Below are 112,458 nucleotides of genomic sequence, written 5' to 3'. Positions count from 1 at the left end.
ACAGGTTGTAACGAAGGGAGAAGGGCATGGCGAGCGTACAGCTGCGTAATGTAACGAAAGCCTGGGGTGACGTTGTGGTGTCGAAAGACATCAATCTGGACATCAACGAAGGCGAATTCGTGGTGTTTGTTGGCCCATCAGGCTGTGGTAAATCTACTCTGCTGCGTATGATTGCCGGTCTTGAAACCATCACCAGCGGCGACCTGCTGATCGGTGATACCCGAATGAACGACATCCCGCCTGCCGAACGTGGCGTAGGCATGGTGTTTCAGTCTTATGCACTCTATCCCCACCTTTCCGTTGCCGAGAACATGTCCTTTGGCCTGAAGCTGGCCGGCGCGAAGAAAGAGGTCATTAACCAGCGCGTGACGCAGGTGGCGGAAGTGTTACAGCTGGCTCACCTGCTGGAGCGTAAACCAAAAGCGCTTTCTGGTGGTCAGCGTCAGCGTGTGGCGATTGGCCGTACCCTGGTGGCCGAACCGCGCGTATTCCTGCTCGATGAACCGCTTTCTAACCTGGATGCCGCCCTGCGCGTCCAGATGCGTATTGAAATCTCCCGTCTGCACAAGCGTCTTGGCCGCACGATGATTTACGTCACCCACGATCAGGTCGAAGCGATGACCCTCGCCGACAAAATCGTGGTGCTGGATGCCGGCCGCGTAGCGCAGGTAGGTAAACCGCTGGAGCTGTACCACTACCCGGCAGACCGCTTTGTTGCGGGCTTTATTGGCTCGCCAAAGATGAACTTCCTGCCCGTCAAAGTGACCGCGACAGCCATTGAACAGGTACAGGTGGAGCTGCCAAACCGCCAGCAGGTCTGGCTGCCGGTCGACAGCGCCAACGTACAGGTTGGGGCGAACATGTCCCTCGGTATTCGTCCTGAGCATCTGCTGCCGAGCCACATCGCTGATGTGACCCTGGAAGGTGACGTTCAGGTCGTCGAACAGCTTGGTCACGAAACACAGATTCATATCCAGATCCCCGCCATCCGTCAGAACCTGGTCTACCGCCAGAATGACGTGGTGTTGGTAGAAGAGGGTGCCACATTCGCTATCGGCTTGCCGCCAGAGCGTTGCCATCTGTTCCGTGAGGATGGCACTGCATGTCGTCGGTTGCACAAAGAGCCAGGCGTTTAAGCAATCCCAAAAGAAGACACGAAACCGACAGGTGAAGTGTTCAAAGAAAAGCAATGATCTCAGGAGATAGAATGATGATTACTCTGCGCAAACAAGTCCCTCTGGCAATCGCCGTTGCGGCAGGCATCCTGTCTGCCCAGGCAGGCGCCGTGGACTTTAAAGGTTATGCTCGTTCCGGCATTGGCTGGACCGGGAGTGGCGGTGAACAACAATGTTTTGCTACGACAGGTACTGGCGGGACTAAATACCGTCTCGGTAACGAATGTGAAACCTATGCGGAATTAAAACTGGGCCAGGAAGTGTGGAAAGAGGGCGATAAGAGCTTCTACTTCGACACCAACGTCGCGTATTCCGTCTCTCAGCAGAACGACTGGGAATCCACCAGCCCAGCCTTCCGTGAAGCTAACGTGCAGGGTAAAAACCTCATTGACGCACTGCCAGGTTCTACTATCTGGGCCGGTAAGCGCTTCTATCAGCGTCATGACGTTCACATGATCGACTTCTACTACTGGGATATTTCAGGTCCTGGTGCGGGTATCGAAAACATCGACCTGGGCTTCGGTAAGCTCTCTCTGGCCGCAACCCGTTCTTCTGAAGCGGGCGGCTCAGCGACCTTTGCCGATCGTGACGCGCTGGGTAACCGTATTTATGACAACCTGGTACCGAACGATGTCTTCGACGTCCGTTTAGCACAGATGCAGGTCAACGAAGGCGGTACGCTGGAGTTCGGTGTTGATTATGGTCACACCAATATTCCAGATGACTACTACCTGCAGCCTGGCGCGTCTAAAGACGGCTGGATGTTCACCGCTGAACATACCCAGAGCATGCTGAAGGGCTTTAACAAGTTTGTGCTGCAGTACGCAACTGACTCTATGACCTCCAACGGCAAAGGCCGTCCGGAAGGTGGTAGCATCAACAACAACGGCGACATGTGGCGTGTGCTGGACCACGGTGCGATCTCTCTGGGCGACTCCTGGGATCTGATGTACGTGGGTATGTACCAGGACATCAACCTGGATAACAACAACGGCACCAAATGGTGGACCGTCGGTGTTCGTCCTATGTACAAATGGACGCCAATCATGAGTACCCTGCTGGAAGTGGGCTACGACAACGTCAAGTCTCAGAAAACTGACGACACTAACAGCCAGTACAAAATTACCCTGGCACAGCAATGGCAGGCTGGCGACAGCATCTGGTCCCGTCCGGCTATCCGTGTCTTCGCAACCTACGCGAAATGGGATGAGAAATGGGGCTACGCGAACGGCGACTCCGGTGCAGGCTATGACTCTGGTATTGCATACAGCGACACGTCCGCAAAAACCTTCAGCCGCGGCGACTCTGATGAGTGGACCTTCGGTGCCCAGATGGAAATCTGGTGGTAATTCGTTAGACCTGACGTAATGACCTAAAAGAGGGGCGCAAGCCCCTCTATCCTTAGGGTGCTGCGCGCTATTGCCTGGCCACCGCAGTGCTCACGCTATCAGAGGTAATAACAATGAAAATGAAGAAAAGTCTCGTCGCGCTGTGCCTCTCTGCGGGGCTGATGGCCTGTGTTCCGGCGGTCTCCTTTGCAGACGTGAATTTCGTACCACAAAATACCAGCGCTGCGCCGGCTATCCCGGCGGCGGCGCTCCAGCAGCTGACATGGACGCCTGTTGATCAATCCAAAACCCAGTCGACACAGCTTTCTACGGGCGGTCAGCAGCTGAACGTGCCTGGGATCACCGGGCCTGTTGCCGCCTATAGCGTGCCGGCCAACATTGGTGAGCTGACCCTGACGCTGACCAGCGAAGTGAACAAGCAAACCAGCGTCTTTGCGCCAAACGTGCTGATTCTGGATCAGAATCTGACGCCATCTGCTTTCTTCCCAAGCGAGTACTTTAGCTACCAGGAGCCTGGCGTCATGAGCGCCGATCGTCTGGAAGGCAAAATGCGTCTGACGCCAGCGCTGGGACAGCAGAAGATCTATGTTCTGGTTTTCACGACTGAAAAAGATCTCCAGCAGACCACTAAGCTTATCGATCCGGCAAAAGCCTACGCCAAAGGAACGGGTAACTCTGTTCCGGATATCCCGGATCCGTTAGCGCGCCACGTCACCGACGGCCTGCTCAAGCTGAAAGTCTCAACGAACAATGCGTCCAGCGTGCTGGTCGGCCCGCTGTTTGGCTCGTCCGGTACCGGCCCTGTCACTGTAGGTAACACTGCTGCTCCTGCCTATACCGCGCCAGCTGCCACGGCAGCCGCACCGGTGGCGACCGCAGCGCCTGCCCCGGCGAAGAAAGCTGAGCCGGTTCTGAACGACACCGAAGAGTACTTCAACAACGCCATTAAGCAGGCGGTGAAGCGCGGCGATGTCGATAAAGCGCTGAAACTGCTTGATGAAGCCGAACGTTTAGGTTCAACCACTGCCCGTTCCACCTTTATCAGCAGTGTAAAAGGCAAGGGGTAACCGTTTCCCCACAGTGCTGATTTGTTAGTAGTTTGGTGCGCCTGAGTGGGCGCACTTTTTTTCGTATCCGCCAGGCTGTTGCGCCCATGTTGCGATCGTGATCGTTAAATAACGTTTGGCCCCCCTCAATCCGTGTTTCTGCGATACAATGCCATTACGTTATGTATCGGAGAGTCTGGCATGTCACACCCTGCGCTAACGCAACTGCGTGCGCTGCGCTATTTCGACCAAATACCTGCGCTTGATCCGCAGCAACTGGACTGGCTGTTGCTGGAAGATTCCATGACGAAACGTTTTGAGCAACAGGGTAAAACGGTCACGGTGACCCTGATTCAGGAAGGGTTTGTCTCTGGCGATGAGATCGCCAGCGAGCTGCCGCTGCTGCCGCAAGAGCCACGCTACTGGCTGCGCGAAATTTTACTTTGTGCTGATGGTGAGCCATGGCTTGCCGGACGGACGGTGGTGCCCGAGTCCACCCTTTCCGGGCCAGAACTGGCGCTGCAACGTCTGGGGAAAACGCCGCTGGGGCGTTACCTTTTCACCTCGTCTGAGCTTACCCGGGATTTTATTGAGATTGGTCGTGATGCCGAACTGTGGGGGCGTCGTTCCCGCCTTCGCCTGAGCGGTAAGCCGTTAATTCTGACGGAGCTTTTTTTACCGGCATCACCGTTGTACTAAGAGGAAGAAAAAATGGAGTGGAGCCTGACGCAGAATAAGCTGCTGGCGTATCACCGCTTAATGCGTACTGATAAACCCATCGGCGCGTTGCTGCTGCTGTGGCCGACCCTGTGGGCGTTGTGGGTGGCCACGCCGGGCGTGCCGCCGCTGTGGATCCTGGGCGTGTTCGTTGCCGGCGTCTGGCTGATGCGCGCGGCGGGCTGCGTGGTGAATGACTATGCCGATCGTAAATTCGACGGCCATGTTAAGCGTACTGCCGGTCGTCCGTTACCCAGCGGGCAGGTCACCGGGAAAGAAGCCCGCGTGCTGTTCATCATTCTGGTGCTGCTCTCTTTCCTGCTGGTGTTAACCCTCAACACCATGACCATTCTGCTTTCCGTGGCGGCGCTGGCGTTGGCCTGGGTGTATCCGTTTATGAAGCGCTATACCCACCTGCCCCAGGTGGTGCTGGGCGCGGCGTTTGGCTGGTCGATTCCGATGGCGTTTGCGGCGGTTAGTGAGTCCTTACCGCTCAGCTGCTGGCTGATGTTCCTGGCGAACATTCTCTGGGCCGTGGCGTATGACACGCAATACGCGATGGTAGACCGCGACGATGACCTGAAAATTGGCATCAAATCCACCGCCATCCTCTTTGGTCGTCAGGACAAGCTGATTATCGGTATCCTGCAGGTCGCGGTACTGGCGCTGATGGTTGCGATCGGTCGCCTGAACGGGCTGAACTGGGAGTTTTACTGGTCCGTGCTGGTGGCGGGACTGCTGTTTGCGTACCAGCAAAAGCTGATTGCGAAGCGTGAACGTGACGCCTGTTTTAAAGCGTTTATGAATAATAACTACGTCGGTCTGGTGCTGTTTTTAGGCCTGGCGATGAGCTATTTCTTATAAAAAAGTCGGGTGGCGGCTTCGCCTTGCCCGATCTGCGCGTTAGCAGAACATGTAGGCCCGGTAAGCGTCAGCGCCACCGGGCGTTTTTTTACCGGCGGCGCAGCAGCCGAAGCGCGTTCGCCGTCACCAGCACCGTTGCCCCGGTATCCGCCAGCACCGCCAGCCACAGTCCGGTCATGCCGAGCAGGGTCGTCACCAGGAAAATCCCTTTCAGACCGAGCGCAATGCCGATGTTTTGTCGGATGTTGGCCCGCGTCGCCCGCGCCAGGCTAATCATCTGCGCCAGCCCGGTCAGGCGGTTGTGGGTCAATGCCGCGTCGGCGGTCTCCAGCGCTACGTCGGTACCGCTGCCCATCGCAATACCAATGGTGGAGGCTTTCATCGCCGGGGCATCGTTAATCCCGTCACCGACCATCGCCAGCGGAGCGCGAACGTTCAGCTCCGTTACCGCGCTGACCTTATCCGCAGGCAGTAATCCGGCTTTAAACTCCAGACCCAGCTCACCGGCAATCGCTGCCGCCGCGCGAGGGTTATCGCCGGTGAGAATAACGCCCTGCACGTCCAGCTTGTGCAGCGCCGCCACGGCTTCTTTTGCGTCATCGCGCAGGGTATCGCGCAGCGCCAGCAACCCTTTCGCGACGCCGTCCTGCATCACGGTCACGACGGTTTGTCCGGTCTGTTCTAACGCCTCAACCTCTGGATTGGACGACTTGCCCGCCGCGACAATCAGCACCTTTTTACCCTCGACGACAGCCTCAATCCCTGACCCAACCAGCGCCCGCTGGGCGGTTGCCGGAGGGATGTTCAGCCCGCGCGCCTGCGCTTCACGCACAATCGCCTGCGCCAGCGGGTGAGTGGAACCCTGTTCAACGGCGGCGGCCAGCGTAAGCAACGCATTTTCACTGATGTCCTGCGGATACACGCCGGTTACCTGCGGCTTGCCGACGGTCAGCGTGCCGGTTTTATCGAAGGCGATGTGCTGGACCTGGCTCAGCTGCTCCAGCGCCGCGCCGCCCTTAATCAGCGCCCCGCGACGTGCCGCCGCCGCCAGGCCTGACGTAATCGCCGCCGGGGTGGAAATCACCAGCGCGCACGGGCAGCCAATCAGCAGCAGCGTCAGCCCTTTATAAATCCAGCCCTCCCACGGCGCGCCAAAGAACAGCGGTGGGACGACGGTGACCAGCAGGGCAACCAGCATGATGGCAGGGGTATAAATCCGGCTGAAGCGATCGATAAAGCGTTCGACCGGCGCGCGGCGCTCCTCTGCCTCTTCAATCAGCTTCAGGATACGGTCGATGGCGCTGTCGCCCGGCTCGGAAAGCACGGTGAGCTGCACCAGACGGTCGACGCTGGTGGCACCCGCAGGCACTTTTTCACCCGCGGCACGCTCTACCGGAATGGATTCCCCGGTCAGGGCGCTTTCATCAAAGCTTGCGGTTGCGGTAAGCAGCGCGCCGTCGGCGGGCAGACGCCCCCCCGCAGCCACTTCAATCACGTCGCCCGGGCGCAGCGTGTTGATGGCGACCGTTTCACGCGTGCCGTTTATCACGCGAGTGGCGGTTTCCGGCTTCAGCGCCATCAGCGCGCTGACCCCTTTACGCGCCCGGCTCGCCGCCCAGCCTTCAAGACGTTCGCCGATTAAGAACAGCAGCAGCACCATCGCCGCTTCTGCCGTCGCGCCAATGAACAGCGCGCCGATCGCCGCCACGCTCATCAGCGTTTCGATGGCAAACCAGCTGCCGCTTTTCATCAGGCGCAGCGCCTGACGGGCAATCGGGAACAGCCCGACCAGCGTGGTGGCGATAAACGCCAGATTGCCGAACGGGTGGTTAATCTGCTCAAGACCCCAGCTCAGGGCCATCATGATGATGAGGGTAATGAGCGGCAGGTTTTCTTTCAGGGAGGCGGTTTTTTCAACGGGTGCCGTTTCGCTGCGCAGGGTATAGCCCGCCTTGCTGACGGCGGTTTCAACCTGCTTGCTGACGTCGTTATCGGCGCTAACCAGCAGCTTTTCGGTGGCGAACAGCACCTGAACGTGGCTCACGCCCGGCACTTGTTTGACGGCGTTTTCCACTTTGCGGGCGCAGGCCGCGCAGTCCATGCCGTTGACGACCCAGCTGTAGCGGTTGCCGCTTTCAGGCAGCATTTCAGTTTGCGTTTCGCACGCGCCTTCGCAGCAGCACTCGTCTTTCGACGGAACCGGACTGAGCTTAAGTGCCGAGAATTGAGGAACTTTTTTAGGTATTTCTGGAGTCGACATGGCAGTCTCCGGCAATGATAATTTTCTCATTAACCGCAGCATACACTCTGGAGTCGACTCCAGAGTCAAGCGCTATTTAGATATACAGCGAACGCACAATCAGGAAGTGCCCGGCAAAGTAACACGCGGAGGCAATCGCGTTATCCGCCCGGAAGCGGCGGCGATAGTGGCTGCCCAGCCAGACGATATTCCCGATCAGCAGCAGCGCGGCACCGAAGAACGCGGACATTGCCGGAGCGGTCGGACGGAAGAACCACAGCTCGCCCGCCAGCCACACCATTACCAGGGTCATGGCGATAAACGTACAGACCGGCAAACGCATCTCTTCCAGACGTGACCAAATCACCGCAATCAGCAGGGCACCAATCACCAGCAGCACCAGCGGCAACGGCCAGAAGAAGGAGAGCGTCATCTGGCTGGCAAAGTAGATGGTATACAGCAGATGGGAGAGGAAGAACGCCCCAACGGCGTAGAGCAGACGCTGGCGGGGGAGCAGAGTCAGCGCATCGCCTATCAGGGACGCACACAGCCCGGCGAGCACCAGATAGCTGACGGCGTTAAACATCGGCGCTTGCCAGGCCAGCAGCAGCAGGAGCAACAGCGTAACCGGTTTAAACAACCAGCGCTGCCAGGTGGGACCGCGGTAGGACGCATCGACATAAAGCCATGCGGAAAAACAGACAGCGATAAATGACCAAAGCATATTAACTCCCTGTATCTGTTAAGTCTGAATAATCAGTTTCTGATCCAGTGTAGTGACGCGGGCGGGCGTTTGGCAATGCCGGTACAGGCAAGGTATCCTGAATTCCGCAAAATCTGATGGGATTATCGAATGAGCAAGATGCCGCTTTTTTTCATTATCGTGGTGGCGATTATCATTATTGCCGCCTCGTTCCGTTTTGTGCAGCAGCGCCGCGAGAAGGCGGATAACGACGCCGCGCCGCTGATGCAAAAGCGCGTGGTGGTGACGAACAAGCGTGAGAAACCGCTCAACGACCGCCGCTCGCGCCAGCAGCAGGTGACGCCTGCGGGCACAGCAATACGCTATGAAGCGAGCTTTAAGCCGGAAACGGGCGGCCTGGAGATGACCTTCCGCCTTGAGGCGCAGCAGTACCATCAGCTGACGGTGGGAGAGAAAGGAACGCTGAGCTACAAAGGGTCGCGGTTTGAAGGGTTTGAACCGGAGCGGTAATGCCGGGCGGCACTGCGTTTGCCCGGCCTAAGGGGTTTCGTAGGCCCGGTAAGCGCAGCGCCACCGGGCAATTAAACGCACCTTACTTCTTCACCTGCGCCTTAAACTTCTTCATCCACACCAGCAGTTCAAACACGCCGAAAATAAAGACGCGCAGCTGCTGCCATCCGGTCATTTGCGGGCCGTCTTTCGGCAGGCCGTTTTTCAGCATCACCATTTGCAGGGCGTGCATGAACGACGTAAAAATCAGCGCCACGTTAACGAAAATGTTCATCGGACGCGGGAACGGGTGCACAAGATTTAAAATCAAAAATGCCCAGACGCCCAGCATCAGCAAACGTCCCAGGTTAATCAGTACCGGCATCGGAGCCTCCTTGTGCCTGACGGTGATACAGACGATAAGCAACCTGACCCGCGACTTTTTCACGGTGCAGATCCCAGTGAGTGGGAACCGGCGGTAAACCGTTTTCCACTTCGCTTTCAACGTAAATTAGCGCGTCATCCGCCAGCCAGCCGTTTTGCTCCAGCAGGGATAACGTCTCCTCCAGCAGCCCCTTGCGGAACGGCGGGTCGACAAACACCACGTTATGCGGCGTGCCTTTCTGCGCAAGAAAACTCAGCGTGTTGGTGTTCACGACTTTGGCGTTGCTCGCCTTCAGCGTCGCCAGATTTTGCTGCAGCGTCTGCGCCACGCCGCGCTCCATCTCCAGCAGCGTGGCGCTGGCGGCATAGCGCGACAGCGCTTCCAGCCCGAGCGCACCGCTTCCGGCGAAGCAGTCCAGGCAGTGGGCGTCTACCATTGACGGGGCCAGCCAGTTAAACAGCGTCTCGCGCACGCGGTCGGTAGTAGGGCGTAAACCGGGGCTATCCGGCACCGGTAATTTCCGGCCTCGCCACTGACCGCCGATAATACGAATTTGACCGGCCGGGGCGCGGTTGGGTTTCTTCATCTCAGGAAAGCTCTGTTAACAATTGGCCTGCGATTGCGGGCGGTGATGTCAATTAAGTAAAGTGTTAGACTATTTCATCATTTTTTTAGCTTCCATGTATATAGCGCCGCGAGGAGTGTAGTCGCAGATGGCAAAACAAAAAAAACGTGGCTTCTTTTCCTGGCTGGGCTTCGGTGAAAAAGAGCAAGAAACAGAACAGAAAACCGAAGAGCAACAAGCCGTTGAAGAGCAGTCACAGCCTGAAACGCCTGTAGAAACCGCCGCGGTAGTCGACGCGGAAGAAACGGCGCACAGCAAAGAAGAGATTGAATCCTTTGCAGAAGAGGTGGTTGAGGTCACTGAACAGGTTCAGGAGAGCGAGAAGCCAGAGCCGGTTGTCATCGAGGCCGTTGCCGAAGCGCCGCAGGCTGTAATCGAGCGCGAAGAGCTGCCGCTGCCGGAAGAGGTGAAAGCCGAAGAGGTGTCTGCCGAAGAGTGGCAGGCCGAAGCGGAAACCGTTGAAATCGTTGAGGCGGTGGAAGAAGAAGCGGCACTTGAGCCAGAACTGACCGACGAAGAGCTGGAAGCCCAGGCGCTGGCAGCGGAAGCGGCTGAAGAAGCGGTCATCGTCGTGCCGGTGGAAGAAGAACCGGAAGAAGAGATCGTTCAGGAGCAGGAAAAACCGACCAAAGAAGGTTTCTTCGCACGCCTGAAGCGCAGCCTGCTCAAAACCAAAGAAAACTTAGGTTCCGGATTTATCAGTCTTTTCCGCGGCAAGAAGATCGACGACGATCTCTTTGAAGAGCTGGAAGAACAGCTGCTGATTGCGGACGTCGGCGTGGAAACCACCCGTAAGATCATCGCCAACCTGACCGAAGGGGCGAGCCGCAAACAGCTGCGCGACGCCGAAGCGCTGTACGGTCTGCTGAAAGACGAGATGGGCGAAATTCTCGCAAAAGTTGACGAACCGCTTAATATTGAAGGCAAAACGCCATTTGTTATTCTGATGGTTGGCGTGAACGGCGTGGGTAAAACCACCACCATCGGCAAGCTGGCGCGTCAGTTCGAGCAGCAGGGGAAATCGGTGATGCTGGCGGCGGGCGATACCTTCCGTGCGGCGGCGGTTGAGCAGCTGCAGGTTTGGGGCCAGCGCAACAACATTCCGGTGATTGCCCAGCATACCGGCGCGGATTCCGCATCCGTGATCTTCGACGCCATCCAGGCGGCGAAGGCGCGCAACGTGGACGTGCTGATTGCCGATACCGCAGGGCGTTTGCAGAACAAATCGCACCTGATGGAAGAGTTGAAGAAAATCGTTCGCGTCATGAAGAAGCTGGACGAAGACGCACCGCATGAAATTATGCTGACCATTGATGCCAGCACCGGACAGAACGCCATCAGCCAGGCGAAGCTGTTCACTGAAGCGGTAGGACTGACGGGGATCGCGCTGACCAAGCTGGACGGCACCGCGAAAGGCGGGGTGATCTTCTCCGTGGCCGATCAGTTCGGCATTCCTATCCGTTACATCGGTGTGGGCGAGCGTATTGAGGATTTGCGTCCGTTTAAAGCGGACGACTTTATTGAGGCATTATTTGCCCGAGAGGACTAACAATGATTCGCTTTGAACACGTCAGCAAGGCCTATCTCGGTGGGAGACAAGCGCTGCAGGGGGTGACATTCCACCTGCAGCCGGGCGAGATGGCATTCCTGACCGGCCATTCCGGCGCGGGGAAAAGTACCCTGCTCAAGCTTATCTGTGGGATCGAGCGGCCAAGCGCCGGGAAAATCTTTTTCGGTGGCCATGAGATCAGCCGCCTGAAAAACCGCGAAGTGCCGTTCCTGCGTCGTCAGATCGGCATGATTTTCCAGGATCACCACCTGCTGATGGATCGCACCGTTTTCGATAACGTGGCCATTCCGCTGATTATTGCCGGCGCCAGCTATGACGATATCCGCCGCCGCGTTTCTGCGGCGCTGGATAAGGTCGGGCTGCTGGACAAAGCGAAGAACTTCCCGATCCAGCTCTCCGGCGGTGAGCAGCAGCGCGTGGGCATCGCCCGCGCGGTGGTGAACAAGCCTGCGGTGCTGCTGGCGGATGAACCAACCGGTAACCTGGACGATGCCCTGTCCGAAGGGATTTTGCGTCTGTTTGAGGAATTCAACCGCGTAGGGGTCACGGTATTGATGGCGACGCACGACATCGGGCTCATTTCCCGTCGTTCGTACCGCATGCTGACCCTGAGCGACGGGCATTTGCACGGAGGCCACGGTGAACAAGCGTGATGCAATGAACCAGATTCGGCAGTTCGGGAACCGGTTTGACCGTTTCCGTAAGCCGCAGGGCGGTGGTGACGGCAATCGTAATGCGCCGAAGCGCCAGAAGGCCGCGCCAAAACCGGCCTCCCGTAAAACCAACGTGTTTAACGAGCAGGTGCGCTACGCCTTCCACGGCGCGCTGCAGGACCTGAAAAGCAAACCGCTGGCGACGTTCCTGACGGTGATGGTGATTGCCATCTCCCTGACGCTGCCAAGCGTCTGCTATATGGTCTATAAAAACGTCAACCAGGCGGCTTCTCAGTATTATCCGTCCCCGCAGATCACGGTCTATATGGATAAAGCGCTCGACGATAATGCCGCGGCGCAGGTGGTTGGGCAAATCCAGGCCGAGCAGGGCGTGGAGAAGGTCAACTATCTCTCACGCGAAGACGCGCTGGGCGAGTTCCGTAACTGGTCAGGCTTTGGCGGCGCGCTGGATATGCTCGAAGAGAACCCGCTGCCCGCCGTGGCGGTGGTGATCCCGAAGCTGGATTTCCAGGGGACCGATTCGCTTAACACCCTGCGCGATCGCATCACGCGCATTAAGGGCATTGATGAAGTGCGCATGGATGACAGCTGGTTTGCGCGTCTCTCTGCCCTGACCGGGCTGGTAGGACGCGTCGCGGCGATGATTGGCGTGCTGATGGTGGCGGCGGTCTTCCTCGTCATCGGCAACAGCGTACGCCTGAGCATCTTTGCCCGTCGCGATACCATCAACGTGCAGAAACTGATTGGGGCAACGGATGGCTTCATCCTCCGACCGTTCCTTTACGGCGGTGCATTGCTCGGTTTTTCCGGCGCATTTCTTTCACTGATATTGTCAGAAATTTTGGTGATGCGGCTTTCTTCCGCCGTGACTGAAGTGGCGCAGGTTTTCGGAACGAAGTTTGATATCAGTGGCTTAGGATTCGATGAGTGCCTGTTACTGCTGCTGGTTTGCTCGATGATTGGGTGGGTGGCCGCATGGCTGGCAACCGTTCAACATTTACGTCACTTTACTCCCGACTAATAAAAGCGTGATATAATCTTTCCCTGCACCGAGATGTTCGCTCTGCAGGGAAAGCGTCCCTGTCGTCGCTTCCCCTGTTTTCATTTCCATGTCACATTTTGTGCGTAATTTATTCACCGTTGCACCTGGAACTTGTGGATAAAATCACTGTCTGATAAAAGAGTGAATGCTAATCTCGTTGCTCAAACGCTTTGGCATGGTTGTTGCCTGACGGGGACGACCTGGACCAGAAGAAACATTGAGAGGAATGAATGACCAAAGAAATGCAAACTTTAGCTTTAGCCCCTGTTGGTAACCTGGAATCTTACATCCGGGCTGCGAACACCTGGCCGATGTTAACGGCCGAGGAAGAAAAGGAGCTTGCTGAAAAGCTGCATTACCAGGGCGATCTGGAAGCAGCTAAGACGCTGATCCTGTCTCACCTGCGCTTTGTTGTTCACGTTGCTCGTAATTATGCGGGCTACGGCCTGCCGCAGGCGGACTTGATTCAGGAAGGTAACATCGGCCTGATGAAGGCTGTACGTCGCTTCAACCCGGAAGTGGGTGTTCGACTGGTCTCCTTCGCCGTGCACTGGATCAAAGCTGAAATTCACGAATACGTGCTGCGCAACTGGCGTATCGTGAAAGTCGCCACGACAAAAGCGCAGCGCAAACTGTTCTTCAACCTGCGTAAAGCCAAGCAGCGTCTGGGCTGGTTCAATCAGGATGAAGTGGAAATGGTGGCGCGCGAGCTGGGCGTAACCAGCAAAGACGTGCGTGAGATGGAATCCCGTATGGCCGCGCAGGACATGACCTTTGATATGTCCTCCGACGACGACGCATCTGACAGCCAGCCGATGGCACCGGTTCTGTATCTGCAGGATAAAACCTCTAACTTTGCTGACGGCATCGAAGAGGATAACTGGGAAGATCAGGCCGCGAACAAGCTGACCCATGCGATGGAAGGCCTCGACGAACGTAGCCAGGATATTATCCGCGCCCGCTGGCTGGACGAAGACAACAAGTCCACGCTGCAGGAGCTGGCCGACCGCTACGGCGTTTCTGCGGAACGTGTCCGTCAGCTTGAAAAGAACGCCATGAAAAAACTTCGCGCCGCTATCGAAGCGTAATTTCCGCGAAGTACACCGAGAACCCTCGAATGCAAATTCGGGGGTTTTGTTTTTTTAGCGCCCGCTCTGGCGAATTCCCTCCCCCTGGCAAACACTTACTGATGCGCTAAGCAGGCGACTTTCTCAGGGGGACAGGGTGAAAAATAACGAACTGAACGACCGGCGTTTACAGGCGACGCCGCGCGGCATCGGCGTGATGTGTAATTTCTATGCCGACAAAGCCGAAAACGCCACGGTGTGGGACGTGGAAGGCAACGAGTACATCGACTTCGCCGCCGGGATCGCGGTGCTGAATACCGGCCATCGCCATCCAAAAGTCATTTCCGCCATTGAAAAGCAACTCCACGCATTTACCCATACGGCGTACCAGATTGTACCGTATGAGAGCTATGTCGCGCTTGCCGAGCGCATCAACCAGCGCGTCCCCGTTGACGGTCCCGCCAAAACCGCCTTCTTCTCTACGGGCGCAGAGGCGGTCGAAAACGCGGTCAAAATCGCCCGGGCGTACACCAAACGTCCCGGCCTTATCACTTTCGGCGGCGCGTTCCACGGCCGCACCTTTATGACCATGGCGCTGACCGGCAAAGTGGCGCCGTACAAGCTCGGCTTTGGCCCGTTCCCCGGTTCGGTGTATCACGCGCAGTATCCGAATGAACTGCACGGCGTCAGCACGGCGGAAGCGTTGAAAAGCCTGGAGCGTATCTTTAAAGCGGATATCGCCCCTGATCAGGTCGCGGCCATTATTCTCGAACCGGTTCAGGGAGAGGGCGGTTTCAACATTGCGCCAGCTGATTTTATGCAGGCGCTGCGCGCTCTGTGCGACACCCACGGTATTTTGCTGATTGCCGACGAGGTGCAAAGCGGCTTCGCCCGTACCGGCAAGCTGTTCGCGATGGAACACCACTGCGTGAAGCCCGATCTGATCACCATGGCGAAAAGCCTGGCGGGCGGCATGCCGCTTTCGGCGGTATCGGGCCGTGCGGAGGTGATGGACGCACCGGCGCCGGGCGGGCTGGGCGGTACTTACGCCGGTAACCCGCTGGCAATTGCGGCGGCGCATGCCGTGCTCGACGTGATTGATGAAGAGGATCTCTGCACGCGCTCGGCGCATCTCGGCCATCACCTGGTGGAAGTGCTGAATAAGGCGAAGGAACACTGCCCGTATATCGCTGACATTCGCGCGCAAGGCTCGATGGTGGCGGTGGAGTTTAACGACCCGCAAACGGGTCAGCCTTCGCCGGAATTTACCCGCCAGGTTCAGGATCGCGCGTTGCAGGAAGGGCTGCTTCTTCTGAGCTGCGGCGTCTACGGTAACGTCATTCGTTTCCTCTATCCGCTGACTATCCCTGAAGCGCAGTTCCGCAAAGCGCTGGACATTATCTCCGCGTCGCTGACACGTTAAAGCCACATGCCCGGCGAAAACCCTGCCGGGCTTATCATATATTCATTTCAAATTAGCTATTCCAAAATCATAAAAATCGGGTATGTTTTAGCAGAGTATGCTGAAAAAGCGCGGACAGCACACCTATAACTGAAATAAAGCGCTGCACAACAACATCACAACAATCGTAATAACCATAATAATGGGGAATCTCAGGATGAACATGAAGGGTAAAGCGTTACTGGCAGGATGTATCGCGTTGGCATTCAGCACCATGGCACAGGCAGACATCAAGGTGGCTGTTGTTGGCGCAATGTCCGGTCCGGTAGCACAGTACGGCGACCAGGAATTTACCGGCGCTGAGCAGGCGGTTGCAGACATTAATGCTAAGGGCGGTATCAAAGGCGAAAAACTGCAGATCGTAAAATATGATGATGCCTGTGACCCGAAACAAGCGGTCGCGGTGGCGAACAAAGTGGTGAACGACGGGATCAAGTACGTTATCGGTCACCTGTGCTCTTCTTCAACTCAGCCAGCGTCTGACATCTACGAAGACGAAGGTATTCTGATGATCACCCCGGCAGCGACCGCACCAGAGCTGACCGCGCGTGGCTACAAGCTGACCCTGCGCACCACCGGTCTGGACTCTGACCAGGGTCCAACCGCGGCGAAATACATCGTTGAAAAAGTGAAGCCGAAGCGCATTGCTATCGTTCATGACAAGCAGCAGTACGGTGAAGGTCTGGCGCGTTCAGTGCAGGACAACCTCAAGAAAGCGAATGCTGACGTGGTGTTCTTCGACGGGATCACTGCCGGTGAGAAAGACTTCTCCACCCTGGTGGCGCGTCTGAAGAAAGAGAATATTGATTTCGTTTACTACGGTGGCTATCACCCGGAAATGGGCCAGATCCTGCGCCAGGCGCGCGCTGCGGGCCTGAAAACCCAGTTTATGGGGCCGGAAGGCGTGGCGAACGTTTCCCTGTCTAACATTGCAGGTGAATCAGCCGAAGGCCTGCTGGTAACCAAACCGAAGAACTACGACCAGGTCCCTGCGAACAAACCTATCGTGGATGCCATCAAGGCGAAGAAACAGGATCCAAGCGGCGCGTTCGTCTGGACCACCTACGCGGCGCTGCAGTCTCTGCAGGCGGGCCTGAACCAGTCAGCCGATCCGGCAGAGATTGCCACCTGGCTGAAAGCGAACACCGTCGAGACCGTCATGGGTCCACTCTCCTGGGACGCGAAGGGCGACCTGAAGGGCTTCGAGTTCGGCGTGTTTGACTGGCATGCGAACGGGACGGCGACCGACGCCAAATAATTTTCCCGTCGCCTTTCGCGCCGCAGGTGCGTTAGCTGCGTTATTCAACCCCGGTCACTTACTTAAGTAAGCTCCCGGGGATTTCATAACTTGCCGCCTTCCTGCAACACGAAATGCTTGGGAAAATGCGGGAGATAATGTAGGCCGGGTAAGGCGCAGCCGCCACCCGGCTTTCTTTTAGCGCTTCTCCCACCCGCTCTCCTGCGCCGTAAACCCTAACGCCTGCATAAACGCCGCCATCACGCCGCGGTCTTCCACGCCCACGTCAGCCATCCACCATGAGGTCACGCTCGGGTTTTCACGGATCACTTCTTCAATTAAATACTGTCCCACACCGCGACGACGGGTGACGTCACGCACGCGCAGCGAGTCCAGCGCCCCTTCTGTACCGCTCAGGGTCACGCGAACCGCAGCCAGCAGGCGTTCGTTAAAACGCGCGGCATAAATACGGTGGGTCTCATCAACGCGTAGCGACGAAGGGGAATATTCCGGCCAGATCTTGCCCAGGTCGATATGATCCTGGTCGCTAAAGGTCACCAGACGCACGATAGTCAGTTTCATTAGCTACTTGTCCAAATCAAATTGAGTAGAGGCAGTGTACTCAATTTATTCACTCAGCGGCTTCCTCTTTTTATTCTCATTAACCAGGTGATTAGTTTTTTGGCAACGCAATGGGCAGTTTGAAAACACATGGATCGAAAAATAAGCAGAATTTTAACCTGAATGGTAGTGATTTATTCGGCGCTTTGTACCGTTATTTTATGCTGCAAACTGCACTTTTATTTGTTTATCTCTGCCTGATTTCAGAATATTATCTTTGCTTAATCGCCTGAAAAATAGAGATTTTAGTCTGGTTTTTGACAAAAACCTGCGCTAAACCATTAAAGGCACTGGTAAAAATAGCGTTGTTCATTAAAAGTACAGAATGCTTTTTAACCATAATAAAACAAAATATAAACACGACATCACGAATGGGGATTCAGAGATGAAAAGGAACGCGAAGACGTTAATCGCGGGGATGGTCGCACTGTCGATCTCGCATGCCGCTATGGCGGAGGACATTAAAGTTGCGGTAGTGGGTGCAATGTCCGGCCCTGTTGCCCAGTGGGGTGACATGGAGTTCAACGGCGCGCGCCAGGCCATTAAAGACATCAACGCTAAGGGCGGCATCAAGGGCGACAAGCTGGTGGGCGTGGAATATGACGACGCCTGCGATCCGAAGCAGGCCGTCGCGGTCGCCAACAAAATCGTCAACGACGGTATCCAGTATGTGATCGGCCACCTGTGTTCATCCTCCACCCAGCCTGCGTCTGACATCTACGAAGACGAAGGTATCCTGATGATCACCCCAGGCGCAACTAACCCTGAGCTGACCCAGCGCGGCTATCAGCACATCATGCGTACCGCCGGTCTGGACTCCTCGCAGGGCCCCACCGCCGCCAAATACATCCTCGAGACCGTTAAGCCACAGCGCATTGCCATTATTCATGACAAGCAGCAGTACGGCGAAGGCCTGGCGCGCTCCGTGCAGGACGGCCTGAAAAAAGGCGGCGCAAACATCGTCTTCTTCGACGGCATTACCGCCGGTGAGAAAGACTTCTCCGCGCTGATCGCCCGTCTGCAAAAAGAGAACATCGACTTCGTTTACTACGGCGGCTACTACCCGGAGATGGGCCAGATGCTGCGTCAGGCGCGCGCCACCGGTCTGAAAACCCAGTTTATGGGGCCAGAGGGCGTGGGCAATGCCTCCCTGTCAAACATCGCGGGGGATTCTGCCGAAGGCATGCTGGTGACGATGCCAAAACGCTATGACCAGGATCCGGCCAACAAGGCTATCGTGGATGCGCTCAAGGCGCAGAAGAAAGATCCGAGTGGTCCATACGTCTGGATCACCTACGCGGCCGTACAGTCTCTGGCCACCGCGCTGGATCGCTCCGGCAGCAAAGAACCGCTGGATCTGGTGAAAGATTTAAAAGCGCACGGGGCGAACACCGTGATTGGGCCGCTGAACTGGGATGAGCAAGGCGATCTGAAGGGATTTGAGTTTGGTGTCTTTAAGTGGCACGCCGACGGTTCATCCTCGGCCGCCAAATAATTATCCCACCGCCCGGCATGACGGGCGGGTATAAAAAGGTTTGCATATGTCCGAGCAGTTTCTCTATTTCCTGCAGCAGATGTTTAACGGCGTTACGCTGGGAAGCACCTACGCGCTGATCGCCATCGGCTATACGATGGTTTACGGCATTATCGGCATGATCAACTTCGCCCACGGCGAGGTGTACATGATCGGTAGCTACGTCTCCTTCATGATTATCGCCGCCCTGATGATGATGGGCATCGACAGCAGCTGGCTGCTGGTCGCCGCCGGGTTTGTCGGCGCGATTGTGATTGCCAGCGCCTACGGCTGGAGCATCGAGCGCGTGGCCTACCGGCCCGTGCGCAGTTCAAAACGCCTGATTGCGCTGATCTCCGCCATCGGGATGTCGATCTTCCTGCAAAACTACGTCAGCCTGACCGAAGGTTCGCGCGACGTGGCGCTGCCAAGCCTGTTTAACGGCCAGTGGATTGTGGGGGCCAGCGAAAACTTCGCGGCCTCTATCACCACCATGCAGCTGGTTATCTGGGTCGTGACCTTTATTGCGATGCTCGCCCTGACGCTGTTCATCCGCTACTCGCGTATGGGACGCGCCTGCCGCGCGTGCGCAGAAGACCTGAAGATGGCGAGTCTCCTCGGCATCAACACCGACCGCGTGATTGCCCTGACCTTCGTGATTGGTGCCGCGATGGCGGCGGTGGCGGGTGTCCTGCTCGGCCAGTTCTACGGCGTGATCAACCCGTACATCGGCTTTATGGCCGGGATGAAAGCCTTCACCGCCGCGGTACTGGGCGGTATCGGCAGTATTCCGGGCGCGATGATCGGTGGCCTGATCCTGGGCGTGGCGGAAGCGCTCTCCTCGGCGTACCTGAGCACGGAGTATAAAGACGTGGTGTCGTTTGCCCTGCTGATTCTGGTTCTGCTGGTGATGCCTACCGGTATTCTGGGCCGTCCGGAGGTAGAGAAAGTATGAAACCGATGCATTTTGCAATGGCGCTGCTCTCTGCCGCCATGTTCTTCGTGCTGGCCAGCGTCTTTATGGGCGTCCAGCTTGAGCTGAATGGCACCAAACTGGTTGTCGATACCGCAGCTGACATCCGCTGGCAGTGGGTATTTATCGGTACGGCCGTGGTGTTCCTGTTCCAGCTGCTGCGTCCGCTGTTCCAGAAGACGCTGAAAAACGTCTCCGGTCCAAAATTCGTGCTGCCGGCAATCGACGGTTCTACGGTTAAGCAGAAGCTGTTCCTCGTGGCGCTGCTGGTGGCCGCCGTGGCGTGGCCGTTTGTGGTGTCTCGCGGCACCGTAGATATCGCCACTCTGACCATGATCTACGTGATTCTCGGTCTCGGTCTGAACGTTGTCGTGGGGCTGTCTGGCCTGCTGGTGCTGGGCTACGGCGGCTTCTACGCCATCGGTGCCTATACCTTCGCGCTGCTGAACCACTATTACGGCCTCGGCTTCTGGACGTGCCTGCCGCTGGCGGGGCTGGTCTCTGCCGCTGCAGGCTTCCTGCTTGGCTTCCCGGTGCTGCGCCTGCGCGGTGACTACCTGGCGATTGTGACCTTAGGCTTTGGCGAAATCGTCCGTATCCTGCTGCTCAACAACACCGAAGTGACCGGCGGCCCGAACGGCATCAGCCAGATCCCGAAACCGACCTTCTTCGGCCTGGAGTTCAGCCGTACCGCCCGCGAAGGCGGCTGGGATACCTTCAGTAACTTCTTTGGCGTGAAGTATGACCCGTCCGACCGCGTGATTTGGCTCTATCTGGTGGCGCTGCTGCTGGTGGTGATTACCCTGTTCGTGATCAACCGTCTGCTGCGCATGCCGCTGGGCCGCGCGTGGGAAGCGCTGCGTGAAGATGAGATCGCCTGCCGCTCCCTGGGCCTGAACCCGACCCGCATCAAGCTGACCGCGTTCACCATCAGCGCCGCGTTTGCCGGTTTCGCCGGAACGCTGTTCGCCGCGCGTCAGGGCTTCGTCAGCCCGGAATCGTTCACCTTTGCCGAATCCGCCTTCGTGCTGGCGATTGTGGTGCTCGGTGGGATGGGCTCGCAGTTTGCCGTTATCCTCGCGGCCATCCTGCTGGTGGTCTCGCGCGAGCTGATGCGCGACTTTAACGAATACAGCATGCTGATGCTGGGTGGTTTAATGGTGCTGATGATGATCTGGCGTCCGCAGGGGCTGCTGCCGATGACCCGTCCACAGCTGAAGCTGAAACGCACTCAGGCGAAAGGAGAGCAGGCATGAAGCCTTTATTATCCGTTAACGGTCTGATGATGCGTTTTGGCGGCCTGCTGGCGGTCAACAACGTGAGTCTGGATCTGCACAAGAAAGAGATTGTCTCCCTGATTGGCCCGAACGGCGCGGGGAAAACCACGGTCTTCAACTGCCTGACCGGCTTCTACAAGCCGACGGGCGGCACCATCATGCTGCGCGACCAGCACCTCGAAGGTTTACCGGGTCAGCAGATTGCCCGCATGGGTGTGGTGCGTACCTTCCAGCACGTGCGTCTGTTTCGCGAGATGACGGTAATTGAGAACCTGCTGGTAGCACAGCATCAGCAGCTGAAAACCGGGCTGTTCTCCGGCCTGCTGAAAACACCGGCCTTCCGCCGCGCGCAGGATGAAGCGCTCGATCGCGCCGCTACCTGGCTTGACCGAATTGGCCTGCTGCAGCATGCCAACCGCCAGGCGAGCAACCTGGCCTACGGCGACCAGCGTCGCCTGGAGATTGTGCGCTGCATGGTGACGCAGCCGGAAATCCTGATGCTCGACGAACCGGCGGCAGGGCTCAACCCGAAAGAGACCAAAGAGCTGGACGAGCTGATTGCCGAGCTGCGCGACAGTCATGACACCACCATCCTGCTAATTGAGCACGACATGAAGCTGGTGATGGGCATTTCGGACCGTATCTACGTGGTAAACCAGGGCACGCCGCTGGCAAACGGCACGCCGGAAGAGATCCGCAACAACCCGGACGTGATCCGCGCATACCTTGGTGAGGCATAAGATGGAAAAAGCGATGTTAACGTTCGACAAGGTCAATGCGCACTACGGCAAGATTCAGGCGCTGCACGACGTCAGCCTGCATATCAATCAGGGTGAAATCGTGACCCTGATTGGCGCCAACGGCGCGGGCAAAACCACGCTGCTCGGTACCCTGTGCGGCGACCCGCGCGCCACCAGCGGGCGGATTGTGTTCGATGGTAAAGACATTACCGACTGGCAGACCGCCAGAATCATGCGCGAGGCGGTGGCGATTGTTCCGGAAGGGCGCCGCGTTTTCTCCCGCATGACGGTGGAAGAGAACCTGGCGATGGGCGGCTTCTTTGCCCACCGCGATGAATACCAGACCCGCATCAAGTGGGTATACGAACTCTTCCCGCGCCTGTGGGAGCGCCGCATCCAGCGTGCGGGCACCATGTCCGGCGGTGAGCAGCAGATGCTGGCTATTGGCCGCGCGCTGATGAGCCAGCCGCGCCTGCTGCTGCTGGACGAACCGTCGCTCGGTCTGGCGCCGATCATCATCCAGCAGATCTTCGACACCATCGAACAGCTGCGTAAAGAGGGGATGACCATCTTCCTCGTCGAGCAGAACGCCAACCAGGCGCTGAAGCTCGCCGACCGTGGCTACGTGCTGGAGAACGGCCGCGTGGTGCTGGAGGATACCGGTGACGCGCTGCTGGCGAACGAGGCGGTGCGGAGCGCGTACCTCGGAGGCTAAGCCGTCTGTGTTGCCCGGTGGCGCTGCGCTTACCGGGCCTACAGGGATCGAGTAGGCCGGGTAAGGCGTAGCCGCCACCCGGCTTTTTTAACCACTACACCCCTTCACACAACCATCATCCCCCTGACGCCTGGCTGTCACTTATCTGTAAACAAACAGTTATTTTTCTGTAATTCGAGCATGTCATGTTACCTCGCGAGCATAAAACGCGTGATATCGCGCATCCGGCACAATAAGAGAGATGACAATGACATCGTTACGACACACAGCTTTGGGTCTGGCACTGGGTCTGGCTTTTGCGACGAACGCAATGGCTGTCACCACCATTCCGTTCTGGCATTCCATGGAAGGGGAGTTGGGTAAAGAAGTTGACTCCCTGGCGCAGCGTTTCAACGACACCCACCCGGATTACAAAATTGTGCCGGTGTATAAAGGCAACTACGAGCAGAGCCTGAGCGCGGGCATCGCCGCCTTCCGTACCGGCAACGCGCCGGCCCTGTTACAGGTTTATGAAGTGGGCACCGCCACCATGATGGCCTCCAAAGCCATCAAGCCGGTCTATGAAGTCTTCAAAGAAGCGGGCATCAGCTTCGACGAGTCGCAGTTTGTGCCGACCGTAGCGGGTTACTACACCGATTCCAAAACCGGCCACCTGCTGTCCCAGCCGTTTAACAGCTCTACGCCGGTGCTGTACTACAACAAAGACGCCTTCAAGAAAGCTGGTTTAGACCCGGAGCAGCCGCCAAAAACCTGGCAGGATCTGGCGGAGTACACCGCGAAGCTGAAGGCGGCGGGGATGAAGTGCGGCTACGCCAGCGGCTGGCAGGGCTGGATCCAGATTGAAAACTTCAGCGCCTGGCACGGCCTGCCGGTGGCGACCAAAAACAACGGTTTCGACGGCACCGATGCGGTGCTGGAGTTCAACAAGCCGGAGCAGGTGAAGCACATCGCGCTGCTGGAAGAACTCAACAAGAAGGGCGATTTCAGCTACTTCGGGCGTAAGGACGAATCCACCGAGAAGTTCTACAACGGCGACTGCGCCATTACCACCGCCTCGTCCGGCTCGCTGGCGGATATCCGTCACTACGCCAAATTCAACTACGGCGTGGGCATGATGCCGTATGACGCTGACGTGAAGGGCGCGCCGCAGAACGCCATTATCGGCGGGGCGAGCCTGTGGGTGATGCAGGGTAAAGACAAAGGCACTTACAAAGGCGTAGCCGAGTTCCTCGACTTCCTGGCCAAGCCGGAAAACGCCGCCGAGTGGCACCAGAAGACCGGCTACCTGCCGATCACCAAAGCCGCGTATGACCTGACCCGCGAGCAGGGCTTCTACAGCAAGAACCCGGGCGCGGATATCGCGACGCGTCAGATGCTGAACAAGCCGCCGTTGCCGTTCACCAAAGGCCTGCGTCTGGGCAACATGCCGCAGATCCGCACCATCGTGGATGAAGAGCTGGAAAGCGTCTGGACCGGTAAGAAAACGCCACAGCAGGCGCTGGATTCCGCGGTAGAGCGCGGGAATCAGCTGCTGCGCCGCTTTGAGCAGTCCACCAAATCGTAATTCAAACCTGCCCCTCACCCTAACCCTCTCCCCGTAGGGGAGAGGGGACTGCGCGGAGCCGTCTTTTCTCCCTCGCCCCTTTGGGGAGAGGGCCGGGGTGAGGGGTGAATACCTACAGAGCAAACCTATGTCATCATCCCGTCCGGTGTTTCGTTCCCGCTGGCTGCCGTACCTGCTGGTCGCGCCGCAGCTGGTCATCACCGTTGTTTTCTTTATCTGGCCTGCGGGCGAAGCGCTGTGGTACTCGGTACAAAGCGTCGATCCGTTCGGGCTCTCCAGCCAGTTTGTTGGTCTGGATAACTTCGCTGCACTGTGGCACGACAGCTACTACATCGACGCCTTCTGGACGACGATAAAGTTCAGCACCCTGGTCACCGTCAGCGGCCTTCTGGCATCGCTGTTTTTCGCCGCGCTGGTGGACTACGTGGTGCGCGGCAGCCGTATTTATCAAACGCTGATGCTGCTGCCGTACGCCGTGGCGCCCGCCGTCGCCGCCGTGCTGTGGATCTTCCTGTTTAACCCCGGGCGAGGGTTGATTACCCATTTTCTGGCAGAGTTCGGCTACGACTGGAACCACGCCCAGAACAGCGGTCAGGCGATGTTCCTGGTGGTGTTCGCCTCGGTATGGAAGCAGATCAGCTATAACTTCCTGTTCTTCTTTGCCGCGCTGCAGTCCATTCCCCGTTCGCTGGTGGAAGCCGCCGCGATTGACGGCGCAGGGCCGATTCGTCGCTTCTTCAGACTGTCGCTGCCGCTGATTGCCCCGGTGAGCTTCTTCCTGCTGGTGGTCAACCTCGTGTACGCCTTCTTCGACACCTTCCCGGTGATCGACGCGGCGACCGCAGGCGGTCCGGTGCAGGCGACCACCACGCTTATCTATAAGATCTACCGCGAAGGCTTCGCCGGTCTTGATCTCTCGGCCTCCGCCGCGCAGTCCGTGGTGCTGATGTTCCTCGTCATCGTCCTCACGGTGGTGCAGTTCCGCTATGTCGAAAGTAAGGTGCGCTACCAATGATTGAGAACCGTCGCGGGCTGACGATTTTCAGCCATACCATGCTGATTTTAGGGATTATCGTCATCCTCTTCCCGCTGTATGTGGCCTTTGTCGCCGCCACGCTGGACACCAAAGCCGTATTTGATACGCCGATGACGCTGATCCCAGGCACACATCTGTTCGAGAATATGAAGACCATCTGGACCCAGGGCGTGGGCGCCAACAGCGCGCCGTTCTGGCTGATGATGCTCAACAGCTTCATCATGGCGTTTGGCATTACGGTCGGCAAAATTACGGTGTCGATGCTTTCGGCCTTAGCCATCGTCTGGTTCCGCTTTCCGCTGCGTAACCTCTTCTTCTGGATGATTTTTATCACCCTGATGCTGCCGGTGGAGGTGCGTATCTTCCCGACGGTGGAGGTGATCGCCAACCTGAAGATGCTCGACAGCTACGCGGGCTTAACCCTGCCGCTGATGGCCTCGGCGACCGCCACCTTCCTGTTCCGCCAGTTCTTTATGACCCTGCCGGACGAGCTGATTGAAGCCGCGCGCATCGACGGCGCCTCGCCGATGCGCTTCTTCCGCGATATCGTGCTGCCGCTGTCGAAAACCAACCTTGCGGCGCTGTTTGTGATCACCTTTATCTACGGCTGGAACCAGTACCTGTGGCCGCTGCTGATTATTCAGGACGTCAACCTCGGCACCGCCGTGGCGGGCATCAAAGGCATGATCGCCACCGGCGAAGGCACCACCCTCTGGAACCAGGTGATGGCGGCAATGCTGCTCACCCTTATCCCCCCGGTCGTTATCGTTTTAGCCATGCAGCGTGCGTTTGTGCGTGGTTTAGTGGACAGTGAGAAATAAGATGGCAGGTTTAAAACTTCAGGCAGTCACCAAAAGCTGGGATGGCAAAACCCAGGTCATTCAGCCGTTAACGCTCGACGTGGCGGATGGGGAATTCATCGTGATGGTCGGCCCGTCCGGCTGCGGCAAATCGACCCTACTGCGCATGGTGGCGGGACTTGAGCGCGTCACCTCCGGGGATATCTGGATTGACCGTCAGCGCGTGACCGAGATGGAGCCGAAGGATCGCGGCATCGCGATGGTGTTCCAGAACTACGCCCTCTATCCGCACATGAGTGTGGAAGAGAACATGGCCTGGGGGCTGAAAATCCGCGGCATGGGAAAAGGCCATATCGAGGAGCGGGTGAAAGAAGCGGCGCGCATTCTGGAGCTGGACGGCCTGCTGAAGCGCCGCCCGCGCGAGCTTTCAGGGGGCCAGCGTCAGCGCGTGGCGATGGGGCGCGCCATCGTGCGCGACCCGGCGGTATTCCTGTTCGACGAGCCGCTCTCTAACCTCGACGCCAAGCTGCGCGTGCAGATGCGTCTTGAGCTGCAGCAGCTGCATCGTCGTCTGAAAACCACCTCCCTGTACGTGACCCACGATCAGGTCGAAGCCATGACCCTCGCCCAGCGCGTGATGGTGATGAACAAAGGCATCGCCGAGCAGATTGGCACCCCGGTGGAAGTGTATGAGAAACCGGCCACCCGCTTTGTGGCGAGCTTTATTGGGAGCCCGGCAATGAACCTGCTGGAAGGGCGTATCAGCAGCGCGGGCACGCATTTTGAGCTGGAAAGCGGGATGGCATTGCCGATCAACTGGTACTATCGTGGCTACGCCGGGCGTAAGATGACGCTCGGTATCCGCCCGGAGCATATCGGTTTAACCTCTCAGGCGGACGGCGGCGTGCCGCTGGTGATGGACACGCTGGAGATGTTGGGTGCAGATAACCTGGCGCACGGGCGCTGGGGCGAACAAAAAATGGTGGTGCGCCTGGCGCATCAGGAGCGCCCGAAAGGCGGCAGCACGCTGTGGCTGCACCTGCCGGAAAACCATCTGCACCTGTTTGACGGTGAAACAGGACAACGAGTATGAGCAACTGGCCTTATCCCCACGTCGTCGCCCACCGGGGCGGCGGTAAGCTGGCGCCGGAGAACACCCTGGCGGCAATTGACGTCGGCGCGCGCTACGGTCACACGATGATCGAGTTCGACGCCAAGCTGTCGAAAGACGGCGAAATTTTCCTGCTGCATGACGATAACCTCGAACGCACCAGCAACGGCTGGGGCGTGGCGGGTGAACTGCCGTGGCGCGATCTGCTGAAGGTGGACGCCGGAAGCTGGTACAGCGGCGAATTCAAAGGCGAACCGCTGCCGCTGCTGGCGGAAGTGGCCGATCGCTGTCGCCAGCACGGCATGATGGCCAATATCGAAATCAAACCAACCACCGGTACCGGGCCGCTGACGGGCAAGTTGATTGCCCTGGCCGCGCGTGAGCTGTGGGAAGGGATGACCGCGCCGCTGCTCTCTTCGTTTGAAATTGACGCCCTGGAAGCGGCACAGGCCGCCGTGCCGGCGCTGCCGCGCGGGCTGCTGCTTGACGAGTGGCGCGAGGACTGGCGCGAACTGACGACGCGCTTAGCGTGCGTCTCTATCCATCTCAATCACAAGCTGCTGGATGAGGCGCGGGTGAAGATGCTGAAAGACGCGGGTCTGCATATTCTGGTTTATACGGTCAACAAGCCCCAGCGGGCAGCCGAACTGCTGCGCTGGGGCGTGGACAGCATCTGTACCGATGCAATCGACCTGATCGGCCCGGACTTTAGTTCTGCGGATTAAGCATACTGCCATTCGACTGCGGCGGCAGCATATGCTGCTGTCCGCTGCCTGACGACGTCATCCCACCTAACATCCCGCCGTTTTTATTCGGCAGCGGCTGCTCGCGCACCTGCCCCTGCTGCACGCGCTGGGTGTTGGCGTTCATCTGATTTTGCAGGCTTTGCTGCTGCATCTGGGTCTGCGTTTTAAGCTGCTGGTTAAGCATCCCTTTCTGCTGTTGCTGCTGGCTCATCATCTCGGTCTGCATGCGCTGCTGGCTCGGGATAACGTAACCCTGCTGGTTCGGGTTGTTCAGGGTGTTGAGTGGCTGTGCGAGCGCGGCAAACGGGATCAGCGCCGCAAGAATCATCAAGCGTTTCATTGTCATTTCCTCCTTTTGAGGTCTCTCTTAAGTTTACCCTGATTTCACCATGACGATGATTTTTTAGGAGTTGTGAACCAGGCTTAAGCGGGGAGCATGGACCCCATCACCTGGAGAACAATAATGATGAAACCAACGTTTTTGCGCTGGGTAGCGATCGCCGCGCTGATGGCCGGCGGCACATTTAGCGTGGCGGCCAACCCGCCCGCGGCGCCTCCCGTCTCTTACGGCGTGGAGGAAGATGTTTTCCATCCCGTGCGGGCGACGCATGGCATGGTGGCGTCGGTGGACGCGCTGGCAACGAAAGTGGGCGTCGATATTCTCAAGCAGGGCGGTAACGCGGTGGATGCAGCGGTCGCCGTCGGCTATGCGCTGGCGGTAACGCATCCGCAGGCGGGTAACCTCGGCGGCGGCGGCTTTATGATGCTGCGCACTAAAGACGGCAAAACCACCGCCATCGACTTCCGCGAGATGGCACCTTCTCAGGCGTCCCGCGATATGTTCCTCGACGATCAGGGTAACCCTGACAGCAAAAAATCCCTGACCTCGCATCTCGCCTCCGGCACGCCGGGTACCGTCGCGGGCTTCTCGCTGGCGCTGGAAAAATACGGCACCCTGCCGCTGAACAAGGTGGTGCAGCCAGCCATCAAGCTGGCGCGCGACGGCTTTGTGGTAAACGATGCGCTGGCGGACGATCTCAAGACCTACGGCAGCGAAGTCATTCCCAATCATGAAAACAGCAAGGCTATCTTCTGGAAAGACGGTGAGCCGCTGAAGAAGGGCGACAGGCTGGTGCAGAAGAACCTCGCCAAAAGCCTGGAGCTGATTGCTGAGCACGGCCCGGACGCCTTCTACAAAGGGGCGATTGCCGACCAGATTGCCGAAGAGATGCAGAAGAACGGCGGGCTCATCACCAAAGCGGATCTGGCGGAATACAAGGCGGTGGAGCGCGAGCCGATTAGCGGCACCTATCGCGGCTACGAGGTCTTCTCCATGCCGCCGCCGTCCTCCGGCGGGATCCACATCGTGCAGATCCTCAATATTCTCGAAAACTTCGATATGCACAAGTTCGGCTTCGGCAGCGCGGACGCCATGCAGGTGATGGCGGAAGCGGAAAAACGCGCCTACGCCGACCGGTCGGAGTATCTCGGCGATCCGGACTTCGTGAAGGTGCCGTGGCAGGCGCTTACTAACAAGGCGTATGCCAAATCCATTGCCGACCAGATCGACATTAACAAGGCCAAGCCGTCGAGCGAGATCCGCCCCGGCAAGCTGGCGCCGTATGAAAGCAACCAGACCACCCACTTCTCGGTGGTGGATAAAGACGGAAACGCGGTGGCGGTGACCTATACGCTCAACACCACCTTCGGCACCGGGATTGTGGCGGGCAACAGCGGCATTCTGCTGAACAACGAGATGGATGACTTCTCTGCCAAGCCTGGCGTGCCGAACGTCTACGGGCTGGTGGGCGGCGATGCGAATGCGGTAGGGCCGAAGAAACGTCCGCTGTCGTCCATGTCGCCTACGATTGTCGTGAAAGACGGGAAAACCTGGCTGGTGACCGGCAGCCCTGGCGGCAGCCGTATTATCACCACCGTGCTGCAGATGGTAGTGAACAGCATCGACTTTGGGATGAACGTCGCCGAAGCGACCAACGCCCCGCGTTTCCATCACCAGTGGCTGCCGGACGAGCTGCGCGTGGAGAAGGGCTTTAGCCCGGATACCATCAAACTGCTGGAGCAGCGCGGTCAGAAGGTGGCGGTGAAAGAGGCGATGGGCAGCACCCAGAGCATTATGGTGGGGCCGGACGGGGCGCTGTTTGGGGCCTCGGACCCGCGTTCGGTGGATGATTTGTCGGCGGGGTATTAACGTATTGCCCGGTGGCGCTGCGCTTACCGGGCCTACAACTGCACGAACGTAGGCCGGGTAAGGCGAAGCCGCCACCCGGCAAATAACTACTTCATTCTCGCCATATAATACGCATCCACATACTCGCCGTTGCGCAGGGCGAATTTCCTGCCGGTGCCTTCGATTTCAAAGCCAAACTTCCGGTACAGCGCCAGTGCTGCTGGGTTATCGGCAAAAACCGTTAACTCGATACGTTCGATGCGCATCCAGTTATCGCACAGGTTGATCATCTCGCGCATGAGCGCGCTCCCCACGCCGCGCCCCTGGGCGTGCGCCGCAACGCTGATACCAAAGGTTGCCACATGGCTGCGTCGCGGGCTGGCTTCTACCTGCAGCGCCAGGTCACCGACGATGTTTTCATCGATGCATGCGACCAGACGTTTTTGGCCAGGTTTAGGATGAAGCCGCTCTTGCCAGTGCTCAAGGGAAGGATGAGGTAGCTGTAGCGTGTCGTGATACACCCCTGGATGCATGTAGTTCTGGCGTAAGGCTTCGGCATCTTTTGGTTCCGCGTGGCGTATCACTATCTCACTCATTCCTTGTTCCTCAGTCAGTTAAACGTCCCTTTCAACATCAATGACTTTAAAATTTGAGTCAACCGCTATTTTTTGCAAAAAAAAGTAGACAAGTGCGAATGAGAATGATTATTATTGCTCTGCGTTCAGGAAGACCTCTACGGGAACCTGAAAGCACGACATTGCTCACATTGCTTCCAGTATTACTTTAGCCAGCTTCGAGCTGGCTTTTTTTTTGTTATGGTTAGACTCAGTAACCTTCCAAAAGGACTGAGCCATGACACTACATTGCGCATTTATTGGATTTGGTAAAAGCACCACCCGCTACCACCTGCCGTATGTTCTCAACCGTAAAGACAGCTGGCATGTGGCCCATATCTACCGCCGCCGCGCGAAGCCGGAAGAGCAATCCCCGCAGTATTCCCACATCCATTTCACCAGCGATCTTGATGAGGTACTTAACGACCCTCAGGTCAAACTGGTTGTTGTCTGCACCCACGCCGACAGCCATTTTGACTACGCGAAACGCGCGCTGGAAGCGGGTAAAAACGTGCTGGTGGAAAAGCCGTTCACCCCAACTATCGCCGAAGCAAAAGAGCTGTTCGCGCTGGCGAAAAGTAAAGGCCTGACCGTTACGCCGTATCAGAACCGTCGCTTTGACAGCTGCTTCCTGACGGCGAAAAAAGCGATTGAAAGCGGCAAGCTTGGCGACATCGTGGAAATAGAAAGCCACTTCGATTACTACCGTCCGGTGGCGGAGACCCAGCCCGGCCTGCCGCAGGACGGCTCTTTCTATGGTCTGGGCGTGCATACCATGGACCAGATCATCTCCCTGTTTGGACGCCCGGACCACGTGGCGTATGACATTCGCAGCCTGCGTAATAAAGCCAACCCGGACGACACCTTTGAAGCGCAGCTGTTCTACGGCGACCTGAAAGCCATCGTCAAAACCAGCCATCTGGTGAAAATCGACTATCCGAAATTTATCGTTCACGGCACCCGAGGCTCGTTCATCAAGTACGGTATTGACCAGCAGGAGACCAGCCTGAAGGCCAATATCATGCCGGGCGAACCGGGTTTTGCGGCGGATGATTCCGTGGGCGTGCTGGAGTACGTGAACGACGAGGGCCTGACGGTCAGGGAAGAGCTGAAACCGGAAACGGGCGACTATGGCCGCGTGTACGATGCGCTGTATGAAACCCTCACAGCCGGCGCGCCGAATTACGTCAAGGAATCTGACGTTCTGACCAACCTGGAAATCCTTGAGCGGGCCTTCGAGCAGGCCTCTCCTGCCACGGTAACCCTCGCGAAATAAGCAAAAACGGCTCCTCTGCGCTTGTTCATAATTTTTGAACAGAGGAGTCAATTTTCACCCTCTATGATCCCAGGCGGTTTGCGTCCACACTTACTCCATCGAAACGAACTGAGGGTGAAACAATGATCTACTTACGCAAAGCAAACGAACGTGGTCACGCGAATCATGGCTGGCTGGACTCATGGCATTCATTCTCGTTTGCCGACTACTACGACCCAAACTTCATGGGCTTCTCCGCACTGCGCGTGATTAACGACGACGTGATTGATGCAGGCCAGGGCTTCGGTACCCACCCGCACAAAGACATGGAAATCCTGACCTATGTGCTTGAAGGGGCGGTTGAGCACCAGGACAGCATGGGCAACAAAGAGCAGGTTCCGGCGGGCGAGTTCCAGATTATGAGCGCGGGTACCGGGGTGCGTCACTCCGAGTACAACCCGAGCAAAACGGAAAAACTGCACCTGTATCAAATCTGGATCATTCCAGAAGAAACCGGCATCACGCCGCGCTACGAGCAGCGCCGCTTCGACGCGAAACAGGGCAAACAGCTGGTGCTCTCCCCGGATGCGCGTGAAGGTTCCCTGAAGGTGCATCAGGATATGGAGCTGTATCGCTGGGCGCTGGCAAAAGACGAACAGTCTGTGCACCAGATTGCCGCCAACCGCCGCGTCTGGATCCAGGTGGTGAAAGGTGAAGTGTCCATCAACGGCACCAAAGCCACCACCGCCGATGGTCTGGCCGTCTGGGATGAGCAGGCGCTCTCCGTGCACGCCGACAGTGAAAGTGAAATCCTGCTGTTTGACCTGCCGCCGGTCTAAATAATTTCTCAACCTTCCCTTTAAACGGGGAAGGTTGAGCTTTGTCCGTGATAAACTGAGCAAATCTCTCACTTCAAGATTTCTCAGGACGATGAAAAAGAAACGCCCCGTACTTCAGGATGTCGCCGATCGCGTCGGTGTGACCAAAATGACGGTCAGCCGTTTTTTACGTAACCCGGAACAGGTTTCCGTGGCGTTGCGTGGCAAGATTGCCGCCGCCCTTGATGAACTGGGTTATATCCCCAACCGCGCGCCCGATATTCTCTCCAATGCGACCAGCCGTGCGGTGGGCGTCCTGCTTCCATCCTTGACCAACCAGGTTTTCGCCGAAGTACTGCGGGGAATTGAAAGCGTCACTGATGCTTTTGGCTACCAGACCATGCTCGCCCACTATGGGTACAAGCCGGAACTGGAAGAGGAACGTCTTGAATCCATGCTTTCCTGGAACATTGACGGCCTGATTTTAACCGAACGTACCCACACTGCCCGCACGCTCAAAATGATTGAAGTGGCCGGTATTCCGGTGGTGGAGCTGATGGACAGCCAGTCGCCGTGCCTCGATATCGCCGTTGGGTTCGATAACTTCGAAGCGGCGCGCCAGATGACGGCGGCCATCATCGCCCGCGGGCATCGTCATATCGCCTATCTGGGTGCGCGTCTTGATGAACGTACTATCATCAAACAGAAGGGATACGAGCAGGCGATGCTCGACGCCAACTTAACCCCCTACAGCGTGATGGTGGAGCAGTCCTCTTCCTACACGTCGGGTATTGAGCTGATGCGTCAGGCGCGACGCGAGTATCCGCAACTGGACGGTATTTTCTGTACCAATGATGACCTTGCGGTCGGCGCGGCATTTGAGTGTCAGCGTCTGGGGCTGAAGATCCCGGATGATATGGCGATCGCCGGTTTCCACGGCCACGACATCGGCCAGGTGATGGAGCCGCGTCTGGCGAGCGTCCTGACTCCGCGTGAACGTATGGGCCGTATTGGCGCAGAACGCCTGCTGGCGCGCATTCGTGGTGAGACGGTGACTCCAAAAATGTTAGATTTAGGTTTCACCTTGTCACCGGGTGGATCTATTTGAACTGACAAATTTGAACTAGCTCACACTTATTCACTTCGCGCACGTTTGGATATTGCTTCTCTTTTGCCCCGGCAGGACAATGTTACCGATAACTGTTACCCGTAACAATTGACTGAGGGACACCCTTTGAGCACGACTAATCACGATCACCACGTCTACGTCCTGATGGGCGTTTCCGGTAGCGGGAAATCAGCCGTAGCCAGCGAAGTGGCGCATCAACTCCAGGCTGCGTTCCTTGATGGCGACTTCCTCCATCCGCGCAGCAACATCATGAAAATGGCCTCCGGCGAGCCGCTGAACGACGACGACCGCAAACCGTGGTTGCAGGCGCTGAATGACGCCGCGTTCGCTATGCAGCGTACCAACAAAGTCTCCCTGATCGTCTGCTCCGCGCTGAAAAAAACCTACCGCGACCTGCTGCGCGACGGCAACCCGAATCTCTCTTTCATCTACCTGAAAGGGGATTTCGAGGTGATTGAAAGCCGTCTGAAGGCGCGTAAAGGTCACTTCTTCAAAACCCAGATGCTGGTGACGCAGTTCGAAGCGCTGCAGGAGCCGGGTGAAGATGAGAAAGACGTCTTAGTGGTTGATATCGATCAGTCACTGGAAGGTGTTGTTGCCAGCACCATCGAGGTCATTAATAAAAGGCAGTAAGTTTTGAGTACATTAACGCTAGTTTTGACAGCAGTGGGTTCCGTATTGCTGCTGCTGTTTTTGGTGATGAAGGCGCGTATGCATGCCTTTGTTGCTTTGATGGTGGTTTCTATAGGTGCAGGTCTCTTTTCCGGTATGCCGCTCGACAAGATCGCCGCGACGATGGAAAAAGGGATGGGCGGTACGCTGGGCTTCCTGGCGATTGTGGTCGCCCTTGGCGCGATGTTTGGCAAGATTTTGCACGAGACGGGCGCGGTCGACCAGATTGCCGTCAAGATGCTGAAATCCTTCGGCCACAGCCGTGCGCACTACGCGATTGGTCTGGCTGGCCTGATTTGCGCGCTGCCGCTGTTCTTCGAAGTGGCCGTTGTGCTGCTGATAAGCGTCGCGTTCTCCATGGCGCGCCATACCGGCACTAACCTCGTGAAGCTGGTTATTCCGCTGTTTGCGGGCGTGGCGGCCGCCGCAGCGTTTCTGCTGCCGGGGCCTGCGCCGATGCTGCTGGCGTCCCAAATGCACGCTGATTTTGGCTGGATGATCCTGATTGGCCTGTGCGCGGCAATCCCGGGGATGATTATTGCCGGTCCGCTGTGGGGCAACTTCATCAGCCGCTACGTTGAGCTGCACATTCCCGACGACATCACCGAGCCGCACCTCGGCGAAGGCAAAATGCCGTCCTTCGGCTTCAGCCTGTCGCTGATCCTGCTGCCGCTGGTTCTCGTGGGTCTGAAAACCATTGCCGCGCGCTTTGTGCCGGTGGGCTCCAGCGCCTATGAATGGTTTGAGTTCATCGGCCACCCGTTCACGGCGATCCTGGTCGCGTGTCTGGTGGCGATTTACGGCCTGGCGATGCGCCAGGGGATGCCGAAAGACCGCGTGATGGAGATCTGCGGTGCCGCGCTGCAGCCTGCGGGTATTATCCTGCTGGTGATCGGTGCAGGCGGCGTGTTCAAGCAGGTGCTGGTGGATTCTGGCGTAGGTCCGGCTCTGGGCGAAGCGCTGACCGGGATGGGCCTGCCGATTGCGGTAACCTGCTTCGTACTGGCCGCGGCGGTGCGTATCATCCAGGGTTCCGCAACCGTGGCGTGTTTAACCGCCGTGGGTCTGGTGATGCCGGTGATTGAACAGTTGAACTACTCCGGTGCGCAGATGGCGGCGCTGTCTATCTGTATCGCGGGCGGTTCAATTGTGGTCTCTCACGTTAACGACGCGGGCTTCTGGCTGTTCGGTAAATTTACCGGTGCCACCGAAGCGCAAACCCTGAAAACCTGGACGCTGATGGAAACCATCCTCGGCACGACGGGGGCGATTGTTGGGATGATTGCCTTTACGCTGCTCAGCTAAATGCGGTGATATAACAAGGCTAAAAATAAGGCCCGGTAGCGTAAGCGCTTACCGGGCCTTTTTATTATCCAGGACATCAGGCCGGGCCATAACCCGGCATTGCGTTACTCGCCCTGCGTCGCGCTCTCAATCGTCAAACGCACATCCGAGGTGATCAGCTCTGCCAGCATCTGGTACACCTTCAGCGTCTCTTCCGGCTCGGCATCACCCGTATCACTGATAAAGCCTTCGTCACGCAGCGTCAGCACCAGGGAACTGAAGACCGCTTTGTCGAAGAATTCAGGGGCGTTAATGCCGTGCAGAACGGACAGGCGCTGTGCCAGCGTCCGGCTCTCTTTCTCCAGCGTACCGCGGTTGATAGACGGGTTCGCACTCAGCAGCCAGAACGTAATGGCGTAGCGCTGCAGCGTTTCGCGCGCACCGGCCGCCAGCAGCTGCAGGGTACGGGAGCGTGATGGATTGATGTGCAGCTCATCGTTTGAGACGGTGATCAGCCCCTGACGACGCAGCTCTTCCGTCAGTTTGTCCAGCTCACCCGCCAACTCATCTTTGCTCCAGCGCAGGAACAGCTCCGCTTTCAGCATCGGGTAGAGCGTCTCAACGTGACGCAAGAGTTCCTGACGCGAGATGCGGCGATGCTGGGTGATGATAGCTGCCATGAGCGACGGCAGCATTAGCATATGGGTGATGTTGTTGCGGTAGTAGGTCATCAGCACTGCCTGCTCGCGCGGCAGAATGATGATGTCGCCGATCGTGTCCTTTTCGACTTCAAACTTGTTCATCTGCAACGCGTGATCGATAAGCTCACTGGCGGTAGCAGAAGGCACGGTTGAATCAACGGAATACGGCACGTTTCGCATCATGTCCAGATAGCAATCCAGCTGCTCCGTGAGCTGTTCACGGGTCAGCGAGCGCTGACGCGAAGCCAGAAGCGCCGTACAGCACAGGTTCATGGCGTTAGCCGCACCGGCGTTGTTAATGCGCACCATCAGCTCGGACGCGATGCCGTTGACCGTTGGCGTCAGCCAGGCCGGACGAATCGCTTCAATAGGATCGATGGATTCGCGCCACTCGGGAACGTGATGGTTCAGGTATGTCATCAGCGGCATCGGTTCGCCGAAGTTCACGTAGCCCTGACCGAGATTGCGTAGCTTGCTCAAGCCGCGCAGCATCTGCGGCAGGCTCTCTTTCTCTTTGGTCGCACCGCGCAGCTCTTTGGCGTACGTGCCCACTTCCATCACGTGCTCATAGCCAATATAGATAGGCACCAGCGTGATTGGACGGGTTCCTCCGCGCAGCATCGCCTGAATGGTCATCGACAGCGTGCCGGTCTTCGGATCGAGCAGACGTCCGGTACGGGAACGACCGCCCTCGACGAAGTACTCCACGGAATAGCCGCGGCTGAACAGCTCGCCCAGATACTCCCGGAACACGGTGGAGTAGAGCTTGTTGCCCTTGAAGGTACGACGGATAAAGAAGGCGCCCAGGCGGCGGAAAATCGGACCTGCTGGCCAGAAATTCAGGTTGATACCGGCAGCAATGTGCGGTGGTACCAGCCCCTGGTGATAGAGCACGTAGGAAAGAAGCAGGTAGTCCATGTGGCTGCGGTGGCAGGGAACATAGACAATCTCATGGCCATCATGCGCCAGCTGACGTACACGCTCGGCGTTATGAACGTTGATGCCCTGGTAGAGACGGTTCCAGGTAAAGCCGAGAATACGATCGGACAGGCGAATCATCTCGTAAGAGAAGTTCGCTGCAATCTCTTCCATCAGCGCAATGGCGTTCTGCTGGGCTTTCTCATGCGATATTTTCTTGCTGCGCGCTTCGTCTTCAACCGCACGGGCGATCGCTTTGGAGGCCAACAGCTTGTTGAACAGATCCTGACGCGCCGGGAGACGCGGCCCTACGGCAGCCAGGCGCTGACGAGCGAAGTGCATACGCGCCACGCGCGCCAGTTTTTGCGCGATGATCTTGTCGGTGCCGTGCTCGTCCGCCATTCGACGCAGCGAAACGGAAGGGGAGAAACGCACAAAGCTGTCGCGTCCCAGCCAGGAGACCGCGAAGAACTTCTGGATGCCGTTAAGCATGCGCAGCGGCGGGTTCTCTTCACCTTTTTCACGGCCCGGACGACGGCCAAACATCACCGATACCGGCACCATCTGCACATCCAGATCGGGGTTGCTGCGATGCAGGTCGAGATAGTCATGGAACAGCTTGATGGACTCTTCTTTTGGCGTGTAGTAGGTAAACACGCGCGGCCCGCCGTGAATGAACACGTAGCGCGGCAGCAAAGTGCCGTCAACTTCAAGCGGTTCAAGCGGGTCAGGTAAGTCATGCGCCAGACACTGGGCGCGAAGCGTCAGTAAGTCTGCCTTCGAGTTATAAGGCAAAACGTACATAATAGGACGCGACGTATCGAGCCCCAATTCCAGCGCGGGTTCTGCTGGGATAGACTTGCTTTTTACCAGGATGCTTAATGGTAAATTAAGTAATTTGTAGTAAATTCGTGGCCAGCCGGACATAAACGATGTAAAGCCTCTGGTTAATAATGCAATTGCGGCGCAAGGATAACAGAAAGCGCGCAAAATTTCTGTTGTTACCCGTCATACTTCAGGCTGTAGCGAAACGCGCTACAGTTCCTGTTACTGACGCTTTTTTTCTTAAAAGGTTCTTTTAATGGCCAATAATACCACTGGGTTAACGCGTATCATCAAAGCCGCTGGCTATTCATGGAAAGGGTTCCGGGCTGCGTGGATCAACGAAGCCGCCTTTCGCCAGGAGGGCGTCGCCGCTATCATCGCGGTGATTATCGCCTGTTTCCTTGATGTTGATGCTATTACCCGCGTACTGCTTATCGGTTCCGTGCTTCTGGTGATGATAGTGGAAATTCTTAATAGCGCTATTGAGGCCGTTGTTGATCGCATTGGTTCAGATTTCCACGAGCTTTCTGGCCGCGCAAAAGACATGGGCTCTGCTGCCGTGTTGCTGGCGATTATCACTGCCGTTATCACCTGGGTCACACTGCTTTGGTCACATTTCCGATGAGCCTCGAGGAATAATTAAGTCCCTGGTTTTTTGTGCAGTTTTTGGTTCCAAAATCGCCTTTGACTGTATATACTCACAGCATAACTGTATATACACCCAGGGGGCGGAATGAAAGCGTTAACGACCAGGCAGCAAGAGGTGTTTGATCTCATCCGGGATCATATCGGCCAGACGGGTATGCCACCCACGCGTGCGGAAATCGCGCAGCGTCTGGGCTTCCGTTCTCCGAATGCTGCCGAAGAGCACCTGAAAGCGCTGGCGCGTAAAGGCGTGATTGAGATTGTTTCCGGCGCGTCACGCGGTATCCGCCTGCTGGTGGAAGAAGAGACGGGCATTCCGCTGGTGGGGCGTGTTGCTGCCGGTGAGCCTTTACTGGCACAGCAGCATATTGAAGGCCACTACCAGGTCGATCCGGCCATGTTTAAACCGAGCGCGGATTTCCTGCTGCGCGTCAGCGGTATGTCGATGAAAGACATCGGCATTCTTGACGGCGATCTGCTTGCGGTGCACAAAACGCAGGATGTGCGTAACGGCCAGGTGGTTGTCGCGCGCATTGATGATGAAGTCACCGTCAAGCGTCTGAAAAAACAAGGTAACACCGTTCAGTTGCTGCCTGAAAACAACGAGTTCTCGCCGATTGTGGTCGATCTCCGCGAACAGAACTTCTCTATCGAAGGACTGGCGGTTGGGGTCATTCGCAACGGTGAATGGCTGTAACCTCTTCCTGTCAGGCTATGGCGCCGCTGTAGCCTGCTTCGTTTCCCACTCCCGGTATTTTTCATGTCACTGCTGACGGCATCCGATAAGGCATTGTGGCGTCTTGCTCTGCCGATGATTTTCTCCAATATTACCGTGCCCTTGCTGGGTCTGGTCGATACTGCCGTTATTGGTCATCTTGATTCCCCGGTTTATCTCGGCGGCGTGGCAATTGGTGCGACGGCAACCAGCTTCTTGTTTATGCTGCTGCTCTTTTTACGCATGAGCACCACCGGACTCACAGCCCAGGCTTATGGTGCAAAAGATCCGCTGCGTCTGGCGCGCGCACTGGTCCAGCCGCTGATCCTTGCGCTTGGTGCGGGGGCGTTAATCGTTTTATTACGTGCGCCCCTGATCGACCTTGCGCTCCATGTTGTTGGCGGCAGCGAGGCGGTACTGGCGCAGGCGCGACGTTTCCTTGAAATCCGCTGGCTCAGCGCGCCCGCCTCGCTGGCTAACCTGGTTCTGCTGGGTTGGCTACTGGGCGTTCAGTATGCCCGTGCGCCAGTCATTTTGCTGGTGGTAGGCAACCTTCTCAACATTGTGCTGGATGTCTGGCTGGTAATGGGCCTGCATATGAATGTTCGGGGCGCGGCGCTGGCGACGGCAATTGCCGAATACGGAACCTTTATTATTGGTCTGTGGATGGTCTGGCGCGTGCTGGCGATGCGCGGCATCTCCCTGGCGCTGCTCAAAACCGCATGGCGCGGCAATATCCGTAAGCTGCTGGCGCTTAATCGTGACATCATGCTGCGCTCGCTGTTGCTTCAGCTTTGCTTCGGCGCGCTGACGGTTTTCGGGGCCCGGCTGGGGCCAGAAATCGTTGCGGTCAACGCGGTATTGATGACGCTACTGACCTTTACCGCCTACGCGCTGGACGGGTTTGCCTATGCGGTAGAAGCGCATTCCGGGCAGGCGTACGGCGCACGCGAAAGCGGGCAGCTTCGGGACGTCTGGCGGGCAGCCTGCCGTCAGTCGGGACTGGTTGCGCTGGCATTCGGTCTGCTTTACGCCTGCTTTGGTGAGCAGATCGTTGCGTTACTTACGTCTATCCCAGCGCTGCGCGAGCTGGCGAGTCACTATCTCATCTGGCAAGTCATCTTACCGGTGGTCGGCGTCTGGTGTTATCTGCTGGACGGCATGTTTATTGGTGCGACGCGCGGCGCGGAAATGCGCAACAGCATGGCGGTCGCGGCGGCAGGGTTTGGTCTGACGCTGCTGACGCTTCCCTGGCTGGGTAATCACGGCTTGTGGCTGGCCCTGGCCGTTTTCCTCTCGCTGCGAGGGATATCGCTGGCGTTTATCTGGCACCGCCACTGGCAAAACAATACCTGGTTTCCCTCGCGCCACGATATATCGTGACGGTTAAAGATTCCGAATATGAAATCAACCACCGAATCCTTAACTACAATAATTATCACGTCCAGCAGAAAAGAACGTAACGGACGTTACGACCCGACGCTTAACTAAGAGGACACGATGATGAATAAAGACGAAATCGGCGGCAACTGGAAGCAGTTCAAAGGTAAAGCGAAAGAACAGTGGGGTAAGCTGACTGATGACGATATGACCGTCATTGAAGGTAAACGCGATCAGCTTGTCGGTAAAATCCAGGAGCGTTACGGCTACGCAAAAGACCAGGCGGAGAAAGAAGTGGGCGACTGGGAAAAACGCAACGACTACCGCTGGTAACCGGGCTATACCCGAAAGTACAAGGAAGTACACCCTGAGGGCGGCCATGTGCCGCCTTTGCTTTTACCGCTAACGCGGTTTTTTCTTCACCAGAATAGAGTGGTCATGCTGGCATGCGTCCTGATGACGACAGGCTTCCACTTCAACGCAGGCAGAGCACAGCCCGTGCGCTTCAATTACATTATGGCGCAGGGCAAAACCCATTTTCGCTGCCAGCGTATGCATAATATCTTCCACACCTTCCGCAGCCTCTTCTTTCACCACGCCACAGCGGTCACAGATAAACATGGCCGATGTATGCGTTGGCTGATCGAAAAGGTGGCATAGCACATAGCTGTTGGTGGATTCAACCTTATGCACGAACCCTTGCTCAAGCAGGAAATCCAGCGCGCGATACACCGTCGGTGGTTTCGCCTGCGGCTCGCTTTCGCGGAGCAGGTCGAGCAGATCGTAAGCGCTGATAGCACCCTGCTGCAGGCTCATTAGGCGTAAGACTTCAAGGCGCTGCGGAGTCAGGCGCACATTGCGTTGCGCACACAGCTTTTCGGCCTGCGCTAACAGCTCTTTTGTGGACTTATCCATGTAGCACCCCGGATGTTATAGGACGGAAAACCCCCACTTTATCATGTTCTGGTAAAAACACCGAGATCCACCAGTCTGTGCTATACCTGACCCATTGCAAACCGGGAAATACACAATGAAAAGACCTGACTGTATTCGGCACTGGCGCGACGTTGAAGGCGCGGATGATTCAACCTATCCAGACAGCGACGAGCTGTTTTCTATCGGCGCTCCGCTGGCCCGCAAGCTCGGGCTCGGGCGCATCGGTATCCATCATGAGCGTTTACCGCCCGGGCGCAGGACGTCCTATCCGCATGCGGAAAGCGATGAAGAAGAGTTCATTTATGTGCTCGAAGGTTATCCAGAAGCGTGGATTAATGGCTATTTATGGAAACTAGAACCGGGCGACAGCGTGGGGTTCCCTGCCGGAACCGGTATCTGCCACACCTTTATCAACAATACGGAGGAAGAGGTGCGTTTGCTGGTCGTGGGCGAGGCCAACAAGAAGCAGAACCGCATCTACTATCCACTCAACCCCGTGTATGCCGCGACCCGTGAGGATCGCTGGGTAGACCATCCCCCCCAGTTTTTTGGACCGCATGATGGAAAACCTGGGAAAAAATAATTTCCTCTTCTATAAATATTGAGGGCCGTCACAAAATATAACAGGCCGTAAGGGAGTTTTACTTAGGGATAGAAATAGCGGGTCTTTTACTACTTATTCACAGCAATAGTTCGTTCCTGTTTGGGTGATAACAGACAGGGGTTATTTCATAACAGACTATAACGGGCATACTGTGAAAAAAATTTTTAAATTTTCGGTGGTTAGCATCGCTGTTTCCTTGTTTATGGCAAATCAGGCGGGAGCAGCCAATACCTGGACAGAAGCACGCAGTGACGCAATGGGTGGCACTGGCGTTGCGGCTGGGAGCTATGGCAGTGCAGTATTGATAAACCCGGCGCTGCTGGCAAAGGCAAAGCCGGATGATGATGTTACGGTTATTCTGCCGTCAATTGGCGCTCAAATTTCGGATAAGGACAATCTGCGCGATAAGATTGATGATATCAGCGACGACGTCAGCAAATATCGCAGCACGCTAGATAATATCAATCTTTTCGATCTCCTCAATCCCGCGAGTCCGGCCTCCCGGAACGTCTCAGCCGCTGCGGGCGATCTTGCTAATCAACTGGATTCTCTGAAAGGAAAAACCGCCAGCGGTAAAGCGGGTGCCGGGATTGCTGTCAGTATTCCTAATGACGTGTTATCCGTAGCATTCGTCGCAAAAGCGAATGCGCGCGCACGCGTGAGTTCCTATATTGATCAGGGCGATATTGACACATTGCGCGGTATTGAGGCCGTTCCAGCCACCGCGTTAGCGGTAAATCCGAATGATTTGAAGTCAAAAGGTTTTGGTCGCGCGGCGATCGTTTCGGACTATGGTGTGGCGGTGGCGCGTCAGTTTGACATTAGCGGTGTACCGGTCTCCGTAGGTATCACGCCAAAGCTGCAAAAAACCTGGCTCTATAACTATACGGTTTCCATCTACAACTTCGACAGCGGCGATATCAATAGTAGTCGCTATCGTAATGATGATACTGGTTTTAACGTTGACGCCGGTCTTGCTGCTGACTTCGGCGATAACTGGACCGTTGGTTTAACCGGACAAAATCTCTTCTCCCGGGATATCGACACGAAGAAAGTGGATGGCGTGCGTGATACTTATCAAATCAGTCCTGTAGTGACCGCCGGTGCCGCATGGCACAACGATCTGGTGACGTTGACCGCCGATGGCGATTTGACGGAAACCAAAGGCTTCAAGAGCGAAGATACGTCGCAGTATGTGGGCGTCGGTGCCGAGGTTACGCCGCTCAGCTGGCTGGCGGTGCGTGCGGGTTATCGCGCGGACGTGAAGGGTAACGACAGCAATGTCTTTACCGGCGGTGTCGGTTTCGCGCCGTTCAGTACCGTTCATGTTGACCTGATGGGCCTGTACGGTGAAGACGAAACCTGGGGCGCAGGGGCTCAGCTGAGCATGACGTTCTAAACACAAAGGGCACCCCGGCTGGTGCCCTTTACACTTATCCGTGTGCTGCTTTAGCCAGCGTATCGTTGATCCATTGATTCACGCTTTTACCTGAAACTTCAGCGGCAATGCTGATCGCTGAATGGACTTCTGGCGAGATGCGCAAACTGATTTTTCCGCTAGCTGGTCGCAGAGGCTCTCGGCCCTGCTCAGCACAATAAGCCAGATAATCATCAACTGCTTCTTCAAACGCTTTACGCAGGGCAGCGACGTTATCAGCATGAAAACCGATAACATCTCTTATGCCAGCAACATGCCCAACGAAGCACAGATCGTCGTCGCTGTAATCTATTTTTGCGGCATAGCCTTTATAAGTCATAGTGTTAATCATGGAGATACCCCTGTTGCGATGAGAAAAGCCATTGCGTCGCGAACCTGATAAACCTTCGCTTCTTTATCCGGATGAGGACGATGAAACGAAGCCACAACTCCATTGATTTCGAATCTTACCCTTGAGCCGTTGCCTTCTGAGGCTTTCGCACCCAATGCGATAAAAAGCGCTTCAATCCTGCGCCATTCCAGGGAACTGGGCGTTGGCACAGAGAAAATCAACTGCAATGTTTTTTGGTGGCGGGCGTTCAATGTTTTCATTTTTAATAGATTCCATGTTGATTTTTTCCTCGCCGCCAAACTTGAATGTGATGATATCACTTTTTGATATCATATCAAGCCGGATCGTATCCTTTTTGAGCCTGTGCTATAGTAGCGCCCCTTTTCCACCAGATGCTTAAAACTTCGCCATGTCGTCAGAATTACAGACCGCTTTTCCCGCACACCGTTTCTCCATTGCGCCGATGCTCGACTGGACGGACAGACACTGCCGCTATTTCCTGCGCCAGCTCTCCCGCCATACGCTGCTGTACACCGAAATGGTGACCACGGGCGCAATCATTCACGGGAAGGGCGACTATCTGGCCTATAGCGAAGAAGAGCATCCGGTTGCCCTGCAGCTGGGCGGTAGCGATCCGGCCGCGCTGGCGCAGTGCGCGAAGCTGGCAGAAGCGCGCGGCTACGACGAGATCAACCTCAACGTTGGCTGCCCGTCCGATCGCGTGCAAAACGGCATGTTTGGCGCATGTCTGATGGGGAACGCGCAGCTGGTGGCGGACTGCATCAAGGCGATGCGCGACGTGGTTTCCATTCCGGTCACGGTCAAAACCCGTATCGGCATTGACGACCAGGACAGCTATGAATTCCTGTGCGACTTCATCAATACGGTATCCGGGCAAGGCGAGTGCGAGATGTTCATCATCCACGCGCGAAAAGCCTGGCTCTCCGGCCTGAGCCCGAAAGAGAACCGCGAAATTCCGCCGCTGGACTATCCGCGCGTGTACCAGCTTAAGCGTGATTTCCCGCACCTGACGATGTCCATTAACGGCGGCATCAAGTCGCTGGAAGAGGCCAAAGTGCATCTGGAACATATGGATGGCGTGATGGTCGGGCGCGAGGCGTATCAGAACCCGGGCATTCTGGCGACGGTGGACCGTGAAATCTTCGGCATCGAATGCGCAGACGCCGATCCGGTTGCCGTCGTGCGTGCGATGTATCCTTACATTGAGCGCGAGCTGAGCAATGGCACTTATCTCGGCCATATCACCCGCCATATGCTTGGCCTGTTCCAGGGTATTCCGGGCGCGCGTCAGTGGCGTCGTTACCTGAGCGAGAATGCGCATAAAGCCGGTGCAGATATCGAGGTGCTGGAACATGCGCTGCGGCTGGTGGCAGATAAGCGATAACTTTCGCTAAAAGTTCGTCAAATTCACCACGCCCTGCGAACGATCGCGGGGCGTTTTGCTTTAATAACAACAGGTTAATACTGGCATGATTCTTGTAACGCTTACTGCATGACTCGGGAACTCGTGGGAGAGCACCATGCTGGAACTACTTTTTGTGATTGGCTTTTTTGTCATGCTGTTAGCGACAGGCGTTTCGCTGCTCGGCATTCTGGCGGCTATCGTGGTGGCGACGGTGGTCATGTTTATTGGCGGACTGTTTGCTCTGACGATCAAGCTGTTGCCGTGGCTACTGCTGGCCATTGCGGTCGTGTGGGTGATTCGGGCGATTAAATCGCCAAAAGTGCCCAGTTATCAGCGCAATAACCGCTTCCGTTACTAAGGTATTGAGGGGTTCGTCACATACTTGTAACTTTTCCGGCGGCAGGGCTTAGAACAGAATAGGATTTACTTATCGAATCTGTCACTATGACTGCCGCTAAAGAATTCATCGAGCTGTACCCTACATACAGCCGAACTAAAAAAAGAAAGGGCTTCCCACGGGAAGCCCAATTTCTTTTTAGGGCTCAGGGAATCAACAAACTTGACCCCTGCGTTGCCCGGCTCTCCAGCACTTCATGTGCACGCTGCGCATCGGTTAGCGCGTATTTCTGCGCATCAGCCACATCCACCTTAATGACGCCGCTGGCGATCAGCGAGAAGAGCTCGTTACTGGCTTCCTCAAGTTCTTCCCGGTTGGTGATGTATCCTTGCAGGGAAGGGCGCGTCACGTACAGAGAACCTTTCTGGTTCAGTATGCCGAGATTAACGCCGGTCACCGCGCCTGACGCATTCCCGAAGCTTACCATCAGCCCGCGACGCTGCAGGCAGTCCAGCGACGCTTCCCAGGTGTCTTTCCCTACCGAGTCATACACCACGCGGACTTTTTTACCGTTGGTGATCTCTTTCAGCCGCTCAACAATGCTCTCTTCACGGTAGTTAATCACCTGCCAGGCGCCCGCCTGCAGCGCGCGCTGCGCTTTTTGTGCATTTCCTACGGTACCGATCAGCTTCGCGCCCAGCGCTTTTGCCCACTGACAGGCGATAAGCCCGACGCCACCCGCTGCGGCATGAAACAGGAACTGCTCGTCGGGTTTAATTTCATAGGTTTTGCGCAGCAGGTAGTAAACCGTCAAACCTTTCAGGAACGAGGCTGCCGCCTGCTCAAAGGAGATGGCGTTAGGCAGCAGGGCGGCTTTATCCGCCGGAACGTTGTGAACGGAGCTGTAAGCGCCCAGCGCGGACTGCGCATACACCACGCGGTCGCCCTCTTTAATATGCTTAACTGCGCTGCCCACTTTGACGACGATACCGGCTGCCTCGGTGCCCAGGCCGCTCGGCATTGACGGAGGCGGGTAGAGACCGCCGCGAATATAGGTGTCGATGTAGTTTATGCCGATGGCTTTGTTTTCAACCTGCACTTCGTTTTCGCCAGGTGCGGCAGGGGTGAACTCCACCGCTTTCAGTACGTCTGGCCCACCGTGTTTCTGGAATTCAATGCGCGTTGCCATGCTCCCTCCGTAAGAAAAATATGGTAATCTTTCGACCCACTCTTTATCTCGGTAACTCCATTCACTATGGCAGGAAACAAACCCTTCAACAAACAGACTGAACCTCGCGAGCGTGATTTCCAGGTCGCAGGGTTAAAGGTCCCGCCGCACTCGATTGAAGCGGAACAGTCGGTGTTGGGCGGTTTAATGCTGGATAACGAGCGCTGGGACGACGTCGCCGAGCGCGTCGTGGCGGAAGATTTCTACACCCGTCCGCACCGCCACATCTTTACCGAAATGGCGCGTCTGCAGGAGTCGGGCAGCCCAATCGACCTGATCACGCTCGCGGAATCGCTGGAGCGTCTTGGGCAACTCGACAGCTGCGGCGGGTTTGCCTATCTGGCGGAACTGTCAAAAAACACGCCTAGTGCGGCGAACATCAGCGCTTATGCCGATATCGTGCGCGAACGTGCAGTCGTCCGCGAGATGATCTCGGTGGCGAACGAGATCGCCGAAGCCGGTTTTGATCCGCAGGGTCGCACCAGCGAAGACCTGCTCGACCTTGCCGAGTCGCGCGTCTTTAAAATCGCCGAAAGCCGCGCCAATAAAGACGAAGGCCCAAAAAACATCGCCGATGTCCTCGACGCCACCGTTGCCCGTATCGAACAGCTGTTCCAGCAGCCGCACGATGGCGTCACCGGCGTGAACACCGGCTATGACGATTTGAACAAGAAAACCGCCGGCCTGCAGCCGTCGGATTTGATCATCGTCGCCGCGCGTCCGTCGATGGGTAAAACTACTTTTGCGATGAACCTCGTCGAAAACGCGGCGATGTTGCAGGATAAGCCGGTGCTTATCTTCAGTCTTGAGATGCCCTCCGAGCAGATTATGATGCGTTCTCTGGCGTCGCTGTCGCGCGTGGATCAGACCCGCATTCGTACCGGCCAGCTTGATGATGAAGACTGGGCGCGCATCTCCGGCACCATGGGCATTCTGCTGGAAAAACGTAACATCTACATCGATGACTCTTCTGGCCTGACGCCGACGGAGGTCCGTTCCCGCGCGCGCCGTATCGCCCGTGAACACGGCGGCATCGGCCTCATCATGATCGACTACCTTCAACTGATGCGCGTTCCGTCGCTCTCCGACAACCGTACGCTGGAAATTGCGGAGATTTCCCGCTCGCTCAAGGCGTTAGCCAAAGAGCTACACGTACCGGTCGTTGCCCTGTCGCAGCTCAACCGCTCCCTGGAACAACGTGCCGACAAGCGCCCGGTCAACTCTGACCTCCGCGAATCCGGCTCCATCGAGCAGGATGCCGACTTAATCATGTTTATCTACCGTGATGAGGTTTATCACGAGAACAGCGACCTGAAAGGGATCGCCGAAATTATTATTGGTAAACAACGTAACGGCCCGATCGGGACGGTGCGCCTGACCTTTAACGGACAGTGGTCGCGTTTCGACAACTATGCCGGTCCTCAATATGATGATGAGTAATTTCTAAGGAATTCAAATGCAAGCGGCAACTGTTGTTATTAACCGCCGCGCTCTGCGACACAACCTGCAACGTCTGCGTGAACTGGCACCCGCCAGCAAGCTCGTTGCAGTCGTGAAAGCGAACGCTTACGGACACGGTCTTCTGGAGACCGCGCGAACGCTCCCCGATGCCGACGCCTTTGGTGTCGCCCGTCTTGAAGAAGCTCTCCGCCTGCGCGCGGGCGGCATTACTCAACCCATTCTGCTCCTCGAAGGCTTTTTCGAAGCCAGCGATCTGCCGACCATCGCTGACCAGCATCTGCATACGGCGGTACACAACGATGAACAGCTCGCCGCACTCGAAACCGCCGAGCTGAGCGAGCCGGTGACCGTATGGATGAAGCTCGACACGGGCATGCACCGTCTGGGCGTGCGTCCGGAGAGCGCGGAAGCGTTCTATCAGCGTTTATGCCGGTGCAAAAACGTGCGCCAGCCGGTGAACATCGTCAGCCACTTCGCCCGTGCCGATGAGCCCGAGTGCGGTGCAACCGAGCGGCAGCTGGATATCTTTAACACCTTCTGCGAAGGCAAGCCGGGGATGCGCTCGATTGCGGCATCCGGCGGTATTCTGCTGTGGCCGCAGTCGCATTTCGACTGGGCGCGACCGGGCATCATTCTCTACGGCGTATCGCCGCTGGAGAACAAACCCTGGGGGCCGGACTTTGGCTTCCAGCCGGTTATGTCGCTGGTCTCTAACCTGATTGCCGTGCGTGACCATAAAGCGGGCGAGCCGGTGGGCTACGGCGGCACCTGGACCAGCGAGCGTGATACCCGTCTCGGCGTGGTGGCGATGGGCTATGGTGACGGCTATCCGCGCGCTGCACCGTCGGGTACGCCGGTTCTGGTCAACGGACGCGAGGTGAAGATTGTTGGCCGCGTGGCGATGGACATGATTTGCGTCGATCTGGGGCCTGAAGCCCAGGATAAGCCCGGCGACGATGTGGTAATGTGGGGCGAAGGTTTGCCCGTCGAACGCATTGCTGAAATTACAAAAGTGAGTGCTTACGAACTTATCACGCGCCTGACTTCAAGGGTTGCGATGAAGTACATTGATTGAGACTCGCATAGAGTAGTCCAACGGCATAAGCTGCCGTTGGACGCGTAACGCTTATTTCAACACGTTATAGATCGCCTGATTAGTCAAATAATCCGACGCTAGCCCTGACTCCGGAGTGAAGCGTGAACCCTGGATGGACGAGAACCGTTTTCCAGTGCTGCCCAGCGAGACATAGCGTTCTCCTCCATCGTTTTCCGAAATGGTGTACACCGTTTTCTGCATCTCGGCGAATAGCGGAGCGTTACGCTGAATGGTCTGATGCAATTCCAGCAGCTGCACTCCATCCAGATTGAGCTTTTTATCCAGCTTGACGCCCCATCTTTGCAGGCAGACTTCGGCGAAATGGCGCACGATTGTGCCGGGTTCATGGACGACTTTTTCCCCGCTATTCCCATTGGCCGAAGCATTCCCCACCAGCGTAGCGTGGCGGCCAGACATGGGGTAAATATGGACTTTTGTTGCACTATCGGTCTGTGGAATGACGCACGAGAAACCTTTTGACCGCTCATGTCTGGCGTAGAAAGCCACATACTCCTTAACGTTACTACCCAGAGTGACTTTGTCCGCCTGGAAATTACCCATGCCCGGGACCGGATCGACCGCAAAAATATTCACCGGGATCGTCGTTAAAAGGGGATCGGCCAGCATTGCATTGGCAAGCATATGGCAGCTAATTCCTCCCCGGCTCCACCCAACAAGATTCACCTGAGTGGGTAGGATCTGCCCCTGACGGAAGGTTTTGATGATTTGCTGCTGCAGCGCCTGCTGGGTTACTTTACGATCGCCATAGTCATATTTACGCCACCAAAAAGAACCGGTAACCTCAACGTCCTGAATCGGCACGCCAGCCTTTTTGAGCTGCTCGTAGTTTTCTTTTGTGAGCTTCTCACGCTGCCAGTCAACGTGCCCTTTTATAATATTGATCGCGTGCTGAACATTCTCATTCCAGCCGCTGCCCAGAAGCTGGGCGCGAAGCTGAGAATATTCTCCGCTTTTGACCCAAAGCTCGTCGCTTTGTAAATTTCCGCTTCCCGGGCCATCAAGAATGACCCATTCGGCGAACTCTTTACCCTTGTTATTGGCAGCCAGAGAAGAGATGAGTTCGCCGTTCCAGTAATTAGCATGAGACTCATCAAATTTATTAGAACCAGTACCACAGAAATACACTGTTAGTATTGTCATAAATGACCTCATTGAAATATTAATATGTAGTGGTGACACGCGTGTAGTTAAATAATACGTGTCAGCAATATTTCGGGGAATATGCTATTGGGCCCAGGTTGTTTTTGATAACGATAAGATCGTTCTTAATTAAACATAGCTATGTTTAATGTGTAGTACTGCTTAACTTTTTGCTTAGGGCATATGACATTCGCCTTATGCCGAATGCTGTTTTTACAGTTTTGCAATAGCACGCATACTTAATTTCGGAATGAGTTGGTTGAATAATCTAAGAAAATAGATTTCACACGGGGTTATGCTACAATGAATATATTAATGATCGATGAATTACCGATCTTCATTCACGGTATGAAAACAGAGCTGGAACGCGTAATGCCGGAATGCACTGTTTTTGCAGCGAACAATTTTGAAGATGCACACGCAATTTTAACCGCTATGCCGGTCAGCATTATTTTGCTGGATGGTGAAATGAAGTGCCGTGATTTTATCACTAATTTGATGACAAACTGGCCTGAGCTACCGATCGTGGTAATGTTACGAAAAGCGACGGATAAGATATTCAATTTCTACATCCGCCAAAGCATTAAGGGCATATTTACCAAGGATCTCCCCGCTGAAAAAATCAGCCAGATACTTAGCATGGTCTCCTCGGGAGTGGTCTGCTTTCCGGAGCAAGCCGTGGTCCAGCGGGAACAACCCACTGGCGGTTTGCCGATCCACTCCCTGAGTCGTCGGCAGAAGGAGGTTCTCAAGCTGCTGGCTAATGGAGGAACAAATAAGCAGATCAGCAGGCAATTGAATATCAGTGCAGGTACGGTCAAAGTGCATCTGGAATCCATCTTTCACCGATTACAGGTCAACAATCGGACTCAGGCCGCAATGCTCTATTTTAAATATATGGCTAATTAAGCGATTTTCAGCAAAACGAAGGGCTGCAGTCAACACGCGTTAAGAGAAAAGCGCAACAGGCAGACTTCTGTTGCGCTTTGTTTTTTAACGGTACTGAGATTTAAAATAATATATCACCACCACCAGCGTTCCGAAGTCCTGCAATAGCCAGAACGGAAAGCTGTCACTCAGTATATCAGCGCCGGTAATAATAAATTTCATGTTTAAGCTGCTCTCACCAAAAAAACCAAAGGCAAGGGCGGCCAAGCCGATTTTACACATTACCGGCAGGGCATGGACTCGTCGGCTATAGGCGGCAAACAAAATCAGCAGCGATGTAACCAGGTCGACGAAGATAATAAAGGGGAGCACCCAGCCATTCATCATGTTAAGCATTTATTCTCCATCGGGTTTGTTGTGGGTTAAATCAGGCGGAGAAAGTGACTCATGTCTGACTTTACTTTTGATGACGCTTGCAACATCAAAAATATCGCGCTGTTCATGCCGGCGGAAAAAGTTTGCCAGCCAGACGATCAGGCCATTACTCATTGCACCGAGGATATACCCTAAACCAAGCGTGATATCGGCCTGATTGAGGTCTATCTTTAACCAGCGGGCTGATAACCCACCTAATGCGACGGCCGCGCCCATGCTAATTCCACCAAAAATAATGCCTGCCATAAACCGGCTGTGCTGGTGCAACCGCTGCGGTTGCCAGAAAAACGAGATACTGACGCCGCCAAATAAACCTGAAAAAGCCAGCAAGGCTTCACTGATGAGAGTCGGGAGATAGATGTCAGACATACGTTCATCCTCTGCAAGGATAAATCCCCCTGGAAAAGGGGATTTATTATCGTAACGGGCGCTTATTATTGGCAGGGATCCAGCTCAACAATATGCTGATACCTATCGGTCGTAATAAAGCGCTGTTGCCCTGACAGGCTGTAAATCAAACGCTTGGGAGAGCGATATCCCTTCACGACATCGACATCTGCGCTAAGCCAGGGCTGACTGGCAGGAAGAGCGCTATGGCTGTATTTATCGCCACCGATCCACTTTTGATGGGTGAGTTTCACCCCCCAAAGCGATTCGCTTTCACTACCCGACCAGCCGAGGCGTTTGGCTTCCTCCGAGGGGATATAGCGGTCGGGCAGGCGTCCGAAATTTTTTATATGACGAAGCGTTGTCGCCAGATCGGTCACGTTATTGACGGGCGGCATCCCCTGGGAAGATAAAAAGGCGTTGGCTTCCTTTATTTCATCTTCGCAGGTTGGCATGGCGGCGGTTGCCTGTAAAACGGTGAATAATGAAACAGACAGCACGGCCATTTTCACTATGGAGAGTGGTTTCATTGTGTTTTTCCTGTTGAGTTAACTGAGAAATAGCTTCATTTCTGCTTCGCGGCGTCGGGTAAGACCGGTCAAAACCTTACCGCCTGCCTTATTCCAGCTTTTGAACTGCAGTGCGGCGCCCTGGATATCGCCCGCGTTAAATTTTTTGAGCAGCGTGGATTTCTTTAAATTGCCCACGCCAAGGTTGAAGGCGAATGAAACCAGCGCGTCGAATTGAACCTGCGTTGCTGGTTGGTTCAGCAGTTTTTTCACGCCGTCCTCGGTGCGTTTCAGATCTTTGCGCAGCAGATCTTTGGCTTCGCCGGTGGTAATTTTGGTGAGCTTTTCCATCTCCTCTTTGAGGATCAAATGGCCATAGCCGATGGTCCATAAACCTACGGCATCGCGATAACGCTCCAGCTTCAGCCCTTCAAACTGGCAAATAAGCTGAATGCCCTTGTCACCGGTACGTTCTGGTTGTTTTTGCATTACGGAGTCTCCTCTGCTTTCGGGCGGGGAATCACCTTGTTGGTGTATTCGTCAATCAAACGCATGACGCTCTCCGGCGGCTCAAGCGCGGCAAATTGCATTTCCACATCGACGTGGCGGCTGTCACGCCCGCCTTTGTTATCGCTGGAAGGTGAAAGGCTGACGTGAAAGCGGCCAAATTCGTTCTCACCGGACTGGCGGGAAGGTGCCTGCATGCCTTCCGTGCGGATCGTCAGGTTGACCTTCATCTTTTCCAGCATCAGCCCGCGCGGTGTTGAAAGCGCGACTAAGGGCAGGTCAAAGTAGTGCTTTTCATCCAGTGCCAGCTGTACCGTACGTGGAATCAACGAACCGTCTTCTGCGGGTTCGAAAAAGGGATCCAGCGCCTTCATATACTGCTGAGCAATCAGTTCGTTGGCCGCAGTGGCCGCGTACTGCATCCCGCGCGTGATATCTTCAAGCGAGATCGGCACGCCGGGAATATCGGCTGGAGGCGCTGGAGGCGCTGGAGGCGTGTTTTCCTGTAGCGGTGGCGTGCCTTCATCCTCTTTGCCCGCCCTGTTTTCCGGCTCTTCATCCTTGCCGCCGCGCAGCCATTTTTTAAAAGACATATTTCGCTCCTGGAAAAAGGGCTACCCGGGTAGCCCCTGCATTACGGAATCGCACGTATGTCGCGGCGTGGAAGATTACTGCGCGGCGACAGGCTTGGTTTTGGCGTTGGTCAGGTAATCAATTACGCGCTGCAGAGCTTCAGGTGGCTCCTGGCGTTTAATCTGGGTATGAATGGAGTATTTCGCGCGTGTATCGGTCGAGCGGGTCTGCTCCGATTTATGGGAGACCTTGCCGGTCATTTTCGCTTTGAATACGCCCCAGCCGACGGACGCTTCCACGGAAGCTTCCGCTTCGGTGCTGCTGGAGCTGGCTTCGCTTTGGCTCACTTCCAGCTCAAAGTCGATGGTACCGTCCTCGATACAGATGATGGGGTGGGTGACCGCCGCCAGGAGCGGAATGCTCATCTTGCGGGTTACGCTGCCTTTATTGACCCCCTGTTCGTCTACCACGGTTTCGTCGTAATCGAACTCGATCGCGACAGCTTTGCCGTCTTTAATACAGACGGAAAGAAGGAAGTCAGTGTAGGCCTTGCTCGCCTGAACCTGTGCTTTGATCATCGCCTGCAGCGGGCCGCCGATCATATGCTCCAGCGGCAGGGCGTTAATGACTGAACCAATAAATTGTGAATCCATGATGTGAACTCCTTGAATCAGTGAATGCGCGGTTGCGCAGGAGTCACATTACGGAAAGCGAGAAGAGGAAAATATTGGGTAAATGTCATGGCGAGAGGACGCAAAAAACCTATGCCGATCGCAGGATAATCTTAAAGGGTGGTGTTGCGTGATATTCCGGTTTATTGTTGAAATCCCTGCCTCATCGAATTCCGGAGACTCATCGCGTGTTTCAGAAAGTTGACGCCTATGCCGGCGACCCTATCCTCTCCTTAATGGAGCGTTTCAAAGAAGATCCTCGCAGCGACAAAGTGAACCTGAGCATCGGTTTGTATTACAACCACGAGGGTTTTATTCCTCAACTGCAGGCCGTTGCCGAAGCTGAAGCGCGTCTGAACGCTGTTCCACACGGCGCGTCGCTCTATCTGCCGATGGAAGGGTTAAATGCCTACCGCAGCACCATTGCGCCGTTGCTGTTTGGTGCCGATCACGCGGTGCTCGCACAAAAACGCGTGGCGACCATCCAGACGCTGGGCGGCTCGGGTGCGCTGAAGGTGGGGGCAGACTTCCTGAAAAAATACTTCCCGGATTCAGGCGTGTGGGTGAGTGACCCGACGTGGGAAAACCACGTTGCGATCTTCGAGGGCGCAGGTTTCAAAGTGGCGACCTATCCATGGTTTGACAGCGAAACTAACGGCGTGCGCGTTGACGCGCTGCTGGAAAAACTGAACACCCTGCCGGAGCGCAGTATTGTGCTGCTGCATCCATGCTGCCATAACCCAACCGGTGCGGATCTCACCAACGCCCAGTGGGATGCGGTGATTGAGGTACTGAAGGCCCGCAACCTGATCCCGTTCCTCGACATTGCCTACCAGGGCTTTGGCGCGGGCATGGAAGAAGATGCTTACGCCATTCGCGCCGTGGCCAGCGCCGGGCTGCCTGTTCTGGTCAGCAACTCCTTCTCTAAAATCTTCTCCCTGTACGGCGAGCGCGTTGGCGGCCTGTCCGTGGTGTGTGAAGACGCCGAAGCGGCAGGTCGCGTGCTGGGCCAGTTGAAGGCGACGGTGCGTCGCATTTACTCCAGCCCGCCGAACTTTGGTGCGCAGGTGGTGGCGACGGTGCTCGGTGACGAAAAGCTGAAAGCGTCCTGGCTTGCGGAAGTGGAAGCGATGCGCCAGCGCATTCAGACGATGCGTCAGGAGCTGGTTAACGTCCTGAAAGAGGCCGTGCCGGGACATAATTTCGACTATCTGCTCAAGCAGCGCGGGATGTTCAGCTATACCGGACTGAGTGCGGCTCAGGTCGATCGCCTGCGCGAAGAGTTCGGCGTCTACCTGATCGCCAGTGGCCGTATGTGCGTAGCGGGTTTGAATGCCAGCAACGTTCATCGCGTGGCGCAGGCGTTTGCTGCTGTGATGTAAGTATTCACTTACTTGCATGCCATATGTAGGCCGGGTAAGGCGCAGCCGCCACCCGGCTTTTTTGTTTGCGCCGGTGCCAATCATTGCCCGGTGGCGCTTCGCTTACCGGGCCTACACGCCTGTTCCACTCTTTGTGATCGTCTTCTTTTTATTCAGCTTCATAAGCAAAAACTCCTTCCCTTCACCTCCCGCTGGGGTTATGGTCGGATAGTTTTTTGACCATTCGCTCAAATTAAAACAATAACAAACTGAATATTCAGGGGAAAATATGCGCAAGATCACACTGGCGCTCAGCGCCGCCTGCTTATTGTTCTCGCTTAATAGCGCCGTCGTCGCGCGAGCTTCTGCCCCGACGCCGCTTTACACAGGCACCACCGCCGCCATTCTCGCCGAGCAGGCACCCATTCACTGGGTTTCCGTGGCCCAAATCGAAAACAGCCTGATGGGCCGTGCGCCAATGGCCGTGGGCTTTGACATTGATGATACCGTGCTGTTCTCAAGCCCCGGCTTCTGGCGCGGGAAGAAAACGTATTCACCGGACAGCGAAGCGTATCTGAAGAACCCGGAATTCTGGGAAAAAATGAATAACGGCTGGGACGAATTCAGCATCCCGAAAGAGGTTGCCCGTGCGCTTATTGCCATGCACGTGAAGCGCGGTGACAGCATTTATTTTGTGACCGGCCGCAGTCAGACCAAAACGGAAACCGTCTCGAAAACGCTGCAGGATGATTTCCAGATCCCGGCGGCCAGCATGAATCCGGTGATTTTTGCCGGTGACAAAGAGGGGCAAAACACCAAAACCCAGTGGCTGGAAAAGAAAAATATCAAAGTATTCTACGGCGATTCGGATAACGACATCACCGCCGCACAGGATGTGGGTGCCAGAGGGATCAGGGTGTTACGTGCCTCTAACTCCACGTATCGACCGCTGCCGATGGCCGGAAAGTTTGGCGAAGAGGTGATCGTCAACTCGGAGTATTAAGTACCGGGCAGCGAGTTTGGCTCTTTTTTAATCAAATCTCGCTGCTGCGGGTTTTACCTTTCGTCTTCTTGCTGCACACTTAGAAAGATTCATCTTTCAATACGGAGCAGCACATGTGGTACCAACAGACTCTGACCTTAAGCGCTAAACCACGCGGATTCCACCTGGTGACGGATGAAGTCATCGGGCAACTCCGCGATCTGTCGCGCGTCAGAACGGGTTTGCTGCATCTGCTGCTTCAGCACACGTCCGCCTCTCTCACGCTTAATGAAAATTGCGATCCCACCGTCCGGTCCGACATGGAGCACTATTTTCTGAAGAGCGTGCCGGATAACGCGCCTTATGAGCATGACTATGAGGGGGCGGACGACATGCCTTCGCATATTAAATCCTCCCTGCTGGGCGTATCGCTGATGCTGCCGGTTCACAACGGGCGGTTGCTGTTGGGAACGTGGCAGGGGATCTGGCTGGGAGAGCATCGTATTCATGGTGGTTCGCGTAAAATTATCGCCACGCTGCAAGGGGAATAAAGATGACAATTTCGGAGATACTTCAGTACTGCATGAGCAAGCCCGGCGCGGAGCAGAGCGTCCACAGCGACTGGAAAGCCACGCAGATTAAGGTGGGGGATGTGCTGTTTGCGATGGTGAAAGAGGTGGAGGGCCGTCCGGCGGCGTCGCTGAAAACCAGCCCTGAACTGGCGGATTTGTTACGTCAGCAGCATGATGACGTGAGGCCGAGCAAGCACCTCAATAAGGCGCACTGGAGCACCGTTTATCTGGACGGTTCGATTCCTGGCTCGCAGATTTACTACCTGGTGGACGCGTCCTATCAGCAGGCGGTTGAGCTGCTGCCGGAAACCACCCGACAGCAACTCTCCGTGTGACAATTACAGCAACGGTTTGAGGAAGCGCGCGGTGTGCGAGGCTTCGCACTCTGCAACGGTCTCTGGCGTACCGGAGACGAGAATTTCACCGCCGCCGCTGCCGCCTTCCGGGCCGAGATCGACAATCCAGTCCGCGGTTTTAATCACGTCCAGGTTATGTTCGATGACCACGATAGTGTTACCCTGATCTCTGAGTTGATGCAGCACCTCGAGCAGCTGCTGGATGTCGGCAAAGTGCAGGCCGGTGGTCGGCTCGTCCAGAATGTAGAGCGTCTGACCGGTGCCGCGTTTTGACAGCTCACGCGCCAGCTTCACGCGCTGCGCTTCACCGCCGGACAGCGTGGTGGCCGACTGCCCCAGACGAATGTAGGTCAGGCCCACGTCCATCAGCGTTTGCAGCTTACGCGCCAGCGCAGGGACGGCGTCAAAGAACTCGCGTGCCTCTTCGATGGTCATATCCAGCACTTCGTGGATGGTTTTGCCCTTGTACTTAATCTCCAGCGTTTCGCGGTTATAGCGCTTGCCTTTGCACTGGTCGCACGGCACGTAGATATCCGGCAGGAAGTGCATCTCAACCTTGATCACGCCGTCGCCCTGGCACGCTTCGCAGCGACCGCCGCGAACGTTAAAGCTGAAACGTCCTGGCGTATAGCCGCGTGAACGCGCTTCCGGCACGCCGGCAAACAGTTCACGTACGGGCGTGAAGACGCCGGTGTAGGTTGCCGGGTTAGAGCGCGGGGTACGGCCAATCGGGCTTTGGTCAATGTCGATAACTTTATCGAAATGCTCCAGACCCTGGATGTCGCGGTACGGCGCAGGCTCGGCCAGCGTCGCGCCGTTCAGCGCCGTCTGCGCAATCGGGAACAGCGTATCGTTGATCAGCGTCGATTTACCGGAACCGGACACGCCGGTGATACAGGTAAACAGGCCAACCGGCAGCGTCAGGGTGACGTCTTTCAGGTTGTTGCCGCGCGCGCCGGTCAGCTTCAGCACTTTTTCCGGATCTGCCGCCACGCGCTGTTTCGGCACTTCAATCTTGCGCTTGCCGCTCATGAACTGGCCTGTCAGCGATTCGGGTACCGCCATAATGTCCTTCAGCGTCCCTTCTGCCACCACCTGTCCGCCGTGCACGCCAGCGCCCGGGCCAATGTCGATGACGTGGTCAGCCGCACGGATCGCATCTTCATCGTGCTCGACCACGATGACCGTGTTGCCGAGGTTGCGCAGGTGAACCAGCGTCCCGAGCAGACGCTCGTTGTCGCGCTGGTGCAGGCCGATGGACGGTTCATCCAGCACGTACATCACGCCTACCAGACCCGCACCAATCTGGCTCGCCAGACGTATACGCTGGGCCTCACCGCCGGAGAGCGTTTCCGCCGAGCGGGAAAGCGTCAGGTAGTTCAGGCCGACGTTCACCAGGAACTTCAGGCGATCGCCGATCTCTTTCAGCACTTTTTCGGCAATTTTCGCGCGTTGGCCGGAGAGCTTCAGGTTGTTGAAGAAGTCCATCGCGTGGCCGATGCTCATGTCTGAGATGGTCGGCAGCGCCGTGTTTTCCACAAACACGTGGCGCGCTTCGCGACGCAGACGCGTACCCTCACAGGTGGCGCAGGAGCGGTTGCTGATGAACTTCGCCAGCTCCTCGCGCACCGCGCTGGATTCGGTCTCTTTGTAGCGGCGCTCCATGTTGTGCAGCACCCCTTCGAACGGGTGGCGACGCACGGAGGTATCGCCGCGATCGTTCATGTACTTGAACTCGATGTTCTCTTTGCCGGAACCGAACAGGATCACTTTGTGCACGTTCGCGCTCAGGCTCGCCCACGGCGCTTCTACGTCAAACTTGTAGTGCTCTGCCAGCGATTTCAGCATCTGGAAGTAGTAGAAGTTACGCTTGTCCCAGCCGCGAATGGCGCCGCCCGCCAGCGACAGCTCCGGGTTCTGAATGACGCGGTCCGGGTCGAAATACTGCTGGACGCCCAGGCCGTCACAGGTCGGGCACGCGCCCGCCGGGTTGTTGAATGAGAACAGGCGCGGTTCCAGCTCGCGCATGCTGTAGCCGCAAATCGGGCAGGCAAAGTTGGCGGAGAAGAGCAGCTCTTCCGCTTTTGGGTCGTCCATGTCGGAGACCACGGCCGTGCCGCCGGAGAGTTCCAGCGCCGTTTCAAAGGATTCCGCCAGGCGCGTGGCGAGATCGTCGCGCACCTTAAAGCGGTCAATCACCACCTCAATGGTGTGCTTCTTCTGCAGCTCCAGCTTTGGCGGATCGGACAGGTCGCACACCTCGCCGTCGATACGCGCGCGGATATAGCCCTGGCTTGCCAGGTTCTCCAGCGTTTTGGTGTGTTCGCCTTTTCGCTCTTTGATGATCGGCGCCAGCAGCATCAGGCGTTTGCCTTCCGGCTGCGACAGCACGTTATCCACCATCTGGCTTACGGTCTGGGCCGCCAGCGGAACGTCGTGGTCCGGGCAGCGCGGCTCGCCCACGCGGGCATACAGCAGACGCAGGTAGTCATGAATTTCGGTAATGGTACCGACCGTTGAACGCGGGTTATGCGAGGTGGACTTCTGCTCAATAGAGATAGCAGGGGACAACCCTTCAATATGGTCGACATCCGGTTTTTCCATCAGCGACAGGAACTGACGCGCGTACGCAGAGAGTGATTCAACGTAACGACGCTGTCCTTCGGCATACAAAGTGTCGAAAGCCAGTGAGGATTTGCCAGACCCCGAAAGCCCGGTCACGACAATGAGTTTGTCGCGAGGGATTATGAGGTTGATATTCTTGAGATTGTGGGTGCGGGCGCCCCGAACTTCGATCTTATCCATTCACCTTTCCCGGTTGGAACACGGATTGCCTGGTTTGTTTGAAGGACAAACGGCTGTCAGAAACGGCTAATTATGACACAATTTGACCTGTTTGAATATACAGTATTGGAATGCATTTTCTGATTGGCTGTGTAACAATGTCGAGTTGCGAGAGAACTCTGGAACGTGCTACGCAACTATCAAAGTGCAGCATGGAAATGGTACACTCGCGCGTTTACACTATTAAGAAACGTATTCAGGAGACACGAACATGGCCAGCAGAGGCGTAAACAAGGTGATTCTCGTCGGTAATCTGGGCCAGGACCCGGAAGTACGCTACATGCCGAGTGGTGGCGCAGTTGCCAACATTACGCTGGCTACTTCCGAATCCTGGCGTGATAAAGCGACCGGTGAGATGAAAGAGCAGACTGAATGGCACCGCGTTGTGCTGTTTGGCAAACTGGCAGAAGTGGCCGGTGAGTATCTGCGTAAAGGTTCTCAGGTCTATATCGAAGGCCAGCTGCGTACCCGTAAATGGACCGATCAGTCCGGTGCTGAGAAGTACACCACTGAAGTCGTGGTTAACGTGGGCGGTACCATGCAGATGCTGGGTGGCCGTCAGGGCGGTGGCGCGCCGGCAGGTGGTGGTCAGAGCCAGCAGCAGGGCGGTTGGGGTCAGCCTCAGCAGCCGCAGGGCGGCAACCAGTTCAGCGGCGGCGCACAGTCACGTCCGCAGCAGCAGTCTGCTCCGGCGCCGTCTAACGAACCGCCAATGGATTTCGACGACGACATTCCGTTCTGATTTCCGAGTGCTTAAGACAAAAAACCCAGACCATGGTCTGGGTTTTTTTATTCCGTAAGGGATCAGGTAATCACCATCGGCCAGTCGGGCGGCGTGTGGCTCATCGCCTCAACCATCACCACTTTAATATTTTCCCAGACGGCGGCGATATCCAGCAGAGTGATGCCAAGCAGACCCGTTGCAAACCAGCAGGCGGCACCCAGCCCCAGCAGGGTGCTGATAACAGCAAGACCCGCATAGTCAGATTTACGAAACTGAATGTTCAGCGTGCTGGCTAAAAACATCAGTACCGCACTCAACAAAGGCCAGCGCAGAAGAACCATGCTGGTAGTAATGGTTGCCATAAAACCCATCCTCTACAAAACAGACGAACTGAATGAAACAGTGTTTCTCGTTACAAAATATGTGTGAACTATATCACGTTTGTTGATTTATTCGCCAGTATCTGTGCGATCAAAAAAGAGGATTTTATTCCTCCGGAAAGGAGAGCGGGCAGGCTGGTTGTACCTTTGGCGCAGGAGGGGGGCGGACCCACAGCGCGGCGGAAGCGCCCATCGGGCGAGTGGGGGTACCTCAAATTCGGTTTTTATAAAAGAGGGTTATCCTCAGCCGATCCTGAAAATAGTGTGGTACAGACTGATTATTTATAAATCAACGAACACAAAAGCCCAGAGTAAATAGCATAAAACGTCATGATGAAGTTGTACTTTTTTCATGCTGTCAGACGTTTGGCTTAATCAACAATCGCCTGGTGTGTTATCTTCCCACCGCCCTTGCGGGCTGGATAATTATTTTCCTTAATTGAAACGGAACGAATACTTATAGTTTAGCTTACGGGAAAATATTATCGTCATAACGAAATTTAAGATTTTTAATACCAAAAGTCAGTTGCTAACTTCGCATGATTCATGCAACGTAATCACCTGTTTAACAAAGCATCCGGCCTTCATTACTACAGGCGTACAACATGCAGGGATATAGGGCGGGAAATGAATCGTAGCGCGCGGCGCAAAATGCTCAGGATGGTAGGGATCATCATGGTAGTTATGCTGCCGGTGATGCTTGCGCTATGGTTTGCCCAGCTACGAGCCGTGTCTGAAACAAGCGCCCAGCTACGGACATTTGCCGAACTGGCATTAGACAAAACAGAACTGGTTATTCAACAGGTTGATCTGGCCCGGGACGAGGCTGAAAAATATCAGGGTGAGCGTTGCACGCCGGGACATCGTCAATATATGCTGAACGTTGTTCGTGGCCGTCTGTTTGTCGCCGATTTAATTTACGCGGAAGGTCAGAATTTTCTTTGTTCGACCGTTTTTACACCGGATCATCCCTACGCCATTCCTGTCGCTAATTACACGCGTAAACCTGACGTCGCTATCTATTATTATCGCGATACCCCATTTTATACTGGCTATAAAATGACATATATGCAGCGCGGAAATTATGTGGTGGTCGTCAACCCGCTTTCATACAGCGAAGTCATGTCCGCAGATCATTCTCTCTCCTGGGGGGTGTACGACACGGTAACCAATGCTTTCTTTTCCGTGAGCCAGAAAGCCAATGTTTCTTTATTAAATTCGATGATTCGGGATAAGGAATCGGTATTTCAAAAAGATAACCGCTTTTATACGATCGTAACATCCCCCAAAAGACCTATTGCGGCCATTGTGTCGACATCGAATAAACGCTTTTATGAAACGCTTTATCACCAGGCGACGTTGACCCTACCGCTGGGCATGATCTGCAGCATTATTATTTTGCTGGTATGGTCTCGTACCCATCGTGAGCTCAATTCGCCGGGGCGCTTACTGCACCGGGCGCTGAACAAACGACAGCTTTGCGTGCACTATCAGCCGATTATTGATATCAAGAACAACCAGTGCGTGGGCGCGGAGGCGTTGTTACGCTGGCCCGGTTTTAACGGGCAGGTGATGAGCCCGGCGGAGTTTATTCCGCTGGCGGAAAATGAGGGGATGAGCGAGCGGATTACGGACTATGTCGTTGAGGAAGTATTCAACGATCTGGGCCATTTCCTGGCCGAGCACCCGCATCTCTATATTTCGATTAACCTGTCGGCCACGGATTTCCACTCCTCGCGGCTGATCGCCATGATTTCCGACAAGGCTCACCACTACGCCGTCCGTGCGCAGCAAATCAAAATAGAAGTGACGGAACGCGGTTTTATCGATGTGCCAAAAACCACGCCGGTGATTCAGGCTTTCCGTCAGGCGGGTTATGAAGTCGCGATTGATGATTTCGGTACCGGCTATTCGAACCTGCACAACCTCTACTCGCTGAACGTGGATATTCTGAAAATCGATAAATCGTTTATCGATACCCTAACGACCAACAGCACCAGCCACCTGATCGCCGAGCATATTATCGAGATGGCGCAAAGCCTGCGGCTAAAAACCATTGCGGAAGGGGTAGAGACGGCAGAGCAGGTAAGCTGGCTGCTGAAGCGCGGCGTCCAGTTTTGTCAGGGATGGCACTTCGCAAAAGCGATGCCGCCCCAGGAATTTATGACCTGGCAGCAGCAGCCTTTACACTGAGGGTAATTAATTCAACTGGTGGCGATAGTCGCTCGGCGTGCGGTCAAACTCGCGGCGAAACACGCGGGAAAAGGTTTGTTGCGACACATAGCCAAGATCCATCGCGATATCAAAAATGGGCCGCTGCGTTGAGCGTAGCGCCTGCGCCGCCAGCAGCAGTCTGCGCTGGCGAATGTACTCGCCCAGCGTCTGATGCATGACCGTGCGGAACATTCTCTGTAAATACCATTTCGAATAGCCCGACTTTTTAGCGACCACATCAATGTTCAACGGTTGGTCGATATGTTCATCAATCCATTCAATAAGCGTCTGAATAATCTGCTGATGCGACATAAGGTTGCCCCTCTGTAGATACAACTATCTCGGTTAATTCGTCGTTTTCTCTGCGGGGGAGTATAATTCCTCAAGTTAACTTGAGGTAAAGAGGTTTTATGGAAAAGAGATTGCCGCGAATTAAAGCGCTGTTAACCCCCGGCGAAGTGGCAAAGCGAAGCGGCGTTGCGGTATCGGCGCTCCACTTCTATGAAAGCAAAGGGTTAATTAAGAGTATCCGTAACGGGGGCAACCAGCGCCGCTATACCCGCGACGTGCTCCGCTACGTCGCGATTATCAAAATTGCGCAACGAATCGGAATTCCCCTTGCCACGATCGGCGAGGCGTTTGGCGTGCTGCCGGAAGGGCACACGCTTAGCCCGAAAGAGTGGAAAGAGTTGTCGTCCCAGTGGCGTGAAGAGCTGGACAGGCGTATCCATACGCTGGTCGCCCTGCGCGACGAGCTGGATGGCTGTATCGGCTGCGGCTGCCTGTCGCGGAGCGATTGTCCGTTGCGTAACCCCGGCGACAGGCTGGGTGAGCAGGGAACGGGGGCGCGGCTGCTGGAAGAAGATTGAGCGTGCGTGTAGCCCATTCGCCGGGTGGCGCTTCGCTTACCCGGCCTACCAAACCGTCAAATGTAGGCCGGGTAAGGCGCAGCCGCCACCCGGCAAAAAGCATTATAAAGAACTAAAGCGCCACATAAGGGCGCTTTAGTTTTTCCCGGTCTTTGTCTTTCACTCTATCCCGCTGGTTCACGGGAGGGTTTCCCCCGACATCAGCACCCCTCAGTGTCGAGCTGGTTGGGGAGGTTCCGGATTGTGCTGACACTTTAATTCTATGCAAGACCCGTTTTTTCGCCAGCGTCTCTGACCGGTTTTTAGCCGAATTTTTTTCGCGGTGTTGTTCAATTTTCTATAGTTAAAAAGTATGAATAACAGGAGAAAATCATGCTCACGGTACACCACCTTAACCAGTCACGCTCGCACCGCGTGATTTGGGCGCTGGAAGAACTCGGCCTGCCTTATGAGATCGTTCACTACCAGCGCGAAAAGAACATGCTGGCACCGGAGGCGCTCAAAAAGGTGCATCCGCTGGGTAAATCACCGGTCATCGAAGATAACGGACTGATCCTTGCGGAGTCAGGCGCCATCCTGGAGTACCTGCAGGAAACGTACGATCCCGCGTCACGTCTTAAGCCTTTGGATCCGGCGCATAAGGTGCAGTACCGCTTCTGGCTGCATTACGCCGAAGGATCGCTGATGCCGCTGCTGTTAATGAAGCTGGTCTTCAACAGCCTCGGCAAGCCGCCGGTGCCGTTTGGTATCAGAACCCTGGGTAAAGCGCTGGGGCAGGGGGTGCAGAAAGCATATCTCAACCGTCAGCTGGAAACCCATGCGCGCTTTATTGAGTCACATCTTGCTAAAAACAGCTGGTTTGCCGGGGATACGCTCAGCATGGCCGACATTCAGATGAGCTTTCCCATCTTTGCCCTGCTGGCACGCGGCGGTATCGCTAATCTGCCGCATATTCAGGCATGGAAGACAAAGGTTGAGAATAGCCCTGGCTGGCAAAAAACGCTGCAACAGGGTGGCCCGTTATCTATTCCGGGTGAGGACTGAAATGTAAACAAATTGCGCATAGACGATAACGTTTGCGCATCCTCTGTTTATTTCTTCAGCGTCATAAGTGAATTTTAGCGAAAAACGAGAAAGTTCAGTTGAAAAGGGCGGGGATTACGCTAGATAATCGTTTGCCTTAATTTGACCACCCGTTTGTAAGCGCGGAGCTAAACGTTTGCTTTTTTTGTGACGCCCTTTCGTCGCAAACGCAACACAAGGATTTGACGTTCAGCTGGCAGTGGCGTCTCCACCTCGCTTACGGACTTCCTAAAAAACTCTCAGGGGATGTTTTCTATGTCTACGCCATCTGCGCGTACTGGCGGTTCACTTGACGCCATGTTTAAAATTTCGGCCCGCGGCAGCACCGTGCGCCAGGAAATCGTTGCCGGTTTGACAACATTTCTGGCGATGGTTTATTCCGTCATCGTTGTGCCGGGTATGTTGGGCAAAGCAGGCTTCCCGCCAGCGGCTGTCTTTGTGGCCACCTGCCTTGTGGCCGGCGTGGGCTCCATCGTGATGGGCCTGTGGGCGAACCTGCCGCTGGCGATTGGTTGCGCTATCTCTCTGACCGCGTTTACCGCATTTAGCCTGGTGCTGGGTCAGCACATCAGCGTACCGGTTGCGCTGGGTGCCGTGTTCCTGATGGGTGTGCTGTTTACCGTGATTTCCGCAACCGGCATCCGTAGCTGGATTTTGCGCAACCTGCCGCAGGGCGTGGCGCACGGTACCGGCATCGGCATCGGCCTGTTCCTGTTGCTGATCGCCGCCAACGGCGTTGGTCTGGTCATCAAGAACCCGCTGGACGGTCTGCCGGTAGCGCTGGGCCACTTCGCCAGCTTCCCGGTGATTATGTCGCTGATCGGTCTGGCGGTGATTATCGGTCTGGAAAAACTGAAAGTTCCGGGCGGCATTCTGCTGACCATTATCGGCGTTTCCGTTGTCGGCCTGATTTTCGATCCAACCGTACACTTCTCGGGTATCTTCGCTATGCCGTCGCTGAGCGATGACAAAGGCAACTCCCTGATTGGCAGCCTGGATATCGTTGGCGCGCTGAACCCGGTGATCCTGCCAAGCGTGCTGGCGCTGGTGATGACCGCCGTGTTTGACGCGACCGGTACCATTCGTGCGGTGGCCGGTCAGGCGAACCTGCTGGATAAAGACGGTCAGATTATTGATGGCGGCAAAGCGCTGACCACTGACTCCCTGAGCAGCGTCTTCTCTGGCCTGGTGGGCGCGGCGCCTGCTGCGGTGTACATCGAATCCGCAGCGGGTACGGCGGCAGGCGGTAAAACCGGTCTGACGGCAATCACCGTCGGCGTGCTGTTCCTGCTGATCCTGTTCCTCTCTCCGCTCTCCTATCTGGTTCCGGCGTATGCGACCGCGCCAGCGCTGATGTACGTTGGCCTGCTGATGCTGAGCAACGTGGCGAAAATCGACTTTGCGGATTTCGTAGATGCGATGTCTGGCCTGATTACCGCGGTCTTTATCGTGCTGACCTGTAACATCGTGACCGGCATTATGATCGGTTTCGCATCGCTGGTGATTGGTCGTCTGGTCTCCGGTGAGTGGCGCAAGCTGAACGTCGGCACCGTGGTTATCGCCGTTGCGCTGGTGGCGTTCTATGCGGGCGGCTGGGCAATCTAAGTTGTCCTTTGATGCGAAAACGGGTGGCTCAGGCCGCCCGTTTTTATTTTCAGGACTCATCCCGTTGCCTTTTGCGTTACTCTGGAGAAGATAGAATAAAAGGCACGACGCCTTCCGGAGTAAATAAGCAACACAGCAAACAGGGAACGCATGGAAATCTTCTTCACAATACTCATCATGACCCTTGTGGTCTCGCTATCCGGGGTGGTTACACGCGTACTGCCCTTTCAGGTCCCCCTGCCATTAATGCAAATTGCCATCGGCGCGCTGCTGGCGTGGCCGACGTTTGGCCTGCACGTGGAATTCGACCCCGAACTGTTCCTCGTGCTGTTTATCCCGCCGCTGCTGTTTGCCGATGGCTGGAAAACGCCCACGCGCGAATTCCTTGAGCACGGGCGCGAAATCTTCGGCCTGGCGCTGGCGCTGGTGGTGGTCACCGTCGTCGGGATTGGTTTTCTGATCTACTGGGCGGTACCGGGTATTCCATTAATACCGGCTTTTGCGCTGGCCGCTGTGCTGTCGCCAACCGATGCCGTGGCGCTGTCCGGCATTGTGGGTGAAGGCCGAATTCCGAAGAAAATCATGGGGATTTTACAGGGTGAGGCGCTGATGAACGACGCCTCCGGCCTGGTCGCCCTGAAGTTTGCCGTGGCCGTTGCGATGGGCACGATGGTCTTTACCGTCGGCGGCGCGACGCTGGAATTCTTCAAGGTGGCGATTGGCGGTATTCTCGCAGGCTTCGTGGTGAGCTGGCTGTACGGCCGCTCATTGCGCTTCCTCAGCCGCTGGGGCGGCGATGAACCCGCTACGCAGATCGTACTGCTGTTCCTGCTGCCGTTTGCCTCTTATCTGATTGCCGAACATATCGGCGTGTCGGGCATTCTGGCAGCGGTTGCGGCAGGGATGACCATTACCCGTTCCGGCGTGATGCGCCGCGCGCCGCTGGCCATGCGCCTGCGTGCCAACAGCACCTGGGCCATGCTGGAATTTGTCTTTAACGGCATGGTGTTCCTGCTGCTGGGCCTGCAACTGCCGGGCATTATGGAATCCTCGCTGGTGGCGGCCGAAGCCGACCCGAACGTTGAGGTCTGGATGCTGTTTACCGACGTCGTGCTGATCTACCTGGCGCTGATGCTGGTGCGTTTCGGCTGGCTGTGGACGATGAAAAACTTCAGCGTACGCTTCCTGAAGAAAAAGCCGATGGAGTTCGGCTCGTGGTCAACGCGTGAGCTGCTGATTGCCTCGTTTGCGGGCGTGCGCGGGGCGATCACCCTTGCTGGTGTGCTCTCTATTCCACTGCTGTTACCGACGGGAGATGTTTTCCCGGCACGCTACGAGCTGGTCTTCCTGGCGGCGGGCGTGATTCTGTTCTCACTGTTTGTCGGCGTGATTATGCTGCCGATTTTACTCCAGCATATTGATGCCGGTGATTCGACCCAGCAGCATAAAGAGGAGCGTATTGCCCGGGCGGCCACCGCCGAAGTGGCAATTGTCGCGATTCAGAAAATGGAAGAGCGTCTGGCCGCAGATGCGGAAGAGAACATCGACAATCAGCTGCTGACGGAAGTTAGTTCCCGCGTGATTGGTAACCTGCGCCGCCGCGCGGACGGGCGTAATGACGTGGAAAGCTCGCTGCAGGAGGAGAACCTGGAGCGCCGGTTCCGTCTGGCGGCGCTGCGCTCAGAGCGTGCCGAACTGTACCACCTGCGCGCCACGCGCCAGATCAGCAACGAAACGCTGCAAAAGCTGCTGCACGATCTGGACCTGCTGGAAGCGCTGTTGATAGAGAATCAGTAGCGCGCTTTTGCCCGGTGGCGCTGCGCTTACCGGGCCTACGTTCGAACCGTAGGCCGGGTAAGGCGAAGCCGCCACCCGGCACTATTCAGACCGCACCCAAAACCCCTCACAACACTGCAGCCACGCCTGCGCGCTGTGCGACAGATACACCCCTTCTCGCCAGATCATCCCCAGCTGCCAGTGCAGGTCGCTCTCCAGCGGGATCCAGCGCAGCGTGTTTTTATCCAGACGCTCGCAGATCGGCTGCGGCAGAATGGCAATTCCCACGCCTGCCTGCACCATCGCCGCCAGAAAATCCCACTGTCCGCTGCGTACCGCTATGCGCGGCTTGACGTTATGGTGGCTAAACAGCGTCATCAGCTGGCGGCTGAGGGCGAAGTCTTCGTTGTAGATCAGCAGAGGGTGCTCGCCGAGCAGTTCAGGTCTCACCGAGTCTCTCTTCAGCCAGTCGCCGGAGCGGGGAACCAGCACGCACAGCGGGTGGCTAAAGAGCGGAAGCGTTGCCAGACCGCTCTCTTCCTCAACGGGAAGGGCGGTCATTGCCACGTCGAGCTCGCCGTTGGTGACGGCCTGCTGGACGGTTAACCCACCAAACTCCGAAATCTTCAGCTCAACGCCGGGATAACGCTGGCGAAACAGGCTAATCGGCCCGGCCATCATCATCCCCACCATTGGCGGAATGCCGAGGCGAAGCACCCCTTTCGTCAGATGATTGATATCGCCCAGCTCTGCTTCCAGCTGGCGAAACTCCGCCAGAATCGCCAGCCCGCGTTCGAACACCACGCGTCCGGTGTCGGTCAGCAACAGCTTGCGTCCGTCGCGGATCAGCAAGGTACAGTTCAGTTCATCTTCGAGGTTTTTCAGCATCTTGCTGATGGTGGGCTGGGTAACAAACAACTTCTCCGCTGCGCGGGTAAAACTTTGCTGACGAACCACTTCGACAAAATAGCGCAGCGTTCTTATGTCCATGATTATTCCTCGAAACTATACCTTTGATGATTTTAATTCATTTCAGTCCACACCGTGCGCTCTCTATACTGGCGCCTCGTCTCATTTTTGAGGAAAACCCCCATGGCCGTGGCGTTAAGCCGTGTTACGCCTGCCGTTGTGCAACGACTCCAGGTCCCGGTTCAGGTACTGCTCTACGCGGGACTGTTTGTTTTCGCAGAATATCTTGTCGGCTGGCTGCATCTGCCGCTGCCTGCCAACCTTGTCGGGATGCTGCTGATGCTCACGCTTATTCTGTGCCGCGTGATCCCCCTTAACTGGGTGCGCGCCGGGGCGCGATGGCTGCTGGCGGAGATGCTGCTGTTCTTTGTTCCTGCCGTGGTGGCGGTGGTGAACTATGCGCAGCTGCTGATGGTCGACGGCTGGCGAATCTTTGCGGTCATCGCGCTGAGTACGCTGATGGTGCTGGGGGCAACCGCCTGGGTGGTGGATAAAGTGTATCGCTTTGAAATCAGCAGGCACAAACATGACTAATTTTCAGATCAGCGTCCTGTGCCTGATTGCGACGCTGGCAATCTACTTTGCCAACAAGCGGCTGTATCGTCGTTTTCACGCCCTGCCGCTGATGCCGCTGGTCTTCACGCCGATCCTGCTGGTGCTGATGCTGGTCTTCGGCCATATCTCCTGGCAAAACTACATTGGTGAATCCCACTGGCTGCTGTGGCTGCTGGGCCCGGCGACCATCGCTTTTGCCGTACCGGTTTACGACAACCTGGCGATTATCAAACGCCACTGGATGTCGCTCAGCGCAGGCGTGATCACCGCCACGGTGGTCGCGGTGTGCAGCTCCGTCTGGCTGGCGAGACTGTTTACGCTGCCCGATGAAATTCAGCGCAGCCTGGCCGTGCGCTCGGTGACCACGCCGTTTGCGCTGGCTGCCGCCAAACCGCTCGGCGGACAGCCGGATCTGGTGGCGCTGTTTGTTGTCGTGACGGGCGTGTTCGGTATGGCGGTCGGCGATATGCTGTTCCTGCGATTGTCGATCCGTGAAGGGATGGCAAAAGGCGCGGGGTTTGGCGCGGCGTCGCACGGGGCGGGCACGGCACGTTCGTATGAGCTTGGGCAGCAGGAGGGCGTTGTCGCGAGCCTGGTGATGATGCTTTCGGGCGTGGTGATGGTGCTGATTGCGCCGCTGGTGGCCTGGGTGATGTTTTAAGCTCCCCGGCCAGAACGGCCGGGGAGAAAGGCTTAGTGCGCGCGGCCCTGCTCAACGCCGAGACCGGTTTGTGAACGGATAAACTGGGCGCGGAATTTCTCGCGCTCCAGGTTACCTTCCGGCGAATTGTCGGTGGCCGAGAAGAACCAGATGCCGATAAACGCCACGGCGATAGAGAACAGCGCCGGGTATTCATACGGGAAGATAGCGCTTGCGTGACCGAGGATCTGCACCCAGATGGTTGGGCCCAGAATCATCAGGATCACCGCCGTCAGCAGCCCCAGCCAGCCGCCAATCATCGCCCCACGGGTGGTCAGTTTTGACCAGTACATGGAGAGCAGGATGATCGGGAAGTTACAGCTTGCCGCAATCGAGAAGGCCAGCCCCACCATAAAGGCGATGTTCTGCTTCTCGAACAAAATGCCTAACAGAATCGCCACGACGCCCAGCACCAGCACGGTGATTTTCGAGACCTTCAGCTCATCGCGCTCGCTCGCGCCTTTGCGGATGACGTTGGCGTAGAGGTCATGCGACACCGCAGACGCGCCGGCCAGCGTCAGCCCTGCAACCACCGCAAGAATGGTGGCGAAGGCCACGGCGGAGATAAAGCCGAGGAACAGGTTACCGCCAACCGCGTCGGCCAGATGCACCGCCGCCATGTTGTTACCGCCAATCAGCGCGCCCGCCGCGTCTTTAAACGCCGGATTCGCCCCCACCAGCATGATCGCGCCAAAGCCGATGATAAAGGTCAGGATATAGAAGTAACCCATGAAACCGGTGGCGTAGAAGACGCTCTTGCGCGCTTCACGCGCATCGCTCACGGTAAAGAAACGCATCAGGATATGCGGCAGACCCGCGGTGCCGAACATCAGTCCGAGACCCAGCGAGAGCGCGGATATTGGGTCTTTCACCAGCCCGCCCGGGCTCATGATCGCTTCCCCTTTCGGGTGGACCGCCATGGCTTCGGTAAACAGGTTATTGAAGCTGAAGCCGACGTGCTTCATCACCATAAAGGCCATAAAGCTGGCGCCGAACAGCAGCAGGACCGCTTTGATGATCTGCACCCAGGTGGTCGCCAGCATGCCGCCGAACAGCACGTACATCACCATCAGCACGCCAACCAGCACTACCGCGATGTGGTAGTTCAGGCCGAACAGCAGTTCGATCAATTTACCCGCGCCCACCATCTGCGCAATCAGGTACAGCGCCACCACCACCAGCGAGCCGCAGGCGGAGAGGGTGCGAATCGGCCCCTGCTTCAGGCGATACGAGGCCACGTCTGCGAAGGTATAGCGGCCCAGGTTACGCAGGCGCTCGGCAATCAGGAACAGGATGATCGGCCAGCCGACGAGGAAGCCGAGGGAGTAGATCAGACCGTCATAGCCGGAGGTATACACCAGCGCGGAGATCCCGAGGAAGGAGGCGGCGGACATAAAGTCACCCGCAATCGCCAGCCCGTTCTGGAAGCCGGTAATGTTGCCGCCCGCGGTGTAGTAATCGTTACGGGAGCGCACGCGTTTCGACGCCCAGTAGGTGATGTAGAGCGTCAGCAGGACGAAAATCAGGAACATCACAATCGCCTGCCAGTTGGTTGGCTGGCGCTGGACCTCGCCGGTAATGGCATCCGCCGCGTGGGCGGCAAAGGGAAGTGTGGCGGCGAGCGCCGTCAGAACTCGCTTCATGATGCTTTTACCTCTTGCAGTACCGCTTTATTAAGACGATCGAATTCACCGTTTGCGCGCCAGACGTAGACGCCGGTCAGCACGAATGAAATCACAATCACGCCAATGCCAATCGGAATGCCGCGCGTCACGCTGGTCCCCTCATGCAGCGGGGTGCCTAGCCAATGCGGAGCAAATGCGATCAGCAGAATAAAGCCGACGTAGATAACCAGCATGATGATGGAAAGGATGAAGGCAAACCGTTGCCGCTTATCGACGAGCTCCCTGTAGTGCGCACTATTCTCTATCTGCTGACAAATATCGTTATTCATCACAGAGTCTCCAAAGGTAAGGTAGGTTTGTTTTTAGTCCCCTCTCCCTTTTGGGGAGAGGGTTAGGGTGAGGGGAGGAAGGTGCGGTCTGATGCCCTCACCCCGGCCCTCTCCCGCGGGGAGAGGGAGAAAACACTAGGAAGGCATTGCGATGGACTGCTTCTCTTCGAGCAGTTTTTCCACCACGCCAGGATCCGCGAGCGTTGAGGTATCACCGAGGTTGCTGGTGTCTCCAGCCGCGATTTTGCGCAAGATACGACGCATAATTTTGCCGGAACGGGTTTTCGGCAGCGAGTCGGTCCAGTGCAGCACGTCCGGCGTCGCCAGCGGGCCAATCTCTTTACGTACCCAGTTGCGCACCTCAGCGTAAAGCTCTGGCGACGGCTCTTCGCCGTGGTTCAGGGTGACGTAAGCGTAAATCGCCTGGCCTTTGATGTTGTGCGGAATACCGACAACGGCGGCTTCAGCAATCTTCGGATGCGACACCAGCGCCGATTCAATCTCAGCGGTGCCCAGACGGTGGCCGGAGACGTTTAGCACATCGTCCACGCGCCCGGTTATCCAGTAATAGCCATCTTCATCACGACGCGCGCCGTCGCCGCTGAAGTACATGTTTTTAAAGGTCGAGAAGTAGGTCTGCTCGAAGCGATCGTGATCGCCGAACAGGGTACGCGCCTGACCCGGCCAGGAGTCTGTGATCACCAGGTTTCCTTCGGTGGCGCCTTCCAGCGGGTTGCCTTCGTTATCCACCAGCGCAGGCTGTACGCCGAAGAACGGACGGGTTGCGGAACCAGCCTTCAGCTGCGTGGCGCCCGGCATAGGGGTGATCATGAAGCCGCCGGTTTCGGTCTGCCACCAGGTGTCCATCACCGGGCATTTCTCATTGCCGATTTTCTTCCAGTACCACTCCCAGGCTTCCGGGTTGATTGGCTCACCCACAGAACCGAGGATGCGCAATGAAGAACGGTCAGTGCCTTCGATAGCTTTATCACCTTCCGCCATTAATGCGCGGATCGCCGTTGGCGCGGTGTAAAGAATGTTGACCTGATGCTTGTCGACCACCTGACACATGCGCGCCGGGGTTGGCCAGTTGGGTACGCCTTCAAACATCAGCGTTGTTGCGCCACAGGCCAGCGGGCCGTACAGCAGATAGCTGTGTCCGGTGACCCAGCCCACGTCGGCGGTACACCAGTAGATATCACCCGGATGGTAGTCGAAGACGTATTTGAAGGTGGTGGCCGCATAGACCAAATAGCCGCCGGTGGTATGCAGGACGCCTTTCGGCTTACCGGTGGAGCCGGAGGTATAAAGAATGAAGAGCGGATCTTCTGCGTTCATCTCTTCCGGTTGATGCTGGTCGCTCGCGTTCTCAATCAGGTCGCTCCACCACAGGTCGCGCCCCTCGTTCCAGTCGATTTTGCCGCCGGTCCGCTTAAGGACGATGACGTTACTGACCGTTTTGACGTTTGGGTTTTTCAGCGCTTCGTCGACGTTTTTCTTCAGTGGGATACCGCGCCCGGCGCGCACGCCTTCATCGGCAGTGATCACCAGTTTTGAACTTGAATCGACAATACGACCCGCAACCGCTTCTGGCGAGAACCCGCCGAAAATCACCGAATGAATTGCGCCGATACGCGCGCAGGCCAGCATGGCCACCGCCGCTTCCGGCACCATCGGCATATAGATAGCGACCACATCGCCTTTTTTAATGCCCTTTTCCAGCAGGACGTTGGCAAAGCGGCACACGTCGCGGTGCAGTTCTTTATAGGTAATGTGTTTGCTCTGGGAGGCATCATCGCCTTCCCAGATAATCGCCGTCTCGTTCCCGCGCTCGGCAAGGTGACGATCGAGGCAGTTCGCCGCCAGGTTCAGGGTGCCATCTTCATACCATTTAATAGAGACATTGCCGGGCGCAAAGGAGGTGTTCTTCACCTTCTGATAAGGTTTGATCCAGTCAAGGATATGGCCCTGCTCACCCCAGAAGGTGTCCGGGGCGGTGATGGACTGCTGATATTTCTCGTGGTACTGCTCCGGGGTGATCAGGCAACGGTCCGCAATATTTGCGGGAATGTCATGTTTGTGGATTTGGCTCATGGCTTTTTTTCTCCTTGTAAGATGTTAATAATATGTCGCAAAAACGTTAATTGTAGGGGCTTTACAAGCTTTGTTTATTATTTGGGCTACAGATCACGCATTGTTTGAAGAGTATGAAAAACGAGCGAATGAAACTTTGAAGGAAAATAATTTATGCTGACGATTATTCACATTTATGTTTAAAAAAGCGTTTTTATAACAAAAGGTTATTTATCAGAATTAGAACAAACTCCCGTCATCGTCGCTTTTGTGAGTGAAACGCGTCGTTCTTTAAGGCTTGCGCAACAGGTCGCGCAAATGATACTCATACGCCGCGTTAAAAAATCCCATAAACCAACGCAACACAATTCATACCCTTTCAGTATGTCTCCCTGTTCATGCAGTTTGAGTGAATAAGGCGCTTCATTGAGGAAGTCAGTTTCTATGAAAAACGTTAAAGTCAGCCTTGCCTGGCAGATCTTAATCGCCCTTGTGCTGGGCATCCTGCTGGGCAGTTACCTGCATTATCATAGCGACAGCCGCGAATGGCTGATTGCGAACCTGCTTTCACCGGCAGGGGATATCTTTATTCATCTGATCAAGATGATCGTGGTGCCGATTGTGATCTCGACGCTGGTGGTCGGTATTGCGGGCGTCGGCGATGCGAAGCAGTTAGGCCGTATTGGTGCGAAAACCATTATCTATTTCGAAGTGATCACTACGGTTGCGATTATCCTCGGTATCACGCTGGCGAACGTGTTCCAGCCGGGTTCCGGGATTGATATGTCGCAGCTGGCAACGGTGGATATTTCGAAATACCAAAGTACGACCGCTGACGTGCAGAGCCACGCGCATGGCCTGATGGGCACTATCCTGTCGCTGGTGCCGACCAACATCGTGGCGTCGATGGCGAAGGGCGAGATGCTGCCTATCATCTTCTTCTCGGTGCTGTTTGGTCTGGGGCTCTCTTCTCTGCCGGCGACGCACCGCGAGCCGCTGGTCACCGTGTTCCGTTCCATCTCTGAAACCATGTTTAAAGTGACCCACATGGTGATGCGTTACGCGCCGGTAGGGGTGTTTGCGCTTATCGCCGTCACCGTGGCGAACTTCGGTTTTGCTTCCCTGTGGCCGCTGGCGAAGCTGGTGCTCCTGGTGCACTTCGCCATCCTGTTCTTCGCGCTGGTGGTGCTGGGGATCGTGGCGCGCCTGTGCGGGCTGAGCATCTGGATCCTGATTCATATCCTGAAAGATGAACTGATTCTGGCGTACTCCACGGCAAGCTCTGAGAGCGTGCTGCCGCGTATCATTGAGAAGATGGAAGCCTACGGCGCGCCTGCCTCTATTACCAGCTTCGTGGTACCGACCGGCTACTCCTTTAACCTGGACGGTTCGACGCTGTACCAGAGCATCGCCGCTATCTTTATTGCGCAGCTGTACGGCATTGACCTGTCGCTGTGGCAGGAGATCGTGCTGGTGCTGACGCTGATGGTGACGTCTAAAGGTATTGCAGGCGTTCCGGGCGTCTCCTTCGTAGTGCTGCTGGCTACGCTCGGCAGCGTCGGTATTCCGCTGGAAGGCCTGGCGTTTATCGCCGGCGTGGACCGTATCCTCGACATGGCGCGTACGGCGCTGAACGTGGTGGGTAATGCGCTGGCCGTGCTGGTTATCGCCAAGTGGGAACACAAATTCGATCGTAAAAAAGCGCTGGCGTATGAGCGCGAGGTGCTGGGTCGTTTTGATAAGACGGCTGACCAGTAATGTGTTAAGCCCGGTGGCACTGCGCTTACCGGGCCTACGGTTTTTGTAGGCCGGGTAAGGCGAAGCCGCCACCCGGCACTTTATTCTCCGCTCAACGCATCAAACTCTTCACATCCCGTATCAAACCCTTCGGTGCAGCTCAGGTTCAACCAGTACAGTGCTTTCTGTTTATTGGGTGTGATAAAGCCTTTCTCGCCCTGCTGGAACAGCATCCCTGCCCAGTATTCCGCGTAGCCGGTGCGTGACAGAGATGAACTACGCTTAAACCACGATGCCGCCAGGGCGTCGTCCTGAACCACTTCAACGCCGTTGGCATAAATCAGGCCCAGCAGCATTTGCGCATCTACCGCTGAGTCGCTGTCGATATCTTCGGTCGCCGTTTGCAGCAGCTTGATCGCCTGCGGATAGTCAGTTTTCCCCGCCTGGGTGTTCACCAGCACGCGCGCCAGCATGATTGCGCCGCGTTTGCTGCCGGCAATGTTTGCCTGCTGCGCCAGGGCTTTGGCCTGTACGTAATCGCCCTGCGTAAAGTGGATTTGCGACAACAGCGCCATGGCATCAACATCGCCGCCTTTTGCGGCTTTCTCTGCCCAAAGCGCTGCCTGCTTGCTGTCACCGGAACTGAAGTACGTATCAGCAAGATAATACTGGGCGCGGGCATCGCCTGCTTCCGCCTGCTTCTGATACTGGCTGCCGATCTCATCCGCATAGGCGAACGAGGTTAAAAAGAATAACAACAGAAAAATGGGTTTCATGGATTCTTATCATCTGAGTACACGCCGCGCAGTATAATCGCGGTGGCGGAAGAAAAAAATGGGTGCATTAAGACCTCAGCATCCTACAAGCCGGGCGGAACCTTCGTTCCGCCCGCAGAGGTTAGCCTGCGTTGCAGGCTAATTTAGCCGCCACCTCCTGATGCTCACTCTTTATTGAAAACTCGCAGAGCTTGCCGCGAGTAATAAAGGTAAAGATTACTATCGTCAGGCAAATAATAAAGACGATGCCTAACGCAGTTTTTAATGGCGTCATGCCTTTTACTCCTTGTCAAAAAAAGAATAAGAGGCTACTCTCAACTTGTTCGGAGTTGAGGGAGTAGCCTCGGGTAAATGAAAATTTCCCGGGGCTTTCTACTTTCTGTCCCTCAACAATGCTCAAGACAGAAAGTCTTAAGCACCCGCCGCACATCTTATCCCTCTGAATTAAAATGCAAAGATGTAATTCTTTTTCGCGAAAATTACATTATTTCTGCGAGCCGCTTTCCAGAATAATAATTGATATTATTGATAGGTTAAGCAGAAATAAAAAGGGAGTGAATATCTCACTCCCTTTATTCATTGATGAATTAACGACGTCAACCCATTGCGCTTTCGCGCAGTCGGGCTTTCAGCTTGTTATATTCGTCGATCACGTACTGTTCCGCCGCGTGCTGATCCGCAATCGGCTCCACGCGCACGGCGCAGTATTTATACTCCGGCGTTTTGGTTATCGGGCTTAGGTTCTCCGTGACCAGCTCGTTGCAGGCGCCAATCCACCACTGGTAGGTCATATAGACCGCCCCTTTGTTCGGACGGTCGCTGACCTGCGCACGGGTGATGATTCGCCCTTTGCGCGAGTTCACCCATACCAGCGCTTCGTCCTCAATACCAAGGCGCTCTGCGTCGGCGGTATTGATTTGCGCATAGCCCGGTTCGTCCGCCAGTGCCGCCAGTGCGGCGCAGTTGCCGGTCATCGAACGACAGGAGTAGTGGCCTACTTCACGCACGGTGGAGAGCACCATCGGATACTCATCGGTGAGCTTATCGATCGGCGCGACCCAGTCGCAGGTGAAGAACTGCGCCAGCCCGTTCGGGGTGTCGAACTTCTCTTTAAAGAGATACGACGTCCCCTGGTCGGATTCAGACTCGTCGCGGCACGGCCACTGGATGTACCCCAGCTCACCCATTTTTTCATAGGTTGCCCCATAAAAGTCCGGGCACAGACTGCGCAACTCGTCCCAGATCTCCTGAGTGTTGTTGTAGTGCATCGGGTAGCCCATGCGGGTGGCGATTTCGCTGATGATCTGCCAGTCCGTTTTCAGATCCCACTTCGGCTCAACCGCCTTAAAGAAGCGCTGGAAGCCGCGGTCCGCTGCCGTATAGACGCCTTCATGCTCGCCCCAGGAGGTCGACGGTAGAATCACATCCGCCGCCGCCGCGGTTTTGGTCATGAAGATATCCTGGACAATCACCAGCTCCAGATCCTCAAACCCTTTGCGCACCGCAGACAGCTCGGCGTCGGTCTGGAGCGGATCTTCACCCATGATGTAGGCCGCACGCACTTCGCCGTGCGCCGCGCGGTGCGGCAGCTCGCTGATGCGGTACCCGGTGTGCTCAGGCAGACTTTCCACGCCCCAGGCCTTCGCGAATTTCTCGCGGTTTTCCGGGAACTTCACGTACTGGTAGCCCGGGTAGGTGTCCGGCAGCGCGCCCATGTCGCAGGCACCCTGGACGTTATTCTGACCACGTACCGGGTTCACGCCGACGTGCGCTTTACCCAGGTTGCCGGTCAGCATCGCGAGACTCGTAAGAGAACGTACCGTTTCCACCCCCTGATAGAACTGGGTCACGCCCATGCCCCACAGGATGGCGGCGGTTTTCGCCCCGGCATACATCCGTGCCGCCTGGCGGATCTCCTGCGCGCTGACGCCGGTGATTGTTTCCACCGACTCTGGCGTATAGCCCTCGACGATTTTCCGATACTCTTCAAAGCCTTCCGTACGGGTCGCGACAAACGCCTGGTCGTACAGATTCTCCTCAATAATGACGTGCCCCATTGCGTTCAGCAGCGCGATGTTCGAGCCGTTTTTCAGCGCGATGTGCATATCCGCAATGCGCGCGGTTTCAATTTTGCGCGGATCGCAGACGATAATTTTCGCCCCGTTCTGCTTAGCGCGAATAACGTGGTTCGCGACGATAGGGTGAGAATCCGCCGGGTTATAACCAAAGATGAAGACGAGATCGGTATTATCTATCTCGTTGATGGCATTACTCATTGCGCCGTTACCGACCGACTGGTGCAGACCTGCAACCGATGGGCCGTGTCAGACGCGAGCGCAGCAGTCGACGTTATTGGTTCCAATAACGGCGCGCGCGAATTTTTGCATCACATAGTTGGTTTCATTCCCCGTCCCGCGTGAAGAGCCGGTGGTCTGAATCGCATCCGGGCCATATTTGGCCTTGATGGCGCTAAGGCGCGTAGCGACGTAATCCAGCGCCTCACTCCAGGAGACGGCTTCCAGCTTGCCACCACGCTCGCGGCGGATCATAGGGGTTTTCAGGCGCGGGGTGAGGATTTGGGTATCGTTAATAAAATCCCAGCCGTAGTAACCTTTCAGGCATAGCGTGCCCTGGTTGGTTTTCCCCTGTGCGGCCTCCGCCCGGACGATTTTGCCGTTATCGACCACCAGGTGGATCTTGCAACCTGAGGCACAATAAGGGCAAACCGTGACGACTTTTTTCATCAGTCTGCTCCAGTTAATCGAATCATTCGCACCCACTATGCAGCTTCTATGCCATGTTTTTCGTATGGGTATACCCTGACTTTACGGCCCCTTTGTGGTGAAAACCCTGACAAAAAACAGCCAATCGTCAAAATTGACGTGTCGACAGGGCAGCGGATGTGACATGGGTTGAATTTCCGTCACTGAAAAAACCATTTGACTGGAGCCGACGGCAGAATGGTTCAGACTTAACATAATCCCCTGACGGAAGCATACGATGAAACCGGCGATTCTGGTGGTTGATGACGATACGGCAGTCTGCGAACTGCTTCAGGACGTGCTGAGCGAGCACGTCTTTAGCGTGCTTGTCTGCCATAACGGCCAGGATGCACTGCGGCAGGTACAGCAGGAGCCGAATATCGCGCTTGTGCTGCTGGATATGATGCTGCCGGATATCAACGGCCTGCAGGTTCTGCTGCAGCTGCAAAAGCTGCGACCGGCGCTACCGGTTGTGATGTTAACCGGGCTGGGCAGTGAGTCAGACGTGGTGGTAGGGCTGGAGATGGGGGCCGACGATTATATTGGCAAACCGTTCAACCCGCGCGTGGTGGTCGCCCGCGTGAAAGCGGTATTGCGCCGTACCGGCGTGCTTGCTGCAGACGCCCCCGCGCTGCCCGTTGCGGGCATTGCTTTTAACGGATGGACGCTTGATACCACCCGCTGCGAGCTGAGCGATCCGCAGCGGAATACCGTGCCCTTAACCCAGGGTGAGTACGGCCTGCTGCTGGCGCTCACGCAGAATGCCCGCCGGGTGCTGAGCCGCGATCGTCTGCTTGAGCTGACCCACAGCGAAAGCGCGGACGTGTTCGACCGCACGATTGACGTGCTGATCATGCGCCTTCGCCGGAAGATCGAGGCTAATCCGCATCAGCCTGCGCTCATCAAAACCATCCGCGGGCTGGGTTACGTGTTTGCCACCGATGTGAGCCGGCCCGAACAGGCGGCATAAGGCTTACGTTATCGCCGGAACAATAATGGCGGCAAAGATGGCAACGATGCACAGATACTTGAGGGCGTAATAGGCCTTACGGTTTCTTTTTTTCAGACGCTGCCCCCGCTCGCGGCCCGCATGAACGTATTTAAAGATGCGGTTAATGCCACCAGTGCTGTCATTCTCGTCATTCGGTGAACTGGCTGCAGACATCAGCGTGGTTCCCACCCAATGGTTAACCGCCTGCGCCCAGCGCCATTTCATGGGACGCTCAATATCACAGAAGAGAATAATGCGCGTTTGATCCGATTTATTCTCTGCCCAGTGGACGTAGGTCTCATCAAAAATAACGGCTTCACCATCCCGCCAGCTGTGGCGCTGCCTGTCGACTTCAATAAAGCAGCGATCGTCATTCGGTGTGAATAAGCCCAGATGGTATCGAACCGAGCCCGCGTACGGGTCCCGGTGCTTGCCAAGCTTCGCACCCGCCGGCAGCTCGGCAAACATGGCCGCCTTCACCGAGGGGATTTCACTCACCAGCCGGGTCGTCACCGGGCATAAAGACTGCGCGGAGGGATGGGCATCGGCATACCATTTCAGATAAAAACGTTTCCAGCCGCGTTTAAAAAAGGTGTTAAAGCCAGCGTCGTTATTATTTTCCGCCGCCTTAATATGATGCTGCAAACGCAGCGCCTCTTCGCGAATAACCAGCCAGTTTTCCGTCAGCTTATTTAATTCCGGGAAGCGTTCTGTTTCAAAGAAAGGCTGCCTGGCGGGCAGGGAAGAAAACGCCGTCATAAACATATTGATGGGTGCCATGAACGTTGAATGGTCGAAGAGCTGACGGGAAAGCGTCTGTTTTTCTTTGCCGCGTGAATGCGCATAAATAACGCTGATAATGAAAATACCGATGATGATTGCTGCGAACATTTTTCCCTTGTCCTCTTTCTATCTCATTTCGGAAAAGTATGCGGACAGAGTGCTGCCCACGCCGAATATGCCAGATGGAGAGAGTGTAGTTTGGGAATGTAAAATTCATAGAATTGTAATGAAAAATCGCAATTATTGTTAAATTAAACGCTCTCGCGAATAAACGCCTGCAGCTCGGCCAGCGTTTTTGCGCCGTCAATCGCATTGGCGGCCAGCAGACTTGCGCGCGCGCAGGCGTGCGCCAGATAAATACTCTCTGTCAGCGGGAGCGATTCATGGCAGCCGTATAAAAAGCCTGCGCAGAAGGCATCGCCCGCGCCGACGCTGCCAATAATCTCTTCCTGCTCCAGCATCCATGACGGGATCCAGCGACCCTCTTCACCGGGTGCTTCTCCCCATGCCCCTTCCGGACAGTGGATCACTACCCGCTGGCGGACGCCGGCCGCCAACAGTTGCGCGGCGGCGTCGGCGATATGGGCAACGTGCGGGGCGTCGTTATCGTCACGCATTGTCAGTCCGCTAAACTCACCGGCCTCGAGTTCGTTAATCACCAGATAATCCAGATGACGCAGGGCAGGGAGCACCAGCGGCTGGTAGCGCGGGTCGCCCTTGCGGGACACCAGATCGAGCGAGGTTTCATATCCCTGGTCGCGCATCTGCGCCAGCAGCCGCGCGCTGCGGGTGCCAAACTCGTCATCCGGCATATCCAGACTGTCGAGCAGCAGCAGGTAGCCGAGATGGAAGATCTTCATCGATCCGTCTAAACGATCGAAGGCGGGAAGATCCAGCAGACGGTTGGCGCCCGGCGAGTGGAAAAAGGTGCGCTGCCCGCTGGGGTCGGTCATCACCTGCGACATGGAGGTTGGCGCAAAGGTGGTGCGCTGTACGCGCTGGCGGTTGACGTGGTACTGGTCGAGCATCGCCAGAATGTAGTCCCCGTCGCCGTCTTCGCCAATCAGCCCCACCGCCTGCAGCGGCAGGCCAACGTGCATTTTTGCCAGCGTCAGCAGGACGTTGAGCGGCGCGCCGCCGGTGGAGCGTTCGCTGTGGGTGATTTCCGCCAGCCAGCCGCGCTCCGGCCACTGCACGATCTGGTGGACGTGATCCACCAGCATGTTGCCTGCGGCAATGATCCCTTTACGTTCCATCAGGCTTTCCCCGCGCTGCCGAAGATGCGCATCTGTTCGGCGACCGTATCGGTAATCGCCTCTTCAATGCCCAGCAGCAGCTCGGCAAATTCATCGTACAGCGGCTGGCGGTTCGCCATGCGCTGCTCAACGGCGGCGAGCGCGGCCTGCGACATGCCGGTATAGAAGTTGATTTTATGGATGCCCAGCTCGATGGCGCGGCGGAAGTCGGCATCGCTAATCCCGGAGCCGCCGTGTAAAACCAGCGGCAGCCCCGTCTGCTGGCGAATGGCGTCCAGGCGCGGGAAATCGAGTTTCGGCTCGCCCTTGTATTTGCCGTGCGCGTTGCCGATGGCGACCGCCAGCGCGTCAATGCCGGTTGAATCGACAAATTCGCGCGCCAGCTGCGGGTCGGTAAAGAAGGCCTCATCCGCGTGCCCGTACAGCGCGCCGCCTTCATCCCCGCCGACCGCACCCAGCTCCGCCTCCACCGACACGCCGACCGCGTGGCACATCTTCACCACTTCCCGCGTCTGGCGAATGTTTTCCTCGTAGCTCAGCGTAGAGCCGTCGAACATCACCGAGCTGAACCCTAAGCGCAGGGCGCGCACCACCGCCTCGAAATGCAGGCCGTGGTCGAGATTGAGCACCACGGGAATGTCGTGACGGGCGGCTTCGAACTTAACCGCTTCGACAAGCGAATCCAGAGACACGTACTTAAAATGCACTTCGGCGATGTTGATGATAAACGGCGCGCGTTCCTGCTTCGCGGCGGCGAACAGCGCGCGCAGGAAGTGGGAGTCGAGCACGTTAAACGCGCCCAGCGCATAGCGATGCGCCCTGGCGTGCTCCAGACCGTCGGCAAGAGAAATCAATGGCATCATTCACCCCTTATATCCGAAACAGGTTGTACTCGTTGCACAGCACCAGCAGCGCCGGTTCGTCTTCTTCTATGTTGTTATAGCGGGCAACGGGCTGCAAAAAGTGGTTGTCGTGTTCATCGTCATTGACCGATGACACCTCCCCAACCAGCACGTCGCCGAAGCCGCGTTCGCCCCAGAAACTGTGGTACAGACCGGGCGTCAGGCAGATGCTTTCCCCTGGCGTGAGGCGCAGCTGGCTGCCGGGCGCGTGGGTCTGACGGCAGCCGTCGACGGTGACCGTCACGTCGGTGTTTTCCGTCTCTTCATGTGCACCGGCATTCCACAATTCTACAATCAGGTTCCCGCCGCCCCGGTTGATGATGTCCTCACGCTTGCGCCAGTGAAAGTGCATCGGCGTGACCTGGCCGTCCCGCACGTGCATGATTTTTTCAGCATAGTTTTTTTCATACGGCACGCCGTTGGGCGAGCCGTTGCGCAGGGTAAACAGCGTCAGGCCCTCAGCGGCAAAGTTGTTGCCGCCGAACGCCGTCACGTCCCAGCCGAGCTTGAGGTCGAACACTTCCTGCCACGAGGCCTGGTCAAGCTGCTGCCATTTTGTGGGCGGAAAGCTGGCAAACGGCGGGAGATGCACGTCGTGCATGGAAAAGAACTGCCGCGTGTGGCCGAGGATTTCATTGATGTCGGAGCGTTTCATGGGGACTCCTTGAGTTTTATGCCACCCCCTCACCCCGGCCCTCTCCCTCAAGGGAGAGGGGGAGTAAGTTCCCTCTCCCCGTGGGAGAGGGTTAGGGTGAGGGCATCAGGCCGCACCGGGGTTACTTAACCGTCCACCCCTTATAGGTCCCGACGTTCTTTTTATCGATCATCGTCACCGGGATCAGCACCGGCGCTTTCGGCGCAGGTTTGCCCTGTAGAATGTCATAGCCGATCTCCACCGCTTTTGCCGCCATCACCTGTGGATCTTGCGCCGGGGTTGCGACAAACAGGGAGTTTTCGCGCTTCAGCGCTTCCTCACCGTCCGGCGAACCATCCACGCCGACGATAAAGAACTCGTTGCGCTGCGCCTGCTTCGCGGCCAGATCGGCACCGATCGCGGTCGGATCGTTAATGGCGAATACGCCATCGATCTTCGGATTGGCCGCCAGCAGGGAGGTCATGACTTCCAGACCGCCTTCACGGCTGCCCTTGGCGTTTTGGTTATCCGAGAGTACCTTGATATCCGGATGTTTTTTGAATTCCGTCTGACAGCCTTCCACGCGGTTTTGCACCGCAGAGACCGGTGGTCCGTTGATGATCACCACGTTGCCTTTGCCTTTCAGGCGGTCGGTAATGTACTTACAGGCCATTTCGCCCGCCTGGGTGTTATCGGAGGTGATGGTCGCGTCGGCCCCTTCCGCCGCCACGTCAACCGCCACGACCACGATCCCGGCGTCCTTCGCGCGCTTCACCGCCGGGCCGATCCCTTTGGAATCTGCGGCGTTGAGGATGATCATGTCCACCTTCGCGGCGATGAAGTTGTCGATCTGCGCCACCTGCTGGCCCAGATCGTACCCGCTGGAGACCAGCGTCACCTTGACGTTATCGCCAGCCAGCTTGCGCGCTTCCAGCTCGGCACCTTTTGTGATCTGCACGAAGAACGGGTTAGCCAGGTCGCCCACCGTCACGCCGATGGACTTCAGATCTTTTGCCTGCGCAAACGGCGTTGCGGCAAGCAGCGCGCCAGCACAGAGCGCGGTCACTAAGGGTTTCAAACGCATATTGTTTTCCTCGAAGCTGTAGGGTGTTGTTGTTATGTACTTTGATGGTGTCGGGTACGGTATTTGTCGATCAGCACCGCTATGATGATCACCGCCCCTTTGATCACCAGCTGCCAGAAGTAGGAGACGCCCATCAGCGTCATGCCGTTGTTGAGGGTGGCGATGATCAGCGCGCCGACCAGCGTGCCGGTGATCGTGCCGATCCCGCCGACAAAGCTGGTGCCGCCGAGGATCACCGCCGCAATCGCGTCAAGCTCATAGCCCGTGCCGAGGTTGCCGTTGGCGCTGTAGAGGCGCGAGGCGCTCATGACGCCGCCGAGGCCGGAGAGCAGGCCGCTCATACCGTAGACAAACAGCAGCACCAGCCAGACCTTAATGCCGGTCAGTCGCGCCGCCTGCATGTTGCCGCCCACCGCGTAGATATGTACGCCGAGCGTGGTGCGGCGCAGGATGAACCAGCAGATAGCAATGACCGCTAGCGCGATTACCACCAGCCACGGGATCGGGCCGAGGTAGTTATTGCCGATCCACTCGAAGCTGATGTTGGAGTTAATGACCGTCGTGCCGTCCGCCAGCAGATACGCCGCGCCGCGCAGCGCCGTATAGGTGCCGAGCGTCACGATGAAGGGCGGCAGCCCGGCAAAGGCCACCAACGCGCCGTTGAACAGGCCCAGCACCATGCCGAGCATCAGCGCGGCCGGAATGGAGAGCATGGCAAATTCAGGGATAAGCGAGACCACCATCGCCGCTACCGCCGTGGTGCCCAAAATCGAGCCGACGGAGAGGTCAATCCCGCCGGTCAGGATGATGAAGGTCATTCCCGCCGCCAGTACGATGTTGATCGACGCCTGACGGGTGATGTTGAGCAGGTTGCTCTCGGTGAAAAAGTTCGGGGCGATAAAGCCAAATACCGCCACAATCAGAATAAGAATCGGCAGGATACCGACCGTTTGCATCAGATCGCTCATCAGCATTTTTTTTGCGGAGGCGGATTTCGCCACCTGCTGCGGACTGGTTGAATGTGTCATGGTTGCACCGCCTGATGATGAGTGTCGTTCACGCCGGTTGCCAGCGTCATGATGTTTTCCTGAGAGATGTCGCGCCCATGGAGCTCGCCCGCAATGCTCCCTTCGCGCATCACGTACACCCGGTCACTCATCCCTACCACTTCCGGCAGCTCGCTGGAGATCATTAAAATCGCCACCCCTTTGCGCGCCATCTGGTTCATGATGCGGTAGATCTCGCTTTTCGCGCCGACGTCCACGCCGCGCGTGGGTTCGTCCAGAATCAGAATGCGCGGGCCGATGGCCACCCAGCGGGAGATCAGCAGCTTTTGCTGATTACCGCCGGACAGCCCGCCCGCGCGCACCTGAGAATGCGGCACGCGGATGTTGAGCAGGGCAATGGCGTCATCGGAAATGGACTGGGCTTTTTTTCGGTTTAACATGCCGAAGGTGGCGTCACGCTCCAGCGTCGCCATGGTGATGTTCTCTTGCGCCGCCAGCTCCAGAAACAGCCCCTGCTCCTTGCGGTTTTCGGTGAGAAAACCGATGCCGTTTTCGATGGCCGCGCGCGGGGAGTGGATTACCACCGGCTCGCCGTCGACCTCAATCATGCCGCCGGTGGCTTTACGCACGCCGAAGATGAGCTGTGCCAGCTCGGAGCGTCCGGCCCCGACCAGACCCGCCAGCCCGACGATTTCGCCGGAACGTACCTGCAGGCTGCACGGCTGTACTTTTTTGCCGTCGGTGAGGTGGTGGACGTTGAGGCGCGGGCTGCCGAGAGGAATGTCACGCTCCTTGTTGAACAGGTCGCTTAGCGGGCGGCCCACCATCATGCGCACCAGCTCGGAGGCGTTCAGCTTGTCGCGCGTCAGGCTGCCGACGTATTGCCCGTCGCGCAGCACGCTGACGCGGTCAGAGAGTTCATACACTTCCGCCATCCGGTGGCTGATATAGATGATCGCCATCCCTTCGTCGCGCAGGCGCAAAATCAGTTCGAACAGGCGGTGTGTTTCCCGCGAGGAGAGGGCGGCAGTGGGTTCATCCATCACCAGAATGCGGCTGTTGCGGTGCAGCGCACGGGCAATTTCCACCTGCTGCTGCTCGGCGATGGTCAGCTTCATTACCAGGTCGGTGGCGCTGAACTGTGCCCCGAGGCGGTCAATCACCGCCTGCGCCTGGGCGGCCATCTCTTTGCGCTGCACCATCCCGCCGCGCGACAGCTCGCTGCCGAGGAAGATATTTTCGGCAACGGTCAGATTGGGCGCGAGTTGCATCTCCTGATAAATCAGGGTAATGCCAGCGGCCAGCGCATCTTTCGGCCCTTTAATGTGAAACGGCTGACCGTCGATCAGGATCTCGCCGCTGGTGGCGGTATAGGCCCCCGCGAGAATTTTCATCAGCGTGCTTTTTCCCGCGCCGTTTTCACCCATCAGCGCGTGGATCTCACCGGGAAAGACCGTCAAATCCACACCCTTGAGCGCGTGGAAACTGCCAAACGTTTTGGCAATGCTGCGCATCTCTAATACCGGGGTTCTGCTCATGGCGGATCTCCTGCGAATGCCGATATCTGCACTTCATCACAGGTGCGTAAATGCAAAATGTCAGAAGCCGTTCATATTTGTCATAGTTATGAATAGCTAATCGCCGTCACATTTCTCTTTTCCCTCTCCCTGTGGGAGAGGGCCAGGGTGAGGGCAGCAAACCGCACAGGAGCCCAAACCCATGCCATCACGCCCCCCGTTTTTCGCCAGCGCCCGCGGACGCCTGCTGATTTTCAATCTGCTGGTGGTCGCCGTGACGCTGATGGTGAGCGGCGTGGCGGTGCTCGGTTTTCGTCATGCCAGCCAGATCCAGGAGCAGGTGCAGCAGCAAACGCTGGATGACATGACCGGCAGCATGAACCTGGCCCGTGATACCGCCAACGTGGCGACGGCAGCGGTGCGGCTTTCGCAGGTGGTGGGGGCGCTGGAGTACAAAGGCGAAGCCGAGCGCCTGAAGCAGACGCAAATGGCGCTGCGCCGCTCGCTGGAGCAGCTTGCGGATGCGCCGCTAGCGCAGCAGGAGCCGGCGCTGGTGGCGCGCATTATTCAACGAAGCAATGAGCTACAGCAGAGCGTGACGGAGATGCTTGAGCGCGGGCAGCGCCGCCATCTGGAGCGTAACGCGCTGCTGAGTTCGCTGTATCAAAGCCAGAGCTACCTGCGCCATCTGCAGGACATCAACCGCCGCTATGGCAGCAACGTACCGGATGCGCAGCAGCTGATGGAGATGGACCGGCTGATCGCCGCCGCCATCGACACCCCTTCGCCGCGCGCGACCGTTCATCAGCTGGACGGCGTGTCCGCAGCGCTGCCCCGGAGTGCCGTACAGCCGGTCGTGAAGGCGGTTCTGCCTGATTTTAATGCCGAGTTAGGCAAGCTCGCTCCGCTGTCGAAGCAGCTGGAAGAGAGCGATCTGGCGATAAGCTGGTATATGTTCCACATCAAGGCGCTGGTAGCGATCCTCAACGGTGATATTAATCAGTACGTTGAGCAGGTGGCGCAGGCCTCCCGGCTTCGCACCGCCCAGAGCCATCACGAGCTGCAATCCATCAGCGTGTTTATCAGCATCTTCGCTGTGCTGGCGCTGATTATTACCGGGTGCGCCTGCTGGTATATCTACCGCAATCTCGCCTCTAACCTGACGGCCATTTCCCGGGCGATGTCGCGCCTTGCCCACGGCGAACAGGATGTTTCCGTTCCCGCACTCCAGCGGCGCGATGAGCTGGGCGAGCTGGCGCGCGCGTTTAACGTGTTTGCCCGCAACACCGCCTCGCTTGAGCACACCACGCGCCTGCTGAAAGAGAAAACCACGCAGATGGAGATCGACCGCGTTGAGCGTCAGGGGCTGGAAGAGGCGCTGCTGCACAGCCAGAAGATGAAGGCGGTCGGACAGCTGACCGGCGGACTGGCGCATGATTTTAACAACCTGCTGGCGGTGATCATCGGCAGCCTTGAGCTTACCGACCCCGAATCAAAAGACGCGCCGCGCATCACCCGGGCGCTGAAGGCGGCCGAGCGTGGGGCCTTACTGACCCAGCGGCTGCTGGCGTTTTCCCGCAAGCAATCCCTGACGCCGCATGCGGTAGAGATGCTGCCGCTGCTGGAGAACCTCCGGGAGCTGATGCGCCACTCCCTGCCTGCCACCCTGACCCTGGAGATTGAGGCGCAATCGCCCGCATGGCCCGCCTGGATAGACGTCAGCCAGCTGGAAAACGCCATCATTAACCTGGTGATGAACGCCCGCGATGCGATGGAAGGGCAAAGCGGGGTGATTAAAATCCGCACCTGGAATCAGCGCGTCACCCGCAGCGACGGGCGCAGGCAGGATATGGTGGCGCTGGAAGTGATTGACCGAGGCAGCGGCATGTCGCAGGAGGTGAAATCCCGGGTCTTTGAACCGTTCTTCACCACCAAGCAGACCGGGAGCGGAAGCGGGCTGGGCTTGTCGATGGTGTACGGCTTTGTGCGCCAGTCCGGCGGTCGCGTGGAGATTGAAAGCGCGCCGGGGCAGGGAACGACCGTCCGGCTTCATCTCCCGCGCTCGGTGCTGCCCGCCGCTGCTGCTGCTGAAGCGCTGTCAGCCACCGCCTCCGTCGATAGCGAGCGGCTGGTGCTGGTGCTGGAAGATGAAGCCGATGTTCGGCAGACCCTGTGCGAGCAGCTGCACCAGCTTGGTTACCTGACGCTGGAAGCGGACAACGGCGAGCAGGCGCTGAGCATGCTGGCGGCGTCACCGGATATCGGCATGTTTATCAGCGACCTGATGCTGCCGGGAAGCCTGAGCGGCGCCGAGGTGATTAACCATGTGCGTAGCCATTATCCGCAGCTTCCGGTGCTGCTGATCAGCGGCCAGGATTTACGCCCCACGCACAATCCTCAGCTGCCGGACGTTCAGCTACTGCGTAAGCCGTTTACGCGGGTGCAGCTGGCGCAGGCGCTGCGGAAGGTCATGGTAATTTGAGATTCCTCCGCTACCCTGGCTCCCCGCCGTTCATTATCGTAAGGCCAGTTCACCTGCGAGTCTGGCCTTATGAAACGTTACTCAACTGCTCTGTTATTCGGTCTGCTGTCACTTACCAGCCAGCTGGCTCATGCCGATATTGTTGATGATGCTATTGGCAACATTCAGCAGGCGATCAACGATGCCTATAATCCCAGCCGCAGCAGCGATGACGATGACGATCGTTATGACCGCAGCCGTCAAATCGACAGCCGACAGTACGACGATCGTCGTCGGCAGCTTGAAGATAGACGACGCCGTTTAGATGAACGTCAGCGTCAGCTGGATGACGATCGCCGTCGGTTAGAAGAAGATGAGCGCAGGTTAGAAGACGATTACGATCGAGGCTAAAGCCTGGTGGCGCTTCGCTTACGCAGGCCTACAAAACCCTGGACCGTAGGCCGGGTAAGGCGCAGCCGCCACCCGGCAAAACTTAGTCGAGCACCAGCATCATCCCGTCATAGCCCGCTTCCATGCCCTGCGGCAGCGGGTTATCCATCATCCATACGTCAAACTGATGGCTGACGTGCGTCAGGATCACCTGAGGGCAGCCAATCACCTCGTTTAACGCAATCACGGTAGTTAAGTCGCAATGGTTTCGCGGCGTCTCGTCGCGCGGTTCATGGCTGCAGTCGATAATCATCGCCTGCGGCTGGTTGTTGAGCAGGAACTTCACCGTTTTTTCCGGCAGCCCGGCGGTGTCGGAAAGCCAGGCCACGCGGCTGTGGGCCGATTCCAGCAAATACCCGAAGGTCAGTTTTGAATGGTTGAGCGGTAGCGGCGTGACCCGCAGCCCCTGAAGTTCAAACATCACAAACGGTTCGACCGTGTGGCTGAAATCCAGAATCCCCGGATGTTTAAGCAGGTCGTCGCATCCCGCGTCGTCCGGCGGACCGTAAACCGGAATGGTCGCGCCCACGCCCCAGCGCAGGGGGAAGAGCCCCTGAACGTGATCCATATGGTAATGGGTGAGCAAAAACTGCTGGAAGCTGCCTGCGGGCCAGTCGTCCATCAGGTGCGGAATGCCCGCGTCCAGCAGCGTCACCGCATCGTTGAATTTGACTACCGCGCTGCAGGGACGGCGGCGATAGTTATCCTGCAGTCGCGCCCGGCGGCAGGCCGCGCAGTCGCAGCCAAAGACCGGCACCAGCTGGGCGCTACCGGTTCCCGTCAACGTGATGGTCAGACTCATAACGCACCTCTACAGCGGTTTAGTGAATCGAAAATGGCTCTGCGTATATCCTTCACGAACGTAAAAACGGTGCGCGTCAGTGCGCTTCACGCTGGTGGAAAGTTCGGTCAGCTCCGCACCGGCCTGTCTAGCCACCTCTTCCGCCCAGGCCAGCAGCTGGCTTCCCACCTTTAACCCGCGCGCCTGCGGCATCACCACCAGCTCCTGGATCTCGCCGATCCAGCGCGCGTGATGGAGGTGAAACTGCATGTGCAGACCGATCATGCCGATGACCTGCCCCTCTCTCTCCGCAAGCTGGTAGCGCATATTGCGATCCTGCAGATTGGCAAGATAGCCCGCGTGAAACGCCGGGCGATCGAACTCTGCCTGCTTAAGCTCGCAGATCAGGGCGTAAACACTCTGCGCATCGTCGGCGGTAGCGGGGCGAAGCTGGCAGTCAGGCATGCTGTTTCTCCTTCTGGCGGATAAGCGATAAAAAGGTATCGACTGACTGTAGCAAACTTCCGTCGTTATTGAGGATGTGACAGTCTGACGGGGCATAGCGGGCCGCGCGCTCAAGCCGCTGGTCGATCTCACGGGCTGATTCACGCCCCCGGCTCTGCAACCGGCTGCGCAGGACGTCCGGCGAAACCTGCAGACAGACCGGCAGCAGGGCCGCCTCATAGCGGGCGCGCGCTTGCGGCAGATGCGCACGCGAGCCGTTAACCAGCACGTCGAAGCCCGCATGCAGCCAAAGATCGGTCTCAATGCCGATCCCATAGTAATAACCGTTGGCGTGCCAGCTCAGCGCCAGCAGGTTTTGCCCGGCCCGGATGAAAAACTCCTGCTCGCTCAGGGCGATATGGTTTTCACTCCCTGCATTGGCCGCGCGGGTAATATAGCGGTGCGCAACCAGCAGCTGCGGATGTTCTCGCTGCCGTAAGGCGGACAGCAGGCTGTCCTTACCGGAGCCGGACGGCCCCATTAACCAGATAAGTCTTCCCATCAGAACACCCTTTTTCCCTGACGCCAGACGTGGTCGATATGGATGTGCTCCCCCTTGCGGTGGGCCAGCACCAGATCCGCGCGTTTACCTTCGGCGATTTCCCCGCGATCCTGGAGATTAAGCGCCGAGGCCGGGTTTTTCGTCACCAGGCGAATCGCCTGCGGCAGCGTAAAGGTGTTGCCCTCGTCGTCAGCCACCCGAAACGCCGCATCCAGCAGGCTGGCGGGATAGTAGTCGGACGAGAGAATATCCAGCAGGCCGAGCGAGGCAAGCTTGCTTGCCGCGACGTTGCCGGAGTGCGAGCCGCCGCGCACGATGTTTGGCGCGCCCATCAGGACGTTCATGCCGTGCCTGCGGGAGGCTTCAGCTGCTTCAAACGTGGTGGGAAATTCTGCGATTACACTCCCAAGCTGGTGGGATTCGCGCACGTGATCGTGCGTGGCGTCGTCATGGCTGGCCAGCGCGATATTGCGGTCCCGGCACATCGCGGCAATCTTAAGGCGGTTCGGCTGCGACCACTGTGCCGCAAGCGCCAGCTGCTCTTCTTCGTAGCGGGCCATCTCCGCATCGCTGAGAGAATATTTGCCCTGATAGTATTCGCGATACTTTTCAATGTTGGCGAACTGGCGCTGCCCCGGCGAGTGGTCCATCAGGGAGACCAGCGAGACCGGCTCGCGCCCGACCAGCTTTTCAAACAGCGGCAGGGTGGTGTGGTGCGGCAGCTCGCAGCGCAGGTGCAGACGGTGCTCGGCGCGGTTGAGGCCGCGTTTTTGCGTCTCCTCCACGGCGTTGATCATCTTCTCCAGATTCTCCAGGCGGTCGCCGCCGTCGCGCACGTCGCCAATCGCCACCGCGTCGAGCACGGTGGTGATGCCGCTGGCGACCATCAGCGCGTCGTGGCTGCTCATCGCCGAATGGGCGGGCCAGTCCACCTTTGGGCGCGGGGTGAAAAATTTGTCCAGATTATCGGTATGCAGCTCAATCAACCCCGGCAGCAGCCAGCCGCCTTCACCGTCCATTGCCTCCGGCGAGCGGCTCTGGGTTTCGGCAAAGGCGCGAATAACGCCGTCATGGACTTCAACCGAGCCATCAACGACTTCATTTTCCAGCACCAGCCTGACGTTATTGATAATCATGCGTCGTTCCCCATTGGGTGTAGTCTGTCCGCCACGCGGCTGCGAACGCTTTCGTCGTGGAAGATCCCGACGATCGCCGCGCCGCGCGCTTTGGCCTGTTCGATCAGCTCCACCACGGCGGCGCTGTTTTTGTTGTCGAGCGAGGCGGTGGGTTCATCCAGCAGCAAAATCGGGTAGTCAACGATAAACCCGCGCGCGATGTTAACGCGCTGCTGCTCGCCGCCGGAAAAGGTCGACGGGGCAAGGTGCCACAGGCGTTCAGGCACGTTGAGGCGCGTCAGCAGGCTGGCGGCTTTGGCGGCGCAGGTTTCACGCGGCACGCCGAGATCCAGCAGCGGCTGCATCACCACGTCCAGGGCGGAGATCCGGGGGATCACCCGCAGAAACTGGCTCACCCAGCCGATCGTCGTGCGGCGCACGTCCAGCACCTGACGCGCGGGGGCCTGCACCAGATCGACCCACTCATCGTTGTGGCGAATGCGGATATGGCCTTCGTCCGGGAGGTAGTTGGCGTACAGGGAGCGCAGCAGGGTGGATTTTCCGCTGCCGGAGTGGCCGTGCAGCACTACGCATTCGCCCTTGCTGACCTCTAACGAGGCGTTTTGCAGCACCGGCAGGCGCACGCCGTTTTGCTGGTGGAGCACAAAGGTCTTACTTACGTTTTGTACGTGGATCATGTTGGCCTCGTGATTCGTTTTGCCGGGTGGCGGCTTCGCCTTACCCGGCCTACAGGTGCGGTGTTCGTAGGCCGGGTAAGGCGAAGCCGCCACCCGGCAACAGCAACCTCAGTTCTGCAACACGGACGACACCAGCAGCTGGGTGTACGGATGGTGCGGATCGTCGAGTACCCGGTCGGTCAGCCCACTTTCCACCACCTGACCCTGCTTCATCACCAGCAGACGGTCCGCCAGCAGGCGTGCGACGCCCAGATCGTGGGTGACAATCACCACAGCAAGGTTCAGCTCTACCACCAGACCGCGCAGCAGGTCGAGCAGGCGTGCCTGCACGGAGACGTCCAGCCCGCCGGTGGGTTCATCCATAAAGACCAGCTTCGGGTGGGTGACCAGGTTGCGGGCGATCTGCAGACGCTGCTGCATCCCACCGGAGAAGGTTGTCGGCAGGTCGTCGATGCGCGAGGCGGGGATTTCCACCTCCTCCAGCCAGTGCTGGGCGGTGGCGCGGATGTTGCCGTAGTGGCGCGCGCCGGTGGCCATCAGGCGTTCGCCGATGTTGCCCCCGGCGGAGACCTGACGGCGCAGGCCGTCCATCGGGTGCTGGTGGACCACGCCCCACTCGGTGCGCAGCAGGCGGCGGCGCTCGGCTTCACTCATGCCGTAAAGGGAGTGTCCCTCATACAGAATGTCGCCGTTCTGCGGCGTCAGGCGCGCGGAGATGGACTTCAGCAGGGTGGTTTTGCCGGAGCCGGACTCGCCGACGATCCCCAGCACCTCGCCCGGCCACAGCTCGAAGGAGACATCGCTGAAGCCTTTGCCCGGCGCATACAGGTGGGTCAGGTTGTTAACCGAAAGCAGCGGTTTCATTGGCTGTTCGCCTCGCTCTGTTGGCGGCAGTAATCGGTGTCGGAGCAGACAAACATCCGTTTGCCCGTGTCGTCCAGCACCACCTCATCGAGATAGCTGTGTTTGGATCCGCAGATGGCGCACGGCTCGTCCCACTCCTGCACCGTAAACGGGTGATCGTCGAAATCCAGGCTTTCCACGCGGGTGTAAGGCGGAACGGCGTAGATGCGTTTTTCGCGCCCGGCGCCGAACAGCTGCAGGGCGGGCATCATGTCCATCTTCGGGTTATCGAATTTCGGGATTGGCGACGGGTCCATCACGTAGCGCCCGTTCACCTTCACCGGGTAGGCGTAGGTGGTGGCGATATGGCCGAAGCGGGCGATATCCTCATACAGCTTCACCTGCATGACCCCGTACTCCTCCAGCGCGTGCATGGTGCGGGTTTCGGTTTCGCGCGGCTCGATAAAGCGCAGCGGCTCCGGGATCGGCACCTGAAAAATCAAAATCTGATCTTCCGTCAGCGGGGTTTCCGGGATGCGGTGGCGGGTCTGGATCAGCGTCGCGTCTTCGGTTTTTTCGGTGGTGTTTACGCCGGTGACGCGCTGGAAGAAGCTGCGGATCGACACGGCGTTGGTGGTGTCGTCGGCACCCTGGTCGATGACCTTCAGCACGTCAGACTTGCCGATCACGCTGGCGGTGATCTGAATACCGCCCGTGCCCCAGCCGTAGGGCATCGGCATTTCGCGGCCGCCGAACGGCACCTGATAGCCCGGAATGGCCACCGCTTTCAGTATCGCGCGGCGGATCATGCGTTTGGTTTGCTCATCCAGATAGGCAAAGTTGTAGCCGCTTAAGTTAGCCATTTTTGCGCTCCCGTTGCAGGCGTTTCAGCAGTTCCAGTTCGGCCTGGAAATCGACGTAGTGCGGCAGCTTGAGGTGCGAGACGAAGCCTGCGGCCTCAACGTTGTCCGCGTGGGCCAGCACGAACTCTTCGTCCTGTGCCGGGCCTGCAACGTGTTCGCCGTAGTCCGGCGCCTGGAGCGCGCGGTCGACCAGCGCCATTGCCATGGCCTTGCGCTCGCCGAGGCCGAACACCAGCCCGTAGCCGCGGGTAAAGTGAGGGTCTTCATTTTCGGGCGCGACAAAACCGTTCACCATTTCACACTCGGTCATCAGCAGTTCGCCGACGTTCACCGCAAAACCCAGCTCTTCCGGCACGATTTCAACGTCGATGTAGCCGCTGCGAATTTCAGCCGCAAACGGGTGGTTGCGCCCGTAGCCGCGCTGGGTGGAGTAGGCCAGCGCCAGCAGATAGCCTTCGTCGCCGCGCATCAGCTGCTGCAGGCGGGACGAGCGCGAGCACGGGTAAACCGGCGGCGTGCGGGTGATGTCATCCGGCTGCGCGCCTGAATCTTCTTCCGCCTTCGCCAGACCCTGTTTCGCCAGCAGGCTGAAGACGTGCGGAGACGGTTCTTGTTCAGCGTCGGAGGTGCTGAGCGTCGGCGCTTCGCCGTTCGCCAGCAGGGTAAAATCCAGCAGGCGGTGGGTGTAGTCGTAGGTGGGGCCAAGCAGCTGGCCGCCGGGAATGTCTTTATAAACGGCAGAAATGCGGCGCTCCAGGCGCATCTGTGCCGTATTCACCGGCTCGCTGACCGACAGTTTGGCAAGCGTAGTGCGGTATGCGCGCAGCAGGAAGATAGCTTCCACGTTATCGCCGCTGGCCTGCTTCAGGGCCAGCGCCGCCAGCTCGCGGTCCGCGATGCCGCCTTCGGTCATCACGCGGTCAACGGCGAGGTTTAACTGCTGCTCAATCTGGGCGACGCTCAGCTCGGGAAGCCGTTCATCGCCCCGTCGTCTGTGCGCCTGCAGCGCATGGGCGGCGGCGATCGCTTTTTCGCCCCCTTTGACGGCAACGTACATCAGCACACCTCCACGTGGGTGGTCCGCGGGATTGCCAGCAGGCGCTCGCCGCAGGTCAGGATCAGGTCAATGCCCAGCGGGAACGGGTGCGGGCGTTCGGTCAGCTCGTGAATGATGCACTCAGGCAGCTGCGGCGCGACCATGCGTTCTTCGGCGATGCCTGCGCCCGTGAGGCGCAGCATGCGGCCGCCGCTCAGGCTGGAAACCTGCAGGATCAGCGTGGCGCTGGTCTCCGGGGCGACGGCGCTGCCTTCGCTCAGGGCGTTGAGCTGTTCATGGCTGATTTGTTCATCGGCCACGGCAAAGATTGCCTGCTGGGGCTGATCGACCAATGGCGCACCGGTGTGAAAACGCAGGTTCTGGCTGGCGATATCGTTCGACAGCGCGCCCGAGAGCCACACCGGGGTGTCGTTATCGGCAAGCGTCAGCAGCGCGCTGGTGGTCGCCAGGTTCAGCGGCAGCCAGCCCTGGGAGAGCTGGTGCAGCGAGACGATCGCGCCCGGCTCGCTCATCGCTTTCAGCAGGCGACGAAAACTGTGTTGGGCATCCTGGACGGCCAGGGTAAAAGCAGGTTGAAGCGTCATGCGTTGTCTCCGCGAACGAGCGTAAAGAAGTCGACCCGGCTGGCGTTCACTTCGGCCTGACGTGCGGCAATGCGCGCGGCGCGGTCGGCTTCCAGCGGGGCAATAAGGGTTTCCATTAACGTCTGGAAATGCGGTTGTTCCTGTAAAAGCGCGTCGATCACCGCGCAGCGCTCGGCGTGGGCTTTATCGCGCCCCAGCACGTAGCCGTAGCCCAGCGTGCCGCTGTTCAGGCGGATCGCCGCGCGGGTGAGGGTGGCGTCTCCGGCGAAAAAGCGCTCGCCGGTGCCGCCCATGCGCGCCTGGATCTGAACGAGGCCGATCTCCGGGGCGCGAAGGGTGTCGTAGTCTGGCGTCAGGCTGAGCGCGCTCATGCGGGCAGCCAGCGCGGCAGGCTGGCTGTGGGCCAGCACGCGCATCCAGCGCTGACGGGTGGCGGTGTCGAAGTGCATTTAGTGCTCCATGGTGAATTCGATCATGTCGGCGCGGGTCAGGCTGACGGAGTATTCCGTCGCGTTGATCTCGCCGTCACGGTGGTTGAGGGTGCGTACGCAGAGCAGCGGAGCCATGTTGGGAATTTCGAGAACCTTGCTCTCTTTCGCCTGCGCGCGACGGGCGCTGATGCGCGTCTGGGTGCGCTTGAGCGCAATGCCGGTCGCATCCTGAAGAAAGTCATGCAGCGATCCGCTGGAGAAATGCTGGAGCACGGGCCAGAGGGCGAGGTCCGCAAAGTAGTGGTCTATCTGGCATACCGCCACGCCGTTAACGCGACGCAGGGTGCGCAGGTGAATGACGCTATCGCCCTCCTGAATGCCCAGCGCGTCCGCGACGTGGCTGGAGGCCGGGCGCAATACCGAGAGCAGCTTTTCGCTGGTCGGATGGCTACCCTGATCCAGCAGGTTCTGGCTAAAGCGCGCCTGGGCGTTTAGCGGGTAGTCGAACGGGCGCATCAGCACCAGCACGCCCACGCCCTGACGGCGCTGGACCCAGCCGCGCTCGACCAACTGGTCAATGGCGCGGCGCAGGGTGTGTCGGTTCACCTCATAGCGGTCGGCAAGCTGCTGTTCGGCGGGAAGATAGTCTCCGCAGCGGTAGTGCGTGCGCAGCTCCACTTCGAGCTTTGCCGCAATCTCTTGCCAGCGGGTGGGGTAACTGGTCGGATGTCTGGATAAGTGCATAGAAAACAAAGCCTCGCTTCTCAGATGAAGTGCTTACGCAAACGTTGAGAGAGGAAATCCAGCAGGCTGACGGTGACGATGATGAGCACCATCAGGGCGCAGGTTTGCTGGAACTGGAAACCGCGAATCGCTTCCCACAGGGTGACGCCAATCCCGCCTGCGCCCACCATGCCGACGACCGTCGCGGAGCGTACGTTGGACTCAAAGCGGTACAGGGAATAGGAGATGAGCAGCGGCATCACCTGCGGCAGAACGCCGTAAAGGATCTCTTCGATTTTGTTGGCGCCGGTCGCGCGGATGCCTTCTACCGGGCCGGGCTCGATGGCTTCGACCGCTTCGGAGAGCAGCTTGGAAAGCACGCCGGTGGTGTGGATGAACAGCGCCATCACGCCGGCGAACGGACCCAGGCCGACGGCGACCACGAACAGCATCGCAAAGACCATTTCATTGATGGCGCGACAGGCGTCCATCAGGCGACGCATCGGCTGGTATACCCACCACGGCACGATGTTTTCGGCACTCATCAGGCCAAATGGAATGGAGAGAACGACGGCAAGGGCGGTGCCCCAGACGGCGATTTGCAGGGTGACCGCCATTTCGCTGAGGTAGTCCTGCCACTGGCTGAAGTCCGGCGGGAAGAAGTCGGCGGCGAAGGTCGCCATGTTGCCCGCGTCTTTGAAGAGCAGCAGCGGATCCATTTCCGCGCCCTTCCAGGAGATAACCAGCACCGCCAGCAGGATGGCCCAGCTTATGAGCGAGAACCAGCTGCGCTTCGGCGGTGGGAGGGTGATGGTTTGCATGTTGGCTCCATGGGTCTTTGTGTGCCGGATGGCGCTACGCTTATCCGGCCTACGATCTGTTCCCCCTCTCCCTGTGGGAGAGGGCCGGGGTGAGGGCATCAGCGTGCGCATTTCCCCCTCACCCTAACCCTCTCCCTCAAGGGAGAGGGGACGTAAGTTACTGCACCGCTTTATTCACGCTCGTCATTGCACCGAGCGCGGCGGTCAGGCGGTCGAGGTCTTCCAGCTGGGCCTGAATGGTGGCCACTTTGCTGGTCTTCTCCTCGTCCTTCAGCCCTTTGTTGTCCTTCACGCCCTGCATCTCTTTAAACAGCGCCAGCTGACGAATCGGGACCAGCTGCAGGTCGCTTGACGGGCGGAACGGTGCCCAGCCCAGACGCTCCAGGACCGCTTTCTCTTCCGGCGTTTTGCCATAGGTCATAAAGAAGTCGTACACCTTGTCCTTGGTGCTCTCGGAGAGATTTTTACGCCAGACAATCGGGTCGCCGGGGATCAGCGGCGATTTCCAGATAACCTTGATCTCTTTCAGCTTGTCCGGCGCTGAGGTTTTCAGCTTGTCGAGGTTCTCGGTGTTGTTGGTGGCAACGTCCACCTGCTTGTTGGCCACGGCCAGGGCGTTAGTTTCGTGGCTGGCGTTCACCGTGCGCTTGAAGTCGCTGGCGGAGGCGTTGTTTTTGGCGAAGACGTAGTAGCCGGGGACAAGGTAACCGGAGGTGGAGTTCGGGTCGCCGTTGCCGAAGGTGAGCTCTTTGCGCCTGGCGAGCATGTCGTTGAGGTTGTTGATCGGGCTGTCTTTGTTCACGATCAGCACGCTCCAGTAGCCCGGGGAGCCATCTGCCGCGACTGTCTGGGCAAAGACCTGGCCGTTCGCGCGGTCCACCGCTTCCATGGCGGAGAGGTTGCCGTACCAGGCGATGTCCACTTTATTAAAGCGCATCCCCTGGATGATGCCCGCGTAGTCCGGGGCGAAGAAGGCGTTCACTTTGATCCCCAGTTTGGTTTCCATATCTTTCAGGAACGGTTCCCACTGAGGCTTCAGGTTCTGCTGTGATTCCGTCGAAATAATGCCGAAGTTCAGCGCTTTTTCCTGCTCTTGTGCATACGCCGGGCTTAACAGGGTGCTGAGGCTGAACATGCTGGTAAAGGCCAGCGCGGCAACGGCTTTGTAGCTCATGTACTTTCCTCGGATCGGGTTTAATTAAGCAGCCTGCGCGTTCTCTTCGACGCGGTTAATGCTGCGGTAGAGATGGTCAAAACGTTCGTTATCGAACTGATGGCTCGCGCCATCAAAGAACACATGACCCTGGCGCAGGGCGACAATGCGTTCGCAGTAGCGCAGGGCGTAATCCACCTGATGCAGCGTGACCACCACGGTGATGCCGTCGTTCTGGTTAATGTCGCGCAGGGTTTCCATCACGATGCGGGCGGACTCCGGGTCCAGCGAGGCAATGGGTTCGTCAGCGAGAATGATTTGCGCTTTTTGCATCAGGGCGCGGGCAATGGCGACGCGCTGCTGTTGTCCACCGGACAGGGTGGAGACGCGCTGGTGGGCGAAATGCGCCATGCCGACGCGGGTCAGCGCCTGTAAGGCTTCCTGCTTCTGGGAAGGGGAGAACCAGCGCAGACAGGTGCGCCAGAACGGGGTGCTGCCGAGCGCGCCAATCAACACGTTCTCCAGCACCGTCAGGCGGTTCACCAGGTTGAACTGCTGGAAGATGTAGCCCGTCTGGGCGCGGCTTTTGCGAATATCGCTGGCGAGACGCCCCGCGCGCTGCACGGTATTGCCCAGCAGCTCGACGTGGCTTTCCGGCGTTTTATCGCAGGTGATAAGCCCGCTCAAATGGCGCAGAAGGGTGGATTTACCTGAACCGGATGGCCCCAGCAGCGCCACCATTTCGCCCTGCTGGACGGTCAGATCAACGGCATGCAGAGCCTTGTTGTGATTGAAGGTCTTGCTCAGTTTCTCGACGCGGATGACGGTTTGCATGTGCTGGGCCTCACGATAAATGTGGCCTCATGCTGGCGCATCAATGTGACATTTGGGTTAAGTCTGGGTTGCGGGAGTTTGAAGAGTTGAGGGGAGTTTGATGACAATCACCGTAGGCCCGGTCAGCGCAGCGCCACCGGGCGCTGTTGCTGGCTGCGCTGCGCTTATCCGGCCTACGACGTTTGGTGTTGCTTAACGACGTTAATCATCCACGGCACGCCGTATTTATCGGTGACTTTACCGAAACCGTGTGCCCAGAAGGTTTCCTGCCAGGCCATTTCGATATTCCCACTATTGGCAAGGTTGTCGAACCAGCGCTTGCCTTCCGACACGTCCTGCGTGTCCAGTACCAGCGTGAAGCCCGCGTACTGCACGTTGCTGCCCGGCGGCATCCCGTCGCTCATCATGATATCGCTGCCCGCAATGCGGACGTTGGAATGCGCGATAGCTGAATCCGGAAATTGCATGCCGGACGGACAGCCTTCATCGCTGTTATCGCTTTTTGGCATTTCGCCGAAGGTGATTTTATAGAGGAGTTCTGCGCCGACGGCTTGCTGGTAGAAGGCGGTAGCCTCTGCGCAGTTGCCGGCGAAAGAGATGTAGGGACTTAACGGCATAATCTTTACCTCACGTAAGAAAAGCCCGTTAAGTGTAGTTCCCGAAAGCCCGGTAAGCGAAGCGCCACCGGGCGGGCAAATCAGTTCTTTTTAACGAACTCGGATTTCAGCTTCATCGGACCGAAGCCGTCAATTTTGCAGTCGATATTGTGATCGCCTTCAACCAGACGGATATTCTTCACTTTGGTGCCAATCTTCAGCATGGAAGAACTGCCTTTCACTTTCAGATCTTTAACCACGGTTACGCTGTCGCCGTCCGCCAGCAGATTGCCGTTCGCATCTTTTACGACAAGTGCATCAGCATCGTGTGATGGTTCGGCATCATTCCATTCGTGAGCGCATTCCGGGCAGATGAACATGCCATTATCTTCATAGGTGTATTCAGAATTGCATTTTGGGCAGTGTGGGAGTGACATATCGGTATCCTCAAAAAAGTGTAAACGCGCTGGAAAGTGCCAGCTAAATGACGGCAGGGTGCCGAAAAAGGCGGCAAGTATAGCGCAAATCCACACGATTGTCGGTGATATTGTGAATTAAAAAAATGCAAAAAGCGTATCGGGAGTGACACTTCCTGTCAGTCAGTTAAGCGATGCTTACGTCGTTAACACGGTGGAAAGAATGGGGGCTAAATATATCGAATATTTTATTGCGGCAAATTGCTACGTTCCTCCATTTCGGATAAGGTGAAGCGACGCATTGTTATTTATCTCCTGACTTCGCTGCCATCCATATCTTATGGCAGGGGCGTATTACCTCTCTTTTTAGGTGGGTGAATAATGATGATATATCCTGAAGTTTCTTAAAGTTGGGCTACGCTTTTTTCTTTTGGCCGTCAGGCCAGGAGGGGAGCTATACACGCCATGCAAGGATAGCGAATTATTTCTGATTATCATCAATCAGTTATATTTCGGCGAACATGTTTTCCACACGTGATCATATAAGCCTGAACAACATAATTAAAACCAGTGGCTTAATAAAAGTAATAAATTTGCGTTAAGGAAAGGCTTTTATCATGCACACACAGACCATTTTTGAATTAAGCCAGGAAGCTGAGCGTTTGTTACAGCTCGCCCTGCAAAACCTTGATACATTGAAATCAATGCCGATGGCGATGCTGGAGAGCACGTCGGCTGCCATTACGGGTGAAAAGAACAACGTTTTACCTTTGCATTTTAGTGCGCGCGGTGTCGACGCGCAGCAGGCGATGCTGAATAATGAATTACGGAAAATAACCCGGCTGGAAATGGTCCTGGCTATTGTTGGCACCATGAAAGCGGGGAAATCGACCACCATTAATGCGATTGTGGGTACCGAAGTGTTGCCGAACCGCAATCGTCCGATGACGGCGCTCCCTACCCTTATTCGCCATACGCCGGGTCAGAAGGACCCGGTGCTGCATTTCTCACATGCCTCGCCGATTGATGAATTGATTCAACTGCTCCAGAAAAAGCTATGTGATTACGATCGCGGGAAGCTGGCCCAGCATCTGGAAATTGATAAAGACATGAATACGCTGCTGGAGCGCATTGAAAGAGGAGAAGCTTTTGAGAAGCATCACCTGGGCGCGCAGCCGATATTTCATTGTCTGAAAAGCCTCAACGACCTGGTGAGACTTTCCCAGGCGTTAGGCGTGGAGTTTCCCTTCTCAGAATATGCCGCCATCGAACATATTCCGGTGATTGAGGTGGAGTTCGTGCATCTCGCGGGTCTGGATGCTCACCTCGGACAGCTGACGCTGCTCGATACGCCTGGGCCGAATGAGGCCGGACAGCCGCATCTGCAAAAAATGCTCAGCGAGCAGTTGTCCCGCGCGTCGGCGGTGCTGGCCGTGATGGATTATACCCAGCTTAAATCCATCTCTGATGAAGAAGTCCGCCAGGCCATTTCCGCGGCGGGAAAATCCGTGCCGCTGTATGCGCTGGTCAATAAATTCGATCAGAAAGATCGCAATAGCGACGATGAAGAGCAGATCCGGGCGATGATCTCCGGCACCTTAATGAAAGGCAATATTTCGCCTGGCCAGATCTACCCCGTTTCGTCCATGTGGGCCTATCTGGCGAACCGCGCTCGCTACGAGATGAGTACCCACGGACAACTGCCGGATCATCAGGAACAACCCTGGGTACAGGATTTTGCCGAAGCTGCGCTTGGGCGTCGCTGGCGTACGGCGGACCTGGACGATATCGAGCATGTTCGTCATTCTGCCGATCTGCTCTGGGAAGATTCGCTCTTTGAACAACCGATCCGCAAGCTGATTTACGCCGCCTATGCCAATGCCTCGCTATTCGCTTTGCGTTCGGCCTCGCATAAGCTGCTCAACTACGCACAAAATGCCCGGGAGTATCTCGACTTCCGTTATCAGGGACTGACGGTGGCCTTTGAAGAGCTGGAACTGAACATCGTACGTCTGGAAGAGAACATGGCGCTTCTGCAGACGCGCCAGAGCGTAGTGAGCGATGAGGTGAAACATGAGGTTGAGGAGGCGCTGAACGCCACTGCGGACTTTATGACGTCTCAGAAAACGGCGCTTCACCAGGCAATTGGTGATGTGTTTAGCGCACGCCATATTCTTGATTTGGCAGGTATCGATCGACTGAACCGCCGCGATGACGAGCCGCAATCGCTGAAGCAGCTGGTGCTGGACGATGAAGGGCAGGCGCAAATCGCGCTGAGTAAAATCCGTGCCTCCTGCGAGCTTATCATGCTGGATGCGCAGACGAAGATCGCCCGTGAGCTGGCGTTACGCTTCGACCAGCTTGAATCTACGCTGGCACGTTCCCTGAACGAAGCCATGCGCCCCATCGAAACGCGTATAAGAGAGCATCTGAGCCATGCGGGTTTTCGGGCGCGAATCAGTTTCCCGGCGTTTCAGGCGAACCAGCTTAACTTCAATACGCGGGCGCTGTTTAACGATGCGATTGCGGAAGATGACAGCCAGGCTGGCCCGTCATCAGGCGGGAGCAGCATGCGTGAAACGGTCTCTCGCTGGCTCAATAATCCGGGCTGGGGCTGGGATGATTATGTGGAAACGCGTACGCGATATGTTATCGACATTGCGCAGCTACATGACAAATTTAAACAACATATTGATCAGTTTTGTGAACAAATACGTAAAGCTTTGTCCGCGCAGGTCGATGTCTCTGTTACGGCAGGAATGGCAACGTTCTTTGCAGAATTTTCGCTGTGCCTGTCCGGCTTACAGGAAAGCTTGCGTGATAGCCTCGCAGTGCGTCAACAAAATGAGCATTCGACCCGAGCGCTCTGCCAGTTGTTGAAGCAAAGCATCACTACTGCGACGTGGATACAGGAAGATACCCGACTGTTACGCGATGATATTCAAACTCTATTCGCGGCAGAGCAACCATGACAACACCACTACTGGACGGCCCCGGGCGAACGCTGGAGTGTATTAATCCAAAATTTATGGTCGATCTGGTGCAGGGGGGAGACGCTGCGCGTCACTCCCACCTGGGACCACAACAGCTGCAGTTTCGTGAGCGTTTGACACAGGAAATAATGACCCATACCCGGCTACGCCCCTGGGCGATGGCGGGGATGCTCAATGAAAATACGGCGCTGCGCCTGGGGCTGGCGGAAAAACTGGCCGGCATGCTTGACCCTGGTCATCTCGCGCTGACGCTGATGGCAGAGAAGCTGATTGCTTTGCGCCAGCAGACGCACCCGCGCGCGCCGCAATCTCCAGGGCTGATGCAGCAGTACGCTGAACTCGCTTCTCATTTTACCCAACGCGCAGCATATAAAGAAAAGGCGCTGACCCAGCGTGGGCTCACGGTGCAGGCGGGTGAGCACAGCGAGCAGATTTTTACCCGCTGGCGGGCCGGGCATTATGACGGCTGGTCGCTGGCCGGGCGCTGTTTTATCGTGCTGGAAGAGCTGCGCTGGGGGCCATTTGGTGATGCCTGCCGTCTCGCGAATGATGATGTGGCGGCCATGCTCAAGGATAACCTGCGCAGCATGGCGGCAAACTATCTGGCGCAGGGCATTAATGCATCACCCACGACCCGCCATTTCTATCATCAGTGGCTGTCAACGCCTGCTTCTCCGGGTTTAATCGATCATAAAGACATGCTGGGGTGGTTGGGAGACTGGTGTCAGTCGGATCAACATCCGGTGAGCTGGTCAGTCACGCAAAACTGGCAGACCGTCGCGCTGGGTATGCCGAGGCTCTGTTCGGCAAAACGGCTGGTGGACGCGATGGTAGAAGAGATTTTTGGGTAAATCCCTTACCCCTCACCCTAACCCTCTCCCCTTAGGGGAGAGGGGATGGCCTGGTGCGGTGTGTTAATGGCGGAGTTCTACCGCTTTTCTTTCGATATCCTGCTCGGGGGCACTTGCGTAGCGTTTCGCATACAGCGCCGTGATGATGGGCACCAGAATCGCGGTGACAATCACGCTCGCGGCAACCAGCGCCGTCGCTGAAGCGGCCACCGGTTCGAAGGCCGGGTTAATTTGGGCAATAATCACCGGGTTTGCAACAGCAGCCCCCGCGGCTGAAGAGGCAGCGACGCCGGCCGTGCCGTTTCCTCCTCCGATTACGCGGTCGGCAATAATCAGCGGAATACCGGTGATGACGATCACGGCGACACCCAGCACAATCCCCAGCAGGCCGGTATCGAGAATGACCTTCAGATTGATGGTGTTCCCCAGTGCGAAACCGAAGAACGGGATCAGCACCGGCGTGGCTTTGCTAAAGAAATCACGCAGATCGTGATCGAGATTGCCAAGTGCGAAACCGACCAGGAAGGGCAGGATCGCGCCGACAAAGTGGTGAGGTTCAAACGAGGCCAGGCCAGCAGACCCCAGGATCAGCATCGTCATCAATGGGCCGGATTCCAGAGACATCAACACAAATGCGCCGGACTCTTCTTTCGTCCCGTACTGGTTCATCAGGCTGGCGTACAATCCACCGTTAGTCATGTCCATCGCCGAGACAATCGCCAGGACCGATAAACCCGCAAAGAACCCAGTCTGAATTCCATTCTCCGGTATGAACATCGCGCATATCATTGCCACCGCCCAGGCTACCGCTATTTTGGTTAACACCAGCGTGCCGGATTTCCGTAATACTGTCCCCGTTGCCCGCAAATTAATGGATGCGCCGATACAAAAAAACCAGACGGCAAGAATGGGAACCGTGCCTGTTATCATGCCTTTTGTGAAACCCCCAAAATAAGCTCCGGTATCGGGAGCAAGGGTATTCAGGATCGCGCCCAGTACCAGCGGTACCAGCATCATACCGCCAGGTATACGTTCTATCGTGGCTTTAATCTTCATGGACAAACCTCACATCGGATCCCGCAGGACGGGTGATAGGTGTAAAAAATTAGTCAATAAATTCAAATAATTGCTTTTCTTCTTGCAGGCTTTTTTCGATAACCCTGCAGCATAATTAAATGTGTACTCCCGATTAAACCGATTCAGAAACACCTTAAACGCTGAATTCGGATTTATCATGCGATCATTGGAATAGTGATTCAATGAAAATAAAACATCGTTTTAGTTATCTTTGTCACATATTCGGAGTAAAACTTTGGGCCGATTTATGATGATGAAAATTTATGTAAATCTGATGTGAATTAACGTGGGTTGTTTTTCTGTTAAGAAGGAAATAATGATGTGTGCGAGGATGTTTTTTAGGCGGGTGAGAAAGTGCTTATTGGCGCGCGTTGACAAAAACTGAACCGGCTTGACCGGGCATAAAAATATATGTGAAGTTGATCACAAATATAAACGCTGGTAGGGTAAAAAGGTCATTAACTGCCCAGACAGGCGTCAACAGGTTCGGTTGTATCGACGTTAAACGTCAATGTAAGTAAACCTGCTACGCTTGAATAAGGCGATTCGCATGGAGCGGATCCCATGGTTCACAGAACGCTAACTGGACTGTGAAACAGACAGGGCCGAGTCAACGAGGATAGCTATGCTGAGAAGGAAAAAGATTAAACCCATCACGCTTCGCGACGTTACCATCATTGATGACGCAAAGCTGCGTAAAGCCATTACCGCAGCCTCGCTCGGTAATGCGATGGAATGGTTCGATTTTGGTGTCTATGGCTTTGTGGCCTATGCGTTAGGTAAAGTGTTTTTCCCCGGGGCCGATCCCAGCCTGCAGATGATTGCCGCACTGGGTACGTTCTCCGTTCCCTTCCTGATTCGTCCGCTGGGCGGTCTCTTCTTCGGTATGCTCGGCGATAAATATGGTCGTCAGAAAATCCTTGCCATCACCATCGTCATTATGTCGATCAGTACATTCTGTATCGGCCTTATACCGTCGTACGCCACCATCGGCATTTGGGCACCGATTCTGCTGCTGATTTGTAAGATGGCTCAGGGCTTCTCTGTGGGCGGTGAATATACCGGTGCCTCGATCTTCGTTGCCGAATATTCGCCGGACCGTAAGCGCGGTTTTATGGGAAGCTGGCTGGACTTCGGCTCGATTGCCGGGTTTGTCCTCGGCGCGGGCGTGGTGGTTCTGATTTCAACCGTGGTGGGTGAAGATAACTTCCTCGACTGGGGCTGGCGTATCCCGTTCTTCCTGGCCTTGCCGCTGGGGATTATTGGTCTCTACCTGCGTCATGCGCTTGAGGAGACGCCCGCGTTCCAGCAGCACGTCGATAAACTGGAACAGGGTGACCGCGAAGGGCTGCAGGATGGTCCGAAGGTGTCGTTCAAAGAGATTGCCACTAAGCACTGGCGCAGCCTGCTGACCTGTATTGGTCTGGTGATTTCGACCAACGTGACCTACTACATGCTGTTGACCTACATGCCGAGCTATCTGTCGCATAACCTGCACTACTCGGAAGATCACGGCGTGCTGATCATTATCGCCATCATGGTAGGTATGCTGTTTGTGCAGCCGATTATGGGCCTGTTGAGTGACCGTTTTGGTCGTCGACCATTCATTATCCTGGGAAGCGTTGCGCTGTTTGCTCTGGCCATTCCGGCCTTCATACTGATTAACAGTGATGTGCTGGGGCTGATTTTTGCCGGTCTGCTGATGCTGGCGGTGATCCTTAACTGCTTTATCGGGGTGATGGCCTCAACGCTGCCCGCGATGTTCCCGACCCACATTCGCTACAGCGCGCTGGCCGCGGCATTTAACATCTCGGTGCTGATTGCCGGTCTGACCCCGACGCTTGCCGCCTCGCTGGTCGAGAGTACGCAGAACCTGATGATGCCGGCTTATTACCTGATGGTGATTGCGGTGATTGGTTTGATTACCGGTATTACCATGAAGGAGACGGCGAATCGTCCGCTGAAAGGGGCAACGCCTGCGGCGTCTGATATCCAGGAAGCGAAAGAGATCCTGCGTGAGCACTACGATAACGTCGAGCAGAAGATTGAGGATATTGACGCAGAGATTGAAGAGCTGCAGAAGAAACGCTCCCGACTGGTGGACCAGCATCCACGCATCAACGAGTAATAAAAAACCCGCCGCTGGCGGGTTTTCTTTTATTAGCATCCAGCAGCGATGTAGTCGCCATTGGCGCTGACGGGGATCACCGTCAGAAACAGCACCGTCGCGAACAGAATCAGGACTATCCCTCCGGCTATTTTGACTGCCGGTACGACCCATCTTAATGAGGCGCTTTCTCCGAACCAGCTCACCGTGCGCTCGCGGGCGTAACGTACTGCCAGTGAAAGCCCCACGATTGAAAGCGCGGTTCCCAGAGACATGGTCATGACTGCGGCCACTCCCCAGGTGACAATACCCAGCGCGTTCGAAAACATCAGAATCATGATCGCTCCGCTGCACGGACGTGCGCCAATCGCCAGAATGACGCCCAGGCGCGTTTTCCAGTCGCCTTGTGCCAGGTTTGCCCCCACGCCGTGGTGGCCGCAGCCACAATGTTCATCGTGTTGATGAAGGGGCTTGATGGCGGAGATAGTCATCCTGCGCGGGCGCAGGCTCTTCAGCGCCTGGTAAATGACAAACGCGCCAAATGCGCCAATCAGCACAGCGCTTATCTTCTCCACGTACCAGCGGCTGGTACTGATATCACCTGAGGCGAGGTTAAACCCCACCGCCAGAATAAAGACAAACAGAATGGCGCTGACGCCCTGCATCAGGCTACCCAGGAAGGGGACGACCCGGGCGGCCAGCTCGCTTTCTTTATTTGTCGTCAGATAGGTCGTCACAATGAATTTTCCGTGCCCGGGTCCGATGGCGTGAAGGACACCATAAAGGAAAGCCCCCGTTAACAGCCATAATCCGCCGCTGTACTGGTGGTTATTAAGCTGCAGCAGATACATCACCAGATAGCGGTGCAGCGTAATTTGCGTGGCGAGACACCACTGGATAAAGGCATTCCAGTGCGCATGCAGGGTAAAACCGGCAAAGAGGATTGCCAGCAGCATCACCCCTGCTGTAGGGAGACGCCAGTCACGGGCGAGGCGTTGTGTGGTCATGAGGGTGGGCCTGCACAGAGGAGATTATTTGCCGCTAGTATAGTTGATCTTCCCGCTCAATTCGTAGGATCGCATCGCGATCCGCTCATGATTGTGGATAACTTTGTGCATAAAAGGGTATAAGGCGGGGTTTTGCTGTGGAATGCAGCAGTCAGTCATTTTTCTGTCATTTAGCGGTTGCGGCCTGCGGAAAACTCCCTATAATGCGCCTCCATCGACACGGCGGATGTGAATCACTTCACAAACAACCCAA

Annotated in this window: 112 protein-coding genes; 58 read left to right on the top strand and 54 right to left on the bottom strand. The window is 56.8% G+C overall.

Annotation, left to right across the window (positions count from 1 at the left end; translation table 11 throughout):
• The first annotated feature begins 26 nt into the window (after positions 1 to 26).
• The 5 genes from malK to ubiA all read left to right on the top strand — a co-directional run bounded on the left by malK (position 27) and on the right by ubiA (position 5,151).
• Entirely contained in the window at positions 27 to 1,136 is a 1,110-nt protein-coding gene (malK, locus tag N037_RS05135; protein ID WP_023310005.1) for a maltose/maltodextrin ABC transporter ATP-binding protein MalK, read from the top strand.
• A gap of 71 nt (positions 1,137 to 1,207) precedes the next feature.
• A complete protein-coding gene (locus tag N037_RS05130) occupies positions 1,208 to 2,524 on the top strand; it encodes a maltoporin (RefSeq protein WP_032639487.1) in 1,317 nt (438 codons plus the stop codon).
• 113 nt (positions 2,525 to 2,637) lie between these two features.
• Positions 2,638 to 3,591, top strand: a complete 954-nt coding sequence (gene malM, locus N037_RS05125; RefSeq protein ID WP_023334135.1) for a maltose operon protein MalM — start codon at positions 2,638 to 2,640, stop codon at positions 3,589 to 3,591.
• 180 nt (positions 3,592 to 3,771) lie between these two features.
• A complete protein-coding gene (gene ubiC, locus N037_RS05120; protein WP_023334136.1) occupies positions 3,772 to 4,269 on the top strand; it encodes a chorismate lyase in 498 nt (165 codons plus the stop codon).
• A 12-nt stretch (positions 4,270 to 4,281) separates the two neighbouring features.
• Entirely contained in the window at positions 4,282 to 5,151 is an 870-nt protein-coding gene (gene ubiA / locus N037_RS05115) for a 4-hydroxybenzoate octaprenyltransferase (protein ID WP_023334137.1), read from the top strand.
• 88 nt (positions 5,152 to 5,239) lie between these two features.
• Here the strand turns inward: ubiA and zntA are convergent, their stop codons facing one another.
• The gene (gene zntA, locus N037_RS05110; protein ID WP_032639485.1) at positions 5,240 to 7,411 is read right to left on the bottom strand and encodes a Zn(II)/Cd(II)/Pb(II) translocating P-type ATPase ZntA; all 2,172 of its coding nucleotides are present in this window, start codon (positions 7,409 to 7,411) and stop codon (positions 5,240 to 5,242) included.
• A 76-nt stretch (positions 7,412 to 7,487) separates the two neighbouring features.
• Complete coding sequence (locus N037_RS05105; protein ID WP_023310011.1) at positions 7,488 to 8,114, bottom strand: lysoplasmalogenase; 627 nt, start codon at positions 8,112 to 8,114, stop codon at positions 7,488 to 7,490.
• A gap of 129 nt (positions 8,115 to 8,243) precedes the next feature.
• Here N037_RS05105 and N037_RS05100 point away from each other — a divergent pair, with 129 nt between their 5' ends.
• Positions 8,244 to 8,603 carry a DUF2500 domain-containing protein gene (locus tag N037_RS05100; protein WP_032639483.1) on the top strand — a complete coding sequence of 120 codons (360 nt, stop codon included), beginning with the start codon at positions 8,244 to 8,246 and terminating at the stop codon, positions 8,601 to 8,603.
• 82 nt (positions 8,604 to 8,685) lie between these two features.
• Here the strand turns inward: N037_RS05100 and N037_RS05095 are convergent, their stop codons facing one another.
• Entirely contained in the window at positions 8,686 to 8,967 is a 282-nt protein-coding gene (locus tag N037_RS05095) for a DUF1145 family protein (RefSeq protein ID WP_010436509.1), read from the bottom strand.
• The gene (gene rsmD / locus N037_RS05090) at positions 8,951 to 9,553 is read right to left on the bottom strand and encodes a 16S rRNA (guanine(966)-N(2))-methyltransferase (protein ID WP_023334140.1); all 603 of its coding nucleotides are present in this window, start codon (positions 9,551 to 9,553) and stop codon (positions 8,951 to 8,953) included. Before rsmD ends, N037_RS05095 begins: the two co-directional genes overlap by 17 nt.
• A 127-nt stretch (positions 9,554 to 9,680) precedes the next feature.
• Between rsmD and ftsY the strand changes: the two genes are divergently transcribed.
• The 6 genes from ftsY to livJ all read left to right on the top strand — a co-directional run bounded on the left by ftsY (position 9,681) and on the right by livJ (position 16,665).
• The gene (ftsY, locus tag N037_RS05085; protein ID WP_032639481.1) at positions 9,681 to 11,141 is read left to right on the top strand and encodes a signal recognition particle-docking protein FtsY; all 1,461 of its coding nucleotides are present in this window, start codon (positions 9,681 to 9,683) and stop codon (positions 11,139 to 11,141) included.
• Between the two features lie 2 nt (positions 11,142 to 11,143).
• Positions 11,144 to 11,815 (top strand): cell division ATP-binding protein FtsE, encoded by a 672-nt coding sequence (gene ftsE, locus N037_RS05080; RefSeq protein ID WP_023310016.1) that lies wholly within the window; start codon positions 11,144 to 11,146, stop codon positions 11,813 to 11,815.
• A complete protein-coding gene (ftsX, locus tag N037_RS05075) occupies positions 11,802 to 12,857 on the top strand; it encodes a permease-like cell division protein FtsX (RefSeq protein ID WP_023334142.1) in 1,056 nt (351 codons plus the stop codon). Before ftsE ends, ftsX begins: the two co-directional genes overlap by 14 nt.
• A 251-nt stretch (positions 12,858 to 13,108) precedes the next feature.
• Positions 13,109 to 13,966, top strand: a complete 858-nt coding sequence (gene rpoH, locus N037_RS05070; protein WP_023334143.1) for an RNA polymerase sigma factor RpoH — start codon at positions 13,109 to 13,111, stop codon at positions 13,964 to 13,966.
• A 136-nt stretch (positions 13,967 to 14,102) separates the two neighbouring features.
• Entirely contained in the window at positions 14,103 to 15,368 is a 1,266-nt protein-coding gene (locus tag N037_RS05065) for a 4-aminobutyrate--2-oxoglutarate transaminase (RefSeq protein ID WP_032639476.1), read from the top strand.
• 196 nt (positions 15,369 to 15,564) lie between these two features.
• Positions 15,565 to 16,665: a branched chain amino acid ABC transporter substrate-binding protein LivJ gene (livJ, locus tag N037_RS05060; RefSeq protein WP_072163886.1), complete on the top strand. Its 1,101-nt coding sequence runs from the start codon at positions 15,565 to 15,567 to the stop codon at positions 16,663 to 16,665.
• Between the two features lie 177 nt (positions 16,666 to 16,842).
• On the opposite strand, the gene panM is transcribed toward livJ, so the two are convergent.
• The gene (gene panM, locus N037_RS05055; RefSeq protein WP_023334145.1) at positions 16,843 to 17,226 is read right to left on the bottom strand and encodes an aspartate 1-decarboxylase autocleavage activator PanM; all 384 of its coding nucleotides are present in this window, start codon (positions 17,224 to 17,226) and stop codon (positions 16,843 to 16,845) included.
• Between the two features lie 424 nt (positions 17,227 to 17,650).
• On the opposite strand from panM, the gene livK reads away from it, so the two are divergent.
• From livK to ugpQ, 10 genes are all read left to right on the top strand, one after another.
• Positions 17,651 to 18,760 carry a high-affinity branched-chain amino acid ABC transporter substrate-binding protein LivK gene (gene livK / locus N037_RS05050; protein ID WP_032639472.1) on the top strand — a complete coding sequence of 370 codons (1,110 nt, stop codon included), beginning with the start codon at positions 17,651 to 17,653 and terminating at the stop codon, positions 18,758 to 18,760.
• A gap of 46 nt (positions 18,761 to 18,806) precedes the next feature.
• Positions 18,807 to 19,733 carry a high-affinity branched-chain amino acid ABC transporter permease LivH gene (gene livH, locus N037_RS05045; RefSeq protein ID WP_008500099.1) on the top strand — a complete coding sequence of 309 codons (927 nt, stop codon included), beginning with the start codon at positions 18,807 to 18,809 and terminating at the stop codon, positions 19,731 to 19,733.
• Entirely contained in the window at positions 19,730 to 21,007 is a 1,278-nt protein-coding gene (locus tag N037_RS05040; protein ID WP_023334147.1) for a high-affinity branched-chain amino acid ABC transporter permease LivM, read from the top strand. Before livH ends, N037_RS05040 begins: the two co-directional genes overlap by 4 nt.
• Complete coding sequence (gene livG, locus N037_RS05035; RefSeq protein ID WP_032639470.1) at positions 21,004 to 21,768, top strand: high-affinity branched-chain amino acid ABC transporter ATP-binding protein LivG; 765 nt, start codon at positions 21,004 to 21,006, stop codon at positions 21,766 to 21,768. Before N037_RS05040 ends, livG begins: the two co-directional genes overlap by 4 nt.
• A 1-nt stretch (position 21,769) precedes the next feature.
• Entirely contained in the window at positions 21,770 to 22,483 is a 714-nt protein-coding gene (gene livF / locus N037_RS05030; protein WP_008500102.1) for a high-affinity branched-chain amino acid ABC transporter ATP-binding protein LivF, read from the top strand.
• Between the two features lie 247 nt (positions 22,484 to 22,730).
• Complete coding sequence (gene ugpB, locus N037_RS05025; protein WP_023334149.1) at positions 22,731 to 24,047, top strand: sn-glycerol-3-phosphate ABC transporter substrate-binding protein UgpB; 1,317 nt, start codon at positions 22,731 to 22,733, stop codon at positions 24,045 to 24,047.
• Between the two features lie 127 nt (positions 24,048 to 24,174).
• A complete protein-coding gene (gene ugpA / locus N037_RS05020) occupies positions 24,175 to 25,062 on the top strand; it encodes a sn-glycerol-3-phosphate ABC transporter permease UgpA (protein ID WP_032639468.1) in 888 nt (295 codons plus the stop codon).
• A complete protein-coding gene (gene ugpE, locus N037_RS05015; RefSeq protein WP_032639466.1) occupies positions 25,059 to 25,904 on the top strand; it encodes a sn-glycerol-3-phosphate ABC transporter permease UgpE in 846 nt (281 codons plus the stop codon). Before ugpA ends, ugpE begins: the two co-directional genes overlap by 4 nt.
• 1 nt (position 25,905) lies before the next feature.
• Entirely contained in the window at positions 25,906 to 26,976 is a 1,071-nt protein-coding gene (locus N037_RS05010; RefSeq protein ID WP_032639463.1) for a sn-glycerol-3-phosphate import ATP-binding protein UgpC, read from the top strand.
• Positions 26,973 to 27,719: a glycerophosphodiester phosphodiesterase gene (gene ugpQ / locus N037_RS05005; protein WP_032639460.1), complete on the top strand. Its 747-nt coding sequence runs from the start codon at positions 26,973 to 26,975 to the stop codon at positions 27,717 to 27,719. Before N037_RS05010 ends, ugpQ begins: the two co-directional genes overlap by 4 nt.
• On the opposite strand, the gene N037_RS05000 is transcribed toward ugpQ, so the two are convergent.
• Positions 27,703 to 28,080 (bottom strand): DUF2756 family protein, encoded by a 378-nt coding sequence (locus N037_RS05000; protein ID WP_032639458.1) that lies wholly within the window; start codon positions 28,078 to 28,080, stop codon positions 27,703 to 27,705. The two genes, ugpQ and N037_RS05000, sit on opposite strands and share 17 nt — an antisense overlap.
• 123 nt (positions 28,081 to 28,203) lie before the next feature.
• On the opposite strand from N037_RS05000, the gene ggt reads away from it, so the two are divergent.
• Positions 28,204 to 29,949, top strand: a complete 1,746-nt coding sequence (gene ggt / locus N037_RS04995) for a gamma-glutamyltransferase (RefSeq protein WP_072163883.1) — start codon at positions 28,204 to 28,206, stop codon at positions 29,947 to 29,949.
• 86 nt (positions 29,950 to 30,035) lie between these two features.
• Here the strand turns inward: ggt and yhhY are convergent, their stop codons facing one another.
• Positions 30,036 to 30,524: an N-acetyltransferase gene (gene yhhY / locus N037_RS04990; protein ID WP_010436469.1), complete on the bottom strand. Its 489-nt coding sequence runs from the start codon at positions 30,522 to 30,524 to the stop codon at positions 30,036 to 30,038.
• A gap of 256 nt (positions 30,525 to 30,780) precedes the next feature.
• Between yhhY and N037_RS04985 the strand changes: the two genes are divergently transcribed.
• From N037_RS04985 to gntU, 5 genes are all read left to right on the top strand, one after another.
• Complete coding sequence (locus tag N037_RS04985; protein WP_032639456.1) at positions 30,781 to 31,818, top strand: oxidoreductase; 1,038 nt, start codon at positions 30,781 to 30,783, stop codon at positions 31,816 to 31,818.
• Positions 31,819 to 31,940: 122 nt separating this feature from the next.
• Positions 31,941 to 32,636, top strand: coding sequence for a pirin family protein (locus tag N037_RS04980; RefSeq protein WP_003861565.1), 696 nt, complete (start codon positions 31,941 to 31,943; stop codon positions 32,634 to 32,636).
• Positions 32,637 to 32,727: 91 nt separating this feature from the next.
• On the top strand, positions 32,728 to 33,723 hold the full coding sequence (gntR, locus tag N037_RS04975) for a gluconate operon transcriptional repressor GntR (protein WP_021242747.1): 996 nt from the start codon (positions 32,728 to 32,730) through the stop codon (positions 33,721 to 33,723).
• Positions 33,724 to 33,849: 126 nt separating this feature from the next.
• Positions 33,850 to 34,377: a gluconokinase gene (gene gntK, locus N037_RS04970; RefSeq protein ID WP_008503362.1), complete on the top strand. Its 528-nt coding sequence runs from the start codon at positions 33,850 to 33,852 to the stop codon at positions 34,375 to 34,377.
• 3 nt (positions 34,378 to 34,380) lie between these two features.
• Positions 34,381 to 35,721, top strand: a complete 1,341-nt coding sequence (gene gntU / locus N037_RS04965; RefSeq protein WP_010436459.1) for a gluconate transporter — start codon at positions 34,381 to 34,383, stop codon at positions 35,719 to 35,721.
• A 104-nt stretch (positions 35,722 to 35,825) separates the two neighbouring features.
• Here the strand turns inward: gntU and plsB are convergent, their stop codons facing one another.
• Positions 35,826 to 38,246, bottom strand: a complete 2,421-nt coding sequence (gene plsB / locus N037_RS04960) for a glycerol-3-phosphate 1-O-acyltransferase PlsB (RefSeq protein WP_023334157.1) — start codon at positions 38,244 to 38,246, stop codon at positions 35,826 to 35,828.
• A 154-nt stretch (positions 38,247 to 38,400) separates the two neighbouring features.
• On the opposite strand from plsB, the gene N037_RS04955 reads away from it, so the two are divergent.
• The 4 genes from N037_RS04955 to N037_RS04940 all read left to right on the top strand — a co-directional run bounded on the left by N037_RS04955 (position 38,401) and on the right by N037_RS04940 (position 41,217).
• Positions 38,401 to 38,769, top strand: coding sequence for a diacylglycerol kinase (locus N037_RS04955; RefSeq protein WP_023334158.1), 369 nt, complete (start codon positions 38,401 to 38,403; stop codon positions 38,767 to 38,769).
• 108 nt (positions 38,770 to 38,877) lie between these two features.
• Complete coding sequence (lexA, locus tag N037_RS04950) at positions 38,878 to 39,486, top strand: transcriptional repressor LexA (RefSeq protein WP_023334159.1); 609 nt, start codon at positions 38,878 to 38,880, stop codon at positions 39,484 to 39,486.
• A gap of 63 nt (positions 39,487 to 39,549) precedes the next feature.
• Entirely contained in the window at positions 39,550 to 40,887 is a 1,338-nt protein-coding gene (gene dinF / locus N037_RS04945; protein WP_032639454.1) for an MATE family efflux transporter DinF, read from the top strand.
• Positions 40,888 to 41,007: 120 nt separating this feature from the next.
• Positions 41,008 to 41,217, top strand: a complete 210-nt coding sequence (locus tag N037_RS04940) for a CsbD family protein (RefSeq protein ID WP_014830284.1) — start codon at positions 41,008 to 41,010, stop codon at positions 41,215 to 41,217.
• A gap of 69 nt (positions 41,218 to 41,286) precedes the next feature.
• On the opposite strand, the gene zur is transcribed toward N037_RS04940, so the two are convergent.
• Complete coding sequence (gene zur, locus N037_RS04935; RefSeq protein WP_008503369.1) at positions 41,287 to 41,799, bottom strand: zinc uptake transcriptional repressor Zur; 513 nt, start codon at positions 41,797 to 41,799, stop codon at positions 41,287 to 41,289.
• A 115-nt stretch (positions 41,800 to 41,914) separates the two neighbouring features.
• On the opposite strand from zur, the gene N037_RS04930 reads away from it, so the two are divergent.
• Positions 41,915 to 42,403 (top strand): cupin domain-containing protein, encoded by a 489-nt coding sequence (locus tag N037_RS04930; protein WP_023334161.1) that lies wholly within the window; start codon positions 41,915 to 41,917, stop codon positions 42,401 to 42,403.
• A 172-nt stretch (positions 42,404 to 42,575) separates the two neighbouring features.
• Positions 42,576 to 43,823, top strand: a complete 1,248-nt coding sequence (locus tag N037_RS04925; RefSeq protein ID WP_032639452.1) for a conjugal transfer protein TraF — start codon at positions 42,576 to 42,578, stop codon at positions 43,821 to 43,823.
• A 34-nt stretch (positions 43,824 to 43,857) separates the two neighbouring features.
• Here the strand turns inward: N037_RS04925 and N037_RS04920 are convergent, their stop codons facing one another.
• Together N037_RS04920 and N037_RS23460 are read right to left on the bottom strand one after the other, a co-directional pair.
• Entirely contained in the window at positions 43,858 to 44,193 is a 336-nt protein-coding gene (locus N037_RS04920) for a type II toxin-antitoxin system HicB family antitoxin (RefSeq protein WP_197278571.1), read from the bottom strand.
• Positions 44,190 to 44,453, bottom strand: coding sequence for a type II toxin-antitoxin system HicA family toxin (locus N037_RS23460; protein ID WP_072163882.1), 264 nt, complete (start codon positions 44,451 to 44,453; stop codon positions 44,190 to 44,192). The genes N037_RS04920 and N037_RS23460 overlap by 4 nt, the downstream gene beginning before the upstream one ends.
• Positions 44,454 to 44,602: 149 nt before the next feature.
• Here N037_RS23460 and dusA point away from each other — a divergent pair, with 149 nt between their 5' ends.
• Together dusA and pspG are read left to right on the top strand one after the other, a co-directional pair.
• Complete coding sequence (gene dusA / locus N037_RS04915; RefSeq protein ID WP_032639450.1) at positions 44,603 to 45,598, top strand: tRNA dihydrouridine(20/20a) synthase DusA; 996 nt, start codon at positions 44,603 to 44,605, stop codon at positions 45,596 to 45,598.
• Between the two features lie 136 nt (positions 45,599 to 45,734).
• Positions 45,735 to 45,977 (top strand): envelope stress response protein PspG, encoded by a 243-nt coding sequence (gene pspG / locus N037_RS04910; RefSeq protein WP_023334166.1) that lies wholly within the window; start codon positions 45,735 to 45,737, stop codon positions 45,975 to 45,977.
• A gap of 184 nt (positions 45,978 to 46,161) precedes the next feature.
• Here pspG and N037_RS04905 read toward each other — a convergent pair whose 3' ends face one another.
• Positions 46,162 to 47,145, bottom strand: a complete 984-nt coding sequence (locus N037_RS04905; RefSeq protein ID WP_023334167.1) for a quinone oxidoreductase — start codon at positions 47,143 to 47,145, stop codon at positions 46,162 to 46,164.
• Positions 47,146 to 47,211: 66 nt separating this feature from the next.
• Between N037_RS04905 and dnaB the strand changes: the two genes are divergently transcribed.
• Complete coding sequence (dnaB, locus tag N037_RS04900; RefSeq protein ID WP_023310046.1) at positions 47,212 to 48,624, top strand: replicative DNA helicase; 1,413 nt, start codon at positions 47,212 to 47,214, stop codon at positions 48,622 to 48,624.
• Between the two features lie 16 nt (positions 48,625 to 48,640).
• Entirely contained in the window at positions 48,641 to 49,720 is a 1,080-nt protein-coding gene (alr, locus tag N037_RS04895) for an alanine racemase (protein ID WP_023334168.1), read from the top strand.
• 51 nt (positions 49,721 to 49,771) lie between these two features.
• Here alr and N037_RS04890 read toward each other — a convergent pair whose 3' ends face one another.
• A complete protein-coding gene (locus N037_RS04890) occupies positions 49,772 to 50,902 on the bottom strand; it encodes a hypothetical protein (RefSeq protein ID WP_032639447.1) in 1,131 nt (376 codons plus the stop codon).
• A 315-nt stretch (positions 50,903 to 51,217) separates the two neighbouring features.
• On the opposite strand from N037_RS04890, the gene N037_RS04885 reads away from it, so the two are divergent.
• Entirely contained in the window at positions 51,218 to 51,811 is a 594-nt protein-coding gene (locus N037_RS04885; protein ID WP_231686668.1) for a response regulator transcription factor, read from the top strand.
• Between the two features lie 84 nt (positions 51,812 to 51,895).
• On the opposite strand, the gene N037_RS04880 is transcribed toward N037_RS04885, so the two are convergent.
• The 6 genes from N037_RS04880 to N037_RS04855 all read right to left on the bottom strand — a co-directional run bounded on the left by N037_RS04880 (position 51,896) and on the right by N037_RS04855 (position 54,854).
• Positions 51,896 to 52,186, bottom strand: coding sequence for a hypothetical protein (locus N037_RS04880; protein WP_023334171.1), 291 nt, complete (start codon positions 52,184 to 52,186; stop codon positions 51,896 to 51,898).
• Positions 52,187 to 52,594, bottom strand: a complete 408-nt coding sequence (locus tag N037_RS04875) for a hypothetical protein (protein ID WP_023334172.1) — start codon at positions 52,592 to 52,594, stop codon at positions 52,187 to 52,189.
• Between the two features lie 65 nt (positions 52,595 to 52,659).
• On the bottom strand, positions 52,660 to 53,142 hold the full coding sequence (locus N037_RS04870) for a ribonuclease domain-containing protein (RefSeq protein WP_032639445.1): 483 nt from the start codon (positions 53,140 to 53,142) through the stop codon (positions 52,660 to 52,662).
• A gap of 18 nt (positions 53,143 to 53,160) precedes the next feature.
• Entirely contained in the window at positions 53,161 to 53,610 is a 450-nt protein-coding gene (locus N037_RS04865) for a lysozyme (protein ID WP_023334174.1), read from the bottom strand.
• A complete protein-coding gene (locus tag N037_RS04860; protein WP_032639443.1) occupies positions 53,610 to 54,221 on the bottom strand; it encodes a DUF2589 domain-containing protein in 612 nt (203 codons plus the stop codon). Before N037_RS04860 ends, N037_RS04865 begins: the two co-directional genes overlap by 1 nt.
• A gap of 75 nt (positions 54,222 to 54,296) precedes the next feature.
• On the bottom strand, positions 54,297 to 54,854 hold the full coding sequence (locus N037_RS04855; protein WP_023334176.1) for a DUF2589 domain-containing protein: 558 nt from the start codon (positions 54,852 to 54,854) through the stop codon (positions 54,297 to 54,299).
• 206 nt (positions 54,855 to 55,060) lie between these two features.
• Here N037_RS04855 and tyrB point away from each other — a divergent pair, with 206 nt between their 5' ends.
• From tyrB to N037_RS04835, 4 genes are all read left to right on the top strand, one after another.
• The gene (tyrB, locus tag N037_RS04850) at positions 55,061 to 56,254 is read left to right on the top strand and encodes an aromatic amino acid transaminase (protein WP_023334177.1); all 1,194 of its coding nucleotides are present in this window, start codon (positions 55,061 to 55,063) and stop codon (positions 56,252 to 56,254) included.
• A gap of 268 nt (positions 56,255 to 56,522) precedes the next feature.
• The gene (gene aphA / locus N037_RS04845; RefSeq protein ID WP_032639441.1) at positions 56,523 to 57,236 is read left to right on the top strand and encodes an acid phosphatase AphA; all 714 of its coding nucleotides are present in this window, start codon (positions 56,523 to 56,525) and stop codon (positions 57,234 to 57,236) included.
• A gap of 113 nt (positions 57,237 to 57,349) precedes the next feature.
• Positions 57,350 to 57,766, top strand: coding sequence for a secondary thiamine-phosphate synthase enzyme YjbQ (locus N037_RS04840; protein ID WP_032639439.1), 417 nt, complete (start codon positions 57,350 to 57,352; stop codon positions 57,764 to 57,766).
• A 2-nt stretch (positions 57,767 to 57,768) separates the two neighbouring features.
• Complete coding sequence (locus N037_RS04835) at positions 57,769 to 58,122, top strand: MmcQ/YjbR family DNA-binding protein (RefSeq protein WP_023310053.1); 354 nt, start codon at positions 57,769 to 57,771, stop codon at positions 58,120 to 58,122.
• 3 nt (positions 58,123 to 58,125) lie between these two features.
• Here N037_RS04835 and uvrA read toward each other — a convergent pair whose 3' ends face one another.
• Positions 58,126 to 60,948, bottom strand: coding sequence for an excinuclease ABC subunit UvrA (gene uvrA / locus N037_RS04830; protein ID WP_032639437.1), 2,823 nt, complete (start codon positions 60,946 to 60,948; stop codon positions 58,126 to 58,128).
• A 250-nt stretch (positions 60,949 to 61,198) separates the two neighbouring features.
• Here uvrA and ssb1 point away from each other — a divergent pair, with 250 nt between their 5' ends.
• The gene (gene ssb1 / locus N037_RS04825) at positions 61,199 to 61,729 is read left to right on the top strand and encodes a single-stranded DNA-binding protein SSB1 (protein ID WP_023310055.1); all 531 of its coding nucleotides are present in this window, start codon (positions 61,199 to 61,201) and stop codon (positions 61,727 to 61,729) included.
• A gap of 62 nt (positions 61,730 to 61,791) precedes the next feature.
• Here ssb1 and N037_RS04820 read toward each other — a convergent pair whose 3' ends face one another.
• On the bottom strand, positions 61,792 to 62,073 hold the full coding sequence (locus N037_RS04820; RefSeq protein WP_008503385.1) for a YjcB family protein: 282 nt from the start codon (positions 62,071 to 62,073) through the stop codon (positions 61,792 to 61,794).
• Between the two features lie 645 nt (positions 62,074 to 62,718).
• Between N037_RS04820 and N037_RS04815 the strand changes: the two genes are divergently transcribed.
• On the top strand, positions 62,719 to 64,284 hold the full coding sequence (locus tag N037_RS04815) for an EAL domain-containing protein (protein WP_032639434.1): 1,566 nt from the start codon (positions 62,719 to 62,721) through the stop codon (positions 64,282 to 64,284).
• A gap of 6 nt (positions 64,285 to 64,290) precedes the next feature.
• Here N037_RS04815 and soxS read toward each other — a convergent pair whose 3' ends face one another.
• On the bottom strand, positions 64,291 to 64,617 hold the full coding sequence (soxS, locus tag N037_RS04810) for a superoxide response transcriptional regulator SoxS (protein WP_013095071.1): 327 nt from the start codon (positions 64,615 to 64,617) through the stop codon (positions 64,291 to 64,293).
• Positions 64,618 to 64,715: 98 nt separating this feature from the next.
• On the opposite strand from soxS, the gene soxR reads away from it, so the two are divergent.
• From soxR to N037_RS04790, 4 genes are all read left to right on the top strand, one after another.
• The gene (soxR, locus tag N037_RS04805; RefSeq protein ID WP_023331806.1) at positions 64,716 to 65,174 is read left to right on the top strand and encodes a redox-sensitive transcriptional activator SoxR; all 459 of its coding nucleotides are present in this window, start codon (positions 64,716 to 64,718) and stop codon (positions 65,172 to 65,174) included.
• A 372-nt stretch (positions 65,175 to 65,546) separates the two neighbouring features.
• Entirely contained in the window at positions 65,547 to 66,218 is a 672-nt protein-coding gene (locus N037_RS04800; RefSeq protein WP_023334182.1) for a glutathione S-transferase family protein, read from the top strand.
• Positions 66,219 to 66,512: 294 nt separating this feature from the next.
• Positions 66,513 to 67,862, top strand: a complete 1,350-nt coding sequence (gene ghxP, locus N037_RS04795; RefSeq protein WP_032639432.1) for a guanine/hypoxanthine transporter GhxP — start codon at positions 66,513 to 66,515, stop codon at positions 67,860 to 67,862.
• Positions 67,863 to 68,012: 150 nt separating this feature from the next.
• Positions 68,013 to 69,659, top strand: a complete 1,647-nt coding sequence (locus tag N037_RS04790; protein WP_032639430.1) for a Na+/H+ antiporter — start codon at positions 68,013 to 68,015, stop codon at positions 69,657 to 69,659.
• An 81-nt stretch (positions 69,660 to 69,740) separates the two neighbouring features.
• On the opposite strand, the gene N037_RS04785 is transcribed toward N037_RS04790, so the two are convergent.
• Entirely contained in the window at positions 69,741 to 70,628 is an 888-nt protein-coding gene (locus N037_RS04785; protein WP_023334185.1) for a LysR family transcriptional regulator, read from the bottom strand.
• Positions 70,629 to 70,730: 102 nt separating this feature from the next.
• On the opposite strand from N037_RS04785, the gene N037_RS04780 reads away from it, so the two are divergent.
• Both N037_RS04780 and N037_RS04775 read left to right on the top strand, forming a co-directional pair.
• Positions 70,731 to 71,141 (top strand): CidA/LrgA family protein, encoded by a 411-nt coding sequence (locus tag N037_RS04780; RefSeq protein WP_021242769.1) that lies wholly within the window; start codon positions 70,731 to 70,733, stop codon positions 71,139 to 71,141.
• Positions 71,134 to 71,823, top strand: a complete 690-nt coding sequence (locus N037_RS04775) for an LrgB family protein (RefSeq protein WP_023310063.1) — start codon at positions 71,134 to 71,136, stop codon at positions 71,821 to 71,823. The genes N037_RS04780 and N037_RS04775 overlap by 8 nt, the downstream gene beginning before the upstream one ends.
• Before the next feature lie 32 nt (positions 71,824 to 71,855).
• Here the strand turns inward: N037_RS04775 and actP are convergent, their stop codons facing one another.
• From actP to acs, 3 genes are all read right to left on the bottom strand, one after another.
• Positions 71,856 to 73,505: a cation/acetate symporter ActP gene (gene actP / locus N037_RS04770; protein ID WP_023334186.1), complete on the bottom strand. Its 1,650-nt coding sequence runs from the start codon at positions 73,503 to 73,505 to the stop codon at positions 71,856 to 71,858.
• Positions 73,502 to 73,816: a DUF485 domain-containing protein gene (locus N037_RS04765; RefSeq protein WP_023334187.1), complete on the bottom strand. Its 315-nt coding sequence runs from the start codon at positions 73,814 to 73,816 to the stop codon at positions 73,502 to 73,504. The genes actP and N037_RS04765 overlap by 4 nt, the downstream gene beginning before the upstream one ends.
• A 135-nt stretch (positions 73,817 to 73,951) precedes the next feature.
• Positions 73,952 to 75,910, bottom strand: a complete 1,959-nt coding sequence (acs, locus tag N037_RS04760) for an acetate--CoA ligase (protein WP_023334188.1) — start codon at positions 75,908 to 75,910, stop codon at positions 73,952 to 73,954.
• A gap of 423 nt (positions 75,911 to 76,333) precedes the next feature.
• On the opposite strand from acs, the gene gltP reads away from it, so the two are divergent.
• Entirely contained in the window at positions 76,334 to 77,647 is a 1,314-nt protein-coding gene (gene gltP, locus N037_RS04755) for a glutamate/aspartate:proton symporter GltP (protein WP_032639428.1), read from the top strand.
• Between the two features lie 80 nt (positions 77,648 to 77,727).
• On the opposite strand, the gene N037_RS04750 is transcribed toward gltP, so the two are convergent.
• The 3 genes from N037_RS04750 to fdhF form a co-directional block, all read right to left on the bottom strand.
• Complete coding sequence (locus N037_RS04750) at positions 77,728 to 78,402, bottom strand: tetratricopeptide repeat protein (RefSeq protein ID WP_023334189.1); 675 nt, start codon at positions 78,400 to 78,402, stop codon at positions 77,728 to 77,730.
• 121 nt (positions 78,403 to 78,523) lie between these two features.
• On the bottom strand, positions 78,524 to 78,676 hold the full coding sequence (locus N037_RS04745; protein ID WP_023299102.1) for a Hok/Gef family protein: 153 nt from the start codon (positions 78,674 to 78,676) through the stop codon (positions 78,524 to 78,526).
• Positions 78,677 to 78,998: 322 nt separating this feature from the next.
• Complete coding sequence (gene fdhF / locus N037_RS04740; protein ID WP_081706855.1) at positions 78,999 to 81,146, bottom strand: formate dehydrogenase subunit alpha; 2,148 nt, start codon at positions 81,144 to 81,146, stop codon at positions 78,999 to 79,001.
• Positions 81,147 to 81,402: 256 nt separating this feature from the next.
• Here fdhF and N037_RS04730 point away from each other — a divergent pair, with 256 nt between their 5' ends.
• On the top strand, positions 81,403 to 82,134 hold the full coding sequence (locus tag N037_RS04730; protein ID WP_032639425.1) for a response regulator: 732 nt from the start codon (positions 81,403 to 81,405) through the stop codon (positions 82,132 to 82,134).
• A 3-nt stretch (positions 82,135 to 82,137) separates the two neighbouring features.
• On the opposite strand, the gene lpxO is transcribed toward N037_RS04730, so the two are convergent.
• From lpxO to N037_RS04695, 7 genes are all read right to left on the bottom strand, one after another.
• Positions 82,138 to 83,046 (bottom strand): lipid A hydroxylase LpxO, encoded by a 909-nt coding sequence (gene lpxO / locus N037_RS04725; RefSeq protein ID WP_023334194.1) that lies wholly within the window; start codon positions 83,044 to 83,046, stop codon positions 82,138 to 82,140.
• Between the two features lie 143 nt (positions 83,047 to 83,189).
• Positions 83,190 to 84,194, bottom strand: coding sequence for a carbohydrate kinase family protein (locus N037_RS04720; protein ID WP_023334195.1), 1,005 nt, complete (start codon positions 84,192 to 84,194; stop codon positions 83,190 to 83,192).
• On the bottom strand, positions 84,194 to 85,054 hold the full coding sequence (locus tag N037_RS04715) for a ketose 1,6-bisphosphate aldolase (protein ID WP_032639423.1): 861 nt from the start codon (positions 85,052 to 85,054) through the stop codon (positions 84,194 to 84,196). Before N037_RS04715 ends, N037_RS04720 begins: the two co-directional genes overlap by 1 nt.
• A 10-nt stretch (positions 85,055 to 85,064) precedes the next feature.
• Complete coding sequence (locus N037_RS04710) at positions 85,065 to 85,751, bottom strand: D-lyxose/D-mannose isomerase (protein WP_032639421.1); 687 nt, start codon at positions 85,749 to 85,751, stop codon at positions 85,065 to 85,067.
• 121 nt (positions 85,752 to 85,872) lie between these two features.
• Positions 85,873 to 86,814 (bottom strand): ABC transporter substrate-binding protein, encoded by a 942-nt coding sequence (locus N037_RS04705; RefSeq protein WP_021242935.1) that lies wholly within the window; start codon positions 86,812 to 86,814, stop codon positions 85,873 to 85,875.
• 32 nt (positions 86,815 to 86,846) lie between these two features.
• Positions 86,847 to 87,842, bottom strand: coding sequence for an ABC transporter permease subunit (locus N037_RS04700; RefSeq protein ID WP_032639419.1), 996 nt, complete (start codon positions 87,840 to 87,842; stop codon positions 86,847 to 86,849).
• On the bottom strand, positions 87,839 to 89,359 hold the full coding sequence (locus tag N037_RS04695; protein ID WP_032639417.1) for a sugar ABC transporter ATP-binding protein: 1,521 nt from the start codon (positions 89,357 to 89,359) through the stop codon (positions 87,839 to 87,841). The genes N037_RS04700 and N037_RS04695 overlap by 4 nt, the downstream gene beginning before the upstream one ends.
• Positions 89,360 to 89,540: 181 nt before the next feature.
• Here N037_RS04695 and N037_RS04690 point away from each other — a divergent pair, with 181 nt between their 5' ends.
• Positions 89,541 to 91,820: a hybrid sensor histidine kinase/response regulator gene (locus N037_RS04690; protein WP_032639415.1), complete on the top strand. Its 2,280-nt coding sequence runs from the start codon at positions 89,541 to 89,543 to the stop codon at positions 91,818 to 91,820.
• A gap of 69 nt (positions 91,821 to 91,889) precedes the next feature.
• Positions 91,890 to 92,210 carry a DDRRRQL repeat protein YjdP gene (yjdP, locus tag N037_RS04685; protein ID WP_032639413.1) on the top strand — a complete coding sequence of 107 codons (321 nt, stop codon included), beginning with the start codon at positions 91,890 to 91,892 and terminating at the stop codon, positions 92,208 to 92,210.
• Positions 92,211 to 92,292: 82 nt separating this feature from the next.
• Here yjdP and phnP read toward each other — a convergent pair whose 3' ends face one another.
• From phnP to N037_RS04605, 16 genes are all read right to left on the bottom strand, one after another.
• Positions 92,293 to 93,051, bottom strand: coding sequence for a phosphonate metabolism protein PhnP (gene phnP / locus N037_RS04680; RefSeq protein WP_032639411.1), 759 nt, complete (start codon positions 93,049 to 93,051; stop codon positions 92,293 to 92,295).
• A gap of 9 nt (positions 93,052 to 93,060) precedes the next feature.
• Positions 93,061 to 93,495, bottom strand: a complete 435-nt coding sequence (gene phnO / locus N037_RS04675) for an aminoalkylphosphonate N-acetyltransferase (protein WP_023334203.1) — start codon at positions 93,493 to 93,495, stop codon at positions 93,061 to 93,063.
• Complete coding sequence (phnN, locus tag N037_RS04670) at positions 93,488 to 94,039, bottom strand: ribose 1,5-bisphosphokinase (RefSeq protein WP_152594386.1); 552 nt, start codon at positions 94,037 to 94,039, stop codon at positions 93,488 to 93,490. The genes phnO and phnN overlap by 8 nt, the downstream gene beginning before the upstream one ends.
• The gene (gene phnM / locus N037_RS04665; protein ID WP_023334205.1) at positions 94,036 to 95,172 is read right to left on the bottom strand and encodes an alpha-D-ribose 1-methylphosphonate 5-triphosphate diphosphatase; all 1,137 of its coding nucleotides are present in this window, start codon (positions 95,170 to 95,172) and stop codon (positions 94,036 to 94,038) included. The genes phnN and phnM overlap by 4 nt, the downstream gene beginning before the upstream one ends.
• On the bottom strand, positions 95,169 to 95,849 hold the full coding sequence (gene phnL, locus N037_RS04660) for a phosphonate C-P lyase system protein PhnL (RefSeq protein ID WP_032639406.1): 681 nt from the start codon (positions 95,847 to 95,849) through the stop codon (positions 95,169 to 95,171). The genes phnM and phnL overlap by 4 nt, the downstream gene beginning before the upstream one ends.
• A 108-nt stretch (positions 95,850 to 95,957) precedes the next feature.
• On the bottom strand, positions 95,958 to 96,713 hold the full coding sequence (gene phnK / locus N037_RS04655) for a phosphonate C-P lyase system protein PhnK (protein WP_023334207.1): 756 nt from the start codon (positions 96,711 to 96,713) through the stop codon (positions 95,958 to 95,960).
• A complete protein-coding gene (gene phnJ, locus N037_RS04650) occupies positions 96,710 to 97,555 on the bottom strand; it encodes an alpha-D-ribose 1-methylphosphonate 5-phosphate C-P-lyase PhnJ (protein WP_032639404.1) in 846 nt (281 codons plus the stop codon). The genes phnK and phnJ overlap by 4 nt, the downstream gene beginning before the upstream one ends.
• Positions 97,548 to 98,612 (bottom strand): carbon-phosphorus lyase complex subunit PhnI, encoded by a 1,065-nt coding sequence (locus N037_RS04645; protein ID WP_032639402.1) that lies wholly within the window; start codon positions 98,610 to 98,612, stop codon positions 97,548 to 97,550. The genes phnJ and N037_RS04645 overlap by 8 nt, the downstream gene beginning before the upstream one ends.
• Complete coding sequence (phnH, locus tag N037_RS04640; RefSeq protein WP_023334210.1) at positions 98,612 to 99,196, bottom strand: phosphonate C-P lyase system protein PhnH; 585 nt, start codon at positions 99,194 to 99,196, stop codon at positions 98,612 to 98,614. Before phnH ends, N037_RS04645 begins: the two co-directional genes overlap by 1 nt.
• Positions 99,193 to 99,645, bottom strand: a complete 453-nt coding sequence (gene phnG / locus N037_RS04635; RefSeq protein ID WP_032639400.1) for a phosphonate C-P lyase system protein PhnG — start codon at positions 99,643 to 99,645, stop codon at positions 99,193 to 99,195. The genes phnH and phnG overlap by 4 nt, the downstream gene beginning before the upstream one ends.
• Positions 99,646 to 100,371, bottom strand: a complete 726-nt coding sequence (gene phnF, locus N037_RS04630) for a phosphonate metabolism transcriptional regulator PhnF (protein WP_023334212.1) — start codon at positions 100,369 to 100,371, stop codon at positions 99,646 to 99,648.
• A gap of 20 nt (positions 100,372 to 100,391) precedes the next feature.
• A complete protein-coding gene (phnE, locus tag N037_RS04625) occupies positions 100,392 to 101,171 on the bottom strand; it encodes a phosphonate ABC transporter, permease protein PhnE (RefSeq protein WP_023334213.1) in 780 nt (259 codons plus the stop codon).
• A 157-nt stretch (positions 101,172 to 101,328) separates the two neighbouring features.
• Entirely contained in the window at positions 101,329 to 102,345 is a 1,017-nt protein-coding gene (gene phnD / locus N037_RS04620) for a phosphonate ABC transporter substrate-binding protein (RefSeq protein ID WP_023334214.1), read from the bottom strand.
• 24 nt (positions 102,346 to 102,369) lie between these two features.
• Complete coding sequence (gene phnC, locus N037_RS04615; RefSeq protein ID WP_023334215.1) at positions 102,370 to 103,158, bottom strand: phosphonate ABC transporter ATP-binding protein; 789 nt, start codon at positions 103,156 to 103,158, stop codon at positions 102,370 to 102,372.
• 173 nt (positions 103,159 to 103,331) lie between these two features.
• Positions 103,332 to 103,775 (bottom strand): VOC family metalloprotein YjdN, encoded by a 444-nt coding sequence (gene yjdN, locus N037_RS04610; protein ID WP_032639398.1) that lies wholly within the window; start codon positions 103,773 to 103,775, stop codon positions 103,332 to 103,334.
• 80 nt (positions 103,776 to 103,855) lie between these two features.
• Positions 103,856 to 104,191, bottom strand: a complete 336-nt coding sequence (locus N037_RS04605; RefSeq protein WP_023334217.1) for a zinc ribbon domain-containing protein YjdM — start codon at positions 104,189 to 104,191, stop codon at positions 103,856 to 103,858.
• 596 nt (positions 104,192 to 104,787) lie between these two features.
• On the opposite strand from N037_RS04605, the gene crfC reads away from it, so the two are divergent.
• Both crfC and N037_RS04595 read left to right on the top strand, forming a co-directional pair.
• The gene (gene crfC / locus N037_RS04600; RefSeq protein ID WP_032639396.1) at positions 104,788 to 107,142 is read left to right on the top strand and encodes a clamp-binding protein CrfC; all 2,355 of its coding nucleotides are present in this window, start codon (positions 104,788 to 104,790) and stop codon (positions 107,140 to 107,142) included.
• The gene (locus N037_RS04595) at positions 107,139 to 108,014 is read left to right on the top strand and encodes a diguanylate cyclase regulator RdcB family protein (RefSeq protein ID WP_023334219.1); all 876 of its coding nucleotides are present in this window, start codon (positions 107,139 to 107,141) and stop codon (positions 108,012 to 108,014) included. The genes crfC and N037_RS04595 overlap by 4 nt, the downstream gene beginning before the upstream one ends.
• A 63-nt stretch (positions 108,015 to 108,077) precedes the next feature.
• Here the strand turns inward: N037_RS04595 and kdgT are convergent, their stop codons facing one another.
• A complete protein-coding gene (kdgT, locus tag N037_RS04590; protein ID WP_023334220.1) occupies positions 108,078 to 109,070 on the bottom strand; it encodes a 2-keto-3-deoxygluconate transporter in 993 nt (330 codons plus the stop codon).
• Positions 109,071 to 109,716: 646 nt separating this feature from the next.
• Here kdgT and proP point away from each other — a divergent pair.
• The gene (proP, locus tag N037_RS04585) at positions 109,717 to 111,219 is read left to right on the top strand and encodes a glycine betaine/L-proline transporter ProP (protein WP_023334221.1); all 1,503 of its coding nucleotides are present in this window, start codon (positions 109,717 to 109,719) and stop codon (positions 111,217 to 111,219) included.
• 32 nt (positions 111,220 to 111,251) lie between these two features.
• Here proP and N037_RS04580 read toward each other — a convergent pair whose 3' ends face one another.
• A complete protein-coding gene (locus N037_RS04580) occupies positions 111,252 to 112,205 on the bottom strand; it encodes a nickel/cobalt transporter (protein ID WP_032639393.1) in 954 nt (317 codons plus the stop codon).
• Positions 112,206 to 112,458: the final 253 nt, after the last annotated feature.

Source organism: Enterobacter sp. EGD-HP1 (genome assembly GCF_000733275.2).
Classification (GTDB): domain Bacteria; phylum Pseudomonadota; class Gammaproteobacteria; order Enterobacterales; family Enterobacteriaceae; genus Enterobacter.
This window is presented reverse-complemented; position numbering and strand designations above follow the sequence as displayed.

Bases quoted from the DNA above. Each gene is read 5' to 3' on its own strand.
- malK (WP_023310005.1), top strand. From the start codon at position 27: ATGGCGAGCGTACAGCTGCGTAATGTAACGAAAGCCTGGGGTGACGTT.
- N037_RS05130 (WP_032639487.1), top strand. From the start codon at position 1,208: ATGATGATTACTCTGCGCAAACAAGTCCCTCTGGCAATCGCCGTTGCG.
- malM (WP_023334135.1), top strand. From the start codon at position 2,638: ATGAAAATGAAGAAAAGTCTCGTCGCGCTGTGCCTCTCTGCGGGGCTG.
- ubiC (WP_023334136.1), top strand. From the start codon at position 3,772: ATGTCACACCCTGCGCTAACGCAACTGCGTGCGCTGCGCTATTTCGAC.
- ubiA (WP_023334137.1), top strand. From the start codon at position 4,282: ATGGAGTGGAGCCTGACGCAGAATAAGCTGCTGGCGTATCACCGCTTA.
- zntA (WP_032639485.1), bottom strand. From the start codon at position 7,411: ATGTCGACTCCAGAAATACCTAAAAAAGTTCCTCAATTCTCGGCACTT.
- N037_RS05105 (WP_023310011.1), bottom strand. From the start codon at position 8,114: ATGCTTTGGTCATTTATCGCTGTCTGTTTTTCCGCATGGCTTTATGTC.
- N037_RS05100 (WP_032639483.1), top strand. From the start codon at position 8,244: ATGAGCAAGATGCCGCTTTTTTTCATTATCGTGGTGGCGATTATCATT.
- N037_RS05095 (WP_010436509.1), bottom strand. From the start codon at position 8,967: ATGCCGGTACTGATTAACCTGGGACGTTTGCTGATGCTGGGCGTCTGG.
- rsmD (WP_023334140.1), bottom strand. From the start codon at position 9,553: ATGAAGAAACCCAACCGCGCCCCGGCCGGTCAAATTCGTATTATCGGC.
- ftsY (WP_032639481.1), top strand. From the start codon at position 9,681: ATGGCAAAACAAAAAAAACGTGGCTTCTTTTCCTGGCTGGGCTTCGGT.
- ftsE (WP_023310016.1), top strand. From the start codon at position 11,144: ATGATTCGCTTTGAACACGTCAGCAAGGCCTATCTCGGTGGGAGACAA.
- rpoH (WP_023334143.1), top strand. From the start codon at position 13,109: ATGACCAAAGAAATGCAAACTTTAGCTTTAGCCCCTGTTGGTAACCTG.
- livJ (WP_072163886.1), top strand. From the start codon at position 15,565: ATGAACATGAAGGGTAAAGCGTTACTGGCAGGATGTATCGCGTTGGCA.
- panM (WP_023334145.1), bottom strand. From the start codon at position 17,226: ATGAAACTGACTATCGTGCGTCTGGTGACCTTTAGCGACCAGGATCAT.
- livK (WP_032639472.1), top strand. From the start codon at position 17,651: ATGAAAAGGAACGCGAAGACGTTAATCGCGGGGATGGTCGCACTGTCG.
- livH (WP_008500099.1), top strand. From the start codon at position 18,807: ATGTCCGAGCAGTTTCTCTATTTCCTGCAGCAGATGTTTAACGGCGTT.
- N037_RS05040 (WP_023334147.1), top strand. From the start codon at position 19,730: ATGAAACCGATGCATTTTGCAATGGCGCTGCTCTCTGCCGCCATGTTC.
- livG (WP_032639470.1), top strand. From the start codon at position 21,004: ATGAAGCCTTTATTATCCGTTAACGGTCTGATGATGCGTTTTGGCGGC.
- livF (WP_008500102.1), top strand. From the start codon at position 21,770: ATGGAAAAAGCGATGTTAACGTTCGACAAGGTCAATGCGCACTACGGC.
- ugpB (WP_023334149.1), top strand. From the start codon at position 22,731: ATGACATCGTTACGACACACAGCTTTGGGTCTGGCACTGGGTCTGGCT.
- ugpA (WP_032639468.1), top strand. From the start codon at position 24,175: ATGTCATCATCCCGTCCGGTGTTTCGTTCCCGCTGGCTGCCGTACCTG.
- ugpE (WP_032639466.1), top strand. From the start codon at position 25,059: ATGATTGAGAACCGTCGCGGGCTGACGATTTTCAGCCATACCATGCTG.
- N037_RS05010 (WP_032639463.1), top strand. From the start codon at position 25,906: ATGGCAGGTTTAAAACTTCAGGCAGTCACCAAAAGCTGGGATGGCAAA.
- ugpQ (WP_032639460.1), top strand. From the start codon at position 26,973: ATGAGCAACTGGCCTTATCCCCACGTCGTCGCCCACCGGGGCGGCGGT.
- N037_RS05000 (WP_032639458.1), bottom strand. From the start codon at position 28,080: ATGAAACGCTTGATGATTCTTGCGGCGCTGATCCCGTTTGCCGCGCTC.
- ggt (WP_072163883.1), top strand. From the start codon at position 28,204: ATGATGAAACCAACGTTTTTGCGCTGGGTAGCGATCGCCGCGCTGATG.
- yhhY (WP_010436469.1), bottom strand. From the start codon at position 30,524: ATGAGTGAGATAGTGATACGCCACGCGGAACCAAAAGATGCCGAAGCC.
- N037_RS04985 (WP_032639456.1), top strand. From the start codon at position 30,781: ATGACACTACATTGCGCATTTATTGGATTTGGTAAAAGCACCACCCGC.
- N037_RS04980 (WP_003861565.1), top strand. From the start codon at position 31,941: ATGATCTACTTACGCAAAGCAAACGAACGTGGTCACGCGAATCATGGC.
- gntR (WP_021242747.1), top strand. From the start codon at position 32,728: ATGAAAAAGAAACGCCCCGTACTTCAGGATGTCGCCGATCGCGTCGGT.
- plsB (WP_023334157.1), bottom strand. From the start codon at position 38,246: ATGTCCGGCTGGCCACGAATTTACTACAAATTACTTAATTTACCATTA.
- N037_RS04955 (WP_023334158.1), top strand. From the start codon at position 38,401: ATGGCCAATAATACCACTGGGTTAACGCGTATCATCAAAGCCGCTGGC.
- lexA (WP_023334159.1), top strand. From the start codon at position 38,878: ATGAAAGCGTTAACGACCAGGCAGCAAGAGGTGTTTGATCTCATCCGG.
- dinF (WP_032639454.1), top strand. From the start codon at position 39,550: ATGTCACTGCTGACGGCATCCGATAAGGCATTGTGGCGTCTTGCTCTG.
- N037_RS04940 (WP_014830284.1), top strand. From the start codon at position 41,008: ATGAATAAAGACGAAATCGGCGGCAACTGGAAGCAGTTCAAAGGTAAA.
- zur (WP_008503369.1), bottom strand. From the start codon at position 41,799: ATGGATAAGTCCACAAAAGAGCTGTTAGCGCAGGCCGAAAAGCTGTGT.
- N037_RS04930 (WP_023334161.1), top strand. From the start codon at position 41,915: ATGAAAAGACCTGACTGTATTCGGCACTGGCGCGACGTTGAAGGCGCG.
- N037_RS04920 (WP_197278571.1), bottom strand. From the start codon at position 44,193: ATGATTAACACTATGACTTATAAAGGCTATGCCGCAAAAATAGATTAC.
- N037_RS23460 (WP_072163882.1), bottom strand. From the start codon at position 44,453: ATGAAAACATTGAACGCCCGCCACCAAAAAACATTGCAGTTGATTTTC.
- dusA (WP_032639450.1), top strand. From the start codon at position 44,603: ATGTCGTCAGAATTACAGACCGCTTTTCCCGCACACCGTTTCTCCATT.
- pspG (WP_023334166.1), top strand. From the start codon at position 45,735: ATGCTGGAACTACTTTTTGTGATTGGCTTTTTTGTCATGCTGTTAGCG.
- N037_RS04905 (WP_023334167.1), bottom strand. From the start codon at position 47,145: ATGGCAACGCGCATTGAATTCCAGAAACACGGTGGGCCAGACGTACTG.
- dnaB (WP_023310046.1), top strand. From the start codon at position 47,212: ATGGCAGGAAACAAACCCTTCAACAAACAGACTGAACCTCGCGAGCGT.
- alr (WP_023334168.1), top strand. From the start codon at position 48,641: ATGCAAGCGGCAACTGTTGTTATTAACCGCCGCGCTCTGCGACACAAC.
- N037_RS04890 (WP_032639447.1), bottom strand. From the start codon at position 50,902: ATGACAATACTAACAGTGTATTTCTGTGGTACTGGTTCTAATAAATTT.
- N037_RS04885 (WP_231686668.1), top strand. From the start codon at position 51,218: ATGATCGATGAATTACCGATCTTCATTCACGGTATGAAAACAGAGCTG.
- N037_RS04880 (WP_023334171.1), bottom strand. From the start codon at position 52,186: ATGCTTAACATGATGAATGGCTGGGTGCTCCCCTTTATTATCTTCGTC.
- N037_RS04875 (WP_023334172.1), bottom strand. From the start codon at position 52,594: ATGTCTGACATCTATCTCCCGACTCTCATCAGTGAAGCCTTGCTGGCT.
- N037_RS04870 (WP_032639445.1), bottom strand. From the start codon at position 53,142: ATGAAACCACTCTCCATAGTGAAAATGGCCGTGCTGTCTGTTTCATTA.
- N037_RS04865 (WP_023334174.1), bottom strand. From the start codon at position 53,610: ATGCAAAAACAACCAGAACGTACCGGTGACAAGGGCATTCAGCTTATT.
- N037_RS04860 (WP_032639443.1), bottom strand. From the start codon at position 54,221: ATGTCTTTTAAAAAATGGCTGCGCGGCGGCAAGGATGAAGAGCCGGAA.
- N037_RS04855 (WP_023334176.1), bottom strand. From the start codon at position 54,854: ATGGATTCACAATTTATTGGTTCAGTCATTAACGCCCTGCCGCTGGAG.
- aphA (WP_032639441.1), top strand. From the start codon at position 56,523: ATGCGCAAGATCACACTGGCGCTCAGCGCCGCCTGCTTATTGTTCTCG.
- N037_RS04840 (WP_032639439.1), top strand. From the start codon at position 57,350: ATGTGGTACCAACAGACTCTGACCTTAAGCGCTAAACCACGCGGATTC.
- N037_RS04835 (WP_023310053.1), top strand. From the start codon at position 57,769: ATGACAATTTCGGAGATACTTCAGTACTGCATGAGCAAGCCCGGCGCG.
- uvrA (WP_032639437.1), bottom strand. From the start codon at position 60,948: ATGGATAAGATCGAAGTTCGGGGCGCCCGCACCCACAATCTCAAGAAT.
- ssb1 (WP_023310055.1), top strand. From the start codon at position 61,199: ATGGCCAGCAGAGGCGTAAACAAGGTGATTCTCGTCGGTAATCTGGGC.
- N037_RS04820 (WP_008503385.1), bottom strand. From the start codon at position 62,073: ATGGCAACCATTACTACCAGCATGGTTCTTCTGCGCTGGCCTTTGTTG.
- N037_RS04815 (WP_032639434.1), top strand. From the start codon at position 62,719: ATGAATCGTAGCGCGCGGCGCAAAATGCTCAGGATGGTAGGGATCATC.
- soxS (WP_013095071.1), bottom strand. From the start codon at position 64,617: ATGTCGCATCAGCAGATTATTCAGACGCTTATTGAATGGATTGATGAA.
- soxR (WP_023331806.1), top strand. From the start codon at position 64,716: ATGGAAAAGAGATTGCCGCGAATTAAAGCGCTGTTAACCCCCGGCGAA.
- N037_RS04800 (WP_023334182.1), top strand. From the start codon at position 65,547: ATGCTCACGGTACACCACCTTAACCAGTCACGCTCGCACCGCGTGATT.
- ghxP (WP_032639432.1), top strand. From the start codon at position 66,513: ATGTCTACGCCATCTGCGCGTACTGGCGGTTCACTTGACGCCATGTTT.
- N037_RS04790 (WP_032639430.1), top strand. From the start codon at position 68,013: ATGGAAATCTTCTTCACAATACTCATCATGACCCTTGTGGTCTCGCTA.
- N037_RS04785 (WP_023334185.1), bottom strand. From the start codon at position 70,628: ATGGACATAAGAACGCTGCGCTATTTTGTCGAAGTGGTTCGTCAGCAA.
- N037_RS04780 (WP_021242769.1), top strand. From the start codon at position 70,731: ATGGCCGTGGCGTTAAGCCGTGTTACGCCTGCCGTTGTGCAACGACTC.
- N037_RS04775 (WP_023310063.1), top strand. From the start codon at position 71,134: ATGACTAATTTTCAGATCAGCGTCCTGTGCCTGATTGCGACGCTGGCA.
- actP (WP_023334186.1), bottom strand. From the start codon at position 73,505: ATGAAGCGAGTTCTGACGGCGCTCGCCGCCACACTTCCCTTTGCCGCC.
- N037_RS04765 (WP_023334187.1), bottom strand. From the start codon at position 73,816: ATGAATAACGATATTTGTCAGCAGATAGAGAATAGTGCGCACTACAGG.
- acs (WP_023334188.1), bottom strand. From the start codon at position 75,910: ATGAGCCAAATCCACAAACATGACATTCCCGCAAATATTGCGGACCGT.
- gltP (WP_032639428.1), top strand. From the start codon at position 76,334: ATGAAAAACGTTAAAGTCAGCCTTGCCTGGCAGATCTTAATCGCCCTT.
- N037_RS04750 (WP_023334189.1), bottom strand. From the start codon at position 78,402: ATGAAACCCATTTTTCTGTTGTTATTCTTTTTAACCTCGTTCGCCTAT.
- N037_RS04745 (WP_023299102.1), bottom strand. From the start codon at position 78,676: ATGACGCCATTAAAAACTGCGTTAGGCATCGTCTTTATTATTTGCCTG.
- N037_RS04730 (WP_032639425.1), top strand. From the start codon at position 81,403: ATGAAACCGGCGATTCTGGTGGTTGATGACGATACGGCAGTCTGCGAA.
- lpxO (WP_023334194.1), bottom strand. From the start codon at position 83,046: ATGTTCGCAGCAATCATCATCGGTATTTTCATTATCAGCGTTATTTAT.
- N037_RS04720 (WP_023334195.1), bottom strand. From the start codon at position 84,194: ATGGAACGTAAAGGGATCATTGCCGCAGGCAACATGCTGGTGGATCAC.
- N037_RS04715 (WP_032639423.1), bottom strand. From the start codon at position 85,054: ATGCCATTGATTTCTCTTGCCGACGGTCTGGAGCACGCCAGGGCGCAT.
- N037_RS04710 (WP_032639421.1), bottom strand. From the start codon at position 85,751: ATGAAACGCTCCGACATCAATGAAATCCTCGGCCACACGCGGCAGTTC.
- N037_RS04705 (WP_021242935.1), bottom strand. From the start codon at position 86,814: ATGCGTTTGAAACCCTTAGTGACCGCGCTCTGTGCTGGCGCGCTGCTT.
- N037_RS04700 (WP_032639419.1), bottom strand. From the start codon at position 87,842: ATGACACATTCAACCAGTCCGCAGCAGGTGGCGAAATCCGCCTCCGCA.
- N037_RS04695 (WP_032639417.1), bottom strand. From the start codon at position 89,359: ATGAGCAGAACCCCGGTATTAGAGATGCGCAGCATTGCCAAAACGTTT.
- N037_RS04690 (WP_032639415.1), top strand. From the start codon at position 89,541: ATGCCATCACGCCCCCCGTTTTTCGCCAGCGCCCGCGGACGCCTGCTG.
- yjdP (WP_032639413.1), top strand. From the start codon at position 91,890: ATGAAACGTTACTCAACTGCTCTGTTATTCGGTCTGCTGTCACTTACC.
- phnP (WP_032639411.1), bottom strand. From the start codon at position 93,051: ATGAGTCTGACCATCACGTTGACGGGAACCGGTAGCGCCCAGCTGGTG.
- phnO (WP_023334203.1), bottom strand. From the start codon at position 93,495: ATGCCTGACTGCCAGCTTCGCCCCGCTACCGCCGACGATGCGCAGAGT.
- phnM (WP_023334205.1), bottom strand. From the start codon at position 95,172: ATGATTATCAATAACGTCAGGCTGGTGCTGGAAAATGAAGTCGTTGAT.
- phnL (WP_032639406.1), bottom strand. From the start codon at position 95,849: ATGATCCACGTACAAAACGTAAGTAAGACCTTTGTGCTCCACCAGCAA.
- phnK (WP_023334207.1), bottom strand. From the start codon at position 96,713: ATGAAACCGCTGCTTTCGGTTAACAACCTGACCCACCTGTATGCGCCG.
- phnJ (WP_032639404.1), bottom strand. From the start codon at position 97,555: ATGGCTAACTTAAGCGGCTACAACTTTGCCTATCTGGATGAGCAAACC.
- N037_RS04645 (WP_032639402.1), bottom strand. From the start codon at position 98,612: ATGTACGTTGCCGTCAAAGGGGGCGAAAAAGCGATCGCCGCCGCCCAT.
- phnH (WP_023334210.1), bottom strand. From the start codon at position 99,196: ATGACGCTTCAACCTGCTTTTACCCTGGCCGTCCAGGATGCCCAACAC.
- phnG (WP_032639400.1), bottom strand. From the start codon at position 99,645: ATGCACTTCGACACCGCCACCCGTCAGCGCTGGATGCGCGTGCTGGCC.
- phnF (WP_023334212.1), bottom strand. From the start codon at position 100,371: ATGCACTTATCCAGACATCCGACCAGTTACCCCACCCGCTGGCAAGAG.
- phnE (WP_023334213.1), bottom strand. From the start codon at position 101,171: ATGCAAACCATCACCCTCCCACCGCCGAAGCGCAGCTGGTTCTCGCTC.
- phnD (WP_023334214.1), bottom strand. From the start codon at position 102,345: ATGAGCTACAAAGCCGTTGCCGCGCTGGCCTTTACCAGCATGTTCAGC.
- phnC (WP_023334215.1), bottom strand. From the start codon at position 103,158: ATGCAAACCGTCATCCGCGTCGAGAAACTGAGCAAGACCTTCAATCAC.
- yjdN (WP_032639398.1), bottom strand. From the start codon at position 103,775: ATGCCGTTAAGTCCCTACATCTCTTTCGCCGGCAACTGCGCAGAGGCT.
- N037_RS04605 (WP_023334217.1), bottom strand. From the start codon at position 104,191: ATGTCACTCCCACACTGCCCAAAATGCAATTCTGAATACACCTATGAA.
- crfC (WP_032639396.1), top strand. From the start codon at position 104,788: ATGCACACACAGACCATTTTTGAATTAAGCCAGGAAGCTGAGCGTTTG.
- N037_RS04595 (WP_023334219.1), top strand. From the start codon at position 107,139: ATGACAACACCACTACTGGACGGCCCCGGGCGAACGCTGGAGTGTATT.
- kdgT (WP_023334220.1), bottom strand. From the start codon at position 109,070: ATGAAGATTAAAGCCACGATAGAACGTATACCTGGCGGTATGATGCTG.
- proP (WP_023334221.1), top strand. From the start codon at position 109,717: ATGCTGAGAAGGAAAAAGATTAAACCCATCACGCTTCGCGACGTTACC.
- N037_RS04580 (WP_032639393.1), bottom strand. From the start codon at position 112,205: ATGACCACACAACGCCTCGCCCGTGACTGGCGTCTCCCTACAGCAGGG.